General features: G+C 67.9%; 104 protein-coding genes, 5 tRNA genes, 1 other RNA gene and 3 pseudogenes (2 of these 113 running past the window's edge). 50 read left to right on the top strand and 63 right to left on the bottom strand.

Translation table 11 applies throughout. From position 1 onward, the window contains the following. The 8 genes from kdsB to tviB form a co-directional block, all read left to right on the top strand. Window positions 1–47: the final stretch of a 3-deoxy-manno-octulosonate cytidylyltransferase gene (gene kdsB, locus VFE83_RS11630; RefSeq protein ID WP_324906251.1), read on the top strand. It extends 736 nt beyond the left edge of the window; the window shows 47 of its 783 coding nt (coding positions 737–783); its start codon lies off the left edge, out of view; the stop codon is at window positions 45–47. Continuing rightward, window positions 40–534, top strand: coding sequence for a low molecular weight protein-tyrosine-phosphatase (locus VFE83_RS11625; protein WP_324906249.1), 495 nt, complete (start codon window positions 40–42; stop codon window positions 532–534). Before kdsB ends, VFE83_RS11625 begins: the two co-directional genes overlap by 8 nt. Window positions 535–702: 168 nt before the next feature. Continuing rightward, window positions 703–2,586 carry an excinuclease ABC subunit UvrC gene (gene uvrC, locus VFE83_RS11620; RefSeq protein WP_324906247.1) on the top strand — a complete coding sequence of 628 codons (1,884 nt, stop codon included), beginning with the start codon at window positions 703–705 and terminating at the stop codon, window positions 2,584–2,586. Further along, a complete protein-coding gene (gene pgsA / locus VFE83_RS11615; RefSeq protein WP_324906245.1) occupies window positions 2,583–3,170 on the top strand; it encodes a CDP-diacylglycerol--glycerol-3-phosphate 3-phosphatidyltransferase in 588 nt (195 codons plus the stop codon). Before uvrC ends, pgsA begins: the two co-directional genes overlap by 4 nt. 154 nt (window positions 3,171–3,324) lie before the next feature. Further along, window positions 3,325–3,400 (top strand) — tRNA-Gly (locus VFE83_RS11610). Between the two features lie 116 nt (window positions 3,401–3,516). Further along, window positions 3,517–3,590, top strand: a tRNA-Cys gene (locus tag VFE83_RS11605). 85 nt (window positions 3,591–3,675) lie between these two features. Continuing rightward, window positions 3,676–3,762, top strand: a tRNA-Leu gene (locus VFE83_RS11600). Between the two features lie 317 nt (window positions 3,763–4,079). Then, the gene (gene tviB, locus VFE83_RS11595; protein WP_324906243.1) at window positions 4,080–5,357 is read left to right on the top strand and encodes a Vi polysaccharide biosynthesis UDP-N-acetylglucosamine C-6 dehydrogenase TviB; all 1,278 of its coding nucleotides are present in this window, start codon (window positions 4,080–4,082) and stop codon (window positions 5,355–5,357) included. A gap of 14 nt (window positions 5,358–5,371) precedes the next feature. Here tviB and arsC read toward each other — a convergent pair whose 3' ends face one another. Together arsC and VFE83_RS11585 are read right to left on the bottom strand one after the other, a co-directional pair. Further along, window positions 5,372–5,725 (bottom strand): arsenate reductase (glutaredoxin), encoded by a 354-nt coding sequence (gene arsC, locus VFE83_RS11590; RefSeq protein WP_324906241.1) that lies wholly within the window; start codon window positions 5,723–5,725, stop codon window positions 5,372–5,374. Window positions 5,726–5,784: 59 nt separating this feature from the next. Continuing rightward, window positions 5,785–5,859 (bottom strand) — tRNA-Val (locus VFE83_RS11585). A 95-nt stretch (window positions 5,860–5,954) separates the two neighbouring features. Here VFE83_RS11585 and VFE83_RS11580 point away from each other — a divergent pair. After that, window positions 5,955–6,599, top strand: coding sequence for a response regulator transcription factor (locus VFE83_RS11580; protein WP_324906239.1), 645 nt, complete (start codon window positions 5,955–5,957; stop codon window positions 6,597–6,599). Between the two features lie 35 nt (window positions 6,600–6,634). Here the strand turns inward: VFE83_RS11580 and VFE83_RS11575 are convergent, their stop codons facing one another. Further along, window positions 6,635–7,489: a hypothetical protein gene (locus tag VFE83_RS11575; protein WP_324906237.1), complete on the bottom strand. Its 855-nt coding sequence runs from the start codon at window positions 7,487–7,489 to the stop codon at window positions 6,635–6,637. A gap of 150 nt (window positions 7,490–7,639) precedes the next feature. Between VFE83_RS11575 and VFE83_RS11570 the strand changes: the two genes are divergently transcribed. Next, a complete protein-coding gene (locus VFE83_RS11570; RefSeq protein ID WP_324906235.1) occupies window positions 7,640–8,020 on the top strand; it encodes a hypothetical protein in 381 nt (126 codons plus the stop codon). Window positions 8,021–8,046: 26 nt separating this feature from the next. Here the strand turns inward: VFE83_RS11570 and VFE83_RS11565 are convergent, their stop codons facing one another. Together VFE83_RS11565 and VFE83_RS11560 are read right to left on the bottom strand one after the other, a co-directional pair. After that, entirely contained in the window at window positions 8,047–8,673 is a 627-nt protein-coding gene (locus VFE83_RS11565; RefSeq protein ID WP_324906233.1) for a TetR/AcrR family transcriptional regulator, read from the bottom strand. A gap of 33 nt (window positions 8,674–8,706) precedes the next feature. After that, window positions 8,707–8,964 carry an acyl-CoA-binding protein gene (locus VFE83_RS11560; RefSeq protein WP_324906231.1) on the bottom strand — a complete coding sequence of 86 codons (258 nt, stop codon included), beginning with the start codon at window positions 8,962–8,964 and terminating at the stop codon, window positions 8,707–8,709. Between the two features lie 150 nt (window positions 8,965–9,114). On the opposite strand from VFE83_RS11560, the gene VFE83_RS11555 reads away from it, so the two are divergent. Beyond that, a complete protein-coding gene (locus VFE83_RS11555; protein WP_324906229.1) occupies window positions 9,115–11,106 on the top strand; it encodes an SDR family oxidoreductase in 1,992 nt (663 codons plus the stop codon). 213 nt (window positions 11,107–11,319) lie between these two features. Here the strand turns inward: VFE83_RS11555 and VFE83_RS11550 are convergent, their stop codons facing one another. The 6 genes from VFE83_RS11550 to VFE83_RS11525 all read right to left on the bottom strand — a co-directional run bounded on the left by VFE83_RS11550 (window position 11,320) and on the right by VFE83_RS11525 (window position 19,391). Beyond that, entirely contained in the window at window positions 11,320–12,336 is a 1,017-nt protein-coding gene (locus VFE83_RS11550) for a restriction endonuclease (protein WP_324906226.1), read from the bottom strand. Window positions 12,337–12,586: 250 nt separating this feature from the next. Then, window positions 12,587–13,234 (bottom strand): phasin family protein, encoded by a 648-nt coding sequence (locus VFE83_RS11545; RefSeq protein WP_324906224.1) that lies wholly within the window; start codon window positions 13,232–13,234, stop codon window positions 12,587–12,589. 47 nt (window positions 13,235–13,281) lie between these two features. After that, window positions 13,282–14,049 (bottom strand): type 1 glutamine amidotransferase, encoded by a 768-nt coding sequence (locus VFE83_RS11540; protein ID WP_324906222.1) that lies wholly within the window; start codon window positions 14,047–14,049, stop codon window positions 13,282–13,284. 57 nt (window positions 14,050–14,106) lie between these two features. Next, window positions 14,107–14,973 carry an EamA family transporter gene (locus VFE83_RS11535; RefSeq protein ID WP_324906220.1) on the bottom strand — a complete coding sequence of 289 codons (867 nt, stop codon included), beginning with the start codon at window positions 14,971–14,973 and terminating at the stop codon, window positions 14,107–14,109. A 9-nt stretch (window positions 14,974–14,982) separates the two neighbouring features. Next, a complete protein-coding gene (locus VFE83_RS11530) occupies window positions 14,983–17,082 on the bottom strand; it encodes a DEAD/DEAH box helicase (RefSeq protein WP_324906218.1) in 2,100 nt (699 codons plus the stop codon). Between the two features lie 941 nt (window positions 17,083–18,023). Continuing rightward, window positions 18,024–19,391, bottom strand: a complete 1,368-nt coding sequence (locus VFE83_RS11525; RefSeq protein WP_324906216.1) for a metal-dependent hydrolase family protein — start codon at window positions 19,389–19,391, stop codon at window positions 18,024–18,026. Window positions 19,392–19,551: 160 nt separating this feature from the next. On the opposite strand from VFE83_RS11525, the gene VFE83_RS11520 reads away from it, so the two are divergent. Beyond that, window positions 19,552–21,117 carry a protein adenylyltransferase SelO gene (locus VFE83_RS11520; protein WP_324906214.1) on the top strand — a complete coding sequence of 522 codons (1,566 nt, stop codon included), beginning with the start codon at window positions 19,552–19,554 and terminating at the stop codon, window positions 21,115–21,117. Window positions 21,118–21,129: 12 nt separating this feature from the next. Here VFE83_RS11520 and VFE83_RS11515 read toward each other — a convergent pair whose 3' ends face one another. Further along, on the bottom strand, window positions 21,130–22,062 hold the full coding sequence (locus tag VFE83_RS11515; RefSeq protein ID WP_324906212.1) for an oxygenase MpaB family protein: 933 nt from the start codon (window positions 22,060–22,062) through the stop codon (window positions 21,130–21,132). 97 nt (window positions 22,063–22,159) lie between these two features. On the opposite strand from VFE83_RS11515, the gene VFE83_RS11510 reads away from it, so the two are divergent. From VFE83_RS11510 to VFE83_RS11495, 4 genes and pseudogenes are all read left to right on the top strand, one after another. Beyond that, the gene (locus VFE83_RS11510) at window positions 22,160–24,055 is read left to right on the top strand and encodes an ATP-binding cassette domain-containing protein (RefSeq protein WP_324906210.1); all 1,896 of its coding nucleotides are present in this window, start codon (window positions 22,160–22,162) and stop codon (window positions 24,053–24,055) included. Window positions 24,056–24,443: 388 nt separating this feature from the next. Next, window positions 24,444–25,106: pseudogene (locus VFE83_RS11505) on the top strand (UdgX family uracil-DNA binding protein); the annotation flags it as partial. Next, on the top strand, window positions 25,103–25,996 hold the full coding sequence (locus VFE83_RS11500) for a DUF72 domain-containing protein (protein ID WP_324906208.1): 894 nt from the start codon (window positions 25,103–25,105) through the stop codon (window positions 25,994–25,996). The pseudogene VFE83_RS11505 and the gene VFE83_RS11500, both read left to right, overlap by 4 nt. An 85-nt stretch (window positions 25,997–26,081) precedes the next feature. Beyond that, entirely contained in the window at window positions 26,082–26,987 is a 906-nt protein-coding gene (locus VFE83_RS11495; RefSeq protein ID WP_324906206.1) for a 5'-nucleotidase, read from the top strand. A gap of 28 nt (window positions 26,988–27,015) precedes the next feature. Here VFE83_RS11495 and VFE83_RS11490 read toward each other — a convergent pair whose 3' ends face one another. From VFE83_RS11490 to VFE83_RS11480, 3 genes are all read right to left on the bottom strand, one after another. Next, complete coding sequence (locus tag VFE83_RS11490) at window positions 27,016–27,540, bottom strand: CHRD domain-containing protein (RefSeq protein ID WP_324906205.1); 525 nt, start codon at window positions 27,538–27,540, stop codon at window positions 27,016–27,018. A gap of 108 nt (window positions 27,541–27,648) precedes the next feature. Next, entirely contained in the window at window positions 27,649–28,212 is a 564-nt protein-coding gene (locus tag VFE83_RS11485) for a DUF2939 domain-containing protein (RefSeq protein WP_324906203.1), read from the bottom strand. A gap of 70 nt (window positions 28,213–28,282) precedes the next feature. Continuing rightward, complete coding sequence (locus tag VFE83_RS11480; RefSeq protein ID WP_324906201.1) at window positions 28,283–29,449, bottom strand: MFS transporter; 1,167 nt, start codon at window positions 29,447–29,449, stop codon at window positions 28,283–28,285. Between the two features lie 207 nt (window positions 29,450–29,656). Between VFE83_RS11480 and VFE83_RS11475 the strand changes: the two genes are divergently transcribed. Further along, window positions 29,657–31,096 carry an amino acid permease gene (locus VFE83_RS11475; protein ID WP_324906199.1) on the top strand — a complete coding sequence of 480 codons (1,440 nt, stop codon included), beginning with the start codon at window positions 29,657–29,659 and terminating at the stop codon, window positions 31,094–31,096. Window positions 31,097–31,287: 191 nt separating this feature from the next. Here VFE83_RS11475 and VFE83_RS11470 read toward each other — a convergent pair whose 3' ends face one another. Further along, the gene (locus VFE83_RS11470; protein ID WP_324906197.1) at window positions 31,288–32,133 is read right to left on the bottom strand and encodes an NAD-dependent protein deacetylase; all 846 of its coding nucleotides are present in this window, start codon (window positions 32,131–32,133) and stop codon (window positions 31,288–31,290) included. A gap of 105 nt (window positions 32,134–32,238) precedes the next feature. On the opposite strand from VFE83_RS11470, the pseudogene VFE83_RS11465 reads away from it, so the two are divergent. The 5 genes and pseudogenes from VFE83_RS11465 to thpR all read left to right on the top strand — a co-directional run. Beyond that, window positions 32,239–34,047: pseudogene (locus tag VFE83_RS11465) on the top strand (DEAD/DEAH box helicase); the annotation flags it as partial. 156 nt (window positions 34,048–34,203) lie between these two features. Further along, window positions 34,204–36,942, top strand: a pseudogene (locus VFE83_RS11460) (Lhr family helicase); the annotation flags it as partial. Between the two features lie 85 nt (window positions 36,943–37,027). After that, window positions 37,028–37,633, top strand: coding sequence for an alpha-ketoglutarate-dependent dioxygenase AlkB (locus VFE83_RS11455; protein ID WP_324906195.1), 606 nt, complete (start codon window positions 37,028–37,030; stop codon window positions 37,631–37,633). Between the two features lie 61 nt (window positions 37,634–37,694). Further along, window positions 37,695–38,246, top strand: a complete 552-nt coding sequence (locus tag VFE83_RS11450) for an SRPBCC domain-containing protein (protein ID WP_324906193.1) — start codon at window positions 37,695–37,697, stop codon at window positions 38,244–38,246. A 31-nt stretch (window positions 38,247–38,277) separates the two neighbouring features. Then, window positions 38,278–38,847 (top strand): RNA 2',3'-cyclic phosphodiesterase, encoded by a 570-nt coding sequence (gene thpR, locus VFE83_RS11445; RefSeq protein WP_324906191.1) that lies wholly within the window; start codon window positions 38,278–38,280, stop codon window positions 38,845–38,847. A gap of 3 nt (window positions 38,848–38,850) precedes the next feature. Here thpR and VFE83_RS11440 read toward each other — a convergent pair whose 3' ends face one another. The 5 genes from VFE83_RS11440 to VFE83_RS11420 form a co-directional block, all read right to left on the bottom strand. After that, window positions 38,851–39,090 carry a hypothetical protein gene (locus VFE83_RS11440; protein ID WP_324906189.1) on the bottom strand — a complete coding sequence of 80 codons (240 nt, stop codon included), beginning with the start codon at window positions 39,088–39,090 and terminating at the stop codon, window positions 38,851–38,853. A 662-nt stretch (window positions 39,091–39,752) separates the two neighbouring features. After that, a complete protein-coding gene (locus VFE83_RS11435; RefSeq protein WP_324906187.1) occupies window positions 39,753–40,142 on the bottom strand; it encodes an STAS/SEC14 domain-containing protein in 390 nt (129 codons plus the stop codon). Between the two features lie 28 nt (window positions 40,143–40,170). After that, window positions 40,171–41,235: an MliC family protein gene (locus VFE83_RS11430; RefSeq protein ID WP_324906185.1), complete on the bottom strand. Its 1,065-nt coding sequence runs from the start codon at window positions 41,233–41,235 to the stop codon at window positions 40,171–40,173. Between the two features lie 56 nt (window positions 41,236–41,291). Continuing rightward, window positions 41,292–43,070 (bottom strand): M14 family metallopeptidase, encoded by a 1,779-nt coding sequence (locus VFE83_RS11425; protein ID WP_324906183.1) that lies wholly within the window; start codon window positions 43,068–43,070, stop codon window positions 41,292–41,294. A 111-nt stretch (window positions 43,071–43,181) separates the two neighbouring features. Continuing rightward, window positions 43,182–44,420, bottom strand: coding sequence for an MFS transporter (locus VFE83_RS11420; protein WP_324906181.1), 1,239 nt, complete (start codon window positions 44,418–44,420; stop codon window positions 43,182–43,184). Window positions 44,421–44,513: 93 nt separating this feature from the next. Between VFE83_RS11420 and VFE83_RS11415 the strand changes: the two genes are divergently transcribed. Next, window positions 44,514–44,936: a YqaA family protein gene (locus VFE83_RS11415; protein WP_324906179.1), complete on the top strand. Its 423-nt coding sequence runs from the start codon at window positions 44,514–44,516 to the stop codon at window positions 44,934–44,936. Window positions 44,937–44,993: 57 nt separating this feature from the next. On the opposite strand, the gene VFE83_RS11410 is transcribed toward VFE83_RS11415, so the two are convergent. From VFE83_RS11410 to VFE83_RS11400, 3 genes are all read right to left on the bottom strand, one after another. Next, window positions 44,994–45,818: an alpha/beta hydrolase gene (locus VFE83_RS11410; RefSeq protein ID WP_324906416.1), complete on the bottom strand. Its 825-nt coding sequence runs from the start codon at window positions 45,816–45,818 to the stop codon at window positions 44,994–44,996. Between the two features lie 355 nt (window positions 45,819–46,173). Further along, complete coding sequence (locus tag VFE83_RS11405; protein ID WP_324906177.1) at window positions 46,174–46,653, bottom strand: AraC family transcriptional regulator; 480 nt, start codon at window positions 46,651–46,653, stop codon at window positions 46,174–46,176. Between the two features lie 167 nt (window positions 46,654–46,820). After that, on the bottom strand, window positions 46,821–47,174 hold the full coding sequence (locus VFE83_RS11400; protein WP_324906175.1) for a hypothetical protein: 354 nt from the start codon (window positions 47,172–47,174) through the stop codon (window positions 46,821–46,823). Between the two features lie 208 nt (window positions 47,175–47,382). Between VFE83_RS11400 and VFE83_RS11395 the strand changes: the two genes are divergently transcribed. After that, entirely contained in the window at window positions 47,383–48,015 is a 633-nt protein-coding gene (locus VFE83_RS11395) for a response regulator transcription factor (RefSeq protein WP_324906173.1), read from the top strand. Between the two features lie 3 nt (window positions 48,016–48,018). On the opposite strand, the gene VFE83_RS11390 is transcribed toward VFE83_RS11395, so the two are convergent. From VFE83_RS11390 to VFE83_RS11380, 3 genes are all read right to left on the bottom strand, one after another. Next, window positions 48,019–48,909, bottom strand: coding sequence for an NAD(P)/FAD-dependent oxidoreductase (locus tag VFE83_RS11390; RefSeq protein ID WP_324906171.1), 891 nt, complete (start codon window positions 48,907–48,909; stop codon window positions 48,019–48,021). After that, window positions 48,906–49,664: a DUF72 domain-containing protein gene (locus VFE83_RS11385; protein WP_324906170.1), complete on the bottom strand. Its 759-nt coding sequence runs from the start codon at window positions 49,662–49,664 to the stop codon at window positions 48,906–48,908. The genes VFE83_RS11390 and VFE83_RS11385 overlap by 4 nt, the downstream gene beginning before the upstream one ends. Window positions 49,665–49,732: 68 nt before the next feature. Beyond that, a complete protein-coding gene (locus VFE83_RS11380; RefSeq protein WP_324906167.1) occupies window positions 49,733–50,986 on the bottom strand; it encodes a patatin-like phospholipase family protein in 1,254 nt (417 codons plus the stop codon). Between the two features lie 93 nt (window positions 50,987–51,079). Between VFE83_RS11380 and VFE83_RS11375 the strand changes: the two genes are divergently transcribed. Further along, window positions 51,080–51,829: an FFLEELY motif protein gene (locus VFE83_RS11375; RefSeq protein ID WP_324906165.1), complete on the top strand. Its 750-nt coding sequence runs from the start codon at window positions 51,080–51,082 to the stop codon at window positions 51,827–51,829. A gap of 24 nt (window positions 51,830–51,853) precedes the next feature. Here the strand turns inward: VFE83_RS11375 and VFE83_RS11370 are convergent, their stop codons facing one another. Next, window positions 51,854–52,129 (bottom strand): polyhydroxyalkanoic acid system family protein, encoded by a 276-nt coding sequence (locus VFE83_RS11370; RefSeq protein ID WP_324906163.1) that lies wholly within the window; start codon window positions 52,127–52,129, stop codon window positions 51,854–51,856. Window positions 52,130–52,212: 83 nt separating this feature from the next. Between VFE83_RS11370 and VFE83_RS11365 the strand changes: the two genes are divergently transcribed. Then, a complete protein-coding gene (locus VFE83_RS11365; protein ID WP_414674731.1) occupies window positions 52,213–53,013 on the top strand; it encodes an FHA domain-containing protein in 801 nt (266 codons plus the stop codon). Here the strand turns inward: VFE83_RS11365 and msrQ are convergent. Continuing rightward, complete coding sequence (gene msrQ / locus VFE83_RS11360) at window positions 52,982–53,614, bottom strand: protein-methionine-sulfoxide reductase heme-binding subunit MsrQ (RefSeq protein ID WP_324906161.1); 633 nt, start codon at window positions 53,612–53,614, stop codon at window positions 52,982–52,984. The genes VFE83_RS11365 and msrQ overlap by 32 nt on opposite strands. 29 nt (window positions 53,615–53,643) lie before the next feature. Beyond that, window positions 53,644–54,612, bottom strand: a complete 969-nt coding sequence (gene msrP / locus VFE83_RS11355) for a protein-methionine-sulfoxide reductase catalytic subunit MsrP (RefSeq protein ID WP_324906159.1) — start codon at window positions 54,610–54,612, stop codon at window positions 53,644–53,646. A 166-nt stretch (window positions 54,613–54,778) separates the two neighbouring features. On the opposite strand from msrP, the gene serC reads away from it, so the two are divergent. From serC to VFE83_RS11330, 5 genes are all read left to right on the top strand, one after another. Then, window positions 54,779–55,864, top strand: coding sequence for a 3-phosphoserine/phosphohydroxythreonine transaminase (gene serC, locus VFE83_RS11350; protein ID WP_324906157.1), 1,086 nt, complete (start codon window positions 54,779–54,781; stop codon window positions 55,862–55,864). A 134-nt stretch (window positions 55,865–55,998) separates the two neighbouring features. Continuing rightward, a complete protein-coding gene (pheA, locus tag VFE83_RS11345; protein ID WP_324906155.1) occupies window positions 55,999–57,168 on the top strand; it encodes a prephenate dehydratase in 1,170 nt (389 codons plus the stop codon). Beyond that, window positions 57,165–58,361 carry a histidinol-phosphate transaminase gene (gene hisC, locus VFE83_RS11340; RefSeq protein WP_324906153.1) on the top strand — a complete coding sequence of 399 codons (1,197 nt, stop codon included), beginning with the start codon at window positions 57,165–57,167 and terminating at the stop codon, window positions 58,359–58,361. Before pheA ends, hisC begins: the two co-directional genes overlap by 4 nt. After that, window positions 58,358–59,677, top strand: coding sequence for a 3-phosphoshikimate 1-carboxyvinyltransferase (gene aroA / locus VFE83_RS11335; RefSeq protein ID WP_324906151.1), 1,320 nt, complete (start codon window positions 58,358–58,360; stop codon window positions 59,675–59,677). The genes hisC and aroA overlap by 4 nt, the downstream gene beginning before the upstream one ends. A gap of 38 nt (window positions 59,678–59,715) precedes the next feature. After that, window positions 59,716–61,284 (top strand): O-antigen ligase family protein, encoded by a 1,569-nt coding sequence (locus tag VFE83_RS11330; protein ID WP_324906149.1) that lies wholly within the window; start codon window positions 59,716–59,718, stop codon window positions 61,282–61,284. On the opposite strand, the gene VFE83_RS11325 is transcribed toward VFE83_RS11330, so the two are convergent. Next, window positions 61,262–61,915, bottom strand: a complete 654-nt coding sequence (locus tag VFE83_RS11325; protein ID WP_324906147.1) for a TonB family protein — start codon at window positions 61,913–61,915, stop codon at window positions 61,262–61,264. The genes VFE83_RS11330 and VFE83_RS11325 overlap by 23 nt on opposite strands. Window positions 61,916–62,038: 123 nt before the next feature. On the opposite strand from VFE83_RS11325, the gene serS reads away from it, so the two are divergent. Continuing rightward, window positions 62,039–63,331 (top strand): serine--tRNA ligase, encoded by a 1,293-nt coding sequence (gene serS, locus VFE83_RS11320; protein WP_324906145.1) that lies wholly within the window; start codon window positions 62,039–62,041, stop codon window positions 63,329–63,331. Between the two features lie 247 nt (window positions 63,332–63,578). On the opposite strand, the gene VFE83_RS11315 is transcribed toward serS, so the two are convergent. Next, window positions 63,579–64,163 (bottom strand): FMN-dependent NADH-azoreductase, encoded by a 585-nt coding sequence (locus VFE83_RS11315; RefSeq protein WP_324906143.1) that lies wholly within the window; start codon window positions 64,161–64,163, stop codon window positions 63,579–63,581. Between the two features lie 107 nt (window positions 64,164–64,270). On the opposite strand from VFE83_RS11315, the gene VFE83_RS11310 reads away from it, so the two are divergent. Together VFE83_RS11310 and VFE83_RS11305 are read left to right on the top strand one after the other, a co-directional pair. Beyond that, window positions 64,271–65,302, top strand: coding sequence for a LysR family transcriptional regulator (locus VFE83_RS11310; RefSeq protein ID WP_414674733.1), 1,032 nt, complete (start codon window positions 64,271–64,273; stop codon window positions 65,300–65,302). An 81-nt stretch (window positions 65,303–65,383) separates the two neighbouring features. After that, window positions 65,384–65,473 (top strand) — tRNA-Ser (locus VFE83_RS11305). Between the two features lie 48 nt (window positions 65,474–65,521). Here VFE83_RS11305 and VFE83_RS11300 read toward each other — a convergent pair. Beyond that, the gene (locus tag VFE83_RS11300; RefSeq protein WP_324906141.1) at window positions 65,522–66,421 is read right to left on the bottom strand and encodes an alpha/beta hydrolase; all 900 of its coding nucleotides are present in this window, start codon (window positions 66,419–66,421) and stop codon (window positions 65,522–65,524) included. A 319-nt stretch (window positions 66,422–66,740) separates the two neighbouring features. Between VFE83_RS11300 and VFE83_RS11295 the strand changes: the two genes are divergently transcribed. Further along, window positions 66,741–67,856, top strand: coding sequence for a hypothetical protein (locus tag VFE83_RS11295; protein ID WP_324906139.1), 1,116 nt, complete (start codon window positions 66,741–66,743; stop codon window positions 67,854–67,856). Between the two features lie 22 nt (window positions 67,857–67,878). Here the strand turns inward: VFE83_RS11295 and VFE83_RS11290 are convergent, their stop codons facing one another. From VFE83_RS11290 to lexA, 5 genes are all read right to left on the bottom strand, one after another. Continuing rightward, window positions 67,879–69,006, bottom strand: coding sequence for a DUF2235 domain-containing protein (locus VFE83_RS11290; protein WP_324906137.1), 1,128 nt, complete (start codon window positions 69,004–69,006; stop codon window positions 67,879–67,881). A gap of 122 nt (window positions 69,007–69,128) precedes the next feature. After that, window positions 69,129–72,431 (bottom strand): error-prone DNA polymerase, encoded by a 3,303-nt coding sequence (locus tag VFE83_RS11285; protein ID WP_324906135.1) that lies wholly within the window; start codon window positions 72,429–72,431, stop codon window positions 69,129–69,131. Then, window positions 72,428–73,852, bottom strand: coding sequence for a DNA polymerase Y family protein (locus tag VFE83_RS11280; protein ID WP_324906133.1), 1,425 nt, complete (start codon window positions 73,850–73,852; stop codon window positions 72,428–72,430). The genes VFE83_RS11285 and VFE83_RS11280 overlap by 4 nt, the downstream gene beginning before the upstream one ends. A gap of 9 nt (window positions 73,853–73,861) precedes the next feature. Further along, on the bottom strand, window positions 73,862–74,491 hold the full coding sequence (gene imuA, locus VFE83_RS11275; protein ID WP_324906131.1) for a translesion DNA synthesis-associated protein ImuA: 630 nt from the start codon (window positions 74,489–74,491) through the stop codon (window positions 73,862–73,864). Continuing rightward, complete coding sequence (lexA, locus tag VFE83_RS11270) at window positions 74,491–75,111, bottom strand: transcriptional repressor LexA (protein ID WP_324906129.1); 621 nt, start codon at window positions 75,109–75,111, stop codon at window positions 74,491–74,493. Before lexA ends, imuA begins: the two co-directional genes overlap by 1 nt. A 233-nt stretch (window positions 75,112–75,344) precedes the next feature. Between lexA and VFE83_RS11265 the strand changes: the two genes are divergently transcribed. Further along, a complete protein-coding gene (locus VFE83_RS11265) occupies window positions 75,345–75,710 on the top strand; it encodes a hypothetical protein (RefSeq protein WP_324906127.1) in 366 nt (121 codons plus the stop codon). A 30-nt stretch (window positions 75,711–75,740) separates the two neighbouring features. Here the strand turns inward: VFE83_RS11265 and VFE83_RS11260 are convergent, their stop codons facing one another. Together VFE83_RS11260 and VFE83_RS11255 are read right to left on the bottom strand one after the other, a co-directional pair. Then, entirely contained in the window at window positions 75,741–76,718 is a 978-nt protein-coding gene (locus tag VFE83_RS11260; protein WP_324906125.1) for an isocitrate lyase/phosphoenolpyruvate mutase family protein, read from the bottom strand. Continuing rightward, window positions 76,621–77,541 (bottom strand): M28 family metallopeptidase, encoded by a 921-nt coding sequence (locus VFE83_RS11255; protein WP_324906123.1) that lies wholly within the window; start codon window positions 77,539–77,541, stop codon window positions 76,621–76,623. Before VFE83_RS11255 ends, VFE83_RS11260 begins: the two co-directional genes overlap by 98 nt. Before the next feature lie 110 nt (window positions 77,542–77,651). Between VFE83_RS11255 and VFE83_RS11250 the strand changes: the two genes are divergently transcribed. Beyond that, the gene (locus VFE83_RS11250; protein WP_324906121.1) at window positions 77,652–78,299 is read left to right on the top strand and encodes a response regulator; all 648 of its coding nucleotides are present in this window, start codon (window positions 77,652–77,654) and stop codon (window positions 78,297–78,299) included. 29 nt (window positions 78,300–78,328) lie between these two features. Continuing rightward, complete coding sequence (locus VFE83_RS11245) at window positions 78,329–78,838, top strand: hypothetical protein (protein ID WP_324906119.1); 510 nt, start codon at window positions 78,329–78,331, stop codon at window positions 78,836–78,838. Between the two features lie 235 nt (window positions 78,839–79,073). Here VFE83_RS11245 and rne read toward each other — a convergent pair whose 3' ends face one another. Continuing rightward, complete coding sequence (rne, locus tag VFE83_RS11240; RefSeq protein WP_324906117.1) at window positions 79,074–82,238, bottom strand: ribonuclease E; 3,165 nt, start codon at window positions 82,236–82,238, stop codon at window positions 79,074–79,076. 435 nt (window positions 82,239–82,673) lie between these two features. Here rne and VFE83_RS11235 point away from each other — a divergent pair, with 435 nt between their 5' ends. Beyond that, window positions 82,674–83,660 (top strand): RluA family pseudouridine synthase, encoded by a 987-nt coding sequence (locus VFE83_RS11235; protein ID WP_324906115.1) that lies wholly within the window; start codon window positions 82,674–82,676, stop codon window positions 83,658–83,660. 178 nt (window positions 83,661–83,838) lie between these two features. On the opposite strand, the gene VFE83_RS11230 is transcribed toward VFE83_RS11235, so the two are convergent. Together VFE83_RS11230 and VFE83_RS11225 are read right to left on the bottom strand one after the other, a co-directional pair. Next, on the bottom strand, window positions 83,839–84,264 hold the full coding sequence (locus tag VFE83_RS11230) for an energy transducer TonB (RefSeq protein WP_324906113.1): 426 nt from the start codon (window positions 84,262–84,264) through the stop codon (window positions 83,839–83,841). 30 nt (window positions 84,265–84,294) lie between these two features. Then, window positions 84,295–84,636: a 4a-hydroxytetrahydrobiopterin dehydratase gene (locus tag VFE83_RS11225; RefSeq protein WP_324906111.1), complete on the bottom strand. Its 342-nt coding sequence runs from the start codon at window positions 84,634–84,636 to the stop codon at window positions 84,295–84,297. Between the two features lie 107 nt (window positions 84,637–84,743). Here VFE83_RS11225 and VFE83_RS11220 point away from each other — a divergent pair, with 107 nt between their 5' ends. Both VFE83_RS11220 and VFE83_RS11215 read left to right on the top strand, forming a co-directional pair. Next, the gene (locus VFE83_RS11220) at window positions 84,744–85,340 is read left to right on the top strand and encodes an NfuA family Fe-S biogenesis protein (protein ID WP_324906110.1); all 597 of its coding nucleotides are present in this window, start codon (window positions 84,744–84,746) and stop codon (window positions 85,338–85,340) included. Window positions 85,341–85,358: 18 nt separating this feature from the next. Then, complete coding sequence (locus tag VFE83_RS11215; protein WP_324906108.1) at window positions 85,359–87,164, top strand: transmembrane repetitive protein; 1,806 nt, start codon at window positions 85,359–85,361, stop codon at window positions 87,162–87,164. Here VFE83_RS11215 and VFE83_RS11210 read toward each other — a convergent pair. From VFE83_RS11210 to VFE83_RS11200, 3 genes are all read right to left on the bottom strand, one after another. After that, window positions 87,161–88,339, bottom strand: coding sequence for a zinc-dependent alcohol dehydrogenase (locus VFE83_RS11210; RefSeq protein ID WP_324906106.1), 1,179 nt, complete (start codon window positions 88,337–88,339; stop codon window positions 87,161–87,163). The genes VFE83_RS11215 and VFE83_RS11210 overlap by 4 nt on opposite strands. A gap of 146 nt (window positions 88,340–88,485) precedes the next feature. Then, window positions 88,486–89,019: an RES family NAD+ phosphorylase gene (locus VFE83_RS11205; protein WP_324906104.1), complete on the bottom strand. Its 534-nt coding sequence runs from the start codon at window positions 89,017–89,019 to the stop codon at window positions 88,486–88,488. Then, window positions 89,016–89,306 carry a hypothetical protein gene (locus VFE83_RS11200; RefSeq protein ID WP_324906102.1) on the bottom strand — a complete coding sequence of 97 codons (291 nt, stop codon included), beginning with the start codon at window positions 89,304–89,306 and terminating at the stop codon, window positions 89,016–89,018. Before VFE83_RS11200 ends, VFE83_RS11205 begins: the two co-directional genes overlap by 4 nt. A gap of 225 nt (window positions 89,307–89,531) precedes the next feature. Between VFE83_RS11200 and VFE83_RS11195 the strand changes: the two genes are divergently transcribed. After that, window positions 89,532–90,392, top strand: coding sequence for an SDR family oxidoreductase (locus tag VFE83_RS11195; RefSeq protein WP_324906100.1), 861 nt, complete (start codon window positions 89,532–89,534; stop codon window positions 90,390–90,392). 109 nt (window positions 90,393–90,501) lie between these two features. Further along, the gene (locus VFE83_RS11190; protein ID WP_324906098.1) at window positions 90,502–91,905 is read left to right on the top strand and encodes a BON domain-containing protein; all 1,404 of its coding nucleotides are present in this window, start codon (window positions 90,502–90,504) and stop codon (window positions 91,903–91,905) included. On the opposite strand, the gene VFE83_RS11185 is transcribed toward VFE83_RS11190, so the two are convergent. Genes VFE83_RS11185 through VFE83_RS11175 form a run of 3 tightly spaced genes read right to left on the bottom strand, consistent with a single transcriptional unit; the run spans window position 91,902 to window position 95,306 of the window. Then, complete coding sequence (locus tag VFE83_RS11185) at window positions 91,902–93,755, bottom strand: PAS domain-containing hybrid sensor histidine kinase/response regulator (RefSeq protein ID WP_324906096.1); 1,854 nt, start codon at window positions 93,753–93,755, stop codon at window positions 91,902–91,904. The two genes, VFE83_RS11190 and VFE83_RS11185, sit on opposite strands and share 4 nt — an antisense overlap. Before the next feature lies 1 nt (window position 93,756). After that, window positions 93,757–93,984: a hypothetical protein gene (locus tag VFE83_RS11180; protein ID WP_324906094.1), complete on the bottom strand. Its 228-nt coding sequence runs from the start codon at window positions 93,982–93,984 to the stop codon at window positions 93,757–93,759. Continuing rightward, window positions 93,981–95,306 (bottom strand): sigma-54 dependent transcriptional regulator, encoded by a 1,326-nt coding sequence (locus VFE83_RS11175; RefSeq protein WP_324906092.1) that lies wholly within the window; start codon window positions 95,304–95,306, stop codon window positions 93,981–93,983. Before VFE83_RS11175 ends, VFE83_RS11180 begins: the two co-directional genes overlap by 4 nt. 343 nt (window positions 95,307–95,649) lie before the next feature. Between VFE83_RS11175 and VFE83_RS11170 the strand changes: the two genes are divergently transcribed. Continuing rightward, window positions 95,650–96,006, top strand: coding sequence for a hypothetical protein (locus tag VFE83_RS11170; RefSeq protein ID WP_324906090.1), 357 nt, complete (start codon window positions 95,650–95,652; stop codon window positions 96,004–96,006). On the opposite strand, the gene VFE83_RS11165 is transcribed toward VFE83_RS11170, so the two are convergent. Continuing rightward, the gene (locus VFE83_RS11165; RefSeq protein WP_324906088.1) at window positions 95,970–96,443 is read right to left on the bottom strand and encodes a DUF2269 domain-containing protein; all 474 of its coding nucleotides are present in this window, start codon (window positions 96,441–96,443) and stop codon (window positions 95,970–95,972) included. The genes VFE83_RS11170 and VFE83_RS11165 overlap by 37 nt on opposite strands. After that, entirely contained in the window at window positions 96,443–97,738 is a 1,296-nt protein-coding gene (locus tag VFE83_RS11160) for an SDR family oxidoreductase (protein ID WP_324906086.1), read from the bottom strand. The genes VFE83_RS11165 and VFE83_RS11160 overlap by 1 nt, the downstream gene beginning before the upstream one ends. A 45-nt stretch (window positions 97,739–97,783) precedes the next feature. Here VFE83_RS11160 and VFE83_RS11155 point away from each other — a divergent pair, with 45 nt between their 5' ends. Then, entirely contained in the window at window positions 97,784–98,182 is a 399-nt protein-coding gene (locus VFE83_RS11155) for a hypothetical protein (RefSeq protein WP_324906084.1), read from the top strand. A gap of 37 nt (window positions 98,183–98,219) precedes the next feature. On the opposite strand, the gene VFE83_RS11150 is transcribed toward VFE83_RS11155, so the two are convergent. The 6 genes from VFE83_RS11150 to VFE83_RS11125 form a co-directional block, all read right to left on the bottom strand. After that, window positions 98,220–98,489, bottom strand: coding sequence for a hypothetical protein (locus VFE83_RS11150; protein ID WP_324906082.1), 270 nt, complete (start codon window positions 98,487–98,489; stop codon window positions 98,220–98,222). 21 nt (window positions 98,490–98,510) lie between these two features. Next, window positions 98,511–99,188, bottom strand: coding sequence for a DUF4142 domain-containing protein (locus VFE83_RS11145; protein ID WP_324906080.1), 678 nt, complete (start codon window positions 99,186–99,188; stop codon window positions 98,511–98,513). A gap of 177 nt (window positions 99,189–99,365) precedes the next feature. Continuing rightward, complete coding sequence (locus tag VFE83_RS11140; protein WP_324906078.1) at window positions 99,366–99,779, bottom strand: CBS domain-containing protein; 414 nt, start codon at window positions 99,777–99,779, stop codon at window positions 99,366–99,368. Window positions 99,780–99,879: 100 nt separating this feature from the next. After that, window positions 99,880–100,266, bottom strand: a complete 387-nt coding sequence (locus VFE83_RS11135; protein ID WP_324906076.1) for a sensory rhodopsin transducer — start codon at window positions 100,264–100,266, stop codon at window positions 99,880–99,882. Beyond that, window positions 100,263–101,459 (bottom strand): D-arabinono-1,4-lactone oxidase, encoded by a 1,197-nt coding sequence (locus VFE83_RS11130; RefSeq protein ID WP_324906074.1) that lies wholly within the window; start codon window positions 101,457–101,459, stop codon window positions 100,263–100,265. Before VFE83_RS11130 ends, VFE83_RS11135 begins: the two co-directional genes overlap by 4 nt. 54 nt (window positions 101,460–101,513) lie before the next feature. Further along, window positions 101,514–101,888 carry a sensory rhodopsin transducer gene (locus VFE83_RS11125; protein WP_324906071.1) on the bottom strand — a complete coding sequence of 125 codons (375 nt, stop codon included), beginning with the start codon at window positions 101,886–101,888 and terminating at the stop codon, window positions 101,514–101,516. Between the two features lie 149 nt (window positions 101,889–102,037). Between VFE83_RS11125 and VFE83_RS11120 the strand changes: the two genes are divergently transcribed. Then, entirely contained in the window at window positions 102,038–103,006 is a 969-nt protein-coding gene (locus VFE83_RS11120; RefSeq protein WP_324906069.1) for a TIGR03885 family FMN-dependent LLM class oxidoreductase, read from the top strand. On the opposite strand, the gene VFE83_RS11115 is transcribed toward VFE83_RS11120, so the two are convergent. From VFE83_RS11115 to VFE83_RS11105, 3 genes are all read right to left on the bottom strand, one after another. Next, window positions 103,003–104,595 (bottom strand): alpha-amylase family protein, encoded by a 1,593-nt coding sequence (locus VFE83_RS11115; RefSeq protein ID WP_324906067.1) that lies wholly within the window; start codon window positions 104,593–104,595, stop codon window positions 103,003–103,005. The genes VFE83_RS11120 and VFE83_RS11115 overlap by 4 nt on opposite strands. 9 nt (window positions 104,596–104,604) lie before the next feature. Next, on the bottom strand, window positions 104,605–106,284 hold the full coding sequence (locus tag VFE83_RS11110; RefSeq protein ID WP_324906065.1) for an ABC1 kinase family protein: 1,680 nt from the start codon (window positions 106,282–106,284) through the stop codon (window positions 104,605–104,607). Between the two features lie 237 nt (window positions 106,285–106,521). Beyond that, a complete protein-coding gene (locus VFE83_RS11105) occupies window positions 106,522–106,983 on the bottom strand; it encodes an MgtC/SapB family protein (RefSeq protein WP_324906063.1) in 462 nt (153 codons plus the stop codon). A gap of 136 nt (window positions 106,984–107,119) precedes the next feature. Between VFE83_RS11105 and VFE83_RS11100 the strand changes: the two genes are divergently transcribed. Beyond that, window positions 107,120–107,392, top strand: coding sequence for a GlsB/YeaQ/YmgE family stress response membrane protein (locus tag VFE83_RS11100; RefSeq protein ID WP_324906061.1), 273 nt, complete (start codon window positions 107,120–107,122; stop codon window positions 107,390–107,392). A gap of 6 nt (window positions 107,393–107,398) precedes the next feature. Further along, the gene (locus VFE83_RS11095) at window positions 107,399–107,740 is read left to right on the top strand and encodes a cupin domain-containing protein (protein WP_324906059.1); all 342 of its coding nucleotides are present in this window, start codon (window positions 107,399–107,401) and stop codon (window positions 107,738–107,740) included. Window positions 107,741–107,746: 6 nt separating this feature from the next. On the opposite strand, the gene VFE83_RS11090 is transcribed toward VFE83_RS11095, so the two are convergent. Continuing rightward, window positions 107,747–108,364, bottom strand: coding sequence for a GIY-YIG nuclease family protein (locus tag VFE83_RS11090; protein WP_324906057.1), 618 nt, complete (start codon window positions 108,362–108,364; stop codon window positions 107,747–107,749). 76 nt (window positions 108,365–108,440) lie between these two features. On the opposite strand from VFE83_RS11090, the gene VFE83_RS11085 reads away from it, so the two are divergent. Continuing rightward, window positions 108,441–109,628, top strand: coding sequence for a DNA topoisomerase IB (locus tag VFE83_RS11085; RefSeq protein WP_324906055.1), 1,188 nt, complete (start codon window positions 108,441–108,443; stop codon window positions 109,626–109,628). Here the strand turns inward: VFE83_RS11085 and ssrA are convergent. Together ssrA and VFE83_RS11075 are read right to left on the bottom strand one after the other, a co-directional pair. Then, window positions 109,607–109,959, bottom strand: a transfer-messenger RNA (tmRNA) gene (gene ssrA / locus VFE83_RS11080). The two genes, VFE83_RS11085 and ssrA, sit on opposite strands and share 22 nt — an antisense overlap. 90 nt (window positions 109,960–110,049) lie before the next feature. Then, entirely contained in the window at window positions 110,050–110,427 is a 378-nt protein-coding gene (locus VFE83_RS11075) for a DNA-binding protein (RefSeq protein ID WP_324906053.1), read from the bottom strand. A 128-nt stretch (window positions 110,428–110,555) separates the two neighbouring features. Between VFE83_RS11075 and VFE83_RS11070 the strand changes: the two genes are divergently transcribed. After that, window positions 110,556–110,754, top strand: the 5' portion of a protein-coding gene (locus VFE83_RS11070; RefSeq protein ID WP_324906051.1) for a hypothetical protein. 65 nt of this gene lie beyond the right edge of the window; the window shows 199 of its 264 coding nt (coding positions 1–199); it begins with the start codon at window positions 110,556–110,558; its stop codon lies off the right edge, out of view.

The raw sequence follows: 110,754 nt of genomic DNA, 5'->3' as shown, positions 1-110,754 counted from the left end.
AGGACCTGGCCCGCGCCGAAGCCTGGATCGCCGCGGGCCATGGCTGAGCCCGTCCGCCTGCTGGTCGTCTGCCTGGGCAACATCTGCCGCTCCCCGGTGGCGGAAGGCGTGCTGCGCGCGCGCATCGCGACGTCGACGCTGGCCGGGCAGGTAGAGCTGGACTCGGCCGGCACGGGCGACTGGCACGTAGGCGAACCACCGGACCGTCGCGCAATCGCCAGTGCGGCCGAGCACGGCATCGACATCGCCGGCTTGCGGGCGCGCCAGCTGTCGGGTGCCGATTACCGCCACTTCGACTGGCTGCTCTGCGCCGATCGCGCCAACCTGCGCGACGTGCGGGCGCGGGCCCCCGGCGACGCGAGTGCACGCCACGCGCTGCTGCTCGACTGGGCCGGCGTGCAGGACGAGGGCGAAATCCCGGATCCCTACACGGGCGGTCCGGCACAGTTCGAGCATGTCTTCCAGCTGCTCGACCGCGCCGCCGATGGCGTGATCGCCCGGCTGCGTCGCGAGTACCCGGGCCGATTCGACTGAATCGCCGACTTGCCCCGTCCCGACGGGCGGACGCGACTTGCCCTGACGCATAATCGGCCCCATTCCTGAGCCGATGCCCGTGACCGCAACGCCCGCCGCCGCCATGTTCCCGTCCGCGCGCCGCACTCCGTCCACGCCGCGGCCGACCGCCGGAAGGGCGCTCCGCTCATGAGCCATGGCGCGATCGCGGCCTTCGACGGCAAGGCCTTCGTCAAGAATCTCAGCACCGCGCCGGGCGTGTACCGGATGATCGCGGCGGACGACAGCGTGCTCTACGTCGGCAAGGCCGGCGCGCTCAGGAACCGCGTTTCCAGCTACTTCAATGCCACGCCCAAGTCGGCGCGCATCATGGCCATGCTGGCGCAGACCGCGCGCATGGAAGTCACGGTGACCCGCACCGAGGCCGAAGCGCTGATCCTGGAAAACCAGCTCATCAAGTCGCTCAGGCCGCGCTACAACGTGCTGCTGCGCGACGACAAGAGCTACCCGTACGTGTTGATGACGCAGGAGTCGTGGCCGCGCATCGCCATGCATCGCGGAGCGCGTTCGATTCCCGGCCGCTATTTCGGGCCCTATGCGAGCGTCGGCGCCGTGCGCGACACGCTCAACCTGATGCACAAGCTGTTCAAGCTGCGCAGCTGCGAGGACAGCGTCTTCCGCAACCGCAGCCGACCCTGCCTGCAGCACCAGATCGGCCGCTGCAGCGCGCCGTGCGTGGGTCTGGTACCGCCGAGAGACTACGCCGAGAGCGTGCGCCGCGCGGGGCTGTTCCTGGACGGCCGCAGCGACGAGTTGAGCGAGGAACTGGTGAAGTCGATGGAGGCGGCCAGCGTCCGCCTGGACTTCGAGGAAGCCGCGCGCCTGCGCGACCTGGTCGCCTCGATCCGCAGCCTGCAGGCCCGCCAGTACGTCGACGGCCGCGCCGCGGACCTGGACGTGCTCGCGATCGCGATGCAGGGAGCGGCGGCATGCGTGCTGCTGCTGGCTTTCCGCGACGGACGCAACCTCGGCACCCGCGCGTTCTTCCCGAAGACCAATGGCAGCGAGAACGCCGAGGAAGTGCTGGCCGCGTTCGTCTCGCAGTACTACGGCGAGCAGGTACCGCCGCGCGAGATCGTGCTGGATCGCGACATTCCCGATCGCGAACTCATCGAGCATGCGCTGTCCAGCACCGGCGAACGGCGCGTGCAGATCAAGTGCAACGTGCGCGCCGAACGCGCTGGCTACGTCGATCTGGCACGGCGCAACGCCGAACTGGCGCTGTCCGCCGAGCGCACCAGCCACGCCGCGCAGCACGCGCGCGCCGAGGGCCTGCGCGACCTGCTGGGCCTGCCGGCGTTGCCCGCGCGCATCGAGTGCTTCGACATCAGCCACACCATGGGCGAGGCGACCGTGGCGTCGTGCGTCGTGTTCGACGCGCAGGGCCCGGTGCGCGGGCAATACCGGCGCTTCAACATCGCCGGGATCGAGCCGGGCGACGATTACGCCGCGATGCACCAGGCCATTGAGCGCCGTTTCCGCCGCGCGGTGGAGGAGGGCGGGGTCGTCCCCGACGTGCTGCTGATCGACGGCGGCGCGGGCCAGGTGGCGCAGGCGCGAAGCGTGCTCGACGACCTGGGCGTGGAGGGCGTCACCCTGGTAGGCGTGGCGAAGGGACCGGAGCGCCGCCCAGGCGAGGAGGAACTGCTGCTGCCGGATGGCCGCACGGTGCGCCCGGGGGCCGAATCGCCCGCGCTCCAACTGGTCCAGCAGGTGCGCGACGAGGCCCACCGCTTCGCGATCACGGGGCACCGCGGACGACGCCAGAAACTGCGCAATACCAGCCGCCTGGAGGATATTCCCGGCATCGGGCCGCGCCGCCGCGCTAATCTGTTGCGGCATTTCGGCGGGCTCGGCGGGCTGAAGGCCGCCGGGATCGAGGAGATCGCCCGGGTGGACGGCATCAATGACGCGCTGGCCGAGCGCATCTATGCGACCCTGCACGGGCTGGACGTGCCCGAACCCGCTACCCCGGACACGGCTGGACAGGCCAGCACTCGGAGCGAAGGATGAAGTTGACGGTACCCACCATGCTGACCTTGCTGCGGATCGTGCTGATCCCGGTGCTGGTGCTGGTGTTCTACCTCCCCTACAACTGGACCAACTTCGCCGCTGCGTTGATCTTCGCGTTCGCCTCGATCACCGACTGGCTGGATGGGTGGATCGCGCGCCGCTACAACCAGTATTCGGCGTTCGGCGCATTCCTCGATCCCGTCGCCGACAAGCTGATGGTGGCGGTGGCGCTGGTGATCATCGTGCAGAGCCATCACACCATCTGGATGGCGCTGTGGGCGGCGGTCATCATCGGGCGCGAGATCGCCGTGTCGGCGCTGCGCGAGTGGATGGCTGAACTGGGGCAGCGCGCCACGGTGAAGGTCGCCAGCATCGGCAAGATCAAGACGGTCGTTCAGATGGTCGCGCTGGTATGCCTGCTCTATGCGGTTTCGCCTGACCAGCATGCCGATCCGTGGTTGGGGCGGCCGATCTTCGTGATTGGCGATTGGCTGCTCGCCGCCGCCGCATTGCTGACGCTATGGTCGGGTCTCGCATACCTGCGCGCAGCATGGCCGGTATTGCGCGAAGACGCGCGTTCATAGAGAATATTCCCATCGCCGACGCACGAAACGTGCGGTGATCCGATCGGGGATGGCAGTCCGATCGGCCGGTTCGGAAAGCCCGGTGACGGGGCCTTCCACGGAGTGAAAAGGGTGTTGACACTTTTCATTCCATGCCTAAAATGTCGCTTCCTCTGCGGGAATAGCTCAGTTGGTAGAGCACGACCTTGCCAAGGTCGGGGTCGCGAGTTCGAGTCTCGTTTCCCGCTCCATATTCGGACAAGGCCCCCATCAGCGGGGCCTTGTTGTTTCCGGGCCCGATGCGTGAACCGGGCGGAAATATGGAAGAATCCGCGAGCGGAATCCGCTCGGAGGATTCGACGTCACCGGCCTGGTGGCAGAGTGGTTATGCAGCGGACTGCAAATCCGCGTACGCCGGTTCAATTCCGACCCAGGCCTCCAGCACGACGAAGCCCGACCGAAAGGTCGGGCTTTTTGTTTCCGGCTTCGTGCGCGCCCGAAGGCTCGCGTAAGCTAGCGGCGCGTCGCCCGGATGGCGGAATTGGTAGACGCAGCGGACTTAAAATCCGCCACCCGCAAGGGTATGCCGGTTCGATTCCGGCTCCGGGCACCAGTCCTTCTTGCAGCCCATTCGGGCCGCGGTCGCAGAGGTCGGCCTCGCGACCGGCTGCTGGCAAGCGCATCGTCCATCACGCTCGCCCACGCTCGGATGCGCCCGGCGAAAACGGCTCGCATGGGCTTCGTTTCGCCACCTGCAAACGCCTTCGCAACCGACATGGCGCCAGCATGCGTCACCGCCGCTGCCAGCACGGCGGCTCGCACTGATCGCGCGTGATCGATATGTGCGGCTGCGCTGGTCGGGTCGGGCCCGGCGCGCCCTAGAATGAACAGCTCGGCGCGGTGTGTGCCGGTCATGTGGCGGGGGAGTGGATGCAGGGTCCTCGGGAATCGCGCATCGCGGTGGTCGGGCTGGGTTACGTCGGGCTGCCGCTGGCTGTGGAATTCGGCCGGCTTTACGACACGGTGGGCTTCGACATCGATGAGCGCCGCGTCGAACGCCTGCGCCGGGGCGAGGACGGCAATGGCGAAACCACGGCCGACGAGATCGCGTCAGCCCAGCGCCTGTCGTTCACTGCCGATGTGCAGCGACTGCGCGAGTGCGACGTGTTCGTGGTCACCGTTCCCACTCCGGTGGACGAGCACAAGCGGCCCGATTTCACTCCGCTGATCCAGGCCAGTCGCGCCATCGGCAACGTGCTGCGGGCCGGGGACACGGTGATCTACGAGTCCACGGTGTATCCAGGCGCGACCGAGGAAATCTGCGTGCCCGAGCTGGAGCGCGCTTCGGGCCTGGTTTTCAACCAAGACTTTTTCGTGGGTTACAGCCCGGAGCGGATCAATCCCGGCGACCGGCAGCGACGTCTGGTCGACATTCCCAAGGTCACTTCGGGCTCGACGCCCGAGACGGCGGACTTCGTCGATGCGCTGTACCGCAGCATCATCCGCGCCGGCACCCACAAGGCGTCCAGCCTGCGCGTGGCGGAAGCCTCCAAGGTCATCGAGAACACGCAGCGCGACGCCAACATCGCACTGGTCAACGAGTTCGCCCTGATCTTCCAGCGGCTGGGAATCGACACCACCGAGGTACTGGAGGCGGCGGGCACGAAGTGGAACTTCCTGCCGTTCCGGCCAGGCCTGGTAGGCGGCCATTGCATCGGTGTCGATCCGTATTACCTGATCCAGAAGGCGCAGGCGGCGGGCTATTACCCGGACATCCTGCTGGCCTGCCGCCGCATCAACGATGCCATGGGCGAACACGTCGCCAGCGACGTGGTGAAGCTGATGATCCAGCGCGGCATTGCAGTCGCGGGTTCGCGCATCCTTATCCTGGGCATCACGTTCAAGGAGAACTGTCCCGACCTGCGCAACACGCGCGTGGTGGAGCTGGCGCGCAAGTTCGGCGAGTACCGGGCCCATGTGGACATCCACGATCCGTGGGCCGACGTGGAAGAAGCACGCAGCGTATATGGCGTGGAATTGATCGGCGCGCCCGAACGGAGCGCCTACGATGCCGTGATCCTGGCAGTGGCGCACGAACAGTTCCGCGAAATGGGGCCGGAAGGCGCGCGCGCCTACGGCCGGTCGCACGCGATCGTGTACGACATCAAGAGCCTGTACCCACGCGAGGGCGTGGACGCGCGCCTGTAGCCGGCGCGACGCGATCAGTCGAGCAGTTCGTACACGCGCTCGGGTGGACGGCCGATGACGGCGCGGCCGCCGTGCACGAAGATCGGCCGTTCGATCAGCCGCGGATGCGCACTCATCGCCGCGATGAGCTGTTCGTCGTCGAGCGATTCGTCTGCCAGTCCCAGTTGCACGTATTCGTCCTCGCCGGTACGGAGCAGGGCGCGCGCAGGCTGTTGCAACAGTGCCAGCAACTGGCGGAGTTCGGCTGCAGTGGGCGGTGTCTGAAGGTATTCGATGACCACCGGTTCGATGCCGCGCCCGCGCAGCAGTTCCAGCGCGCCACGCGACTTGGAGCAGCGCGGGTTGTGATAGAGACGCGTGGTTTCCATATCGTTGCCCTGTGCCGTAAAAGCGAAAGGCCGGCTTTCGCCGGCCTTTGCCTTGGAACTGGTGGGCGGTACAAGTTTCGAACTTGTGACCCCTGCCGTGTGAAAGCAGTGCTCTACCGCTGAGCTAACCGCCCGTAAGGGCTGCGCAGTATACCTCACGTGCGGTTGGGGTTGGCAAGAGGGGTGCGCGCCAGGCTGCCCGATTCAGCCGAAGGACGGGAATCGTCTGATGCCGACGGCCGCGGCCGATCCCCAGAATGGACGGATGATCCGAACATTGCTGATTGACGATCACGCGATCGTCCGAGAGGGCTTCAAGCGCCTGTTCCAGAACTCGGGCCGTCTGGAGGTGGTGGCCGAGGCCGGCGATGCCGCCGAGGCGCTGGAGGCCGTGGCGTCCGCACGCTTCGATGTGGCCATCGTCGATCTCAGCCTTGGTACGCCGGATGGCGGTTTCCTGCTACTGCGCGACCTGGCACGCGTCGCGCCGAAGCTGCGGCGGGTCGTGGTGAGCATGCACGACGATCCGGGCGTGGTGATGAGGGCCCTGGATCACGGCGCGCAGGGCTATGTCACCAAGGCCGCAGCGATCGTCGAACTGATCGGTGTGGTCGAGCGGGTGCTTCGCGGGGAAACGGCCCTGAGCAGCGACGTCGAGCGCGCGCTGGAGCAACCGCTTGGCCATGGCCTGACCCAGCGCGAAAGGGAGACACTGCGCGGGTTGTTGTCGGAATTGCCGCCCAAGGCGATCGCCGCCGACCTGGGCATCAGCGTCAAGACGCTCTATCGCCACCGGTCCAGCCTGATGAGCAAGCTGGGCGCGCGCACGGTGGCGGCGCTGCCGCGCATCGCGCGCGAGCGCGGGCTGATCTAGCGCGCTGGTGGTGCAGGAGCGTCGTCAAGGATTGCTCATTCGAGCTGCGATGCGGCATAGGCCGCATCGAGCGCCTCCATTGCATCGAGTGGCTTGAGCTTCGCCGCTTTCTCGTACTCGCTGGCGGCCGACTCTTCCTTTTTGTCGCCGTGCAGCAGCATCAGCACGTTGCCGTATTCGATGTGCGCGATGGGCGAATCCGGCGTCAGCTTCAGTGCGGACGCGATGTGCTTTTCCGCCTCCGCCGCCTTCGCTCCGTACGTGAGTCCACCGATGACCGCGCCCACCTTGCCGATGATCTCGGCGTGGTATAGCGCCATGGCCGTATGCGCCTCCGCATGCTTGGGCGCGCGTTCCAGCGTGGCTTCGAGGGCGCTGCGCACCTTGCCGGCGATTCCTGCCTTCAGCGCCTTGGCGATGCTGAGCCCCTGGCTATAGCGCCCCAAGGCGAAGGCATGGCGATAATGGCTGTTGGCCTCATCGGGAAGGGCCTTCGTAGCGGCTTCCGCAATGGAAGCGGCCTGCTCGAAGCGCTTGAGGCGTTCCGCGTCATCGTCGACCAGATAGGTCGCATGGATGCCCAGCGCCTTCACTGCAACCGATGCACCAAGCGGCCCCAACGCCTGGCCTGCGTCGAAGGCGGCCTTGAAGTCGCCTCGGTGGAACGCGCGCCATGCCTCCTGCAAGTCGGTCGCCAGCGTGTCGGCGTCGAGTCCCTTGGGAGCCGCCTTGCCGGCGGCGACGAGGAGCGCGCCGGCGCGTTTTGCGTCCGGGAATGGTTCAAGGTCACCCGCGTGCAGCTTCGGCCACGCCTTCTTGAGCGCCTCGCCGGGATACGCGAATCCCTTGGCGTCGTGCGGGAATGCAGCCCAGCTGGATCTGGCGGCCATCGGCATCGTCCTTCGTCGCGGTGGAGGCCGCAGCATCCCGCCTGGCGCTGTGGCCTGGCAAGAGTCGGCGCGTAGTGTGTTTGCTCCATCCGTGGGCAGGAGAGTGGCCCCGAAGCCGGCCATTCCCGGTCCGGTCCGCGGAGATTCCCGATGGCGGCAGTGAATTCCAGATCCCACGCGTCCGGAGAAACCACGTTGCGCCACGTCTGGCTGGCGGGCCTGGGGCTGGTTGCGGTGGGGCGGCGGGAGGCGCTCGCGCGACGCGCGCGGCTGAAGGCACGTGCGGACGAGCTCCGCCAGCAGGCGGGTCGATTTGCCGAGGCCGCGCAGGCGCGCATCCGCGGGCGGGTCGAGCCGCAGGTCGGGCGTTTCAGCGCCGACATCGAAGCCAGGTTGGCACCGGTGCTGGAAAAGCTGGGCCTGGTGAAGAAGCCGGTGCAACGTGCCCGCAAGGCCCGGAAGGCCACCCGTTCCACACAGGCCCGCCGCCCCGTGCGCTCACCGGCCAAGCGCGTCACCCGCAAGCGCTGAGCGTCGCCTGACCGCACAAGCAGCGATCAGTCCAGATAGGCGCGGGTCAGCGTATTGAGGTGCACGCGCTCGGCATCGCGCAGGAACGGTGCCAGCAGCATCATCACCTGGACGATCCCCGCGCGGATCGCGGCGTGTTCGTCCTTGTCGCCTCGGGCGGCGGCGTAGTTGAGCCAGAACGTGGCGATCACCAGCACGTTGGTCGCGGTGGCGGCCAGTTCGTCCTTGGACGCGCGCATGATCCCGGCCTGCAGCAGTCCACGCATGACCGTGTGCGCCTGTTCGTCGGCACGGCGCAGGATGCGTGCGAAGCGCAGGCGCAGGCGACGGTTGCGGCTGAGGATCTCCACCAGGTCGCGGTGCAGGAAGCGGTAGTCCCAGATGCACTCGAACACCAGGTGCAGTTGCAGCCAGATGTCCTCCAGTTCCGGCAGGCGCCCCTGCGGCGCGGCGAGCGCGGTGTCCATGCGTTCCTCGAAACGCGCGAACAGCTGCTCGATGATGTCGTCCTTGTTGCGGAAGTGGTAGTACAGGTTGCCGGGGCTGATCTCCAGCTCGTCGGCGATATGGTTGGTGGTGACGTTGGGCTCGCCGAGCGCATTGAACATGGTCAATGCGCTGTCGAGGATGCGCTGGCGCGTCTGTTTCGCCATCGGGTCGTTCGCGGTGCGGAAGCGATGCGGAGGTCAGCCGCGCAGCTTCTTCACCAGGTCGATGTACTTGCGCTGCGCCTCGTCGCGGCCGGTGCCCTTGAGCTTGGCCCAGGCCTCGTACTTGGCAGTTCCGACGAAATCGAAGAAGCCCGGCTTGGGTCCGCTGACGTCGCCCTCGGAGCCCTGCTTGTAGAGCGCGTACAGGCGCAGGAGGGTGTCGTTGTCGGGCCGTTCGGACAGGGCTTGGACATCCTTGGCGGCTTGCTCGAACGAAGTCTGCAGGTCGGACATGGCGCCCCTCCGGCGGCCAGGATGGTGGCCGGAATTACCGCATGCACCGTCGGGGTGGTCAATACGGCCGGGAATTGTGGCGCCGGGGCCGCTCTGGCAACGTAGGACGACATGCCGCGCAGCGGCAGCTCACGGTCAGGGAGAGGGCTCATGAGTTACTTCGTCACCGGCGCCACAGGCTTCATCGGACGTTTCCTGGTCAGCCGGCTGCTCCAGCGCAAGGGCACCGTGTACGTGCTGGTGCGCAAGGACTCGCACAAGAAGCTGGACGCCATCGCAAGGAAGATGGGCTGGGACAGCCGGCGCGTGGTCCTGGTCGACGGCGACATGACCGAGGCGAAGTGCGGAGTGAGCGCGGCGCAGTTGCGCGCGCTGAGCGGCAAGGTCAAGCACTTCTTCCACTTGGCGGCGATCTACGACCTCACCGCCAACGCCGAGACGCAGCGCACCGCGAACGTCGAAGGCACGCGCAATGCGCTGGACCTGGCGGCGGCCCTGAAGGCGGGCGTGTTCCATCACACCAGCTCGATCGCAGCCGCCGGGCTGTACCCCGGCGTGTTCCGCGAGGACATGTTCGGCGAGGCCGAGGGGCTGGACGATCCCTACCTGCTGACCAAGCACGAGTCGGAGGGACTCGTGCGCAAGGAGACGCGCATCAAGTGGCGCATCTACCGACCCGGCATGGTGGTGGGGCACTCCCAGACCGGCGAGATGGACAAGATCGACGGCCCGTACTACTTCTTCACCTTCCTCAAGAAGCTGCGGCAGATGCTGCCGCCGTGGATGCCCATGCTCGGCCTGGAAGGCGGCCGCATCAACATCGTGCCGGTGGACTACGTGGTCGACGCGATGGATCACATCGCGCACAAGCCACGCCTCGACGGTCACTGCTTCCACCTCACCGATCCCGACCCGATGCGCGTGGGTGAGGTGCTCAACACCTTTGCGCGCGCCGGCCACTCGCCCGAGATGACCATGCGCATCGACGCGCGCATGTTCGCCTTCATCCCCGGCAGCGTGCGCGGCGCGGTGGGCAACCTGCCGCCAGTGCGCCGGTTCATCGGCATGCTGCTGCGCGACTTCAAGATTCCCAAGCAGGTGATGAAGTTCCTCACCTATCCGACGCGCTTCGACAACCGCGAGGCCGAACGGGCGCTCAGGGGCAGCGGCATCCACGTTCCCGCGTTGGAAACCTACGCGTGGCGGCTGTGGGACTACTGGGAGCGCCATCTCGACCCGGACCTGTTCGTCGACCGCACGCTCAAGGGCAAGGTGCGCAACAAGGTCGTGGTGATCACGGGCGGTTCGTCCGGCATCGGCCTGGCGACCGCTCAGCGCGTCTCCGAAGCGGGGGCGATCACCGTCATCGTCGCCCGCGGCGAAGAGGAACTGTTCAAGGCGCGCGACGCGATGAAGGCCGCCGGAGGCAAGGTCTTCGCGTACATCGCGGACCTGGCCGACATGGACGACTGCGACCGCCTGGTGAAGACCGTGCTGGAGGAGCACGGCCGCTGCGACGTGCTGGTCAACAACGCGGGTCGCTCGATCCGCCGCTCCATCGAACTGAGCTACGACCGCTTCCACGATTTCGAGCGCACCATGCAGCTGAACTACTTCGGCAGCCTGCGTCTGATCATGGGTTTCCTGCCGGGCATGACGCAGCGCCGCCGCGGGCACATCATCAACATCAGTTCGATCGGCGTGCTGGCCAACTCGCCGCGTTTCTCGGCCTACGTCGCGTCGAAGGCGGCGCTGGACGCGTGGAGCCGCTGCGCGCAGGGCGAGCTGTCGGGCAAGGGCATCAGCTTCACGACCATCAACATGCCGCTGGTGAAGACGCCGATGATCGCGCCGACCAAGATGTACGACAGCGTGCCGACGCTCACGCCCGACGAAGCGGCGGACCTGGTGGTGAAGGGCATCATCGAGCGGCCCAGCCGCATCGCAACGCGCTTGGGCATCTTCGCCTCGGTGATCAATGCGCTGGCGCCGAAGGCGTACGAGGTGATCATGAACACCGCCTTCGAGCTGTTCCCCGACTCGGCGGCCGCGCGCGGCGACAAGCAGGCGCTGAAGGGCGAGGTGAAGCCCAGCAGCGAGCAGATCGCGTTTGCCGCGCTGATGCGCGGGGTGCATTGGTAAGGGCGCGGCAAGGCGTCAGCAGCGCGGGCAGCTGCAGGCAGCCCGCTGCGGGAGCCTCGTAGGAGCGGGTTCGCTAGCGATGGCCGCTCGTCGCCAGCGAGCTGGCTCCTACAACTCGAGCCAAATGGAATGAGACGGCCCGTAGGAGCGAGCTCGCGAGGGGCGTTCGTCGCCAGCGAGCTGACTCCTGCCAGGGTCAATGTGACTGCTGGCTCAGTACGCCTGGCACTGCAGGAACCGCACCGTACGCTGGCTGCCCGGCGGCGGCTGCAGCTGCAGACGCGACGCGCGCAGGTCGGCGTAGCGCCCCAGCACTGCGCACACTTCCCGTACCTCCAACTGCTCAACGTCCTCGCGCTGGTGGATCAGCAGCGTCGAGCTGGTCGACCATAGGACCCGTTCGACCCACGGCAATGCGGCGACGGCGTGGATGACTTCCCCGCGTTCGAACTGCTCCCGGTTCGGATCGGCGGGCGCGGGGGCGCCCAGGGCCGGTTCGGCCTGCGGGGCGGGAGATGGCATCGCCAGAGCCGGCGCGGGTGCGGGTGCGGGTGCGGGTGCGGAGGAGCTTGCGGGTGCGGGAGCCGCGGGCATGGGTGTATCGACCTCGGTTTCATCCGGTGCCGCCGCACCACCCATCAGCATGGGAATGAACCCGGCGAGCGCGCCGATGACCAGCGCGACGATCCACGCGAGCACCGTCTCGCGCATGCTGCGCTTGCGGGCGCTTGCAGTGAGGTCGTCGTGCAGCGCATCCGGCAGCATCGGGCCGACCAGCGCCCAGAGGGCGTCGCCGTCGTAGAGCTCCAGTGCGCCCGCGGCCTTGCGTGCATCGGGATCGATCCGAGCCGGCGTGGCGAGGATCGCGCCGTGTGCGCCATGCACACGTGCCGCCTCGGCCAGTTCCCGCACGGCCGCCGAGCCCAGGCGCGCCTTCAGACCCGCGAGCTTGCAGGACAGCAGCCAGACCTGCGAATTGCGGCGCAGGCGGATTTCAGCCTGCGGGCCGCGTTCGAGTGTCTGCTCCACCGCTTCGGCTTCGAATCCGCGACCCTGCAGCGCTTCGATCACCAGCCGCGAGAACTCCCGCCAGCGCATCTCCGCAAGGGCGCCGATACCGGCGAAGGTTTCCGCCTGGCGCCTGCGCACCAGCCACAGGTAGGCGGTCGACAACGCCGCCATCAACAGGGCGACGAACAGGGCCAGGGTCACGGAAAAGCCGTCGGGCATGCACAACTCGGGCGGTCAGGGCTGGCGGACTATACGCCAGCACAGGCGTCACTCGTGAGGTGTGGATCACGCAGGCTTGTCGGCAGGCGGCGGACGGCGGCTCCGCTCGATCAACGTCAGCGCTGCCCTGCCGCAGGCAAGAGAAAGCCCGCCAGTCCGAAACCGTAAGGGGAGGGGAGCATACGGAAGCGCGGACTGGCGGGCTTGTCGGGCACCCGGCGACGGCCGGGCGATGAAACGGATCCGGACTTCAGCTGGCGCCGGTGACCTTCTTGCCGGTCGCCTTGCGCGGCGACTTGCGGGCGGCGGGCGCCTGCGTGGCCTGCTTGCTGGCTGACTTGCGCGCAGCCGGCTTGCGCGGCGCGGCAGCGCCACCGTTCTGGCGGCGCAGCTCCGCCGTGAGCGCATCGACGCGGCGGCTCAGTTCGTTGAGGTCGTCGCGACCCGGCACGCCCAGCTTGACCAGCGCGCGCTGGACGCGATCCTCGAACACCTTCTCGAGGCGATCCCAGGTGTCGACGGCGCGTTCGCGTGCCTGGCCGACCGTGGAGCCCATGGCGTCGCGGACCACATCGGCCTGGCCGCCGGCGAAACGGCGTGCCGTCTGCTCCAGCGTCATGCCTTCCTTGATCAGTGCGTCGAACAGCTTGGTGCCCTCGGCCTGCGCGCGCGAGAACGCGCCCACACCCGCCAGCCAGATCTGCTGGGCCGATTCGCTGAGCGTGCGCGACAGGCGCTCGGCCTGCTGCTCCGCTTCGGCGCTGGAGGACTTGCCACGCGTGCGCGACGAGCCGCTGGTCGTGGTCTTCTTCGCAGCCTTCTTGAACTTCGCCATGCGCAGTTCCTCGATGGAGTGGGCAGAGGACGCCACCATCGCCGCGTTGTCTAGAGCTTTCACACCAAGCTGCGGGCTCGCAGCCGTTGCGGGCCGGCAGCGCCAGGACTTCAGAGCCACTCGCGCGACGGCAGCGTGTACCGCCGCTGCGGTCGCCCCACCAGATCGAGGAAGCGGTTGAACACGTCGTCCGCATGCGCCTGCATGCCGGCGATGTGCTCGCGGGTGTGGCGCCGGATCGCGGCCTCGTCCGCACGGGCGGGATCCAGGCCCGCCAGTTCGGCCAGCTCCTGCCGGTACGCCGGATTGGCCAGCCAGCGCTCAATCAGCGGCTCGTCCATCTCCAGGTGGAACTGGAAGCCGTAGGCGCTGTCGCCGTAGCGGAACGCCTGCTGTTCGCAACCGTCGGTGCTCGCCAGGTGGACCGCGTCACGTGGCACGTCGAAGCTGTAACGGTGCCACTGGAATACCGGTGCGCTTTCGCCGAGCGGTGCCAGCACCGGATCGGCACGGCCCGCCTCCGTGGTACGCAGCGGATACCAGCCGATCTCCGGTTCGTGGTGGCGCCGGATTGGCGCGCCGAGCACATGCGCCAGCAACTGCGCGCCCAGGCAGATGCCGAGCACCGGCTTGCCCTGATCGAGCATCTGTTCGATCGCGCGCAGTTCGGTGAGCAGGTGCGCCCGGTGCTCGCGATCCTCCACGTTCATCGGTCCGCCCAGCACGACCAGGCCGCGGTAGCGGTCGACGTTGGGCTCGAAGTCCGGCTGGCGTTCGAAATTGGCGAAGCGGATGCGGTGACCGCGGCGACGGATCAGCCGGTCGAGCGTGCCCAGCGGTTCGGCGGCGACGTGCTGGAAGACGAGCAGGCGGGGCATGGCGGACGACGGCCGGGACGGCAGGGAACGAACGCGACTATGCCAGTCCCGAGTGCGCTATGCGCGCGGCGCGGAGGCGATCAGCACGATGGCGAGGATGGCCAGCACGATCGCCAGGCGGTTCCAGCGGCTGGTCTTCTCACCGAACGCCAGCACGCCGACCAGCGTGCCCAGCACCACTACGCCAATGTTCATGGCGGCGAACACCACCGACGGGTTGTCCGGCAGCGCCTGGTGCGCCCTCACGTAGAAGACGATGTTGCCGAAGTTCAGCAGTCCCAGCAGCAGCCCTGCGCCGAGGTTACGCCACTGCAGGCGCGCCTGGCCGCGGACATGGCGCAGTACCTGCCAGCCCAGCATCAGCACGAAAGCGATGGTGAACGCCACCTGCAGCGCGGCGATGGACGAGGTGCCCGACAGCGCGATGCGCTTGAGCATCACGTCGACCAGCGCGAAGCCGACCCAGACCGTAAGCAGCAGCTTCCAGCCCGTGTGCGTGGTCGCAGCGGTGTCGCCGGAGGGCCGCATCACGATTCCGGCGACCGCGAGCAGGCCCAGTCCGAGCCCCGCAGCCCGCACCGGATCGGCGCGTTCGCCGAACAGGATGAAGGCCGCCAATAGCGACAGCAGCAGGGACAGGCGCTGCGCCACGTCGGTGCGCACGATGCCGGTGGCGCGCACCGAGGCACCCAGTACCAGGAACAACGACGGCAGGACGACCGCCAGCCCCAGCAGCGAGACCCACGGGGCGTCAGCGTGCGTCAGGCTGGCTAGCGAGGGTTGCAGCAGCCACGCGCACAGGCTGGCCGCTGCCAGGTAGTTCCACGTCACCAGTTGCGCGACGTCCAGCCTCGCGCGCGGTGCCAGCTTGAGCAGCACCGAGACCAGCACGCTGCACAGCGCGCTGAACAGGATCAGGTGCATCGAGCGCGATCAGCGCGGCTTGAACGGCTTGCGCGGTCCGGTGCCTCGTGGGCGATCACCCTGGGGTCGTGGGCCACGCGGCGGCCGGCGGTCATCGTCGAAACGGCGCGGTTCCGAATGGCGACCGTGCGGACGCTGACCATGGCCACTTTCCGTGGGGCGGCTGATGCGCAACTGCTGGCCGGCCACGCGCACGCGCTTGAGGTGATCCATGACCTCGCGCGGCATGCCTTCGGGCAGATCGATGAGGCTGTGGTCGTCGCGAATGTCGATGCGGCCGATGTAGCGGCTTTCCAGCTCGGCCTCGTTGGCGATGGCGCCGACGATGTTGCCCGGCTTCACGCCGTGCACGTGGCCGACCTCGATGCGGAACGTCTCCATGCCGACTTCGGGCGTGCGCGCATCGCGTGGCTCCCGCGGCTCGCGGTGTTCGTGGCGAGGCGCCGGCGCGTCGTCGTCGAACATCGATTCGGCGGCGTTGAACGAGCGCTCGCTCTGCGGGCGCTCGGCGCGCTGCTCGAACTGCGGCCGCTCGATGGCCGGGCGCTCGTAGCGCTCGGTCGGCGCCTCGCTGCGTTGCGGGCGCTCGTATCGATCCGTCCGTTCCTGACGGGGCTCGTGTCGCGGCTCGCGCGGCGCACGCGGTCCGCTGTCGCGTTCGAAACGCGAATCGCGGTTCGAATCGCGGTTGAACCGGGAATCGCGCCCCTGCTCGCGCGGGCCGCGCTGTTCGAAGCCGGCCTGCGCGTGCGGGCGCAGCTTCTCCGCGGTGACATCCAGCAGCAGCGGCATGTCGCCCTGCACGAGCTTGGCCAGCGCGGCCGCGATCTCCACCGCCGGCACGTCCTGCTCGCGCTCGTAGCGCTCGACCAGGTCGCGGAACTGGGCCAGGTCGTCGCTCTCCAGCGCGCTGGTGATGCGGCCGAGGAAGCGGTTCACGCGTTGCTCGTTCACCGTCTCGATGGTCGGCAGCGCCATCGGCTCGATCGGCTGGCGCGTGGCGCGCTCGATCGCGCGCAGCATGCCGCGCTCGCGTGGCGTCACGAACAGGATCGCCTCGCCCTTGCGACCGGCACGGCCCGTGCGGCCGATGCGGTGCACGTAGCTTTCGGTGTCGTACGGAATGTCGTAGTTCAGCACGTGGCTGATGCGTTCCACGTCCAGGCCGCGGGCGGCGACGTCGGTGGCGACCAGCACGTCGATCTTCCCGTCCTTGAGGTTCTGGATGGTCTTCTCGCGCTGCGCCTGCTGCACGTCGCCGTTGATGGCCGCCGCCGCGATGCCGCGCGCGGCGAGCTTGTCGGCCAGTTCCTCGGTGGACTGCTTTGTGCGGGCGAACACGATCATCGCGTCGAACGGCTCGGCCTCGAGGATGCGCGTGATGGCGTCCAGCTTGTGCACGCCGCTCACCGCCCAGTAGCGCTGGCGGATGTTGGCGGCGGTGGTCGTCTTCGCCTTGATCGAGATCTCGACCGGGTCCTTCAGGTAGGTCTGCGCGATGCGCCGGATCGGCGGCGGCATGGTGGCCGAGAACAGCGCCACCTGGCGGGTCTCGGGCGTCTTCTTCAGCACCGACTCGACGTCGTCGATGAAGCCCATGCGCAGCATTTCGTCGGCTTCGTCCAGTACCAGGCAACGCAGCTCGGACAGATCGAGCGAGCCGCGTTCCAGATGGTCGATCACGCGGCCGGGCGTGCCCACCACCACCTGCACGCCGCGCTTGAGCGCCTGCAACTGCGGGTAGTAGCTCTGGCCGCCGTAGATCGGCAGCACGTGGAAATCGGGCAGGTGGTGCGCGTACTTCTGGAACGCCTCGGCCACCTGGATCGCCAGTTCACGCGTCGGTGCCAGCACCAACGCCTGCGGCTTGCGCCGGTCGGGTTCGATCTGCGCGAGGATCGGCAGCGCGAACGCCGCGGTCTTGCCGGTGCCGGTCTGCGCCTGGCCGAGCACGTCGCGGCCCTCCAGCAGCGGCGGAATGGTCGCGGCCTGGATGGGCGAGGGCGACTCGTATCCGACGTCGGCCAGGGCACGCAGCAGCGGCTCGGGCAGTTTGAGGTCGGTGAATTTCAGGGACGGGGCATCGTTCGAGCTGGGGTCGGCGCTCATGGGGAAGGGCTCGGCAGCGCCGGCAGACGCCGGTCGGAAGACTGAATAGTGTAACCGAGGGGGGTGTGGGGGCCGTGTAATGCCGTGTGAGCGGGTGGGGCCGCGCGCACCAGCGCACGCTCCGAACTGAGTATGAGTCGCGCGCTTGGTGCCTTTGCTGCTCGCCCGTCATCCCATCGCCCCGGCAAGCCAGGCTTCCATCTTGTCGTTGCTTTTGCTCGTCATCCCCGCGAAGGCGGGGATCCAGGGACGTTTCACGCTTCCCGGTCGCCTGTGAGAAGCGGAACAGCCAAAGTATCCGTCCGTCATCCCGGCGGGAGCCGGGATCCATCTGCTGTTGTTCTTGATCGTCATCCCCGCGAAGGCGGGAATCCAGGGACTTTTTACCGGTCGCCTGTGAGAAGCGGAAGAGCCAGAGCTCCCGTCCGTCTAAAGCCGGCCGGGTCACTTTTCTTTGCTGACCCAAAGTCCGACTGGATTCCCTTCGGTCAACGTAACCAAAAGAAACGGTCTTCCCCGACACAGCAATCCACCATCGGAAAAAGAGTCGGGGTCCCGCAAATCGGTGCGGCCTACGGCCACGTGGCCCGCTTGCAGCGCGGGCGTTCGGGCGATGCGCGAGCCAGTGGCTCGCAAACACGCATCGCCCTCACTCCCTGCCTCCTTGCTAGTGCCGCACATCCATGTGCGGCGTCCTCCGGTCTAGCAACAGAGTTGGCTGCTCTGCAGCAAAGATGAAGCGAACCGGCCGGCTTTAGACGGACGGAAGCTGTGGCTGCTGCTCGTGACAGGACAACGGCAAAGCGTGAAACGCCCCTGGATTCCCGCCTTTGCGGAAATGACGATCAAGAACAACAACAGATGGATCCCGGCTTCCGCCGGGATGAAGGGCAAAGGTTGAGAGCACTTGAGCGTCATGCCCCTGCCGTGCGCCAACCGCCTTACCGCGACGCCACCTCGACGCGCTGGTCCTTCTCCACGCGCCCATCCTTCATCACGAACTCGACGCGCTTGAGCACGGTCACGTCGCTCAGCGGATCGCCACTCACCGCGATCAGGTCCGCACGCTTGCCCGGTTCCAGCGTGCCCACCTGGTCGGCCAGGCCGAGCAGGTCGGCGGCGTTGACGGTAGCGGCCTGGATGGCGGTGGCCGGTGTCATGCCATGGGCGACCATCAGTTCGAACTCGTCGGCGTTGCGGCCGTGCAGGCTGACGCCCGCATCGGTGCCGAAGGCGATCTTCACGCCGGCCGGTATCGCGCGCTCCAGCGCCTTGCCGGTGATGCCGATGCGCCATTCGATCTTCTCGCGCACCTCGCCGGTATAGGCGTCGGGATTCTTCGCCAGGCGCTCCTTGTAGCCGTTCACCGTCGACAGCGTCGGCACGTAATAGGCGCCGGTCTGTCGCAGCAGCTTGAGGTCGGCGTCGTCCATCATCGTGCCGTGCTCGATCGAATCGGCACCCGCGCGCAACGCCAGCGCGATACCGTCGGCGCCGTGCGCGTGCACGGCCACCTTCTTCCTGTACAGGTGCGCGGTCTCGACGATGGCCCGGGCCTCGTCGTCGAACATCTGCTGCCCCAGGCCGGCACCGATGCGGCTGTTCACGCCGCCGGTGGTGGCGATCTTGATCACGTCGACGCCGCGCGCCACCTGCCGACGCACGGCCTTGCGGCACGCTTCGGCGCCGTCGCAGGTGTTGCCGTGCACGTCCAGCGCGGCATGCAGTTCGTCGCGAAAACCCAGCGTGGGGTCCATGTGGCCGGCGGTGGTGGAGATGGACGTGCCCGCGTCCACGATGCGCGGGCCGGGCAGCTTGCCGGCGGCGACCGCGTCGCGCAGCGCCAGCGTCACGCCGTCCTCGTCTCCGAGGTTGCGCACCGTGGTGAAACCGGCGTGCAGCGTCTTGCGCGCGTTCACGGCCGCCTCGTAGGCATGATCGGCCACACCCTTCGAGATGCCTTCCAGCTGGCCTTCCACGCCGGCCTTGTCCGACGTCAGGTGCACGTGGCTGTCGATCAGGCCGGGCAGGACGAAGCGGTCGCGCAGGTCGATGACCGGGGCGCCGGCCGCATTGGGCAGCGCTTCGGCGGCTACGAAGCCCTCGCGCACCGCTTCGATGCGCCCACCACACACCAGCAGCGTGCTCGCGCCACGGGCGGCCTGGCCGGGACGGTCGAGCAGGCGACCGGCATGGATCACGCTGCAGCGTGCGGCGGATTCGGCTGCGGCGACCAGTCCGGGCGTGAGCAGCGCCAGCAGCAGCGCAGGCGTGGTCCAGGTCGAAAGGTGCGTGCGGCGTGCGGTCATGCGGTTCCCCTATGCGAACGTTGGCCCCGCAGCATACGGGCTGACGGATCGGCGCGACTGCGACCGCCGAGTCATATCGGCTTCACGCGCTTGTCCAGTGCGCTGGCGCCACCATCTGTGGAAGACATCCCGTAGCAACGCCAGGTGGTCGCGCAGTTCCATGCTGAACCCGCATTTCGATAACACCTTCATCCGCGATCTTCCCGGCGATCCCGAAACCGGCCCCGGCGTGCGCCAGGTCCACGGCGCCGCGTGGTCGCAGGTGGATCCCACGCCAGTCACCGCTCCGCGCTTGCTGGCCTATTCGCCGGAAATGGCGGAAAGGCTCGGCTTCGGGGAGGCGGACATCGCGTCGCCGGAGTTCGCGCGCGTGTTCGGCGGCAATGGCCTGCTGCCCGGCATGCAGCCCTTTGCCGCCAATTACGGGGGACACCAGTTCGGCCAGTGGGCCGGCCAGCTCGGCGACGGGCGCGCGATCACGCTGGGCGAGATGATCAACGCCGCGGGCGAGCGCTGGGAACTGCAGCTGAAGGGCGCGGGCCCGACGCCGTATTCGCGCAGCGCCGACGGCCGCGCGGTGTTGCGTTCCTCGATCCGCGAATTCCTGTGCAGCGAGGCCATGCACCATCTGGGCGTGCCGACCACCCGCGCGCTGAGCCTGGTCGGCACCGGCGAATGGATCGAGCGCGACATGTTCTACGACGGCCATCCGCAGATGGAACCGGGCGCCGTGGTCTGCCGCGTGGCGCCGTCGTTCATCCGCTTCGGCAACTTCGAGCTGCCGGCCTCGCGCAACGACACCGAGCTGCTGCGCCAGCTGGTGGATTTCTGCATCCGGCGCGATTTCCCCGAGCTTCGCGGACGCGCGCGCGGGCAGGAACTTTACGCGGACTGGTTCGCGACGGTGTGCGAACGCACCGCGGTGATGGTGGCGCACTGGATCCGCGTGGGCTTTGTGCATGGCGTGATGAACACCGACAACATGTCCATCCTCGGGCTCACCATCGACTACGGCCCGTATGGCTGGATCGACAACTTCGATCCCGGCTGGACGCCCAATACCACCGACCGCTACCAGCGGCGTTACCGCTTCGGCCAGCAGCCGCAGGTGGCGTACTGGAATCTCGGCCGCCTGGCTGGTGCGCTGTCGTTGCTGTTCGACGGCGTGGAGCCGTTGCAGGACGGGCTGCGCCGTTTCGTGTCCAGCTACATGGAGGCCGATCGCGACAGCACCGCGCGCAAGCTGGGCCTGGAAGACTGGCGCGAGGGCGACACCGAACTGATGCAGCAGCTGCAGGACCTGATGACCGAAGGCGAGATCGACATGACGCTGTTCTTCCGCGGCCTGGCGGACATCGACCCGAAGACGCCGGATCTGGCACCGGTGGACGAGGCGTTCTACGACGCGGAGAAGCGCGCCGCGGTGGGACCTGCATTGCGCGAATGGCTGTCGCGCTATGCCGCCCGCCTGTCGACGCAGGAGCTGCCGGAGAATGCGCGCCGTGCGCGCATGAACGCCGCCAACCCGCGTTTCGTGCTGCGCAACTATCTTGCCCAGCAGGCGATCGACCGCGCCACGGCGGGCGACATCGGCGGCGTCACCGAACTGCTTGAAGTGATGCGCCATCCATACGACGAGCAGCCCGGCCGCGAGGAATACGCGCGTCGCCGCCCCGACTGGGCACGCGAACGTGCCGGCTGCTCGATGCTGTCCTGCAGTTCCTGAGCGGCATCGCGCTCAGGGTCGAACGAACGCGTCCGGCCAGCGTTCCAGGATCGACGGGTCGACACCGACGCGACGGCACGCGCGCGGTGCGACACCGTCGTTGAGCGCGACGCGGAACAGCGGCGCCATCGTGCGCAGGACGCCTGCGGACAGTGCCGCCTGGCGCCGCTGCCAGGGCGTGTAGTGCAGGCGCTGCAGCGCCCACGGTGGCAATAGCGCGGAACCCGCGCCGAGGAACAGTTCGCGCGACAGTCCGGCCATCGGCACCGGCAGGCGGATGCGCGCCAGCACGTCCAGCACCTCGCGCGAGCGCTCGTCGAAGCGCAAATGCTGCTGCATCCGGTCGAAGTACTCACGCACGGCCGACTCGGTCGCCGGCACATCCCGCGCGCCCAGGGCTTCGGCGACCCGCCGCGCTTCGTCGTAATACGCATCCGCGGCGCCGTCGGGCAGCCGCAGCGGCGAGTAACGACGGAATCCCTCCAGGAAGCCGTAGCTCTCCGTCACGTGCACCCAGGTCAGCAGCTCCGGATCGTCGGCGCGGTAGGCACAACCATCGGGCGTGGTGCCTCGCACCTGTCCGTGGATGGCGGCGACCCGGTCGATCAGCCGCATCGCTTCGCCGCGCGATGCGTACGTCGTGCCGGCGACGAAGTTGGTGGTGCGGCGCAGACGGCCGACCAGGTCGGTGCGGAAGTTGGAGTGGTCCCACACACCCGCCAGCGCCATCGGATGCAGAGTCTGCAGCATCAGCGCGCACAGCCCGCCCGAGAGCATGCCGGGGAAGTCGGAATGGATCCGCCACGTCACGCTGAGCGGACCGAACAGCCCGGGGTCTCCCGCCGGATGGTCGTAGTCGATGCCGCTCTGGCCGCGCGGAAACGCGGACAGGACCCAGTGGCGGATGCGCCCGGCGGCGGCGGTGAGAAGGCGCGACAACGGCATGGGCGGATGATCCCACGGCGGTCCGCTCGGGTCCGTTCATGCGCCGCGCGAGCTCAAGCAGCGCCGGGCCGGTGGTCGCGGCAGGTAAGATGCGCGCATGCCCCTGATTACCCTGAACAACGTCGACTACGGCGTCGGCGGCCCCTTGCTGCTGGACGACGTGGTCCTGTCCGTCGAACCCGGCGAACGCATCGCCCTGATCGGCCGCAATGGCGCCGGCAAGTCCACGCTGATGCGCCTGATCGCCGGCGAAATCCAGCCCGACGACGGCGAGATCCGCCGCGAGGGCGGCGTGCGCGTCGCGCGGCTGGAGCAGGAAGTCCCGGCCGGTGCGGAAGGCGACGTCTGGGACGTGGTCGCCGGCGGCCTGGGCGAGCTCGGTGCGTGGCTCGCGCAGTACCACCATCTCAGCCACGCCGAACACGTGGATACCGACGCGCTGGCGAAGGTGCAGCAGAAGATCGAGGACGCGCAGGGCTGGTCGCTGGACCAGCGCGTGACCGAGACGCTGCAACGCCTGGAGCTGGACGGCGACGCACTGTTCGCGCGCCTGTCCGGCGGCATGAAGCGCCGCGTGCTGCTGGCGCGTGCACTGGTGTCATCGCCCGACGTGTTGCTGCTGGACGAGCCGACCAACCATCTGGACATCGAGGCCATCGACTGGCTGGAAGGCTTCCTCAAGGGCTGGCAGGGCGCGCTGGTGTTCGTCACCCACGATCGCCGATTCCTGCGCGCGTTGGCCACGCGCATCGTCGAGATCGACCGCGGCCAGGTGACCAGCTGGCCCGGCGACTGGAACAACTACCTGCGCCGTCGCGAGGAACGCCTCAACGCCGAGGCCCAGGAGAACGCGCGCTTCGACAAGCTGCTGGCCCAGGAAGAAGTGTGGATCCGCCAAGGCATCAAGGCACGCCGTACCCGCGATGAAGGCCGCGTTCGCCGGCTCAAGCAGATGCGCACGGAACGCTCGCAGCGTCGCGACCTGCAGGGCAACGTGAAGATGGACTTCGCGCAGTCCGAATCCTCGGGCAAGAAGGTCGTGGAAGCGAAGGACGTGAACTTCGCCTACGGCAACCGCGTGCTGGTGCGTGATTTCTCCACGACCATCTTCCGCGGCGACCGCATCGGCCTGATCGGCCCCAACGGCAGCGGCAAGACCACGCTGATCAAGCTGTTGCTGGGCGAACTGAAGCCCGATTCGGGCGAGGTGCGCCTGGGCAGCAACCTGCAGGTCGCGTACTTCGACCAGTACCGCGCCACGCTGCGCGAGGACTGGAACGCGCTGGAGAACGTCGCCGAAGGCCGCGAGTTCGTCGAGGTGGGCGGCAAGTCCAAGCACGTGATCGGCTACCTGCAGGATTTCCTGTTCACGCCCGAGCGTGCCCGCGCGCCGATCACGCGCCTGTCCGGCGGTGAGCGCAACCGCCTGCTGCTGGCCAAGCTGTTCGCGCAGCCGTCCAACCTGCTGGTGATGGACGAACCCACCAACGACCTCGACGTCGAGACGCTGGAACTGCTGGAAGAACTGCTGGGCGACTATCCCGGCACGTTGCTGCTGGTCAGCCACGATCGCGAGTTTCTCGACAACGTCGTCACGTCCACCCTGGTCATGCAGGACGATGGCCGTACGGGCACGGGCAGCATCGGCGAATACGTGGGCGGGTACAGCGACTGGTTGCGCCAGCGATCGGTTCCGAACGTTGCGGAGGCAGCGGCTACCCGGTCTGCCGCCGCAGCACCGTCACAGCCTGCGGCGTCCGCACCGGCCGCGGCGAAGAAGAAGCTCAGCTACAAGGACGAGCGCGAACTGGAGCAACTGCCGGCCCGGATCGAATCGCTCGAGACGCGTGTGGCCGAACTGACCGGGCAGATGAACGACCCGGCGTTCTTCCAGCGCGATCATGCGGCCATCACCGCGCACAACGCGGAACTGGCGAAGGTGCAGGCGGAGCTGGACGTCGCGTATGAGAGGTGGAATGAGCTGGAGGGGTGATGTCCTCCGCCACTCTCCTTCCTGCACGCTTGATGTGTGTGGCAGATGGATTCCCGCTTCGCGGGAATGACGACCTCAGGAACGACGGCATGAAGTGACCGCGGTGCGATCCGTGGGGCATCGCCCGCAAGGCCGGATCGATTTGCCGTGGCTCTTGATCGTCATCCCCGCGAAGGCGGGGATCCAGGGACTTTCTGCTTCGTCAGTCATGTGCGCGGCAGCACGCCGTCCCGTAATCAGCCCGCGCCCCGAAAACGCAACGCCGACAACCCGGCCAGCCAGCCGCCTCAACCTGTACAGGCCTTCAATCGACCTTGACTCCGGATTTGGATGATGGAGTTACATCGTCCGCAACGGAGCCAGCGACTTGGCGACCCGCAAACCGCCCAAGGCACCTGCCAAACGCGTGCGCAAGAAGCGCGTGGTGGTCGTGCGCGAAGGCGAGGCGCCGGAGCCGGTCGATGACAGCCTCGCAGCGCTGAGGGCAGCGGCCGCGGGCTGCAAGCGGTGTCCGCTTTGGAAGCCGGCCACGCAGACGGTGTTTGGTGAAGGGCCGGATGACGCGCGCGTGCTGTTCGTCGGCGAGCAACCCGGCGATGCGGAGGACCTGAGCGGCCGGCCGTTCGTGGGGCCGGCGGGCAAGCTGTTCGACCGTGCGCTGGCCGAACTCGGTCTGGACCGCGCGCGCTTCTACGTCACCAATGCGGTGAAGCACTTCAAGTTCGAGCGGCGTGGCAAGGTGCGGCTGCACCGCAGTCCCGATCCGTCCGAGCGCGCCGCGTGCCGCATCTGGTTCGAACGCGAGCTGGCCACCGTGCGGCCGGACATCATCGTCTGCCTGGGCGCCATTGCCGCCAAGGCGGTGTTCGGCAGCAAGTTCCGGCTGATGGAACAGCGTGGAACGTGGCAGACGCTGGCCAACGGCGCGCGTGCGTTCGCCACCGTGCATCCGTCGTATGTGCTGCGACAGCGCGGGGACGACGCGCGCCACGAGGCGTACGACAACTTCGTCGACGACCTGTCGCTGCTGCGGAACGTGCGCCTGAAATGAGCCCGCGCAAGTCGCCAACGCAGGGAAGCGTCCGCATCGGCATTTCCGGCTGGCGGTACGCGCCGTGGCGCGGCGTGTTCTATCCGGGCGATCTGCCGCAGCGCCGCGAACTGGAATATGCGTCGCGATGCTTTTCCAGCATCGAGATCAACGGGACGTTCTATTCGCTGCAGCGTCCGGAGAGTTTCCGCCAGTGGCATGACGAGACGCCCGACGACTTCGTCTTCGCGATCAAGGGCAGCCGCTATCTCACGCACCTGCGCCGGCTGCGTGACGTTGACACGCCACTGGCGTCGTTCTTTGCGTCGGGGCTGCTGGCGCTGGGGTCCAAACTGGGTCCGATCCTGTGGCAGCTCCCGCCCAGCTTCCGTTTCGACCCCGAGCGCCTGCGTGCGTTCTTCGAACTCTTGCCGAAGGACACGGGGCAGGCGTTACGCCTGGCGCGGCGTCGCGACGTAGCGTTGATGAAGGGGCGCAGCGTGCTGTCGATCGACCGGGAGCGTCCCTTGCGGCACGCGCTGGAAGTGCGACACACCAGCTTCTGCGTGCCGGAATGCGCGCAACTGCTGCGCGAATACAACATCGCGCTGGTGGTGGCGGACACGGCCGGGCGGTGGCCGTTCGTGGGCGAGGTGACCGCGGACTTCCTGTACCTGCGCCTGCACGGGGACGAGGAGCTGTACGCCAGCGGCTACGACGACGAGGCGCTGGACAACTGGGCCAGGCGCATCGCGACCTGGCGCCGCGGCGGCCAGCCCCGCGACATGCCCCGCATCGACAAGGGCGCGCCCGAGCGCGTCCCCCGCGACGTGTACTGCTACTTCGACAACGACGCGAAGGTGCGGGCGCCATTCGATGCGCAGGGCCTGGAGAAGCGGGTAGGCGGATGAGGCCAGGCGCCCCGGGGCAAGCCGCTGCCGCTTTCCCGCACACGACGTCGCGGTCCGCGCGACCGGCCTGCGGCATAATCGACGCATGCCTGACCGTGATGCCGATCCGCTGATCGTCGCGATTTCCTCGCGCACCCTGTTCGACATGGAGGACAGCCACACGCTGTTCGAGCGGGAGGGCATCGACGCCTATGCCGATTTCCAGCGGGAACACGAGGACGACGTGCTCGTTCCGGGCGTCGCCTTTCCACTAGTACGCAAGCTGCTGGCGCTCAACGAGGGTGCGCCGCCGGAGGCGCCGCGGGTCGAGGTGATCCTGATCTCGCGCAACTCCGCCGACAGCGGGCTGCGGATCTTCAATTCCATCGCGCACCACGGCCTGGCGATCAGGCGCGCGGCCTTCAGCAACGGCGCGCCGCCGTTTCCGTACATCCGGCCCTTCGGCGCGGACCTGTTCCTGTCGGCCAATGCCGAGGACGTGCGCAACGCACTGGCGGCCGGCGTGGCCGCGGCGACGCTGCTGCCGGCGCGTGCGCCACAGCAGCGCCATGACCAGCTGCGCATCGCGTTCGACGGCGATGCGGTGATCTTCGACGACGAAGGCGAGCGCGTCTCGCGCGAAGGCGGACTGGCTGCCTTCACCGAGCACGAGCGCAGTCATGCGGGCGAGCCGCTGTCGGGTGGCCCGTTCCGTGGATTCCTCGACGCGCTGCATCGCCTGCAGCAGGCGTTCCCCACCGGCCAGGCGTCGCCGATCCGCACCGCGCTGGTGACGGCGCGCTCGATTCCGGCGCACGAGCGCGTGATCCGCACGCTGCGCGACTGGGACATCCGCCTAGACGAGGCGCTGTTCCTGGGTGGCCGCGCCAAGGGGCCGTTCCTGGAGGCCTTTGGCGCGGACATTTTCTTCGACGATTCCGAGCACAACATCCTCTCGGCCCGCGACCACGTCGCCGCGGGCCACGTCCCGCACGGCATCGCCAACCGCTAACGGGTCGCACGCGCCTTCCGGCGAGTGCTCAATCGTGATCGTGCCGCCCGAGCTGGCTGCGGATTTCGCCGCCCGGCCACAGCGTGCTGTGCACGTTGGCGTAGGCGACGCCTTCGCGCAGGGCTTCGAGCAAGGCGTCGAACTCGCCGGCGGCCACGCCCTGGGCGCTGGGTCCGATCACGTCCGCCGCGGTGATCACGCCGGTGATGCGTGCAGGCGGAGCGGGGCAGTTCTGCGTGCCCGCCGGCCCGTTGCCGAGGTTGGTGCACAGGAACGCGGCGATACCGCCGTTCACTCCGGCCTGGCCGATGTGGATGTGCGCCTGGGTGACGCTGCCTTCCAGGTCGGCGTAGGCCAGCTCGTACCAGATCGCGCCGCCATCCTTGCTGATGCGCGCACGGAAGCTGCCGCGTCCGTCGGTGATGATGGCCGGTACCTCTTCGCTGCCTTCCAGCACCGCCCGGATGTGGCGGTCCTCGGCCTGCGCCTGCGGAAGGACGGCAGCGGCAGCCGGCAGGAGCACGGCCGCGGCAAGCATGGCGATGCGGGTCATGGTGTCCACCTCGCGTCATGGCGCCGGTTGCGCCGAACGGACGGTGGACCCGCCCCGGTTAGGCAGCGGTGAAGCGGTGCGGAAAACGACGTGGCTGGCGACGGACGGTCAGTGCTCGATGCCGACCAGCGCGTCCAGCGGCAACCGCACTTCGGTGAGCTTCCATTCCAGCCCGTTCCGGCGCAGCACGAACACCACCGGGTCCCCATCGGCGGTGTTCACCGTGGCGGTGAAGCGCGACGTCGATTCGAAGCGGTAGCGGGCGTCGCGCAGCGGATCCGGCGGTGGCTGGTGCGCGTACGAGTCACCTTCGACCGAGCCGTTCCCGGAAATGCGATGCAGCAGTCCGCGGCCCTGCAGCACCGCACCGATGCCCGCGGGCGTGGCCAGTGCATCGACCACGCCGCCCGCCGCGCTGCTGGCCAGCCCCAGCGCGAACGCGCCCAGCGGATTGTTGCGCGCGTCGATGCCGGCATTGCGGGCCAGCGCATCCTCGACCTGCGCGCGCAGGCTGCTGCGTACCGCGGGGAAGTCCACGTGTTCCTGCAGCGCGGCCGCGTCCTCGGTGGCGATGGCCTCGCGGATGGCGTTGATGGTCAGGAACGGTCCCGCGGCGATCCAGCCCGCCAGCGCGAGCAGCACCACCACGACCAGCGCGATCCACTTCTTCATGCGTGCCTGCCCGTTTGAGTCCGCGCAGAAGCATAGAGGCCGCGGCGCGAGCGTGGATGAAGGGCGGCGCTCAGCCTTCGACCGGCGCCGTCCGGCGCACGCGCGCCAGCACCACGTGCGCCGCCAGGGCGACGCAGGCGATGGCCGCACCGGCGAGGAACGCCCAGCGACCGGCACCGAGTTGCCATGCCACGGCCGCCACGCCGGCACCGGCCACGCCGCCGATGCCGCCGCTGAAGCCATACAGCAATCCCTGTGCGGCCGCCATGTCGCGCCGCTGCGGGAACAGCTCGGCCATGCGCCGCATGCAGCCGGCGTGGAAGGCGGCGAAGCTGAGTGCGTGGCCCATCTGCGCCAGCGCCATCCAGGCGAACGAAGCGCCGAACAGCGCCACCATCAGCCAGCGCGCGACGGTGGCGACCAGGCACGCCGTCATCAGGCGATGCGCGCCATAGCGCTGCACCAGGCGTGGCGCCAGCGAGAACATCACGATCTCGCACAGCACGCCGATCGCCCACAGCACGCCCACCGCAAAGCCGTCGTGCCCCTGCGCCTGCAGGTGCAGCGTGTAGAACACGTAGAACGGCCCGAACCCGAGCTGCATCAGCAGCGCGGTGACCAGCAGATGCCGCACGCCCGGTCGGCGCCACAGGTCGCCGCGTCGCGTGATCTCCGCCGCCGGTTGCGGCGCAGGCCGGTCGCCGCGATGCAGCCAGGCCGCGCCCACCGTGAGCGCCAGCCAGGGCAGCGTGAGCCATACGAATGCATCGTTGCCCAGCCGGTCCAGCAGCCAGCCGTAGGTGCCCGCCACGATCAGGAAGCCGACCGAGCCCCACATGCGGATGCGTCCGTAGTCGTGGTTGCGCGGTCCCAGCGCGGAGAGCGTCATCGCCTCGAATTGCGGCATCACCGCGTTGAAGAACACGCCGAACCAGGCCATGGTCACGAACAGCATCACGCCGTGGTCGAAACCGCCGAATGCGGCAAAGCCCAGCAATGCCAGTGCGCATCCGGCCACCAGCCAGCGCCCGGGCGCGGGGCTGCGAGCGCTCAGGCGCGCCCAGGTCGGCGGCGCGACGATGCGACCGCCGTACCACAACGCCAGCATCGCGCCCACGACGTAACCGCCGTGACCGTTGCCCGCGACCCAGCGGCCGATGTATGGCGTGTACGCGCCCAGCGCGCCGTAGTAACCCAGATAGAACAACGCATAGCGGCGGAAATCGGCGGGAGACACTGCGTGGGTCCGGGCGGGGAGTGCGGATTATGCGGGCGCGGCATGCCGCATGGCGGTGGCGGATGGCGCGCAAATCCGCGACGATCGGGCGCGCCGTCGCCGCCGAGCATCCGCGGGCCCGCGGCGCAAGCTGCACTGCACATCGCATCGGGGCGGGCGATGGCTCACCATGTGCGGCCCAATCCGCCCGCTCCACACGAGGCTCTCATGCAGACATGGCTCCGGCGCAAGAACATCGATCAGGTCACCGTGCATGAGGAAGGGCGGCGGCTGGTGCCCACCCTCGGCTGGCCGCACCTGGTCGCGTTGGGCATCGGCGCCATCGTCGGCACGGGCATCTACACGCTGATCGGCGTGGGCGCGGACAAGGCCGGCCCGGCCGTGTTGCTGTCCTTCATCGTCGCCGGCGTGGTCTGCGCCTGCGCGGCGCTGGCGTATGCCGAGATGTCCACGATGATGCCGGCCGCCGGCAGCGCCTACACCTACAGCTACACCGTGCTGGGCGAGGCGATTGCGTGGGTGGTCGGCTGGAGCCTGATCCTGGAGTACTCGCTGGTGGTCAGCACCGTGGCGGTGGGCTGGTCCGGCTACTTCGTCGGCTTCCTGGAATGGGTGCACACGCAGACAGGATGGAACGTGATGCTGCCCACGGCACTGGCGGCCGGTCCGCACGCGGGCGGCGTGATCAACCTGCCGGCCATCGTCATCACCTTCCTCGTTGCGGGCCTGCTGATCGCCGGCACGCGCGAAAGCGCCACGCTCAACGCGGTGCTGGTGGTGTTCAAGCTGATCGCGCTGGGCGTATTCATCGCTGTTGCGCTGCCGGCGTTCGACAGCGCCAACCTGACTCCGTTCATGCCGTATGGCTTCCCCAAGACGGTCGATGCCGGAGGCGTCGAGCGCGGCGTGATGGCGGCGGCGGCGATCATCTTCTTCGCGTTCTACGGATTCGATGCCATCTCCACCGCGGCCGAAGAAACCAAGAACCCGGGCCGCGACCTTTCGATCGGCATCGTCGGCTCGATGATCGGCTGCACGCTGATCTACGTGCTGGTGGCGCTGGCCGCGGTGGGCGCGATGAGCTTCACCGTGTTCGGCAAGAGCGCCGAGCCTCTGGCACTGATCATGCGCGAGCTGGGCCACGGCACGGCGGCGCTGGTCATCGGCGTGGTCGCGGTCATCGCCCTGCCGACCGTGCTGCTGGCGTTCTTCTACGGACAGAGCCGCATCTTCTTCGTGATGTCGCGCGACGGCCTGCTGCCGCGCGGCCTGTCGAAGGTCAACCCGCGCACCGGCACGCCCGTGGCGATCACCGTGTTCACCGCGGTGCTGGTGGCGGCCTTGGCCGGCGTGGCGCGTCTGGACGAGATCGCGGCGCTGGCCAATGCGGGCACGCTGGTGGCGTTCATCGCGGTAGCCGTGTGCCTGCTGGTGCTGCGCAAGCGCGACCCGGACCGCCCTCGCGTGTTCCGCGCGCCGGCGGCCTGGCTGGTCGGCCCGGTCGCGATCTTCGGCTGCATGTATCTGTTCTGGAGCCTGCCGCATAGTACGCAGAAGTGGTTCCTGGTCTGGAACGTCATCGGCATCGTCGTCTACGTGGTCTACAGCCGTGGCGCGAGCCTGCTGGGCAAGGGGCGGGCGGCCTGAGGGTTCGGTTCGGGCTCGGGAAAGGGCGCCGGAAGGCGCCTTTTCTTTGCTGGTCTTTTTTTGCCGTCATTCCCGCGAAGGCGGGAATCCATCCGTCCGCGTAGTCATGCGTTCCGGACGGCTTGCAGCGTCGGAAAAATGGATTCCCGCCTTCGCGGGAATGACGGCAGAGAGCGACTGCGCCGACAGACCTAGTTCGACAGCGCCGCACCCAACACGGCGCCTGCCTCTTCCTCGATCTTCAGGTCCGCCAGATCATCCGCACGGGTGCGGCCGCGATTGAGGATGGCGATGGGAAGCCCGGCGTCCGCCGCCATCCGTGCGAAACGGAAGCCGGAATACACCATCAACGACGAACCGACGACGAGCAGTGCATCGGAGTCGTGCAGTGCGGCGATGGCGGTCTGCGTGCGTTCACGCGGCACGTTCTCGCCGAAGAACACCACGTCGGGCTTGAGCATGCCGCCGCACCGTTCGCAGGCCGGTACGCGGAAACGCGAGAAGTCGTGGCCATCCAGGTCCGCGTCGCCGTCCGGCGCGGTGGCGGCGTCCAGGCCGGCCCAGTCGGGATTCAGATCCGCCAGGCGCTGCTGCAGGTCCACCCGCTCCGACTTCGCGCGGCAACCCAGGCACACCACGCCGTCCAGACGCCCGTGCAGGTCGATCACGCGCCGGCTGCCGGCGCGCTGATGCAGACCGTCGACGTTCTGGGTGAGCAGGGTCGACATGCGGCCAGTGGTTTCCCAGCCGGCGAGGGCGTGATGGACCGCGTTCGGCCGGGCCTCGGCGATCCTCGGCCAGCCCACGAAGCTGCGGGCCCAGTAGCGTGCATTCACGCGCGGATCGCCCGTGAAGGCCTGCCAGGTCACCGGTGGCGTGCGCTTCCACTGACCATCGGCATCGCGATAGTCGGGAATCCCGGAATTGGTGCTGCAGCCGGCGCCCGTCAGCACGAACACGCGTTGGCGATGCGCCAGCCACGTCTGCAGGCGCTCGGCGCCGGCTGGCTGAACGATGGAATCGGGTGCGGCGGACATGCCCCCATCATCTCATTCCGGGTCTGGCAGTCGCCGCGCCGCTGGCTGAACCCGTAAGCCGAACCCGTCTCAGGGCTTGAGATCACTTCCGGGCAGTATTCGCACATGGCCCTCGACGCCTTCCATCCCGCGGTCGCCGCCTGGTTCGCCAAGGCCTTCCCTGCGCCGACGCCCGCGCAGGTGCGGGCGTGGCCGGCCATCCGCAGCGGCCGCAACACGCTGGTCGCCGCGCCCACCGGCTCGGGCAAGACACTGACCGCGTTCATGACCGCCATCGACATGCTGGTGCGCCAGGGCCTGGCCAACGCAGGCGAGGGACTGTTCGGGGGCGAGGGTGCGGCGTTGCCCGACGAGACCTTCATGGTCTACGTCTCGCCGTTGAAAGCGTTGTCCAACGACATCCGCATCAACCTCGAGGCACCGCTGGCCGGCATCCGCGAGGAACTGGCCGCACTGGGCCTGCCCGACGTGGAGATCCGCACCGCGGTGCGCACCGGCGACACGCCGCAAGCCGAGCGCGCGCTCACCCGGCGCAAGCCGCCGCACATTCTGGTGACCACGCCGGAGTCGCTGTACGTGCTGCTGGGTTCCGAATCCGGCCGCGCCATGCTCTCCACCGTGCGCACGGTGATCGTCGACGAAATCCACGCCGTCGCCGCCAGCAAACGCGGCAGTCACCTGGCCCTGTCGCTGGAGCGCCTCGAGGCGCTGCATGGGCAGCGCCTCACGCGGGTCGGCCTGTCCGCCACGCAGAAGCCGATCGAGGAGGTCGCCCGTTACTTGGTGGGCACCGCAGCGGTGGCCGCGGACGGCACGCCGGATTGCGAGATCGTCGACATCGGCTACACGCGCCAGCGCGACCTGGCGCTGGAACTCCCGCCGACGCCGCTCAGCGCGGTGATGTCCACCGACCAGTGGGAACAGGTCTATACGCGGCTGACCGAACTGGTCGAGCAGCACCGCACCACGCTGGTGTTCGTCAACACGCGACGCATGGCCGAACGCGCCGCGCACAACCTCGCGCAGAAGCTGGGCAAGGAAGCGGTGGCCGCGCATCACGGCAGCCTGTCGAAGGAACTGCGCCTGGAGGCGGAACAGAAGCTCAAGCGCGGCGAACTGCGCGTGCTGGTGGCGACCGCCTCGCTGGAACTGGGCATCGACATCGGCGACGTGGACCTGGTGTGCCAGCTGGGTTCGCCGCGGTCGATCGCCGCGTTCCTGCAGCGCGTGGGCCGTTCGGGCCACATGGTGGGCGGCACGCCGAAGGGCCGGCTGTTTCCGCAGACGCGCGACGAACTGGTCGAATGCGCGGCACTGCTCGACAGCGTGCGTCGCGGCGAACTCGACGCGCTGGTCATGCCCGAAGCGCCGCTGGACGTGCTGTCGCAGCAGATCGTCGCCGAAGCCTCCTGCCAGGAGTGGGAAGAGGACGCGCTGTTCGACTGGGTGCGTCGCGCCTGGCCCTACGCGCAGCTCAAGCGCGAGGATTTCAACGCCATCGTGCGCATGCTGGCCGACGGCTTCACCACGCGCCGCGGCATCCGTGCCGGTTACCTGCATCGCGACGCGGTGAACCGCGTGGTGCGCGGACGCAAGGGTGGGCGCACCACGGCGCTGATGTCGGGCGGCACCATTCCCGATACCGCCGACTACTCGGTGGTGGTCGAGCCCGAATCCGTCTTCATCGGCACGGTCAACGAAGACTTCGCCGTCGAGAGCATGGCGGGAGACATCTTCCAGCTGGGCAACGCGAGCTACCGCATCCTGCGCGTCGAGCCAGGCAAGGTGCGCGTGGAAGACGCGCAGGGCGCGCCGCCGAGCATTCCGTTCTGGCTGGGCGAGGCGCCGGGCCGCACCGACGAACTCTCGCATTCCGTGTCGCGCCTGCGTGAGGAAGTGATGGCTCGCATCGAGCCGTCGCTTGAGCCTCTCTACGCTGTTGAGCCCCTCTCCCCCGGCGACCGGAGGGAGTGCAGGGCTGAGAGGGGTTGGGGTGAGGGTCGGGACCAAAGAAGCGATGAAGCGGCTGATGCCAGGTCTGTTAATTCGGGCATCCATCTCTCTTCGACGACCTCTCCCAGCTCTGCGCTCCCGCCGGTCGCCGCGGGAGAAGGGAGTCATGCAGTCGGTGATGGAAGCACCACCCACCTCGCCCATATCGAAGCAAGCGACGCGTTCCGCTGGCTCACCAACGACGTAGGCCTGAACGCCGAGGCAGCGCGCCAGATCATCGAATACCTCGCCGGCGCCGCCGCCGCGCTGGGCGCCATGCCCACGCAGAACACGCTGGTGCTGGAGCGCTTCTTCGACGATTCCGGTGGCACACAGCTGGTCATCCACACGCCGTATGGCAGCCGCATCAACCGTGCGTGGGGCCTGGCGCTGCGCAAGCGTTTCTGCCGCAAGTTCAACTTCGAACTGCAGGCCGCGGCGACGGAGGACGCGATCATCCTGTCGCTGTCCACCGCGCACAGCTTCCCGCTGGACGAGGTCGCGCGTTACCTGCACTCGTCGTCGGCCGAGCACGTGCTGATCCAGGCGTTGCTGGACGCGCCGTTGTTCGGCGTGCGCTGGCGCTGGGCGGCCACCACAGCGCTGGCGCTGCCGCGCTTCGTCGGCGGCAAGAAGGTGCCACCGCAACTGCAGCGCATGAAGTCCGAGGACCTGCTCGCCACGGTCTTCCCCGACCAGGTGGCCTGCGCCGAGAACCTGGTGGGCGAACGCGAAGTGCCGGACCACCCGCTGGTCGCGCAGACGCTGCACGACTGCCTGCACGAGGCCATGGACATCGATGGCTGGCTGGACGTGCTGCGCGCGATGGAATCCGGCGACGTGCAGATCGTCGCACGCGACCTCAGTGCGCCGTCGCCGTTCGCGGCGGAGGTGCTCAACGCCCGGCCGTATGCATTCCTGGACGACGCACCGCTCGAGGAGCGCCGCACGCAGGCCGTGCAGACGCGGCGCTACACCGACGCGCGCAGCCCCGACGACCTGGGGCGGCTCGACGCCGATGCCATCGACGCGGTGCGCGAGGAATGCTGGCCGCAGGTGCGCAGTGCCGACGAGATGCACGAAGCGCTGATGGGGCTGGGCGTCGTCACCGCGCGCGAAGTACGCGAAAACGGTTGGGCCGACTGGCTGCAGCGTCTGGTGAAGGCCCATCGCGCCACGAAGCTCGAACCGGCCGTCGCCGACCGGCCGGTCGCGGCGCTGCGCAATCCCGACGGCCACGGCCTGTGGGTCGCGGCCGAACGCCTGCCGCAGCTGCAGGCAATCTACGCTGACGCGCCACTGCATCCGCCCATCGAGGCGCCGGCCGAATACGCCGCGCAGCCATGGGGTCGCGAGGACGCGCTGGTCGAGTTGTTGCGTTCACGCCTGACCGGTCTCGGGCCGACGCCGGCGCAGGTGATCGCCGACGATCTTTCGCTGCCACGCAGCGAGGTCGAACTGGCGCTCGTGCGCCTGCAGGGAGAGGGTTACGTGATGCAGGGGCGCTTCACGCCCGATGCTTTTGTGAAAAATCCGGCCATGGATGGCCGGGCTGTTGCGGAGGGACCCGCGCTTGAATGGTGCGAACGCCACCTGCTGGCACGCATCCACCGCTACACGCTCAAGCGCCTGCGTCGCGAGATCGAACCCGTCGCGCCACGCGACTTCATGCGCTTCCTGTTCGAGTGGCAGCGTGTGGCGCCGTCCGCACGCGTCAACGGACCCGAAGCGCTGGCCGGCGTACTCGCGCAGTTGGAGGGCTTCGAAGCGCCTGCGGCGGCGTGGGAAGCCGAACTCCTGCCCACGCGCGTCAACGACTACTCGATCACGTGGCTGGACGACCTGTGCACCGCCGGCCGCACGCTGTGGACGCGCCTGCGCGCGGGTACCGGCGATGCCGTGCAGGCACGCGCCAGCACACCCGTGCGCGCGACGCCGGTGGTGCTGCTGCCACGACGCAACGCGCCCAGCTGGACGCGCCTTGCGCCACCGCCAGCTGCGGACGACGCGTTGTCGTCGCGCGCGCAGAAGGTGGTGGACTACCTGGCCGACCACGGCGCGTCGTTCTTCGACGAACTCGTCACCGGTGCGCACCTGCTGCGCACGGAGTTGGAAGACGCGCTGGCCGAACTCGTCGCCCGCGGACGCGTGCATTGCGACAGCTACGCCGGACTGCGTGCACTGCTGGTGCCGGCATCCAAACGGCCCAGCGCGCACCAGGGCCGCCGTCGTCGCGCCGCGCTGTTCGGCATCGAGGACGCGGGCCGCTGGGCCCTGATCCGCCGTCCGGCGGCCGACATCGCGCCCTCGCCGGACGATGTCGAACACGTCGCCCGCACGCTGCTGCGCCGCTACGGCGTGGTGTGCTGGCGCCTGCTCGAACGCGAAGCGCCGTGGCTGCCGCCGTGGCGAGAGCTGATCCGCGTGTACCACCGCCTGGAGGCGCGTGGCGAGATCCGCGGTGGCCGCTTCATCTCGGGCCTGAGCGGCGAGCAGTTTGCGCTGCCGGAGGCAATCGGCCTGATGCGGCAGATCCGCCAGCGTCCGCACGACGGCGCCATGATCACCGTGTCTGCCGTCGACCCGCTCAACCTGGTCGGGACCATCGTCACCGGCGAGAAGGTCCCGCGCCTGACCGGTTCGCGCGTGCTGTACCGCGACGGCGTACCGCTGGCAACGCTGGTATCGGGCGAGGTGAACCTGCTCGTCGAGCTTCCGCACCAGGAAGAGGCTGCCGTGCGACGCACGCTGCTGCGTGAGCCGGAGCGGTCCATCGTGGGTTTCGTCGCTCCGGTGGTGAAGGACCTGAGCGTCTAGTCTTCACGCGTCAACGCCGGTGATCGTTCAGCACCCCGATAGCCCGGACTCATCTGGTGAGACGCTGGCCGCGCACACTCGCGCGATGCCGCGCGCCGCTGCCCAGACCGACCTGTTCACCCAGCCTGCGGGACCCCGCACGCTGTTCGACGACGCGCAGGGTGGGGTGCGCTATTGGCCCGAGTTCCTGCCGCGCGCGCTGGCGGACGACTGGTTCGCCCAGCTGAAGGACGAGGTGAAGTGGGAGGCGCAGCGGCGGCCCATGTACGACCGCATCGTCGACGTTCCCCGACTGGTCGCGTCCTATCGCCTGGACGAGGCGCGGTTGCCGGCGCCGCTGGCGGACGCCGGGGCGCGGCTGCGCGAACACCTGCACGAGCCGTTCAACGCAGTCGGCCTCAACTTCTACCGTGATGGACGCGACAGCGTCGCGCCGCATGGCGACAAGCTGCACATGCTGGTGGCCGGTCACCCCGTCGCGCTGCTGTCGCTCGGTTCGGTCCGGCGCATGACCATCCGGGCCAAGGACCTGCCGCGCACGCCCCTGCACATCGATCTGGAACCCGGCAGCCTGCTGGTGATGAGTTACGCCTCGCAGCTGACCCACGAGCATGGCGTTCCCAAGACGCGCGAGCCGGTCGGTCCGCGCATCAGCCTGGCCTATCGCGTACGTCCGCCGACCAAGGCCTGAGCGCACTTGCGGCTCCGCGACGCCGATGGGTAAATGCGCCCAGGTCGACGGGAGCTGCGTCATGCATAACGTTCGAAGCAAGCTGTCGGGAGTGGCGCTGCTGCTGGGTTTGGCAGCGAGTCCGGCGATGACGCTGGCGGCGGTGAAGGATGCCGCGCCGGGCGGGTTCACCGTCGAGAACACCGAGATGGTGCCGGTGGACGCCGACACCGCGTGGAAGGCGCTGGTGCAGGACGTCGATCGCTGGTGGCCGAAGGATCACAGCTGGTGGGGACAGGCGTCGAAGCTGTCGATCGAAGCCCGAGCCGGCGGCTGTTTCTGCGAGATTGCCGGCGCGCAGCAGGCGCAGCACATGACCGTGACCTTCGTCGATCCCGGCAAGACCCTGCGCATGATCGGTGGCCTAGGGCCGCTGCAGGGCATGGGGCTGAGCGGTGCGCTGGAGTTCCGTCTGGCTCCCGCGGACGGAGGCGGCACGCGCATCACGCTGTTCTATCGCGCCGGCGGCTATTCGCCGGATGACATCGGCAAGTTTGCGCCCGTGGTGGACAAGGTCCAGGCGCAGCAGCTCGGCGGCCTGGCCGCGTACCTCAGGAAAGCCGCAAGCAAGTAGTGCGAGCGCGGCACGCGGCTAGACTGTGCCGATGGAACAGATGGGATTGGGATTCGCCGCGCCGAAGGCCGACAGCATGCATCGGCTGTTCTTCGCCCTGTGGCCGGACGACGCATTGCGCGCACGCATCGACGACACGGCGACAACGCTGGAACGCGAGCACGCGCCGGGCGGGCGTCGCCTGCGGGCGGACCGTTATCACGTGACGCTGCAGTTCCTCGGCGACTTCAAACCGCTGCCGGACGGATTGCTGGATCGCGTCCGCACGGCGGCGGCCAACGTACGTTCGCCATCGTTCGCGCTGGAACTGGATCGCGCGGGCAGCTTCCGCGGGTCAAACGTCTGGTGGCTCGGCAGCCACGAGGCACCATCCGCGTTGAAGTCACTCTGGGATGAGCTGGGGCGCGCCCTGCTGAAGCAAGGCATCCGGCCGCGATCCACCGGCGGCTTCGTCCCGCACCTGACCATCCAGCGCGACGTGCGGCATCATCTGCCGCCCACGCCGGTGGAAGCCTTGCATTGGGACGTGCGCGAGTTCGTCCTGATCGACAGCCGGCCCGGCCAGCCTTATCGCATCGAAGGCCGCTGGCCGCTCGAGTAGGGTTCAGTGCCGCAACGCGATGTCCGGCCATCGATCCAGACTGCCGTCCTCGCGCACGACCACGTAGTCGCGCGCGGTGGCGAACAGCACCGCCAGCGGATGTTCCAGCGGCTGCCGCACGAACGCCAGGCGCCAGCCGAAGCGCTCGCAAGCCGACAGCATGTCCCGCTGCGCTGGAGTGAGCCCCATGCGTCGCTGGATGCGGATGCCCCAGGGCGGTGTGCGTCGATCGCGCGTGGCCATGGCGGTTCCCCCTTTTTCTCCGCTCATCCATTCCAACGCGGAAGCGGGTGCAGAACAGGACGCGACTTTCAGGGGGGCTGCGCATGTCTACCGCTCCGCGCATCGAGCCTGCATCGCGAAGCCTGCCAGGTCCTGAGCGCTTGCTCGTCATCCCCGCGAAGGCGGGGATCCATGGACGTTTTACGCTTTCCCGGCGCGCTTGAACAACGAAAGCCAAAGCTTCCGTCCGTCTAAAGCCGGCCGGGTCACTTTTCTTTGCTGACCCAAAGTCCGACTGGATTCCCGCGATCCTACGACCGGAGACGGGTCGGGGCCTCGCAAGTCGGTGCGGCCTACGGCCGCGGGCCTGCGCTTGCGGCGCGGGCGTTCGGGCGATGCGCGAGCCAGTGGCTCGCAAGCCGCATCGCCCTCACTCCGTGCCTCCTTGCTCAGCGCCGCACATCCCTGTGCGGCGCCCTACGGGTCTAGTGGTGTGCTTGGCTGTTCAACAGCAACAACAACAGCAACAACAACGTGAGCGAGTTCGGAAACTCGTCATTCCCGCGAAGGCGGGAATCCATGCATCAGATCCGGTTCCGCCTTCCGCAGGCTCGATACCTCCTGCGGACAGATTCCCGCTTGCGCGGGAATGACGAAACAGTCGCAGCCATCAGATCGACGCGCTACGGCTTGGCCCCAAGCGGCTCCACGTCCGCCGCCCACGTCAGCGCAAGATCATGCTCTCCCGGTTCGAATGCGCGGATTTCGGTGTTGGGGAAGAAGCGGCCGGCGAACTCGGAGATATTGGCCAGCCATTGCTTGTCGGTGATGATCGCGCCGCGGGCGAAGCGGCGGTATTCGCCGAACTTGCTCAGTGCGTAACGCAGGTCCTTGGCCATGGCCTGCGGGGTGAGGCCGGTGAATCCGGTCATGTCGCAGAACACGCCGATGCGTTCGTGCAGGCGCAGGCGGCCTTCGAGGTCGGCGATGCAGCGGTCGTAGTCGTCGCCGTCGAGCGTGCCGCTGATGCGGTAGGCGCCGACGTGAGACGGTGAAGGCAGGATGTCCAGCATGGCCGTGTTCTCCTTGTGGAATCGTGGGTCATTCGGTCAGGAAGGCGCCGCAGCCGCGATAGGTCTTGCCGCCTGCGGTCAGCTGTGCGGTCGCTTCGAACCGCGCGCCGCTCATGTCGTCCTGGCAGGGCTTGCGTTCGATCGCCAGTTCGACCTGCGTGCCGCTGTCGGTCTTTCCGATGAAGCCGGTTCCGTTGCTGCGCGGTTGTGCGCGCGCGACTTCGAGCTTGCGTGCACCGAAGTCGAGTTCCGCCCGCAGTGACGGCGCCTCGCCCTGGCCTACTTCGACCAGCCATCCCGGCTCGTTGCCGACGGCGCGGAACGCGATGCCGCGATCGCGCGCGGCATCCCAGGGTGAGGGGCCTCCAGCAAGCGTGCATTCCTGCTTGTCTTCGCCAGCCAGCGACAGCGTGCCGGTGTCGCCCTTGGTCCAGAACTCGTTGCCGTCGGCGTCGGCGTAACGAGCGCCGGAGGCGGAGCGCGCCAGCGGCAGGGTGAGGCGACGTCCGTTCACCGACAGCTGCACGCGCTCGCTGGCCTGTTCGAACGTCGCACCGACCCGCGCTTCGCCGCATTGCCAGTGGGTGACGTTGTCGGTACCCGTCGTGGCCGAAGCACCCTCTGCGGAGACACGCACCATGCGGATTTCCACCGGCAGGTTCCGTGCGGGATCCACCGGAACGCGCGTGTCGCTGACGAACCAGAGCTTGCCGTCCGGGCCGGTCAGCGCGGCATGCAGGCCGTACATGCCGTTGGGACGCAGCTTCACCGGGTCGTAGGGAAGGCTGAAGGCGTAGGGCGGGCCGGCCACGTCCTTCAGCGTGACCTCCGACAGCACCGCCTTGGGCGTGTCGGCCAGCAGGTTGTCGATGAGCTGCACGCGCAGGCTTGCGCCGGGCGGCACCTGGATGCGTTCCAGGTATGTGGCGGTGCCGTTGATGGCGTGCGCGCCCTGGGTCATCGGCGGCGCGGACGCAGGCGTTTCCGGGGCGGGGATCTGCGCGGTTTCGGTGTCGCGCGGCTGGCAGGCGGTCAGCGCAAGCAAGGCCAGCAGGCACGACGTTCGCAGCATTGCATCGGTGGACATCGGCATGGCGCGACTCCTTGCGGACGTCGCGCCAGCCTACCGGAGAGAATGTTGCGATGCCGTCAGCGCGGCGCGGTGTCGGTACGCATCACGGGATAGCGGCGGTACTGCGTGTCCCACGAGGAATGCCGGCGCGCGAAGAACTCCAGTCGCGCCTGCGGGTCGCCGGCGAACGCGGCATCGTCCTTCAGGCGCCGCTCGAACTCAGCCTTCACCTTGGGGTCCTTGAGCATGTCGCGTGCGACCTCTTCGGCGACGTAGTCCTCCATGTACTCCTTGCGCTCGAAGTAGTTGTTGAACTCGCCCCATGCCACCAGCGCATCCGGTGCCTGCGGCTCCAGCAGCGCCATGGCCAGGCGCGCCTTCGGCTGGGCGATCGGCACGAACAGGGCGCCGGCCCGCACGTCCTGGGTTTCGGCGTTCCAGTCGCCTTCCAGCGTGGCGCGCTGGTGGCCTTCGACCGACTGCGCGGCGAGCGTCGCCTTGCTCGCGCGAAACGCCTGCACCTTTGCGCCGGGCAGTGCGCGGTCCAGGCGCCGGTACTGCACGCCGTGCTGGTCCAGCTTCGCCGCGACCCACTGCGCGTGTGCGGCGGGAACCAGATAGCCCGCCTTCGGTGCATCGACCACGCGCGCCGGGACGATCTCGTCGCGCATCGGCAGGTGCCACACCTGCGGCGTGGTCTCGTCGTAGCGGGTCATCAGCGCACCGGACACCTCCGATGGCGTGCGCGTGTAGGCGTAGCCACGGAAGTCTATGGTGCGCACCCGGTCGGTGGTCCTGTAGTCCAGCGCGACCGGTTGACCGGCGAGCCTGGCCGAGCGCGCGTCGGCGGCGCGGGCCTGCTGCTGCCACTGCTTGCCGTTCGCGGCGACCAGGTCCAGCAGCGCGACGATGGTGTTGTAGGTCACCTTCACCCGGTGCGGGTAATCCCGCCAGGAGTGGGTTTCCACGAGCATCGCGAGGCGATTGCGCAGCTGGAAATAACCATGCGAGAAGCGCGGCGTCGCCACGCCGTCCTCGAAGCCGGACTCGGGCTCGTCGTTCTTCACGAACGAGGGATAGAACGGCAGCGGCAGCGAACCTTCCGCCGCCAGTCGCTGGATGACGCCGTCGCGCAGCGCGGTGCCGGCCTGGCGCAGCGCCTCGTCGCCGCTGTGCACCGGCTCCACCTGGATCGACACGTCATGCTCGAACTTGGCGCCGTCGGTGACGTGCAGGTCCACGTAGGCCAGCGGATCCCATGCGTTGACCAGGCGCAGCATGGCCTGCATCTCGGGCGTGTCGGCCTTGGCGTAGTCGCGGTTGAGGTTGTAGTTCTGCGCGGTGGTGCGCCAGCCCATCTCTTCGGGGCCGCGCTGGTTCGGGCGGTTCCATGCGGCGAAACGCTCGTGCCCGTCGACGTTGAACACCGGCACGAACAGCAGCACCTGGCGGTCCAGCGCGCCCGGCGCGATCTCGCCGTCGAGCGCCCGGCGCAATGCGAGGAAACCCGCGTCCTTGCCGTCGATCTCACCGGCATGGATACCGCCCTGGATCAGCATGACCGGCAAGCCTTTCGCCTGTGCTTCCTGCGGCGTGAACGCGCCGGCCCTGGACACGACCAGCACCTTCATGGGGCGGCCTTCGGGCGTGGTGCCGAAGTCCTGGCAGCGCACCGCCTGCGGGTACTTCTTCGCGAACGCATCGCACAGTGCGATGACCTCGTCGTAGCGGCCGGTCTTGATGAAGCCACTGCGCTCGGACACGGTGGTCAGCGTGGCGTCGGAGGTGGCGGCTGCGGCGGGCAGCGCCAGCAGCAGGGCGGCAACGAGCGGGGCAAGCGTCAGCGGACGGATCATCGAGCGGCGTCTCGTGGAAAAAAGTCGCCGCATGGTAGCCGAGGGTGGCCGGTGCGCCGCCTGTCGTCGGTCACGCTGCTGCCAGCCGATGTCAGCAGACGCCTGGATGCATCAAGTCTGCGTCACCGGCTGCAGCGGAATGTCGTCGCGGCCGCGGCGCGCGCTCGGGAACAGCAGTGCGATCCCCGCTGCCGCCAAGCCCAGTGCCATCGAGCCGATGTACATCCACGTGTAGCTGCCGTAGCGGTCGAACAGCCAGCCGCCGATCAGCGGACCCAGCGCCATGCCCAGTGCCGAGAGCAGGCCCGCCGCGCCCATGACCGTGCCGAGGATGCGCGGGCTGAAGGCATCGCGCGCCAGCGAGGCATACAGCGGCATCGTGCCGCCGTAGGCCAGGCCGAACACCACGGCGACCGCGTAGAAGCCGTCAAGCTGGTTGACCTGCAGGTAGGCCAGTGCGCCGAAGGCCTGGATCAGCAGCCCGGCCACGAGGACCGGCTTGGCGCCGACGCGGTCGGCCAGCACGCCGAATAGCAGGCGTCCGCCCAGTCCGGCCGCGCCTTCCATGCTGTAGATGGTCACCGCGGCGGTGACGCTGAGCCCGCAGCCCACGGCGTAGCTGACGGTATGGAAGATCGGTCCGGAATGCGCGGCGCAGCACGCGAAGAAGGCCGCCGCCAGGACGATGAAGGGCCGCGAGCGCAACGCCTGGCCGGCGGTCATGCGCGAGTAGGCAGGCGCATCGCCGGCCTCGGCGATCGCGGCCGGCACCGTGCGCACGAACCACACCGCCGGAAGCGTCAACGCCCACGACAGCACGCCCACGATCAGCAGCGTCGTGCGCCAGTCGTAGTGGGTGATCAGCCACGCGACCAGCGGCGACATCGTCATCGGTGCCACGCCCACGCCGGCCGACACCAGTGACACGGCCAGGTTGCGTCGGCGCTCGAACGACGCCGACGTCGCTGCGATGACCGGAGCGAAGAAACTCGACACCGCGACGCCCAGCAGCACGCCGTACGTCAGCTGGAACTGCAGCAACGAGCCCGCGCGGCTCGCCAGCACGCAGGCCAGGCCCAGCAGCACCGAGCCGGCCAGCACCACCACGCGCGGTCCGACGCGGTCGCTGAGCATGCCCCAGCCGAACCCGGCCAGGCCCATGCTGAGGAAGCCCAGCGTCATCGCGCTGGACAGTCCGGCGCGCGACCAGCCAGTGGCGGCGCTCATCGGTCCCAGCAATACCGCCAGCGAGAACACCACGCCGATGGCGACGCAGCCCATCAATGCGCCGGCGGCCACGAGGCCCCAGTTGCGGTCGAGAGTCAGGCTGGCATCGGACGATCGGCTCATGGGCGCAAATCCGTGGGAACTGACCTGTAGACGTTCAGCGGGCGGCGATTCGACATCGCGGGGCGCCGCTGGGCTCGCCCGTAGAATCCGACGATGACATACCTGGGCCTGTTCACCGCGGCATTCCTGGCCGCGACGCTGCTTCCGGCACAATCCGAGGCCCTGCTGGTGGCGCTGCAGCTGGCCGGGCACGAACCGTGGCGGCTGGTGGCCGTGGCCAGCGCCGGCAACATCCTGGGTTCGGCGGTGAACTGGGCGCTCGGCCGCGGCATCGCCACGTTCGGCGGGCGGCGCTGGTTTCCGGTGGGCCCGGAGGCGATGGCGCGGGCGCAGCGCTGGTACGCGCGTTACGGCAAGTGGTCGCTGCTGCTGAGCTGGGTGCCCATCATCGGCGACCCCATCACGGTAGCGGCCGGCGTCATGCGCGAGCCGCTGCGCGTATTCCTGTTGCTGGTGGCGGTGGCCAAGATCGGCCGCTATGTGGTGCTGGCGGCCATCGCATCGCAGTACGCGTAGCGCAAATGACGACGGAGCCGCGCGGATGCGCGACGCCGTGTCGGGGCGAGCGGGACGTCAGGCCTTCACGAACGCCAGCAGGTCCTCGTTGAGGCGGTCCTTGTGCGTGTCGGTGATGCCGTGCGGTGCACCTTCGTACACGACCAGCTTGCTGTCCTTGATCAGCTTGGCCGAGGCGCGGCCTGCGGCGTCGATCGGTACGATCTGGTCGTCGTCGCCGTGAACGATCAGCGTCGGCACGTCGAACTTCTTCAGGTCTTCGGTGAAGTCGGTCTCGGAGAACGCCTTGATGCTGTCGTAGGTGTTCTTGTGGCCGCCCATCATGCCCTGCATCCACCACGCCTGGATCACGCCCTGCGAGGGCTTCGCGCCGGGACGGTTGTAGCCGAAGAACGGACCGGTCGGGATGTCCAGGAACAGCTGCGAGCGGTTGGCGAGGAGGCCCGCGCGGATGCCGTCGAACACCGAGATCGGCAGGCCGCCCGGATTGGCGTCGGTCTTCACCATGAGCGGCGGAACCGCCGAGACCAGCGCGGCCTTCTTCACGCGCCTGGTGCCGTGGCGGCCGATGTAGCGCGCCACTTCACCGCCACCGGTGGAGAAACCGATCAGCGTGGCGTCCTTCACGTCCAGGTGCTCGAGCAACTGCGCCAGGTCGTCGGCGTAGTGGTCCATGTCGTTGCCGTCCCACGGCTGGCTCGAACGCCCGTGACCGCGGCGATCGTGCGCGATGCAGCGGAAGCCGTTGTTGGCCAGGTGGTACATCTGCGATTCCCAGCTGTCCGCGTTGAGCGGCCAGCCGTGGCTGAAGACGACTGCCGGGCCCTTGCCCCAGTCCTTGTAGTAGATCTCGACGCCGTCTTTGGTGGTGAAGGTGCTCATGGTCTGTGTGGCTCCGGGCGTGGGGGGAGGGATGACGGGCGGTGCGGCTGCGGTCGGCGCGTCGGACGACGTGCATGCGGGCAAGGCGAGGGTGACACCCGCGGCCAGCACGGAGCCGGCGATGAGCAGCCTTCTTCGTGCTTCGTCGATTGCGGACTCGTTGGATGACGTGGTCATGACCGGTTTCCTGGTGTATTGCCGAATGAATTGCCGAAACGGGCGGCGCTTGCGCAGATTGGCAAACGCGGGGCGCCATCGATTGCAGGATCGTGCGCAGTGCGCGCGGTGTGGCGAGGCCGGCAGTGCGCGCGTGACGTGGGGGAGGGACTGCCGGCCCCGCCGCAGGAGTGCGCCGTTACCGGCCCGGGGCGTGCGTGCGCCGCGCCGGCGCGTGGCATTGCGCGTAGCGGCCCGGCGACATGCCGGTGATCTTGCGGAACACGCGGCTGAAGTGGCTCTGGTCGAAGAAGCCCAGCGCCGCCGCGACGCTGGAGATGTTGCGGTCGCCGCTGCGCAGCAGCAGCTTGGCGATGCGGATGCGTTCGTGCTGCACGTATTTCATCGGGCTGAACCCGGTGCGCACGCGGAACATCCGTGCGAAGTGGAAGCGGCTGACGCATGCCGTGCGCGCCAGGTCGCCCAGGGACAGGTCCTCGAACAGGTGCGCCTCGATGTAGGCGATGGTGCGTTCGAGCGCCTTGTCGCTCAGTCCGGCGCCTGCACCTGCCGTGCCGCGCGTGATGACGACGGGTTCGGCGACAACACTCGCGGCGAAGTCGTGCGCGGCACGGCCGCCGTCGCAGGCCACCCTGTGATCGCTAACAAAATTTTCCATTGCGCGCTCCGGTGAGGTCGGGATGCGCATCCGGCGCTCGGGGATCGACGCGGCGGATGCGTCGCGTCGATGGAAAGCCTCGTTCCAGCCAGTCAAACGCGAAACCCCGGAACGGGCGTGCATGGGCTCACTCCATCGGGGGAATGCCGACGGTGGAAGGTCGTTCGCTACCCGTGCCGTCCCGGCAGCTTCACCACGCGACGTCCGAACAGGTACGCATCCAGCGAATAAGCACCCGGTCCGAGCAGCGCCAGCGCGGCTGCGCACAGGCCGGTCATCAATGCAGGCGTGGACGATGCGCTCCATCCGATGCGCGAAAGCACGGTGATGGACAGCAGGCAGCACAGCAGGCATGCCAATGGCGTGACGGCACCGGCCAGCAGGAACAATGCCACCAGCCATGCCAGTGCCGCGTGCAGCACGGCGAACACGGGCGACTCGCGCCACAGCAGCACCACGCCGGCGGCGACGGTCATGCGCAACAGCAGCAGTCCGACTCCGGGCCAGGCATAGGGAAACATGGAGTAGAGCGGCTGCACCCGGCCACGCTAGCGCTGCGTGTTGCCGGCGCCCATCCGCAGCGTGGTGGACGCGCGCTCCCTCTTTAGAGGGATGCGTCGGCGGAGCGGATTAGAGCGACTGAAGTCGAACTGTCGCGAACGTCCGCACTGGCCTATCCTGCGGCGGTACGCAGCGATGCCACGATGCATGCGCGCGCCCGGAGCTTCCATGACCACCCCCTCGACGCCGATCCGCCTCCTGCTGGTAGACGATCACCCGCTGCTGCGCGAGGGAGTCATTTCCGTGGTCGAACGCCAGAGCGACATGCAGCTGGTCGCCGAGGCCGAGGACGGCGAACAGGCGGTGGAGCAGTTCCGCCGAGTACAGCCCGACGTCACGCTGATGGACCTGCAGATGCCGGGCATGGGCGGTGTCGAGGCGATCCGCACCATCGTCGGCGAATTTCCGCAGGCGCGGATCATCGTGCTGACCACGTACAAGGGCGACGTGCAGGCGTTGCGTGCGCTCAAGGCTGGCGCCAGCGGCTACCTGCTCAAGAGCATGCTGCGCAAGGACCTGCTGGAGGCCGTCCGCCAGGTGCACGCCGGGCGGCGCTGGATCCCGCCGGAAATCGCCACCGAGATCGCCACGCATGTCGCCGAGGACGCGCTGAGCACGCGCGAGGTGGAAGTGCTGGGGCAGGTAGCCGGTGGCCGGTCGAACAAGGTCATCGCTGCGCGCATGGGCATCTCGGAAGAGACGGTCAAGACGCACATGAAGAGCATCCTGGCCAAGCTGGACGCCAACGACCGCACGCATGCGGTCACCATCGCGCTCAAGCGCGGCATCCTGGACGTCTAGTCGTCAGGCGTAGTTGCGCGAGAGACGGTTGTGCACGTCGGTCGCGGCGATGGCCGCGTGACCGGTGGCGACGGAAATCTGGTTGAGCGCGCTGACCACGTCGCCGATCGCATACAGCCCGTCGACCGACGTCATCTGGTGCGGATCGACGATCAGTGCGCCTTCGTCGTCGCAGCGTGCGCCGGCGCCCACCGCCAGCGACGAGCGCGAGATCAGCCCGAGCATGGGGTAGAGCACGTCAAACGACCGCGCCCGTTCGCCCAGTTCGAAGATGCAGTGCTTTCCGTCGAAGTGCAGTGCGGTCGCCTCGGCGGTGACCTCGATGTCGTCGCCTGCCAGTTCTTCGCGCAGGTCCGCGTCGTCGCAGGGCTCCGAGGGCACCAGCGCCACCCGGCGCGAATAGGTGCGCAGGAAGCGCGCATGCGCGGCGTTCTTCGCCGGCGGGCCGTACACCGCGATGCTGCGGTCGATGGCTTCGTACGCATCGCAGATCGGGCACAGGCGCACCGCGCCGCAGGCGACGGCGTCCTCCAGCCGCTCCAGCGGCGGCGTCACGTCCTCGCAGCCGGTGGCGAGGATTACGTTGCGCGCACGCACGCTCGCATCGCTGTGGCGGATTTCGAAGCCGTCGTCGTTGCCACGCAATGCAGTGACTTCCGCATCGATGGCTTCCACGCCGAAGCTGCGCGCCTGCTCGCGCATGCGCGCCAGCAGTTCGGGTCCGCCGACCCCGTCGGGAAAGCCGGGGCAGTTGTGGCTCTTGGGAATCCAGGCGGCGCGCGCCTGGCCCGTGTCGAAAACCAGACACTGTCGCCGATAGCGCGCCAGGTACGTCGCCGCGGTCAGGCCGCCGGGCCCGCCGCCGACGATCACGCAGTCGTACACGCGGCTCATGCGCTCCTCCGTACGCGCTTGCGCGCGGGTGCTTCCAGCAGTTCCTGCAATCGCGCCGCGTTCGGGATCGCATGCCCGTGCGCGGTGTTGTCGAACACGATCCACCGGCGCGAACGCGTGCCGCCCTGGTGCACGTCATCCGCCAATGCGCGCAGCGAGGCTTCGTCATACGCGCTGTAGTACATGCGTGGCGAACCATGCCATCGCCAGTAGCGCCAGCGCGGGTCGCCACCGGGCACACGGGCTTCTTCCACGGGCATCGCCGGATCGGCCGCGACGCGCGCGACCGCATGGCGCTCCAGCAGCGCCTGCGCTTTCGGCATGAACCACGAGGCGTGGCGTGCTTCGCACGCGATGCCTGCATCGAGGCGCTTGCGCAGCATGGTGAAGAAGGTCGAGGCCACGCGCGGTTCGAATGTCAGGCTGGGCGGCAGTTGCACCAGCACCAGCGCGAGCTTGCGCCCGAGGCCCTCGACCTCGTCGATGAATCGGTCCAGCTCGCGACCGATGCCACGTAGCCGCGCGTCATGGGTGATGGTGCGCGGCAGCTTCACCGAGAAGCGGAACCCCGAGGGCACCGACTGCGCCCAGCGGCGATAGGTCGCCTGCTGGTGCGGGCGGTAGAACGAGGAATTGATTTCCACCGCGTTGAAGCGCGTCGCGTAGCGGGCCAGCATCGAATCGCCCTCGCCGAACAGGTGTCGCGACGCCGACGGGATCGACCAGCCGGCGCAGCCGATGAACAGGTGGGGCATGCAGGCTCGCCCGCGGGGAGATCACCGCATCGCAGCATCGGCGCCGTGGACGCCGCGTCATCGCAGGCTCAGGCGCGTCTGCGGCGCGGCCGGCGGCCTTCGACCAGATGATCCACGTCGTCGAGTGCGCGACGCAGGCGCGCGGTGGCCTCGGTGTCGCGCGGTGGCGGTGCCAGCCCATCGAGGATGGAGCGCTCCGGGTCTTCGATGATCTCCTCGCGCAGGCGCAGCCCGTGCGCGGCCAGCAGCGGCGCCAGCACGTCCCGGCGGCGATGCAGGTCGGCCAGCGTGTTGCGGTAGGCGATCTCGCAGATCCGGCGACGCGTGGCGAAGCTGAAGGCGTTGGTGAAGAACAGCTCCGCATCTTCGGGGTTGGGTTCGAACACCAACTGGTCGATGTCCGGGTACTGCTGCGCGTACCGCGCCAGGCCGACCTGCATGCGCGACTGCAGCAGCGTGCGGAACGTCTGCGAGAGCACGGCCGGCAATCCGCCCGCGGCGAGGCTGCGCTCGTGGCTGACCGGCAGGCCGGTGTCGTCCTGGCGGAAGGGCACCAGCGGGTTGATGCCGATCAGCAGGTCCACGCCGCGATCCAGCAGCACCGAAGCGTGCATGGTCCGGCGCAGCGCCCCGTCGACGAAGTGGCGGCCGCCGATTTCCACCGGCGGATACAGGCCGGGCAGGGCGGCACTGGCCTGCACGGCGGTGGAGATGGGCACGTCGTCCCAGCCCTTGTCGCCGAACCGCACCGTCGCGCCGCTGTCCAGGTCCACCGCGATCACGTACAGGTCGGTACCCAGGTCGCGGAAATCGTTGCTGCGGCCGCGGCGCGTGAACACGTCCTGCAGGAAGCGCTCGACCTGCGCGTTGTCGAACAGCCCGGTCGGCACCAGCGCGCCGAAGTGCATCAGCAGGTCCGACCAGCGCGCCTCGTTGCGCGAGAACAGCAGTTCCTGCCACCACTGCGTGGCCAGGCGCGGCAGGCTGGCGGCGCGGCGCAGGTATTCGAAGATGGCCGGACGCAGGAAGGTTTCGGGCCGGAACTGCACGTCGCTGCTGTCGCCGGTGATGAAGATGCGGCACATCTCGGCGGTGTCGATGCGGTTGGCCAGCCCGGCCGCGAGGAACGCGCCGCTGCTCACGCCGACGTAACTGTCCAGGCGCGTCAGGTCCAGGCCTTCGAGCGCCTCGTCGAGCGCGCGCAAGGCGCCGAGCTCGTACATGCCGCCGATCGGACCGCCGCCCGCCACGGCCAAGCCGATGCGGGCCGGTCGCCGCAGCGTGGTACGTGCCCGTTGCCGGGCCGAGTGGAGTGACAGCATGCAGGCACGTCCGCGAGGTTCGGCCGAGTGTAGCGGGGATGTCCGTGAGGCGCCGGTTGCGGCCGTGGCCCCGGCTGCCGATCATCGGGCCGGATGGCCCCACGCACGCGCCGCCGCCGACGTACCGGACGCCCACTGCGGGAACGGCTGGGCTGGCTGCTTCGCGAGCACCAGGTACTGCACGATCCCGGGCGCGAGCGACGCAACCACCTGCCGTGGCTGCCAGAACTGCGGCGCTGGCAGACGCACCGGCTGGAGGCCAGCTTCGACCGCTTCCTGCGCGATCCGCGCCGGCGTCCGGCCGCGCAGTTCTTCCTGGCCGACGTCTACAACGAGCACGACTTCAGCCAGCGCGATGCCGACATCGCCCGCGTCCTGCCGATGATGCAGCGACTGCTGCCGGCGGCGCTGCTGGAAACGGTCGCCGACGCCATCGAGCTGGGCCTGCTGACCCACGCCTTCGATCTGCGCATGGCGCAGGTGCTGCACGACATCGGTGGCTCGCGCAGGCGCCTGGACGCCGCGCTGTATGCGCGCGCCTACCGCCTGTGCGGCCTGCCGCGACTGCGTGCGTACCAGATCGACCTGCTGGCGCGGGTCGGCACGGGGCTGGCCGATGCGCTGCGCTTGCCCGGCGTGGGCACGCTGCTGCGGCTCTCGCGCGGGCCGGCGCGTGCGGCCGGGTTGTCGGAACTGCAGGGATTCCTGGAGCGCGGGTTCGCCGCGTTCGCCCAACTGGGCGACGCGAAGCGCTTCATCGCCGAGATCGAGCAGGACGAGCGCGAGGTCTCGCGGCGGCTGTTCGCGGGCGACCCCGAGCCGTTCGGCACGGCCCGGTTCTGAAAGTCGTCAGCCGGCCACGCAGGCTCAGGCGAAACGTTCGTCGAGCACGCGGCGGATCTCCGCCTCGATCGGTCCCTTCATCGTGCCGAGCAGGAAGCCGAGCTTGGCGGTCACGTGCAACTGGCCCGGCTCCAGTGCGATATGTCCGTCCACGCCGCTGCGGTTGAAGTTGAGCGTGTCGCCGGTCCAGTTGCACGCCACGCCGAAGCGCTCGGCGAGCTTGTCCGCGACTTCCTGTACCGCCTGGCGCGCCTGTTGCGGTGGCAGCGAATGCGCGTGGCGGATATCGATGTTCGACATGGATGAACCTCCCGAAGTGGGCGGTATTGTGCGCGTGCCACCCCCTCCATCCAAGCCGCGGGCGCATGCTAGATTGCGCGGACGTGAATGCCCTGCGCCTGAAATTCCCCAACCGCGAACATGCCGACCTGGCGTTGAGCCCGGGCGTGCATGCCATTGGTTACGACGCGCAGGGCGTGCTGGCGAGCGTTCCGGTCGAGTCCGCCGTGGCGCAGTTCTGCGTCGACCGGCGCGGCGTGTGGCTGCAGGTGCGCGAAGGCGCGCCGGGGCTGCACGTCAACGGCCGTCCGGTGCGTCGCGTGGCGATGCTGCGCGCAGGCGACGCGGTGTTCATCGGCGGCACGGAACTGGTGCTCGTCGGCAGCGACCCGCTGCCCGCACCGGCCGATTACGGATTCAGCGGTGGCACCGACACGCGCATGCTGCTGCGTGGCGTGGGCGGGCCGCACCACGGCCGCAGCTTCACCCTGGATCGGCCGCGCCTGGTCGGACGGGCCGGCGAAAGCGACATCCGCATCAACGATTCGTCCTTCGCCGAACGCCACGCGCGCCTGGAAGCACATGCCGACGGCGTGGTGCTGCGCGACGTGGGCTCGGTGGAAGGCAGCGTGGTGAACGGACGTCCGGTGCGCCATGCCCTGCTGCAGCCGGGCGATCAGGTCGTATTCGGCAGCCAGCACCGCTTTGTGGTGGAGGCGCCCGTGCTGCGCGGCGTCGCCCCAGCCGAACCCGCGCCGCCAGCGCCCAAGCGCCTGCCGGTGGTGGAAGAGGAACGGGCGCCGTCGGCCTTACCGCGTTCGGTGCGGCGCATGCCGTGGCTGTTGCTGGCGGCGCTGCTGCTGGCCGCCGCGCTTACCCTGCTGCTGCTCTACGGCGCACGCTGAAGCCGCGCTTCCACAGGCGCCAGCCCAGCAGCACAGCCAGGATGCCGGCATACAGCGCGGGCTCGCGGATGTCGGATTTCACCAGCCACCAGAAGTGCAGCACGGCCAGCACGGCCACCACGTACACGAGCTTGTGCAGCCGGCCCCAGTTGCGGCCCAGCCGGCGGATCGCCGCCTGCGTGGAGGTCACCGCCAGCGGCACCAGCAGCAGCCAGGCCGCAAACCCGACCGTGATGTAGGGACGCTTGGCGATCTCCTCGAAGATCTGCGTCCAGTAGCCGCGCAGGTCCAGCACCAGATAGGCGGTGAAGTGCAGCGTCGCGTAGGCGAAGGCGTACAGGCCCAGCAGGCGGCGGAAGCGGATCAGCACGGGTTGCCAGGTGAGTTGCCGCAGCGGCGTGATCGCCAGCGTGATCATGAGGAACCGCAGCGCCCACAGGCCCAGGCGATGTTCGATCTCGGCGACCGGGTCGGCGCCCAGTCCGCCGCTGCCGGTGAGGAACTCCTCGCGGATCTGCCACGCGAGAATCGTCGCGGGCGTGAGCGCGAGGGCATGGACAAGGGTCTTGGCGGCGACCAGGCCGCGGGAAGCAGGGGGCATGCGCAGCCTTCAGTCGCGTGGCGGAGGCGTCAGGACCACTTGCGCAGGTCCAGGCCGCGGTACATGCCCGCGACCTGCTCGGCGTAGCCGTTGAACATGCGCGTGGGGATGCGGTCGGCGAACAGCTTGCTGCCGGTGCCGGCGATGCGGCGCTCGCTCTTCTGGCTCCAGCGCGGGTGATCGACGTCCGGATTGACGTTGGAGAAGAACCCGTACTCGCTGGGCTGGGCCTGGTGCCAGGCGGTCTCGGGCATCTTCTCGACGAAGTCGATCGCCACGATCGACTTGATCGACTTGAAGCCGTATTTCCACGGCACCACCAGCCGCAGCGGCGCGCCGTTCTGCTGCAGCAGCGGCTTGCCGTAGATGCCGATGGCGAGCAGCGTCAGCGGATGCATGGCTTCGTCGATGCGCAGGCCCTCGCGGTAGGGCCAGTCCAGCGCCGGCCAGGCTACGGCCGGCATCTGCCGCGGATCGGCCAACGTGGTGAAGGCGACGAACTTCGCCTGCGAGGTGGGCTCGAAGCGCTTGAGTACGCTGGCCAGCGGCACGCCCAGCCACGGAATCACCATCGACCAGCCTTCCACGCAGCGCAGGCGATACACGCGCTCTTCGGCCGTCAGGCCCTTGAGCAGATCCTCCAGCGCGACCTTGCCGGGTTTGGCGCAATGCCCGCCGACCGCCACGGTCCACGGGCTGGTGCGCAGGGTGCGCTTGGCGCGCGAAGGGTCGGCCTTGCCGGTGCCGAACTCGTAAAAGTTGTTGTAGGTGGTGATGTCCTCGTAGCGCGTCGGCGTCTCGTCCGTGCGGTAGCCGGACTTCGCCTGCGCGGCCGTCAAGGTCGTCTTGGGCGGGGCAGGCGGTTCGGCCTCGACGCAACCCGACAGTCCCAGTGCGGGCGCTGCGGCGAACGCGGCCATCAGCCGCCGGCGATCCATGTAGACCGATTCGTCCGTGATCTGGGAAGCGGGAATCTTCAGGGCATCACGCAACGACATGGCGGCTCCGCGGTTCGATGGGCGGTGACGGCGCCATCGCGCCATCCCGGAACTATAGAGCGCGCGTTCGCGCAAAAGTTGCGGTGGAAACCATGAAACCGCAGGCTGCTGCGGTGCGGCATACTTGGCCGCTCACCCGTTCTTCGCCTTCCTGACCGGAGCCTCGATGTCCCGCGCCTACAACTTCAGTGCCGGTCCCGCGACCCTGCCCGAGGCCGTGCTCCGCCAGGCGCAGGCCGAGATGCTCGAATGGAACGGCGCGGGCGCCTCGATCGTCGAGATCAGCCATCGCGGGCCGGAGTTCATCCAGGTGGCGCGCGAGGCCGAGGCCGACCTGCGCACACTGATGTCGATCCCCGACGATTACGCCGTGCTCTTCCTGGCGGGCGGTGCGACCGTGCAGCAGGCGCTGATCGCACTGAACTTCGCCAACCCGGGCCAGGCGGCGGACTACGTGGTCACCGGCCACTGGGGCAAGACCGCGATCAAGCAGGTGAAGCCCTACGTCGATGCCCGCATCGTCGCCAACGGTGAGGCCGGCGGGTTCCGCGACATTCCGCCGCGCGGTGCCTGGCAACTGTCGGCCGATGCCGCGTACGTGCACTACACGGCCAACGAGACGATCCACGGCGTGGAGTTCCGCGGCATTCCCGACGTGGACACGGCGCCGCTGTTCGCCGATTTCAGCTCGTCCATCGCGGCCGAACCGCTGGACGTCTCGCGCTTCGGCCTGATCTACGCCGGCGCGCAGAAGAACCTGGGGCCCGTGGGCGTGACGGTGGTGATCGTCCGTCGCGATCTTCTGGAACGCGCGGGCCAGCCGCGCGCGGACATCTTCACCTATCGCTCGCACGTGCAGGGCGAGTCGATGCTCAACACGCCGCCGACCTGGAACTGGTACCTGGCCGGCCTGGTGTTCAAGTGGATGCTGGCGGAAGGCGGCGTGACCGAATTCTCGCGGCGCAACGCGCGCAAGTCGGCGATGCTCTACGACGTCATCGACGGGTCAGGTGGTTTCTATCGCAACGAAGTCGCGCCCGACGCGCGCTCGCGCATGAACGTGCCGTTCTTCCTGCACGAGCCGGCGCTGGATGCGACGTTCCTCAAGCAGGCCGCGGAAGCGGGGCTGATCGCGCTGAAGGGCCATCGTGTGCTCGGCGGCATGCGCGCGTCGATCTACAACGCGATGCCCGAAGCGGGCGTGCAGGCGCTGGTCGCGTTCATGCGCGACTTCCAGCAACGCAACGGCTGAGCATCGCGAGCAGTCGATCGCCGTCCGCATCGCCTCTCGCCACCGCCCGGTCATGGATGGCCGGACAACAGGGCCAGAATCCGTAGCGTTTCGCCAAGGACGCCAACGAAGCAATCAAGAAGGTAACTCCCCCGATGGCAAGCAACACCGGCAAGAAGAACGTCAAGCGTGCACCGAAGCAGTCGGTCGCCGCCAAACCCGAGATCGCGCCCAAGCCCGACGCGGCACCGCTCGACCTGGCCGCGTTGCGTGAGCGCATCGACGGGATCGACCGGCACATCCAGGAGCTGATCGGCGAGCGCGCGCAGTTCGCCAACCAGGTTGGCAAGGCCAAGGGCAAGCTCGCAGCCGCGGTGGACTACTACCGTCCGGAGCGCGAGGCGCAGGTGCTTCGCCGCGTGGTGGACCGCAACGACGGGCCGCTCAACGATGAAGTGCTGGTGCGGCTGTTCCGCGAGATCATGTCCGCATGCCTGGCGCAGCAGGAGCCGCTGAAGATCGGCTACCTCGGGCCAGAGGGCACGCATTCGCAGCAGGCCGTCTACAAGCATTTCGGCCATTCGATCCACGGCCTGCCGCTGGGCAGCATCGAGGAAGTGTTCCAGGAAGTGGAGGCCGGGCACGCCGACTTCGGCGTCGTGCCGGTGGAGAACTCCACGCAGGGCACCATCCAGTCGACGCTGGACATGTTCCTGACGTCGGGGCTGAAGATCTGCGGCGAGGTCGAACTGCGCGTGCACCAGCACCTGCTGTCGCGCACCGGCAGCCTGGATGGCGTGGAGCGCGTGTACTCGCATCCACAGTCGTTCGCGCAGTGCAAGGCGTGGCTGCGCCAGTATTTGCCGAAGGCCGAGAAGATCCCCGTCGCCAGCAACGCCGAGGCCGCGCGCCGCGCGCGCAGCGCGGACGACTCGGCGGCCATCGCCGGCATCAGCGCGGCGAACGTGTACGGCCTGAAGTCGGTCGCGGGCCCCATCGAGGACCGTCCCGACAACACCACGCGCTTCCTGGTCATCGGGCGCGAGCTGTTCCCGCCGTCCGGCAACGACCGCACCTCGCTGCTGGTCTTCATCAAGGACCAGCCGGGCGCGCTGTACCACGTGCTCGCGCCGTTCGCGAACCACGGCCTGAGCATGAACCGCATCGAATCGCGTCCGGGCCACACCGGCCTGTGGCAGTACGCGTTCTTCATCGACATCGGCGGCCACGTGCAGGAAGAGGCCATGCGCCGCGCATTGGACGAGTTGGCCGATTACGCGCAGGAAGTAAAGGTGCTGGGCTCGTACCCGGTGGCCATCGCATGAACGCCGTGCGCGACGCCGACCACCAGCCTGCGCAACCGGCACGCGACGAAGCATGGTTCGCCGCACGTGCTTCGCGCGGCGTGCAGGGATTGAAGGCCTACGACCCTGGCCATGACCTGGTCGCGTTCCGCCGGAAGTTCGGTGCAGGTGCCGCGGAAGGCAGCGTGACGCATCTGGTCGAGCTGGGTTCCAACGAGAATCCGTATGGCGCCTCCCCGTTGGCGCGTGCGGCGATCGTCGACCAGTTGCAGTCGTTGCACCGCTATCCGGATCCGCTTGGCGCGGACCTCAAGCGCGCGCTGGCGGGCAGGCATGGCGTCGACACGAAGCAGATCCTGCTCGGCAACGGTTCACACGAGTTGCTGATGCAGCTGGCGCAGGTGTTTGCGGGGCCGGGCGACGACGTGGTGTTTTCGCGTTACGGCTTCGCGGTGTTCGCGCTGGCCACGCAGGCCGCTGGCGCCAATCGCGTCGTGGTCGACGCATTGCCGGAAGACCATCCGCACATGCCGCTCGGGCACGATCTGGATGCGATTGCCGCATCGATCACGCCCGCGACCAAGCTCGTGTACCTGGCCAATCCCAACAATCCCACCGGCACGTGGTTCGGCCGTGAGGCGTTCGCGCGTTTCATGGCGAAGGTGCCCGGTGAAGTGATCGTGGTGATGGACGAGGCCTACGCCGAAATGGCGGATGCCGAGGCCGATGCCGCCACGGCGTTGCCGCTGCTGCAGACTCATTCCAACCTGGTGCTCACGCGCACCTTCAGCAAGGCCTATGGGCTGGCCGGACTGCGCGTCGGATACCTGATCGGCGCGCCGGGACTGGTCGCGGTGATGGAGCGTCTGCGCGAGAGCTTCAACGTCAACGGGCCCGCGCTGGCCGCATGCGAAGCCGCGCTGGGCGATCTGGACCATCTGCAGCACAGCTGCACGCGCAATGCCGAACAGCGTGCGGCGTTGGCGCAGGCACTGGAACAGCGCGGGCTGCGTGTGTATCCGTCGCAGACCAATTTCCTGCTGGTGCGCTTCGGACCGGACACGGCACGCATCGAAGCGGACCTGGCCGCACGTGGCGTGGTGTTGCGGCCCATGGGCGGCTACGGCCTGCCCGAATACCTGCGCATCACGGTCGGCAGCGCCGACGAGAACCGCCGGCTGCTGGCGGTTCTGGATGAGGTGCGGTCCGCATGAACACATCGTCGTCGCTGGACTGGATAGCCCATCCCGGACAGCCGCTGCGCGGCACCGTACGCGTACCGGGCGACAAGTCGGTCTCGCATCGGGCCATCATGCTCGGTGCGCTCGCTGAAGGCGTCACCCACGTGCGCGGTTTCCTCGAAGGCGAGGACACACGCGCGACCGCACGGGTGTTCGAGCAACTGGGCGTGCGCATCGAGACGCCCAGCGCCAGCGAACGCATCGTGCACGGCGTGGGCCTGCATGGGCTTCGTGCCAGCGCGTCGCCGCTGGATTGCGGCAATGCCGGCACCGGCATGCGCCTGCTCGCCGGCGCGCTGGCGGGCCAGGCGTTCGACAGCGTGCTGATCGGCGATGCATCGCTGTCGAAGCGACCGATGCGCCGCGTGATCGACCCACTCGCGCGCATGGGCGCGCGCATCGATGCGGAAGAGGGTGGCCTGCCGCCGCTGCGCATCCGCGGCGGCCAGCCGTTGCTGGGCATCGAGTACACGCTGCCTGTGGCCAGTGCGCAGGTGAAGTCCGCGCTGCTGCTGGCGGGACTGTACGCCCAGGGCGAAACGGTGGTGCACGAGCCGCATCCCACGCGTGACTACACCGAACGCATGTTCGCCGCATTCGGATGGCCGATCGAATTCTCGCCGGGCCACGCGCGCCTGAGCGGCGGCCATGTGCTGCGTGCGACCGACATCGACGTGCCCACGGATTTCTCCTCGGCCGCGTTCTTCCTCGTCGCGGCGAGCATCGTCCCGGGTTCGGAACTGCGGCTCGAATCGGTCGGCATGAACCCGCGCCGCACAGGCCTGCTTACCGCATTGCGCCGCATGGGCGCCGACATCCGCGAGGAAAACGCGAGCGAGCAGGGCGGCGAGCCCGTCGCCGACCTGGTGGTGCGGCATGCGCCGCTGCATGGCATCGAGGTGGACGGCGAACTGGCGCCGGACATGATCGACGAGTTCCCCGCGCTGTTCGTGGCGGCCGCCTGCGCCGAGGGGGCCACGACCATCCGCGATGCCGCCGAGCTTCGCGTCAAGGAGTCCGACCGCATCGCGACCATGGCGCAGGGCCTGCGCGCACTGGGCGTGGAAGTGGACGAACATCCGGACGGCGCGACCATCGTGCCGGGGCCCATCAGCGGCGGTTCAGTCGAAAGCCACGGCGACCACCGCATCGCCATGAGCTTCGTCGTGGCCGCCCAGCGCGCCTCCGGCGAGGTCCGCATCGGCGATGTCGCCAACGTCGCGACCTCGTTCCCGGGGTTCGATCTTCTGGCACGTGACAGCGGTGTCTGGTTGGCCCCCGCGGGCTGACTTAGACTCGCTGGATCACGGATGTCCTGCTTGCCCTAGTGTCCCATTCCACCCTCGACGCGGATCTGCGCAACCCTGCTGGGCGGGCGGCGCCCGCGTCCGTCGAAGTCTGGTCGACCCTGTCGCCGCGCCTGCAGCGCGTCGCCCTGGGCGGCCTGTCGTTCCTGGCGTTCTTCGCCATGACCGACTTCAACCTGTACATGCGGCCGGAATTCGGCGCCGCGCTGGCATTGCTGGCGATGTGCTTCGCCGGCGCCACTCCGTGGCGCGAACTCGGGCGGCTTCCGCTGGTACGGATGTTCGGCGTGTTCACCGTGTTCCTGATTGCGCAGGCGACGTACGCGACCTGGGTGATGCCGTCGATCCCCTGGGACGACCACCTCACGGTCGTGGCCAAGTTCGTCCGGCTCGGCGTGTTCTGCTGCGTGGTGGGCTGGTGGCTGTCGATCCGGCCGGCCGCCATCGCACCGCTGCTCGGCCTGATGGTCCTGGGCCTGCTGCTCGCGGTGCTGTACCACATGCCGTGGACGGCGCTGCCGGCCATCTGGGACGGCCAGGTGCGTCCGCGCTTCGGCATTCCGGAAAACCTCAGCGGTCAGCTCGCCGCGATGGGCGGCTGGCTGGCCCTGTGCCTGCTGATCGGCATCTGGCGCGACCATCCGCGCGGGCGGCGCCGCAATGTGCTGCTTGCGCTGGGACTGCTCGCCTATATCGGCTGCTTCTGCGTGCTGGTGTTTTCCCAGTCGCGCGGAGCCTGGTTCGCGTTCCTGTCCGCGCCGCCGCTGGCGATCCTTGGCTACTGGCTGAGCCGTCGCCCACGCAGCCTGCGCACGTTGCCCTGGCAACCGATTGTGGCGGTGCTGGCGGTCTCGGTCGTGCTGTTGCTGGGCGCGCGAGACATCTTTGCGCTCCGATTCGCCGGTGCCGATCGCATGCTGCCGCAAGTGGCAGAGCACGCAGAGGACGGCGATGCGGGGTGGCAGGCCGAAACGGCAGGCGCTCGCATCTCGGATGGGAAGGTGCAGGGCATTTCAACCGATGGCCAGTCAGCCGAGGGCAAGCCGCCAGTTAAGTCCGCGCACTCAGCAGCGGCTAAGGATCGGCCCGCCCGGACCTCCATCGACACCACCATTCCCGCCAACAAGGCGGTCAGCGTGCGGCTGCGCCTGTATGAGCTCGGCATGGACAAGTTCAAGGAGCGGCCGCTGCTGGGCTGGGGCCTGGACTCGATTCCGGTACTGATCGGTGCGGCGCACCTGGACCTGGCCGGCGAGCACCATGTCCACCTGCACAGCGCCTACCTCGATGCGGTCGTCGGCATCGGCCTGATCGGTTCGTTGCTGCTGCTTACCCTTTTTGCGCTGCTGATGCGCGAACTGTTCCTGGCCTGGCGCGCAGACATCATCTCGCGCGCCAGCTTCTGGGCGCTCGCAGGCTGCGTCGGCATCGTGCTGGTAACCAACGCGTTCGATTCGCTGCTGTGGCGCTTCGAGTACGCGCGCGCGCCGCTGGAGTTGCTGTTCGGCTGCTGCATCGCCTACGCGCTGATGCGTCGCCGCGGCACCGCCGACGCTGGCGACGTGCCTAGCGCTGTGGCTCGAAGCTGATCGGCACCATCACAGTGCCGGACACCGGCTGCTCACCGTTCATGGCCGGGCGGAAACGCCAGCGGCGCACGGCGTCGGTGGCGGCACGGTCCAGATAGCGAGAGCCCGAACCCTTGGCGACTTCGACCGTGGTCGGCACGCCGTCCGGCCCGATCTCCGCCTTCACCATCACCGTGCCGCTTTCGCCGCGCCGCAGCGCCTGCGTCGGATATCGCGGCGCGGGCGTGGTAACCGGTTCGGGCCGGGTCGTGGCGGTCGCGACAGGTTCCGCTGGGCGCGGAGCGGCCGACGGCGGAGCGGGCGGGGCCGTTTCGACCAGGCGCGGGCGCTCGTCGCCGCTCTCGACGCGTTCGGTCGGTGGGGCCTTGCCAAGGCCGCTGGCATTGTCGTCGCCCTGCGCGGGGAGTGGTGCCGGCAGCGGCGCGTAACGCGGCGAGGTCGCGGTGGGCGGGGCCTGGTCGGCGCGGAAGAAGGCATCGTCATCGCGGCCGCCGGAAAGGACCAGCGCGAAGAGCACCAGCCCGATCACGAAGGCCAGCAGAACCCAGAGCAACGAGCGCCGCGCCGGGAGCCACGTGGACAGATCGAAGCCGGGACGGTGCGGTGCGGGAGCTGGGGCGGGTGTCGACATGGGCATCTTCGCGGGTGCGCTCGCCCGATTCTGCCGATCGCGGCGTTAATGGTTCGGCAATCGGTCGCCCTGATGCGGGGTTACACGCGATAATCGCGACTTCGATCACCCAAGTCCTTTGCCATGCTCGATCCGAACCTGCTGCGTCACAATCCCGCCGAACTCGCCGCGCGCCTGCGCCAGACCCGGGGCTTCGAGCTGGACGCCAGCGCGCTGGAAGCGCTGGAGGCCGAACGCAAGCAGATCCAGATCCGCACCCAGGAACTGCAGAACCTGCGCAACACGCGCTCCAAGGCGATCGGCCAGGCCAAGGCCAAGGGCGAGGACGTGAGCGCGCTGATGACGGAAGTCGCCGGCTTCGGCGACGAACTCAAGGCCAGCGAAGCGCGGCTGGAGGTCATCCGCGGCGAGATCGAGGCGATCGCGCTGGCGATCCCCAACCTGCCGCACGAGTCGGTGCCGGTCGGCAAGGACGAGAACGACAACGTCGAGCAGCATCGCTGGGGCACGCCGCGCACGTTCGACTTCCCGGTCAAGGACCACGTGGAACTCGGCGCGCGCAACGGCTGGCTCGACGGCGACACCGCGGCCAAGCTCAGCGGCGCGCGCTTCACCGTGCTGCGCGGCCAGTTGGCGCGCCTGCATCGTGCGCTTGCGCAGTTCATGCTGGACCTGCACACCGGCGAGCACGGCTATCAGGAAACCAGCGTGCCGCTGCTGGTCAACGCCGACAGCATGCGCGGCACCGGCCAGTTGCCGAAGTTCGAGGACGACCTGTTCGCCACGTCTGTAGGCGACGGCGAAACCGCACACAAGCGTTATCTGATCCCGACTTCGGAAGTGCCGCTGACCAACATCGTGCGCGACGAGATCGTCGAGGCCGACGCGTTGCCGCTGCGCATGACCGCGCATTCGATGTGCTTCCGCGCCGAGGCCGGCAGCCATGGCAAGGACACGCGCGGCATGATCCGCCAGCACCAGTTCGAGAAGGTCGAGCTGGTCACCATCGCCAGGCCCGAAGAAAGCTACGCCGAGCACGAGCGCATGACGCGCTGCGCCGAGGTGGTGCTGGAGAAGCTCGGCCTGCCGTACCGCCGCGTGTTGCTGTGCACGGGCGACATGGGGTTCGCGGCGACCAAGACCTTCGACCTGGAGGTCTGGCTGCCTTCGCAGGACACCTATCGCGAGATCTCGTCGTGCTCCAACTGCGAGGCCTTCCAGGCCCGCCGCATGCAGGCCCGCTGGCGCAATCCCGCCACCGGCAAGCCCGAGCTGGTGCACACGCTCAACGGCTCCGGCACCGCCGTCGGGCGCGCGCTGATCGCGGTGATGGAGAACTACCAGAACGCCGACGGCTCGATCACCGTGCCTGACGTGCTGCGTCCGTACATGGGTGGGGTCGAGCGGATCGCCTGAGGGGTTTTATCCTTCGGGAGAAGGTGCCCGAAGAGCCCTGCCTCGAGTAGGGGGCACATGAGGGGCAACGAACCTGCTCTGCTCGAACTCGCAGCACACCAATGTGCTGTTGGTTTTGAACACGCCAATGCTCCGCCGCCCAACCCATCTGCGGGCGGAGAGCCGGCTTTAGGACAAAAAACGGGCCCGCATTGCGGGCCCGTTGCGTTACCGGTTCAAGCGGGGAGGGGTGAACCGGCGACGGACCTCAGGCGGCTTCTGCCAGAGGCGAACGGATCGACGCGTGCGCAGCGGCCAGCGCATCGGCGCGGTGCTGCGGCGAGTAGGCCACGCCCTCGGCGCGCACGATCTCCAAGTCGGTCACGCCCAGGAAGCCAAACACCTGGCGCAGGTAGGCCTCCTGGAAGTCCGCCGGGCTGTTGTCGCCGTACAGGCCGCCGCGACCGCTGGCGATGAACAACCGCTTATTGCCGGCCAGGCCTTCGGGCTTGCCCTCGGCGGTGTACCGGAAGGTGCGGCCGGCCACGGCCACCCGGTCGATCCACGCCTTCAGCGTCGATGGAATGCTGAAGTTGTAAAACGGAGCACCAATCACCACTACATCCGCGTCCAGGAACTGCTGGAGTGTGGCTTCGGCGGTTTCCACCTCGGCCGCGTCGGCCTTGGCCAGGGAGCGGCCGGTCAGGTGCGGCAGCGGGTCGGCGTCCAGGTCGCGGTACTCGACCTTGAGGTCGGCCACCGCGTCCTGCCAGCGGGCCACGATGGCCGCGCTCAGTTCGCGGGTAACCGAGTGGGTGCCAAGGGCACTGGAATCGAGATGCAGGAGCTTCATGATGGGCCTCTGGTTTGAGCGGTCCGGCGGGTGTGCCGGGTTGGAGGCCACTCTAGGTCGTTGCTCAAATGGAATAAATCTGGTCAAATATCACTAACTGTTCCGGAATTGGAATTATGGCCATGCAGGACTTGAACGACCTCTACTACTTCGCCATGGTCGTCGAGCACGGGGGCTTCGCCGCGGCGGAGCGCGCGCTGGGCATTCCGAAGTCCCGCCTGAGCCGCCGCATCAGCCAGCTCGAGACCGACCTGGGCGTGCGCCTGCTGCAGCGTTCCACCCGGCGCTTCGCGGTTACCGACGTGGGCAACAGCGTCTACCGACATGCGCAGTCGATGCTCGCCGAGGCGCAGGCCGCACACGAAGTGGTCGACCGCCTCAGCGCCGAACCGCGCGGCGTGATCCGCGTGAGCGTGCCGGTGGGCATGGCGCAGCAGCAGATGCCCAAGCTGTTGCCGGAGTTCCTCGCGCGTTACCCGCAGGTGCGTGTGCAGTTGCTGGTCAGCAACCGCCGCGTCGACATCATCAACGAAGGCATCGACGTCGCGCTGCGCGTACGTTCCAAGCTCGACGACGACGGCAGCCTGGTGATGCGCAGCTTCGGCCAGATCGCCGAACTGCTGGTCGCCAGCCCCGACTATCTGCGCCGCATGGGCCGGCCCAAGAATCCCGACGAGCTGTCCGACCACGTCACGCTCAGCATGAGCGAGGACGACGCGCGCCAGCGCTGGGAACTGCACGGCCCGGACGGCGACGTGCGCCGCGTCGAACTCAAGCCGCGCGTGATGGGGTTCGATTTCCCCATGCTGATGCAACTGGCCCAGCAGGGCGTGGGCATCACGCTGCTGCCCGAGACCATCTGCGCCGAGGCCGTGCGTCGCGGCGAGCTGGAAGTCGTGCTGCCCGACTGGCGCCTGCCGCAAGGCATCTTCCACGCCGTGTTCGCCTCGCGTCGCGGACTGCTGCCGGCCGTGCGCGTCTTCATTGACTTCATCGCCGAGAAGGCACCGGCCCTGGTCGAAGCCGCCCGCCTGCAGTGCAGCGAAATCCAGGGCAAGCCATGCCCCGAAGACGTAGCAAAGCTGTCACCGCCTGCGAACGTGCCCGTCCCGGCGCCCCGCATCGTTACCGAAGCATGAGAGAATGCGGCCCGCACAACGCGGGCCGCTTCGTCTGGCGGACGCCGCGGCACACCGCTGACGCGGTGTCGCGTCACTTACGGAGAGATGGCCGAGTGGTTTAAGGCAGCGGTCTTGAAAACCGCCGAAGGGTCAAACCTTCCGTGGGTTCGAATCCCACTCTCTCCGCCATCTCGCTGCCGCACCGGCGTGGTCATGCGTGTTGGCAAGCTCGCAGCGTTACCCGCGCCCCTCGACACGATCGATGAATCCGACGATCAGTGCGGCGCATCGTGCCGCATGGGTTTCCAGCAGGAAGTGCGGACCGTCGAGGATGTGCGCTTCCATGCGTGGCAGGTCCTTCATCCAGGACAGTGTTTCGTCGATGGCAAAGAAGACGTCATGGCGACCCCACAGCATCAGAGCCGGTGGCTGTTCGCGCTTGAGGTATTCGGCAATCTCGTCGAACCGCGCCGCGTGGTTGCGGTAATCGAGCACCAGTGCGCGGTGCATTTCGAGGCGGCCTGGCAATGACATGACCCGCCAGTCTTCTTTCCACGTTCCGGAATCGATGCGCCTGGCGATATCGTCCGGCACATCGCCCACGTACTGGTAACGCACGCCTTCGAGGTCCAGGTGCGACGTCGCTTCGGCTTCGTTTTCTGGCGTGGGGTTGTCCCAGTAGCTCTGTGTGGCCGCCCACTGCGGTCCCATTCCGCTGCGATGGGCGTTGGCGTTCTGGATGATGAGACTGCGCACGCGATGCGGCGCCCGCGTCGCCAGATGCAAGGCAACGGCGGCACCATAGTCGTGCAGATAGAGGTGGAAGGACTCGACGCCCAACTGTGCGAGCGCCTTCTCCAGCACGTCCGCATAGCACGAGAACGAAGGGCGCTCGACAGGTTGCGATCGACCGAACCCTGGAAGATCAGGTGCAATCACAAAGCACGTCTTCGACAGCGGCTCGATGACGTTCCGGAAGGACGCGGACGAACTCGGGAACCCGTGAATTAGCAGAAGCGCGGGCTTGTTGCAGTCACCGCATGTGCGGACGAATAGCTCGCGCCCGTCTATCGCGATGGTTTGTGATGCTTGCGCGGGGTCGTCTGCCATCGTTGCCTCGTCCAGTGGATGCGTCATCAGCGGCGACGGTTGTTACGCCCGTTCCGGTGACCTGCGCGTCAAGGAAGCCTCACCGGATTACTCACGGCTCCTTCACCCGCGAAGGCGATCCTTCGCGCTCATGGAGGCAGGCGCTAGGCCAGCACTCGCGACCGCAGGACGCATCGTCTAGTAGGGCCTGCCTGCACGCAGCCGCGCTTGCGGTCACGTTGCGCTTCCACGGGCCGGTTAGCGGTGCCGTAGATCAGCTGATCCGTCGCCCACTGATCAAGTAGTCGCAAGTATTCACCGCCGAGCCGATGACCGGCCGGCATGCGAACTCCTGGTGGATGCCACGGTGCGCCGCAAGATCGCGACGCAAGAACTCAAGGGAGCCTGGCGCATGCATCGCAGGGAATTTCTGGGTGCTCTGGCAACCTCCCCGGTGATGCTGGTCATGTCCGGTTGCGCGGGCAGCGGCAGGGCTGCTATCGACGAGAGCGGTTCGGTGATGACAGTGCTTGGCCCAGTCGATGCCGGAACTCTCGGCATGACGCTGATCCATGAGCACCTATACGCCGACCTTCGGCCCTACGCGGAGCAGGCGGGGAATCCGCTGTCGCCTCCTGCGGAAGTCGTCGATGTGGTGCTGCCCTACTTGCGCGACATCCATCGGCTGGGCTGCCGCACGCTGGTCGACTGCACCGCGACGACGCTCGGTCGCAATCCCGCATTGATCCGCCAACTGTCGGAAGCAAGCGGATTGCACATGTTGACGGTCACAGGAGCCTACGTCGCTGCAGGTGGGCGCTTCACTCCGTCCTACGTGCTGGACGAAACCGACGCGCAACTGGCGCAGCGCTCGATCGGCGAGTGGCGCAACGGCATTGACGGAACGGGCGTCCGGCCCGGCCTGATCAAGCTGGGCGTCGAGAATGATCTGCTCGGCGATACCGAGCGAAAGGTGCTGCGGGCGGCGGCGCGCACGCATCTCCAGACGGGCCTGGTCATCGCGTCGCACACGGGGCCGTGGGGTGATGTCGAACCCGGACGTAACGGATGCTGCGCCTTCGCCCAGTTGGAACTGCTGGGCGCCGAAGGCGTCGCACCAGCGGCGTATGTCTGGGTGCACGCGCAGAATGAAGTCCAGGCCAGTCATCACGTGCGCGCGGCGCGGGACGGTGCGTGGGTGTCGTTCGACGGCTTCAGGCCCGGTCAGGAAGGTGCCTATGTCGCGCTGATCAGGCGGATGTGGGAAGAAGGGTTGCTGGATCGCGTGCTGGTTTCGCAGGATGCGGGCTGGTACAGCGCCGGCCAGCCACGCGGTGGCGAGTTCAAACCGTTCACACCGCTCTTCACCGCATTGATCCCGGCCCTGCGCGATGCAGGCTTCGACGACGAGGATCTGCGCACGTTGCTTGTCCGCAATCCCGCGCGTGCGTTTACGATTCGCGTGCGCGTTCGCCAGAGCTGACTCTTTGGGCTCTTCGGACGCCTCAGGCGTGACGCACGCCGCGACCTTGCGGCACTTCCGCGGCACGTGGGTCGCCGATCATCGAGAGGTAACGGCACAGGTTGCGAGGGCGATAGCTCTCGTCGGCATCCCAGCGCTGCAGCACGGAGGGATGCAGCGACTGCGTGGGATCGCGCCGGGTGGTCTTCAGGTCCGGCTGCTTGTCGTGCTCGGCGGCCATGCCGATGACACGGTCGATGCCGGGCGTGAGCCGATACAGTTTGGTCTTGGAGTTGTGCTGCGGCGCGCGCGGATCCGGGTGCAGTGCATTGGTCGGGTCCTGTTCGACCATCGGATCCATGCCCAGTCCATTTGCACTGGCCTTGTCGCGCATCCACGCCAGCGTGATGTCGGACAGGTTGCCCTGGTCGCTGCGCGGATAACCGCCGCCGATGTCGCTGTGCACTCCGGCGAACCATACCTGTTCCACCGTCTGCCCGGGCTTGTCGATGGGGGTCCAGCGCGCGGCTTCGAACGGCGCGCGACGTTCGTCGATGGCGAGGGCCTGGCAGGCGTACTGCACGCTGCCGCTGAGCTCGACGTCATGGAACTTGTATTTGTGCGCAGTCAGCGAACGCAGGCCGCGCACGGGGATACCCAGCGCGCCGACCGTATCCCACACGCCGATCATGCGGATCGGGATCGGCTGGTCGCCTGCGACGGAGTACCGGCAGCGGAAGTCGGTCGGGCCCCTGGTGTCGGGCTTGAAATCGTCGCAGTAGGTGCGGATCGCATCGGCGTAGAGGTCCGAGTGCTTGCGGTGCAGGATGCCGCACTTGCGGATCATGCCGCCCAGGCTGCGCACGGTATACGCACCGCGGCTGAAGCCGAACAGGTAGATCTCGTCGCCCAGCTCGTAATTGAGGATGAGGAAGCGGTAGGCGTCCCACAGGTTCTCGTCGAGGCCCTTGCCGAATGCACCGCCGCTCCACCGGTCGATCAGGTTGCCTGTGCCGACGCCCTGGTCGTAATAGGTGAGCTGCGGGACGCCGCCGTTCTGTTTGGCCACGCGCATCGCCAGGCGCACCACGTTGGTGGGGCAGGGCTTGCCGTTGCGCGCCTGGTCGGCGCTGTTCCAGGTCCCGTCACAGAAGATCGCGAGCCGCTTCATGTGCGTCGCTCCGTGTGCATACTTGAAGAGGAACGCACGCGTGCCGAGAAGGCGGTCAGACAGTGCTGTTCAAACCATGCTGCTCAGACGCGCTGTTCAGGTGACGCTGGTTAGGCAGGGCGCTAGCGAAAATCTCGCGACGTGGTCTGCAGCTCGCCCAGCAGCGGACTCAGGTCGGTCAGCTGTCCGGCAATCAGGTGCTCCACGCCATCCACGCGCTCCCACCGGCCGCGCACGGCCAGCAGGGTGGAGTCCAGCAGCGGCTTGCGCTGGCGCGCAGCGAGGTCGGGCCACACGATCACATTGATCATGCCGTGCTCGTCTTCCAGCGTGACGAAGATGGTGCCCTTGGCAGTGGCGGGACGCTGGCGCTGCGTGACCAGGCCGGCCACGTGCACGCCGCGGCCGTGGCGTGTGTCGCGCAGGTCGCGCGAGCCACGGATGCGCCGCGCATCCATCTGCGGTCGCAGCAGGGCCATCGGATGGGCGGCCAGGCTCAAGCCGGTGGCGCGATAGTCCGACAGGATTTCCTCGCCGATCCGCGGCGCAGGCAGTTCGATCACGTCCTCCTGCGGACTGCCGGGCAGCAGCGGACGGCGACGTTCCAGGCCCGCCACGGCCCAGCGCGCTTCGTGACGGTTGCCGATGAGGCTGCGCAGCGCATTGGCTTCGGCCAGCGCATTGCAGGCCTTCTCGTCCAGCTGCGCACGCTGGCGCAGGTCCTGCAGGTCAGCGAACGGCCGGCGGGCGCGTGCGGCTTCGATGGCGCGGCCTGCGGTTTCAGACAGGCCTTTCACTTCGCGCAGGCCCAGACGAATCGCCGGCTGCTGCCCGTTCGCAGGCTGGTCAACATCGATGGTGCCGCCGGCCAGCGTGCAGTCCCAGTCGCTGTGCATCACATCCACCGGCAGCACCTCGACGGGCGCACGCATGGCGAGTGCACGTTCCTTTTCATTGGAAAACTCATCCGCGGCACGCAGCGGCGCGCCGCGCCGGGCGTCCTGCACGATCTGGCTGGCCGAATAGAAACCCATCGGCTGCGAGTTGAGCAGCGCACAGGCGAACGCGGCCGGCTCATGCCGCTTGAGCCAGCAGCTCACGTACACCAGTTTGGCGAACGAGGCGGCGTGGCTCTGCGGGAAGCCGTAGGAGCCGAATCCCTTGATCTGCTCGAAGATCTGGTCGATGAACGTTTCCGAGTAGTTCTTGGAACGCATGCATTCGCGGATACGCTGCCGATGCGGCTCCATGTCGCCGCCGACACGCCAGGCCGCCATCGAACGTCGCAGCTGGTCGGCTTCACTGTCGCTGTAACCGGCGTGCATCACCAACTCCATCACCTGTTCCTGGAACAGCGGCACGCCGAGCGTGGGTTCGAGGATGGTTTTCACCTCCGGTGAGGGGTAGTCAACCTTCTCCTTGTCCATCCGCCGCCGCAGGTACGGATGCACCATGCCGCCCTGGATGGGACCGGGGCGCACGATTGCCACCTCGATCACCAGGTCGTAGAAGTTCTTGGGTTTAAGTCGCGGCAGCATCGTCATCTGCGCGCGCGATTCGATCTGGAACACGCCCACCGTATCGGCGCGCTGGATCATCGCGTAGGTCGGTTTGTCGCCTGGCGGGATGGTGGCCATCTCGTATGTGCGGCCGCGATGGCGCTTCACCAGGTCCAGTGCCTTGCGGATGCAGGTCAGCATGCCCAGCGCCAGGCAATCGACCTTGAGCAGCTTCATCGTCTCCAGGTCGTCCTTGTCCCACTGGATGATGGTGCGGCCGTCCATCGCGGCGTTTTCCACCGGCACGACAGTGGACAGCGACGATTCGGAAATGACGAAGCCGCCTACGTGCTGGGACAGATGGCGCGGGTGGTTTTCCAACTTCGCGGTCACATTCAGCACGCGCACGATCAGCGGATTGGTTGGATCGAAACCGGCTTCGGTCAGGCGCTGCTCCATCTCGGTGCCGGCGTTGCCCCAGCCATAGCAACTGGCGAGCAGGGCGATCTGGTCCGGCGGCAATCCGAACGCCTTGGCGACGTCACGCACGGCACTCTTGCCCCGGTAGCGGATGACGGTGGCAGCCAGCGCGGCGCGTTCGCGGCCGTACTTGTTGTAGACGTATTGCAGGACTTCCTCGCGGCGTTCGTGTTCGAAGTCGACGTCGATATCGGGTGGTTCGTTGCGTTCTTCCGAAAGGAAACGCGCCATCAGAAGACGGCTTTCGGCGGGATTCACTGCGGTAATGCCAAGCGCGTAGCACACGGCGGAATTGGCCGAGGAGCCACGGCCCTGGCACAGAATTCCCTTGCTTTTCGCGAAGCGGACGATGTCCTCGACGGTGAGAAAGAACGCTTCGTATTCGAGCTTGGCGATGAGGGCCAGCTCGGTTTCGATCCGTCGCTCGACGTCCGGTCGTACACCTTCCGGCCAGCGTTCGCGCATCCCGGCCAGTGTCAGCGCCCGCAGGTGCGAGGCCGGGGTTTCGCCATCGGGTATCAGTTCCTTTGGGTATTGATATGGCAGCTTCTTTCCGATGTCGAAGACGCAGCGTCCTGCCAGTTCGACCGAGGCCTGCAGCAGCTCGTGCGGATAAATGTTGCCCAGGGTCGAACGCGCACGCAGATGACGCTCGCCGTTGCGGAACAGGTGCGCGCCGCATTCGCTCAGCGGCAGGTTGTGGCGAATGGCCGTCATGGTGTCCTGCAGCACGCGCTGGCTGCGCAAGGCCATGTGCACGTCGCCCGCGGCCACGGCGGTCATGCCCAGCGCTTGCGACAACGTCATCAACGTTTCCAGGCGAAGCCGGTCGTCCTGTTCGCGATGCAGCTCCACCGCCAGATGCGCGCGTTCGCCAAACACGCGACGCAGCCAGCGACCGGGCCCGATGTCCGCTTCGCCCTGCGGTGACACGTCCGGCAACCACAGTGCGAATACGCCTTGCGCATCGGGTACGAACAGCGCCTCGACATCAGCGCGTGACAGTCGGTAGGTGCCTTTTTTGGCGGCCCTGCGACCGCGCGTGATGAGCTCACACAGGCGCTGGTAACCCGTGGCGGTTTCCACCAGCAGCACGAAGCGGGTGCCGTCGGTCAGGCGGAATTCGCTGCCGACTATCAGGCGAAGTCCGGTGGCGCGGGAGGCTTCCAGCGCACGCACGATGCCGGCCAGCGAGCACTCGTCAGTGATGGCCAGTGCCGTGTAGCCGCACAGGCGTGCGCGTTCGAACAATTGTTCCGCACTGGCCGCGCCACGCAGGAAGCTGAAGTCCGACAGGCAATGCAGCTCGGCATAAGCCGGCGAATCGTCGTCGAGAACATCGTCGTTGGCGGCGTTGCGCAGGCGCAGGCTGACCTGCAGCGCACGCGGGATGTGATCGCCCGGCGTTTCGCGGTCGACGCCGTCGATGGCGTCGTCCCAGCTCATGCGAACCAGCCGTGCAGCATCCAGCCGTCGCGTTTGCCCGGGTCCGCGTAGGCCCAGGCGTGCTGTCCATGCGAAGTTTCGAGGACGTAGTAGTCGCGACGCGCGTCGCCGTCGTCCCACCAGCCGCTTTCCAGCCGTTCCGGGCCGGAAACGATGCGCCGGACCTGCGAATTCAGCGGCACCGGCTGCGGCAGCAGCCAAGTCGGTCGAGGTGGGCGTGGCGGCGCCGCGGACGCGCACAGCGCATCGTCCTCGACTCCGACACGTCGCCATGCGTGTTCGGGCCGCGGATCGCCCGCGGGTGCGACGCGATACACCGCGTCGTCGCCCAGCCGTGCGCGCAGGCGTTCGCGCAGTTGCGGCCACGGCATGGCCTGCGAGGGGCGGGTGTCGAACAGGTCGCGCGCGGCCGGCACGAACGGCGGCAGCTCTCGCGCCATCAGGCGCAGGCCGACCACGGGCTTTTCGATCGCGGCCTGCTCCAGCCGGTTGCGCGCGATGTCCATCAGCAGCGTGGCATCGCGCTCGGCCGCCAGCATGCCGACCGGAACGTCGGTGTGGCCTTCGTCGTGCTCCAGCCGCATGACGAAGCGCTGTACGCCACCATCGCGCGCGGAAAGGTACATGGCCAGGTCGCGCACCAGCCGGCGCAGCGGGAACAGCAGCGCCTGGTGGCTTTCGACTTCGTAACCCAGTTCGATGCGCGCGTCGAAATGATCGGGCGGCTGGTAGTACTCCAGTGCGTCGTCCGCGTCGCCGTACAGCCGGTCCAGATGATCCAGCAGTACGGCGCCAAAACGTCTGCGCAGCCCGTCGCGCGGCAGTTCGCGCAGATCCTTCAACCTATGCACGCCCATGCGATGCAGGCGCGTTCCAGCATCATCCGGCAGCGCGGCACGACGCACGGGAATGCGGTCGAGCACGCCGGCCAGGCCGCGCGCTTCGGTCAGCGCATAACCGTCGCGCAGGCGCGCGAACACGTGCGCCGCGCGCGGCGTGGGCGCCAGCGCGATGCGATGGCGGAAGCCCAGTTCGACCAGGTCGCGGCGCAGGTTCGATTCGAAACGCGGCCAGGGGCCGAACAGGCGGAAGCTGGCACTGGCCTCCAGCACGATCGCGCCCATCCACTGCGCGCTCACCAGCGAACTGTGGCGATACGCCCAGGCCGCGAGGAAGCGGTGGCTGCGCGCTTCGGCCTTGGGGTCGTATTCCTTCAGCGCGGCGTCCGAACACAGTGCATGCGCGGCAGTCAGCCGCATGCCGGCTCGCAATCCGGCCTCAGCCGCTGCGGCATTGACGGCGTACAGGCTTCGCAATTGCGCCGGACCGGTGACCAGCGCGAGCGGGCGCTGCGAATCCTCCTGGCGACGCAGGACGGTATCGAGCGCCAGTTGCGGCAGATGGATGCAGGCCCAGAGCATGACGGCGGCTCAGCACGCCAATTCGCGTACGGACGGCAACGCGAAAGCCTGCGTCGGCACCTGTGCGCCGCGGCACTTGCGCACGCGCCACACGTCTTCGACGCGCTCGATGCGCAGTGCCGCGGGAGAGGGATTGTTCGCATGGCGGCTGTCGCGCACGGCAAACCCCAGGCATTCGCCGCTGTCGGCCGCCACCTGCAGGCGCCGCAGTGAGGGACCGTCGGCATTCGATGGCCAGCCGAGCACGGCCGAAAACGCGGCGCTGCGCAGGCATTGCTCGAACGCCCACAACGCGCCGCGCGATGGCGCTTCAATGATTTCCAGATGACGCAGGTCCACACCGGCCCGCTGCCAGGCCGGCGCATACGGACAGAACGGAGGTGCGATCAGTGCCACCAGCCGACCGGCCTGGGTCAGCCGCGACAGCGTCGGCAGCAGCAATGCGAGTTCGCCGACGCCGTCGGCAGGGATCAGCACTTCACTCAGCGAGCCATGCGGCCAGCCGCCGTGCGGCAACAGTGCATCCAGCGCGGCGAAACCCGTCGATTCCCCCAGCGGCGCCGATGCCGCATGACGCCCGGCACGCCAGACGGTGCGTGCGGACAACAGGGATTCGAGCGGGACGACTTCGGCGGCCATCAGTCGGGACGCACCAGCCCGCAGTAAATACCTTCGATGGCGAAATCGCTGCCGGGCGCGACCTCGATGGGTGGATAGGCCGGATTGCGCGGCAGCAGGCGTAGTCCGTGCGCCGAACGCTGCAGGCGCTTGATCGTGATTTCCTCGTCGATGCGTGCGATCACCACCTGGCCGTCGCGCGCATCATCGGCGCGCTTCACCGCGACCAGATCGCCGTCGAAGATGCCGTCGTCGCGCATCGAATCGCCCTGCACGCGCAGCAGGTAATCGGGACGGGTGGAGAACAGGGCCGGATCGAGCAGCAGTTCGCGCTCGACACCCGCATCGGCACTGATCGGTGCACCGGCCGCGACGCGGCCGAGGACGGCCAGCATCAGGCGATCGTCGCGACGGGATGGGGCAGGGCGGGGTGACGCCAAGCGGATGCCGCGCGCCTCGTTCGGACGCACCTGCAGGTGGCCGGCCTGCTCCAGCCGCTTGACGTGCTTGTGCGCCGCGCAGGCCTGGCGGAAGCCGAACGCGTCCGCGATCTGCTGCAGCGTCGGAGGCAGGCCTTCGGTGTCGGTGTGGCCCTGGATGAAGGCGAGGATCTGCGCCTGACGGGTGGTGAGGTCGGACATCGGAAAGGCCTGGCTGAGGTAAAAATCTATTTACCTTCGCGGCCGCAGGCAAGCCCGACCGCAGACGCGATCGGGCCATGCCGCCGTATCATGGGTTGCGACTGGCTTGTGAATCAGCCAGTTGTGTTGTCCAGTGAAAGTGATGTCGAAGAAGGAGCGCGCGCCCCGCACGCCTATGCCAATGCCCTTCACCCCTTTTCCGCGCGACGGTCGCAGTGCCTTCCGATAGCGCCGTGCCCGATCCGGTCCGGAACCGCAGGACAGGCGTACTGGTACTCGTGCTGTCCCTGCTGGTCGGCCTGCCATTGGCCGGCTACGCCGGCCTGGCGGGTTATTTCTACGCGGCCTGTCCGCCCGGAGACGACCGTCTCGGCTGGACCCTGGCCGTCTATCTCGGCGCGCCGTTGTACTGGTGGTGGTTGGTGCCGTTGGTGCTGACGGCCAGCATTGCGCTCGCCGCCGTGGCTTCCTCGTGGCTTTCGCGATTTTCGGTGTGCAACATCGCTGCCGGCATGGTTGGCGCGGCGGCGATGGTTTTCCTTGCCGCGTTCCTGCTTACCGTCCTCGCGGGTGTCCACGAAAGATGCGGTTTCCCGTGATGCACCAGCAGACGTGCATCGGGCGATAGATCATCGGGCCTGGAAAAGACCGTTGATGTCACCGTAGCCCATTCGTTCTGCATTGATACCGGGATCATCGCCAAGGAATGCGGTCGCCTGCTGGCGAACATGCGCGAAGACGGCTTCGGAGAGCGCTGATCCGGCGCTCAACCGGCGGACACCCAGCGATTCCAGATTGGCCAGGGTCGGTAGATTGGGACGGAGCATGACGTTGAGCGGAAGGACGACACCTTCGGCAACGGCACGGATCTCATCAGCTTCCGTCAGTCCCGGCACGAACAGCCCGTCAGCACCGGCCTGCCGGTATTGCGCCGCGCGTACGAGCACCATCTCGACGCGCTGCTCCGTCGGCGCCAGTCCGCGCAGATAGACATCGGTGCGTGCATTGACGAACACGTCCAGTCCGGCCGCGGCACAACGCTGCCTGATCGCGGCGATCTTCGCGCACAGCATCTCCGGCGCACCGCTGCCGTCTTCCAGATTGATGCCGACCGCGCCGAGTTCGGCGACGCGAAGCACGTTGTCGGCCACGACCGCGGGATTGTCGGAATATCCGCCTTCGACGTCGACGCTGAGCGGCACGCGGATCACCCGTGCGATTTCCTGCACGGCCGTGAGCAGGTGTTCGATCGGCAGTTCGTCGCCGTCGGCATAACCGCGGCTCCAGGCCACGCCGGCGCTGGTGGTGGCGATGGCCGGCGCGCCCAGGCTTTCGATCAGGCGGGCGCTGCCGGCATCCCAGGCATTGGCCAAGCGCAACACGCCCCCGGCATGGAAGCGACGGAAGGCAGCAGCATGGTCGGCGTGTGGATTCACGCGTGAGTCCTCGCAAACAGGTGCGACGTCATCGTTGCAGATGCGTCCGCACCGTGCTCGCCGCTTTCGGACATCAATGCGAGCTGGCGTTTCCGGTACCGCTCTGCTGCGCGTCCCAGCGACGAAGTGCCTGTTCGACGGCATCGACACCACGCGCCACGGCCGTTGCATCGACCTGGTCGAGCGTGTCGCGTTCGCTGTGGATGACCTGCATGACCTTGGCCGGCGTGCGCGACTTCTTGCCTGCGTACGCGTCGAGTACCTGCGTGATCTCGTCGGCACCCACCAGCGAATACGACACCGCCGGCCAGCCGGCGCGGATGAAGGGCAGGTGGTCGGTCGGCGGGTACTGCTCGCCCGGCGAGAAGCCCAGGTCCAGCGCCTGCGTCGCGGCGCGGCTGCTGTCCACCAGCGCGGTCTGCTGGTTAGCCGGCGCCATCATCCACAACGTGTCGCCCCAGCCGAACACGTCGAAGTTGACGTACAGCGCGGGGCGGGTCGAGCCGTCCGTGACGTAGGCCTTGGAGCCAAGCAGGCCGACTTCCTCCAGGTCCCAGAACGCCACGGCGACACGGTGATGCTGCAGCGGCTTGCGCTTGAAACGCTCGGCCAGCGCCAGCACGGTCGCGCTGCCGGATGCGTTGTCGGTCGCGCCGTGGCCGGTCTCGACGCGATCGGAATGCGCGCCCAGCAGCAGCAGCGGTGCATTCGCCAAGCCGCTCACGTCGGCCAGTAGGTTCTCGCCGGTGCGGTCGTTGGCCTGGAAGGCGACCGTGCGCGGAGCCAGGCCCAGCGTATCGAGCCGGGCGGCAATAGCCTTACGCCGCTGGGCATTGTCGCCCGCCTCCGCGATGGCGCGTACGTCGCCCAGCCATTGCGAGGCGGCCGTACCGGCCGGTGCCGCGGTGGCAGCCGGCGCCTGCGGGGTTCGGACGGCAGGCGAGCAGGCAGTAAGAAAAAGGATCGGAAGCGTCGCAACTATCAGTCGGCGCATGGGCAGAGGTCCCCTTTAGAATCCCGGCAGTGTGCCTGAGGCCGCGGTCAACGCGATGGGGCCGAAGGTCCTGCCCGCCAGATTCGGCGAACCGCTACCGGAGTGAAAGGATGACCATCCGAGTGTTCATCGTGGACGACCATGCGCTGGTGCGTACCGGCATGCGCATGATCCTGTCGGCCGAAACGGACATCGAAGTGGTGGGCGACGTCGAGACCGGCGAGGAAGCCATGCCGCTGATCCGCCGGATCAAGCCCGACGTGGTGCTGTGCGACCTGCACCTGCCCGGACTCAGTGGCTTGGAAGTCACCGAGCGCGTCGTCAAGGGCGACCATGGCACGCGCGTCATCATCGTTTCAGTGCTGCAGGACGGCCCCATGCCCAAGCGCCTGCTGGAAGCCGGCGCCTCAGGCTATGTGGGCAAGGGTGGCGATGCCGGCGAACTGCTGCGCGCCATCCGTGAGGTCGCACGCGGCAAGCGCTTCCTCGCCAGCGGCATCGCCCAGAAGCTGGCGCTGGCCGGCATCGACGGCGACGCATCGCCGTTCGACAGCCTGTCGCCGCGCGAGATGGAAATCGCGCTGCTGCTGGTCCAGGGCCTGCGCCAGGACGACATCGCCAAGCGGCTGAGCCTGAGCGCCAAGACGGTCAACACGCACAAGACGCGCCTGTTCGAAAAACTGGAAATCACCGACTCCATCGCCCTGGCGCGCCTGGCCAGCCGCTATGGCGTGATCGATCCGGCCAAGGCAATCTGACGAATTACGGGCCTCTGACAGAGGACGGAATGAAGCCGTTTGCCTTTTCGTTCGCGATGCTCGCGAGTGGTTCCGCCCTTGCGGCCGAGCCTTATCACGTCGAGAACATCATGCTTCTGCAGCCCGACTTCGTGCTGCAGGAACGGGTTCGGGTCGACGAACTTGCGCATTACATCCAGGCCGTAAATGCGGCCGCTAAAGCCAACCTCCAAAACGTCACCGCACCGATGCCGTCCTCCGGCTTCGTAGTGATGGCCGTGCGTCCGGGCGGTCGCTCGAAGGCATGGCTCGATTTCACGCCGCCGCTTGCGCCTGCCACGGATGCAGGGCTTCGCTCCGCGGTGGAGCGGGTAACACCGTTCCAGGCGAAGGAGGGCGTGGTCGTCTTTGCTATCCGCTCGACGTTGTGGGGCGCGCCTCCCACGCAGCAACAAGGTCCGTTTCCGGTTGAGTGGAGGCAGGTCCTGGATTCGCCGGGCGCACCCGTCGAAATCGGCGAACTGGTCGAGCGGGTCTGGCCTGCCGGGGCAGGGGGCTGACGCACTCTTTCGTTGCCGCGCCGGACGCAACATCGCCCTGAATTCGCAATGCCTGACAAGACTCAAGCAGGCTGTGGCGTGATCGAGGTTTTCCGTTCCGTCCTTCGATAGCGAAACGTGCGACCGATCGGCGGAACGATCCAGGCAGCGACATTGGAACGAGATGTGTGGGATCAAAAAGAGACTGGCCGCACGAGGCGGCCAGTCTTCATTGCGCGTAGTTGTTCCAGGGAACTCAGGCGTGGCCCTGTTCCTGCTTGCGCTCCGGTTCCTGCGATTCCGCAGCATGGATGTGCTCGGCCGCAGTCTCGGCCGGAGTGGCTTCGACGGTTTCGGCCGGGGTCTCATCCACGTCTGAAGCCTGGCGATCGGCGTCGCCCGACACGGCGGCTTCGACCGGCGCTGGCACCGGTTCGCTTTCCACTGCCGGCACGCGGGCGTCCGGCGGCAGCGAATCGAACAGGCCCGGCGTACGCGGCAGGTCGGTCGCGTTGGCCTGCGGACGCGAATCGGCGGCTTCAACGGCATCCTGCTGTGGCGCCCTGGCAACGTCTTCCTCGCGCTGCGGCGGAACCGGCACGGGGTCGATGACCTCGGGCTGATCCACCTTTTCCGGCGCAGGAACGGTCTCGGGTTCGACCACCGGCTGCTCGACCACCACTGCTGGCTCGTCGGCGGGTTCCTGTTCCGTGGGTTGTTCCGGCTGGGCTGCAGCCTGCTGCGGCTCCGGCGTCGTCGCCTGGACCGGTGCGGTCTCGACCGCGCCCGGTTCGATCGTCGTGCTCGAGGCAGCCGTTGCCGTCACGGCAGCGGCTACCGCCGCGGCCTGCGCGGGCGTAGCGGCAGGAGCGGGCGAAGGCGCCGCCGGCGCGGCGTTCACAGTGGCAGAAGCGGCAGGACGAACCGGCTCGCCTTCGTCCTCGAAATCGAACTCCGGCTGCGAGCGCTGGGCGACCGTCTGTGCGTTCGGCATGGCCTGCGGCTCGAGATCGGCCTCGTCCTCGTCATCGAACGACGCACCGTCTTCGTGCAGGTTCATCGCCTCCTCGCCACCGGCGGCGGCTTCAGTGCCACCGCGACGACGGCGGCGGCCACCACGACGGCCGCGACGACGGCGACCGCCACCCTCGCCAGCGCCTTCCGCGTGCGCCTGTGCGTCCGGCGCGCCTGCGGCGGTGGTGTTCGCCTGCGTGGTTTCAGCCGGGGCTTCCGTCGCTGCAACTGCGGCTGCTACGACGGCCGGAGCCGCGATGGCTGCGCTTGCCGCTTCGGCAGCCGGAGTCGCCTCGATCTTCGGTTCGGGCTTGGCGACCGGAGCGGGCTTGGGCTTCTCGATCTGTTGCTGCTGCGGCTGCTGCTGGGCGCGTTCCTCGGGCTGCTGCTTGGGCGGCTTGGGCTGCTGTTGCTGCTTCTGCTGCTTGGGCTGCTGCTGTTGTTGCTGTTGCTGTTGTTGTTGTTGCTGCTTTTGCTGCTGGGCAGGCTTCTCGCGACGCTGTTCCTCACGGCGCGGCTGCTGCTGCGCCTGATCTTCGCGGCGGCCATCGCGGCCCTGCTTGCCGTTGCGGTTGTCGCGACCGTCGCGGCGCTTGTCGTTGCGGTCGCCGCGCTCGCTGCGTCCGCCACGGTTTTCCTGCGGGCGCGCGGCTGGCATCGGCTCGACGGCGATGGGCGCGCTGCCGCCCCGGAAGAAACGCAGGATGCGCTCGACCACACCGACGGAGTGGGTCGGGGCGGTCACGACCGGGGCGGGCGCCGGTGCCGGCGCGGCCGGTTGCTCGCGCGGTTCGCGCAGCGGGGCCGGCTGGGCCGGCTTGACGTTGGTCACCGCCGGCGCGGCCGGGATGTTGAGGTGGGCCTTGGTCAGCGCGTGCGTCGGCAGCTTGCGCGGCGTGCCGCGCTGGTAGCTCGGCTTGTTCGACTCCTCGCCGAGTTCGTTCTCGCGGATGCGCGTGACTTCGTAGTGCGGAGTGTGCAACTGCTCGTCGGCGACGATGACGATGGGCGCGTCGTGGCGCTTCTCGATCTCGCTGAGCGCGCGGCGCTTCTCGTTGAGCAGGTAGTTGGCGATCTCGGTCGGCGCCTGCACCAGAACCTGGCCGGTGTTCTCCTTCATCGCGTGCTCTTCGGCCAGTCGCAGGATCGACAGCGACAGCGATTCGACGCTGCGCATGCGGCCATGGCCTTCGCAGCGCGGGCAGACGATCTGGCTGGATTCGCCCAGGCTCGGGCGCAGGCGCTGCCGGCTCAGTTCGAGCAGGCCGAAGCGCGAGATGCGGCCGATCTGCACGCGCGCGCGGTCCTGCTTGAGTGCGTGCGCCAGGCGGTTCTCGACCTCGCGCTGGTGCTTGTTGCTGGACATGTCGATGAAGTCGATCACCACCAGGCCGCCCAGGTCGCGCAGGCGCATCTGGCGGGCGACTTCGTCGGCCGCTTCCAGATTGGTGTTGAACGCGGTTTCCTCGATGTCGCCACCCTTGGTGGCGCGCGCGGAGTTCACGTCGATGGCGGTCAGCGCCTCGGTCTGGTCGATGACCAGCGCGCCGCCGGAGGGCAGGCGGACCTCGCGTTCGTACGCGTTCTCGATCTGCGACTCGATCTGGAAGCGGTTGAACAGCGGGGTGTCGTCCGTGTAGTGCTTGAGCTTGCGCAGGTTGTGCGGCATCACCTGCTCGACGAAGTCACGCGCTTCGGCGTACATCTCCGGCGTATCGACCAGGATCTCGCCGATGTCCGGGCGCATGTAGTCACGCAGTGCGCGGATGATCAGGCGCGATTCCTGGTAGATCAGGAACGTGCCGGGCTTGCTCAGCGCGGCCTCGGCGACGGCCTTCCAGACCTGCAACAGGTAGTCCAGGTCCCACTGCAGCTCTTCCGCGTCGCGGCCGACGCCGGCGGTGCGGATGATCACGCCCATGTCGTCGGGGATGTTCAGCGCGTCCATCGCGCGCTTGAGCTCGGCGCGGTCCTCGCCCTCGATGCGGCGCGAGACGCCGCCGGCGGTCGGCGAGTTGGGCATCAGCACCATGTAGCGGCCGGCCAGCGAGATGAACGTGGTCAGCGCCGCGCCCTTGTTGCCGCGTTCTTCCTTGTCGACCTGGACGACGATTTCCTGGCCTTCGCGCAACAGTTCGCGCAGGCCGGCCTTGTTGTGGTCGACGCCGGACTGGAAGTAATCGCGCGAGATTTCCTTCAGCGGCAGGAAGCCGTGGCGCTCGGCGCCGTAATCGACGAAGGCGGCTTCCAGGGAGGGTTCGAGCCGGGTGATGCGGCCCTTGTAGATGTTGGACTTCTTCTGTTCCTTGGCCGGCTGTTCGATGTCGATGTCGTACAGGGTCTGGCCGTCGACGATGGCGACGCGCAGTTCTTCCGCCTGCGTCGCGTTGATCAGCATTCGCTTCATTGTTGCGTTCCTCGCGCGCTCCTGCGCGTGGTCGGCGCAGAACGCATGCGCGTCCTGCAGCCGCGGAACGCCGTGGGCGTTTCGCCTCTGGATACCGCAAGCCGGCCAGCGCATGACCAAGGTGGTCGGGCGGCCGGCTTCAAGTTTTCCAGCGCTACGACACCACGGCACGCCGCGGGAGCGCTTGTTGTTTCTTTCCTGACTGCTAGGGCCGGCGGCGCGAACGCCGCGCGGGACGTGTTCATCACTGGCGGTTTGACCCGCTCCGGCAAGGTCCGGTTCCGCCGGGCCATCGCTGCTAACATGGCTGCCCCGGGGGCAGTGGTTAGACGCGGACCGGAATCGCAGGAAAGGGCTTTCGGCCTTTGGAGTGCAACTTCCTGCGAAATCAAAACCTTATCTCGCGTCGCGAGTGTAACAGATAACCCCCGCCGGATGACCCATTCAGCCCCACCCAAGGCCGGCCAGGCCGCCCCTTCGTCCGCCGACGACCGCCAGGTCCGCACCGTGAGGGTGCCGGACGATCGCGCCGGGCAGCGGCTGGACAACTTCCTGCTGGGACAACTGAAGGGCGCGCCGCGCTCTCTGGTCTACAAGCTGGTCCGCTCGGGCCAAGTCCGGGTGAACGGCGGCCGTGCCAAGGCTGAGCGCAAGCTGGAAGGCGGGGACGAAGTGCGGATCCCGCCGGTTCGTCTCGCTGAGGCCGGAGAACGTCCCGCGCCGCCCAAGAGTCTGTTGGCTGCGCTGGAAGCGGCGATCGTCTTCGAGGATGCCCGTCTGCTGGCACTCAACAAGCCGTCCGGGCTGGCCAGCCACGGCGGCAGCGGCATCAGCCACGGCGCCATCGAGTCGCTGCGCGCCCTCCGGCCCGGCCAGACCCTGGAACTGGTGCACCGCCTGGATCGTGACACCTCCGGCCTGCTGGTGGTGGCCAAGAAGCGGTCCGCCCTGACCGAACTGCAGGCGTTGATGCGTGAAGAGGGTGGCATCTCCAAGCGCTACCTGGCGCTGCTGGCCGGCCGCATGCCCGATGGCGTGATGACGGTCGACGCCCCGCTGCACATCGGCCTGCGCCAGGGCGGCGAGCGCCACGTGCAGGTCAATCCGGCCGGCAAGCCCTCGCTGAGCCATTTCAAGGTGCTTGAGCGCAGGGGCGGGCAGTCGTACTGCGAAGTCCGCATCGAGACCGGCCGCACGCACCAGATCCGCGTGCATGCGCAGCACATCGGTCATCCGGTCGCGGGCGACGACAAGTACGGCGATCCCGAGGTCAACAAGCGGCTGCGCGAGCAGGCGGGGCTGAAGCGGCTGTTCCTGCACGCTTCGACGCTGGAGTTCGCGCTCGACGGCGGCAAGGCGCCGTACCTGCTCAATGCGCCGCTGGCGCCCGAACTTATCGACGTGCTGGATCGGCTGAAGTAGGGCCTCGCGGTTCCCTATGACGCGAATGCCGCAGGAGCTCGCGACTTGCTGCTTAGGCGTCATCCCCGCGCAGGCGGGGATCCAAGAGGCCGACGTGTCACGGCCGAGGCCGGCTTGCCGCACCTGAAAGATGGATTCCCGCCTACGTGGGAATGACGAGCAAAAATGCCCCGCGCCATCAACCGCCGCTGCGCCGCCGCTGCTCGTCGAGCACGTAGCACGACTGCGGCCGCACCTGCGGCGGACGGAAGTTGACCGGCACCTGCAGCTTGCTGCTCTGCGGCTGGCCGCCGCGCGTGGCCGGCTTGAAGCGCCATTGGCGCACGCCCTCCAATGCCGCCTTGTCGAGCGCGGCGACGCCGCTGCCGTGCAGCACCTCGACCGCGCTGGGGCGTCCATCCGTGCCCACCGTCATCGCCAGCACTACCTGACCGCCGACGTTGTCGCAGGCCAGCTCTTCCGGATAGCCCGGCGGCGGCGTGTCCACGGCCAGCAGTTCGGTGGTGGGAACCGCCGGCGCAGGTGGCTGCTGCGGCTGGCAGGCCGACAGCGCGAATACGGCGAGCGCAGGCAGGACGATGCGGGTGCGGCGTTGGATGCTCATGCGGACGGCCTCGCTGTCGGACAGGTCGTATCAGGGCGTCAGGGCGTCGGCCTTGGCGGCACAGATGAAGTCGTTCTCGCTCAGGCCGCCCACGTCGTGGGTCGAATAACGCACGACGCAGCGGTTGTAATGCACGCCCAGGTCGGGGTGATGGTCCTCGCGATGCGCTACGTACGCCAGCGCGTTCACGAAGGCCATGGTTTCGTAGTAGTCCTTGAAATGGAACGTGCGGGTGATGGCATGGCCTTCCTCGACCACCTCCCAGCCCGGCACCTGCGGCAGCAGCTCGCGAACGCGCGCCTCGCTGAGCCGGTGCTCGCTGCCGCGTCGGGCAAGGCAATGGGCCTGGGCGAGGGGAATGAGGTCGTTCACGGCGGGAAGCTCCTTGCGGGCATACGCCGACTGAATGGAACGCTGCGTCGGCGGTCGTGGAGGGAAGGCGCGCCATCGGGCTGCGCTTACCCCGCTAGAATAGCCCCATGATCAATATTTCCGAATCCGCCCAGCGCCACTTCCGCAAGCTCATCGAGCGCGAGGCCCTGCCGGGGCTGGGCGTGCGGCTGAGCGCGGTCCACGCCGGTACGCCGCGTGCCGACGTGCGCCTGGAGTTCGCCGAGCCCGGCGATCTGCACGGCGACGAGTGGGCAGTGGATTGCGAGGGCTTCACGATGTGGCTCGATGCGGCCAGCGTGAAGTTTTTGGACGGCGCGGAGATCGACTACGAAACCCAGTCCACTGGCGGCCAGCTGCAGATCCGCGCACCGAGGATCAAGGGCGAGGCGCCGGCCGATTCGGCATCGCTGGTGGAGCGCGTGCACTGGATCGTCGAGCACGAGATCAACCCGCAGCTGGCTTCGCATCGTGGCCATGTCTCGGTGCAGGAAGTGACGGCCGACGGCGTCGTGCTGCTGCGGTTCGGTGGCGGCTGCCACGGCTGCGGTATGGCCGACGTGACGCTGAAGCAGGGCATCGAGAAGACCCTGATGAGCAAGGTGCCCGGCGTGACCGCGGTGCGCGATGCCACCGATCACGCGACCGGCGAGGCACCTTACATCCGCCGCGACACGGCAGCCTGACCGGAAGCCGGCGACGAGATGTTCTCCGCCGCCGATCTGATCCACGCCCTGCAGCGAAGGCTGCAGCTCATTTCGCCGCACAAGCGTCGCCCGCCGGGTGAGTTCCCGCCGGGCTGGCAGGCGTGGTTCGACGCCATGCGCGCACGCGCCGGCGCGGTTCGCGGCGCGACCGCCGACGCGATGGTCGCGGTTTTCCTGCAGCGACCGTTGACGATGCGCCCGGCACGCCTGGCCGAACTCACGCGCTGGCAGGCGTTCGGCACGCTGTGGCGCCAGGAGTGGCACGGCAACGAGCCGCGCGATCGCCACGATCGCCGCATGCACTGGTTCGCGGTGACGTTCACCGTGCTGTGGCATGTGTTCTTCGCGGCGATGCTGCTGTACCTGATGTACCTGCGCTTCATGCAGCTCACCGCGGCGCCGCAGGGCGAGCAGGTGGTGATGGTGGAATACATCGGTCGCGGCACGCCAGAGGAACCGGGCGGCGGCGCGCAGGAGCCGAGTGATCAGCCGGCCGAAGCGCAGCCTGCAGCGCCGCAAGCTGCCGCCACGCCGCAACCCGCCGCCGAGGCCGCCGCGGCGCCTCAGCCGACGGCACCTGCGCCGGTCATGTCCGCGCCGCCGGCACCCCCTGCACCGAGCGTCGATGCGCCGATTCCGGAAATCGCGCAGCGCGAAGTGCCCGAGCCGCAGATTCCGCCGCAGCCGACGCCACCGGTGGAGCAGCCGGTGACGGTGAGTGAACCTGCACCGAGCGAGCCGACCGTCTTCGTGCTGCCGCCCACGCGTCGACAGCCGCCGCAACCCACGCTTGCCGCACCGGAACTGAGCTCGCAGACGCCGCAGGTGCGTGTGACCGACGTGACCGAACCGGTGCAGCCGATCCGCCGCGACATTCCGCCGGCCGAGATCGCTGCGCCGACGATCGAACAGCGTCCGCGTGAAGTGACCGTGCGCGATGTTCCGGCTCCCGTGCAGCGCGTGCCCGTGCGCGAACTGCCGGTGCCGACAACGCCCGTGCCGCAGGTGCGCTCGACCACGCCGGAAGTACGCACGCGCGAGATCCCGACGCCGCCGGTGCCGGGCACGGCGGCCGCCGCCGCAGCGCCTGCGCCCGCGACCCCGGCGACTTCGACTGCGGCCCAGGCGCCCGCGGCGACAACGTCTGCAACCCCTTCTCCGGCCGGTACGGCTCCGACAGGAACGGCGCCCTCCGCGGCGAGCACCACGGGTACGCCCGCGCCCAGCGCACAGGCGCCGGGCACGTCCGGCGCCGGTACGCGTCCGGCCACCGCGGGTGCGGGACCGCAGCCGACGCCAACGTCGGGCACCTGGTCCACGCCGACGCGCGGCGACGACTGGGGCGAGTCCACCCGCAATCGACCCGGCGGGCAGCGTGGGCTGACGCCGGGGCTGTACAACAGCGACGGCAGCGTGCGCGTGCCTGAGCCTTCGGGTTCGGCATCGCCCGGCCAGCCGCCGGGCACGATCACGGAGGAAATCCGGGACCTCGACCGCGCCGGCACGTGGCTCAAGCGCAAGCCGAACGATTTCGAACCGACGACGTTCGACAAGTACTGGGTGCCGCACGAAACCCTGCTCGCGGAGTGGGTGCGCAAGGGCGTGCAGAAGGTCGCGATCCCGATCCCGGGAACCAGCAAGCGCATCGAGTGCGTGGTTTCGCTGCTGGCACTGGGTGGCGGCTGTGGCCTGAGCGATCCGAACCTCAACGACCAGCCGGCGGGCGCGCGCCCGCCGCCGGACATTCCGTTCAAGCCCGGACTGCAGGAAGACAACGGCAGCGTGAAGCCGGCCGGCGGCTAGGCCGCCATGCCTGGCACCAGCACCACCTTGCGGCAGTCTTCCTGCTTTTTCTCGAAGATCTCGTAGCCGCGCACCGCGTCCGTCAGCGGCATGCGATGGCTGATGATGACGTCGGGATTGAGTTCGCCGCGCGAGATGTGGTCCAGCAGCGCCGGCATGAACTGCTGCACGTGCGTCTGGCCCATGCGGAAGGTCAGGCCCTTGTCGAACGCATCGCCGAACAGGAAGCCGTGGATGAAGCCGGCGTACACGCCCGGCACGCTGACCGTTCCGCCGCGTCGCGTGGCCGCGATCGACTGGCGCAACGCCTTGCCGCTGGAGCCTTCGAGCTTGAGGTTGGTCATCACCGTTTCGAGCTTGCTGCCCTTGGCTTCGAAACCCACCGCCTCGATCGAGGCATCGACGCCACGGTTTCCGGTCGCCGCGACGATGCGTTCGGCGGGATCTTCCTCTTCGTCGAAGTTGATCGTCTCCACGCCGTAGGTATCGCGTGCGAAGTCGAGGCGGTATTGGTGATGGTCGATCATGAAGATGCGTTCGACGCCGAGCAGTCGCGCGCACGCCGCGGACATCAGGCCCACCGGTCCCGCACCGAAGATCGCCAGGCTCGAGCCCGCGCCCACGGCGGCATTGAGCACGGCCTGGTAGCCGGTGGGCAGGATGTCGGACAGGAACAACACCTGTTCGTCGGACAGCGCACTGTCGGGAATCTGCAGTGGGCCGACGTCGCCGTGCGGCACGCGGACGAATTCCGCCTGTCCGCCGGCGTAGCCGCCGTACAGGTGCGTGTAGCCGAACATGCCTGCGCCGGAGCGCAGGTCCTTCTTGTTGAGGATCGCGCCGCGATCGGGATTGGTGGTTTCGCAGGCGGCATACAGACCCTTGCCGCAGAAGAAGCAGTCGCCGCACGAGATGGTGAAGGGGACCACCACGCGGTCGCCGCGCTTCACGCGCGTCACCTGCGGGCCGACGTCCTCGACGATGCCCATGAATTCATGGCCAAGGATGTCGCCGTCCTTCATGCCCGGCACCTTGCCGCGATACAGGTGCAGGTCCGAGCCGCAGATCGCCGTGGCCGTGACGCGCAGCAGGATGTCGCCGGGATCGACGATGGTCGGGTCGGGCACGTTCTCCATGCGGACGTCGTAGGCGCCATTCCAGGTCAGGGCTTTCATGGTTGCTCCTTTCGCGGGGGGATCCAGTCGGGAATGACTCCGCAAGTGATGTGCCAACCGGGCTCACGCATGACGCGGCACCCAATGCGCCGGTGGGCGGCAAGTTGTGCGCGGACGCGGGCAAGTCCTTCGCGCCCGCGTGCCATTCACTCGTGCAGGCGGGGATCGAGCTGGATGTGTTCGTGGCCTACGGTTTCCAGAAGATGCAGGTCGGCATGCGTCGCGTTGATCAGCACGTTGCATTCACGCGGCGACAATGCGCTGGGCACGCGCAGCGCCAGCGAACTGCCGGCGCGCACCCACTCATCGCCAATGGCCTGCACGTGCGGCCGGTACGGATGCTGCGACCAGTCGTGCGGCAGTGCGCCGACTTCGCGCAAGGCGTCCGCGGGCATGCGGGCTTCGACCAGGCGCAGCGCTTCTTCCGGCGGGCCCTCCAGATGTGCGAGGAACTCCAGCAGCGCGCACGCGGCCGACAAGGAGGCGTAGATCACCGGCGTGCTGGCTGAGCTCCATCGTCCGGCCTTGTCACCGTTGGCTTCGGAAAAGGCGCGGTCGGCGTTCGACGCGGCCACGATCCGGAACAGCGCGATGGCCTTGGCATCGTTGCGCGTTTCAGCACGCGCGTCGTCGTTCGCCCCGACCGCGGCATCGGGCTGGCGGTCGTGGGCAATCGTCATGGCGGATTCCGTGTCTCGTGCGCATCGGCCGATTCGCGACGTTCCTGGATGTGTTCCGTCTGGCAGTCGCGTTGCGCGTCGCCGGTCATGCCGGCGCATGGATCGGGTTGCGACGAACCCACCGTCTGCTGGTCCGTGGGCGCCACGGTCGGTTCTCCACGCACGTCGGATTGCGACGCGGAGGTTTCGGGCGTGTCGGAGCCTTCGATGGGTTGCGCGCGCCTGCGATCGCAGCCGGCGGTGCAGGCCAGCGCCACCAGCAGCGACACGGCGAGGATGGATTTCATGACGCCTCCCTTGTGTCAGCCGTCCGCGTACACGCTGGACGACGCAACGTCCATGCCACGTGAGCGGACACGCGCTGCGTCGCACGCATGACGGCAGCAGGAAAGTATTTCCGCAGCGCAAAGTTTTCGTCGTGATGAATGCGCTTGTCGCGCGCTGGGCGGGCTCAAGCGCTGGCACGCGTCTTGCGGAGAGTCTTGGGTCTGTCGAGTTTCCTGCCGTCACGCATGAATTCTTCGCCACAGCCACAGGCGCCGCAGTCGCAGCCTGAGCAGCCCGGTCGCCAGAAGAAAATGGTGCCCGAGCCGGTCAGCATCGACGACAGCTACGTCGGGTCCGGCAAGCTTCGCGGCCGCGTCGCCATCATCACCGGTGGCGACAGCGGTATCGGCCGCGCGGTCGCGCTGCATTACGCGCGCGAAGGCGCCAGCGTCGTCATCGGCTACCTGGACGAGGAGCAGGACGCGCGCGATTGCGAACGTCTCGTGAAGAAGGAGGGCGCGCAGTGCGTCCTGGTGCGCGGCGACGTGGGCCGGCTGGAGACGTGCCAGGAACTGGTGCGCAAGGCCATGGACGCCTTCGGCCGGCTCGACATCCTGGTCAACAACGCCGCCGAGCAGCACGAAGTCGATGAACCCGAGGAGCTGACCGAGGAGCAGATCGAGCGCACGTTCCGCACCAACATCTTCGCCTACATGTTCATGGCGAAGTCCGCGCTGCCGTACCTGCGCGAAGGCGGCGCCATCATCAACACCGGTTCGGTCACCGGCGTGCGCGGGCACGAAACGCTGCTGGACTACGCCGCGACCAAGGGCGCGATCCACGCATTCACCTTCTCGCTCGCGCAGGCCGTGGCCGATCGCGGCATCCGCGTGAATGCCGTCGCGCCCGGCCCGGTGTGGACGCCATTGATTCCGGCCAGCTTCGACGCGGAGAAGGTCGCGAAGTTCGGCAGCAACACGCTCATGAAACGGGCGGGCCAGCCGCGCGAGATCGCGCCGGCGTACGTCTTCCTGGCCTGCAACGACGCCTCGTTCATCACGGGGCAGACCATCCACATCAACGGAGGAGGGTATATCAGTGCCTGAGGAACGATCGGGAACCGGTGAGTTGAAGGCCGTCGCGCAAGACGCGATGCGGCTTGGCGCGCGCGCCCTTGAAACGGGTCGTGCTTGGTTGACTGGAAGGAGAGATGCGATGAACGAACGCGATTCAAGGCGGTACGAAGAACGGCAACGCAACCGTGGTGGCGGCTATCAGAGCGGCCGCGAAGCGTGGCGCGGATCCGAACGCGGCATGGGCGCACGCTCCGAGTACGAAACACACGGTCCGCGGCGCTGGGGCGCGGGCGAGGACTGGGATGAAGAACATTCCGGCCGCGCGCAGGGTCGTTATGCCGGCGATTACGAGAGCGGCAGCTACGGCGGCATGGGTCGCACATACGGCCAGAACCTCGGCCGCGATGAACAGGACTGGTCGCAGGGCCGCCGCGAATCGCAGCGCTGGGGCGAGCAGGGCACCTACGGTGCACAGGGCAGCAACGAGTTCGAGCGCGGTTCCGACTACAGCCGCAGCCAATACGGCCAGTACGGCCAGGAGCGGGGTGAATCGTCCGGTTACGGCTCGCCTGGCTACGGCAGCCAGGGCTTCGGCGGCCAGAGCTATGGCACCGAGAGCTACGGCGCGCAGCGTGGCTATGGCTCGCAGGGCGGCGGCTCGCAGGGCTATGGCTCACAGAGTTACGGCTCGCAGGGCTACGGTTCGCAGCAGGGCTATGGCTCACGTGGCGGCATGCAGGGCGGCGCTTACGGCTCGCAGCAGCACGGCTCACAGCAATACGGACAGGGCCGCGAATACGGCGGCGAGGACTACAGCAACCTTCGCGGTTCCGGCACGCAGGCCTACGGCCAAGGCGAACGCAGCTTCGGCAGCCACGGCTATGGCAGCGGTCGCGACTATCGCGGCTATGAGGGTGGCGAGGCCGGTCGCCAGAGCGGCGGACGCCAGTGGCAGCGCGGCTATGGCGAAGGCTATGGCCTGTCCTCCGGTTATGCCGACGAACGCGCCTATGGCAGCAGCTACGGCTCCAGCGGCTATGGCGGCAGCTCGGGGCAGGGCATGAGCGGTTACGGCAGCAGCGACTACGGCAGTTCGGGCCGAAGCTATCGCGGCATGGGGCCCAAGTCGTACACGCGTTCGGACGAACGCCTGCTGGAGGACATCAACGAGCGGCTTACCGAGGACGATTATCTCGACGCGTCGGAGATCACCGTGCGCTGCGTCAATGGTGTGATCACGCTGGAAGGCACGGTGTCCGAGCGCTGGATGAAGCACCGTGCGGAAGACCTGGCCGATGCCAGCAGTGGCGTCAAGCAGGTCGACAACCGCATCCAGGTGCAGTCGTCGTCCTCGCGCATGGGCAGTGAGCGCTCGAGCGAAAACACCGGCACCAGCGCGCAGGGACGCACGTCCTCACGCCAGAGCTCGGCCTCCGGTACCAGCGGCACCACCGGTACGACTGGTACGACCGGGAGCAGCAGTTCCACTTCGTCGTCCACCCGCAGCGGGGGCGACAACCAGGGTGCCTCGTCCCAGCACTAAGTCGTGACGGTTGGACTGGGACCGGCATGGGAAGGCCTGCGGTGCTGCCGCAGGCCTTCCTCTATGGCCGACAGCAATTCCACCAACGTGGCCGGCTTGACCAGGTGCCGCTGGAAACCCGCCTGCCGCGTGCGCTCGTTGTCGAGCTGCTGGCCGTAACCGCTGTAGGCGATGAGGTAGGGTGGCGTGCTTTCGATGGCCAGCACGCGCGCGACCTCGTATCCGGAAGGTCCGTCCTTCAGTTCGAGATCGCAGATCACCACGTCGAAGCGCCGCTCGCGACACAGTCGCAGCGCCGTCTCCGCGTCCGGGGCGATTTCCACCTCGTGTCCTTCCAGCGCGAGCAGCGTCTGCAACGTGCGTGCGTTGTCCACCTCGTCCTCCACCAGCAGCAGTCGCGCCGCGCTGATGGCGCGGCCCGGACGCCCGACCTCGGTCGCCGGGGCAGGCGCTTCGTGCTTGTCCAGCAGCGGCAGGTGCAGGCTGAAGCTGGCGCCGTAGCCAGGTCCATCGCTGTAGGCGGTGACGCGACCGCCGTGGAGTTCGGCGATGTGCTTGACGATGCTCAGGCCCAGCCCCAGGCCACGCGACTGCCAGGTCGCGGACTGCACGAACGGTTCGAACATGCGCCCCATGAACTCCGGCGTGAGACCCTGGCCTTCGTCGCGGACGGTGATCACGGCCTCGCCGGCTTCATTGCCGTGTACGTGGATCGCGACGTGCTGGTTGGGGCCGCAGGCCTTGATGGCGTTGGAAAGCAGGTTGTCCATCACCTGACGCAGCCGCGCGCGGTCGCCATCGACATGGCACGGGCCGTCGTGCACCGGCGGTTCGAGCACCACGCCGTGCGCGCGTGCGAACGGCAGGTTGTCGTGATGCACCTCGTCGGCAAGCGAGGTCAGTTCCACCGGTCCGCGGCGCAGTTCGATCTTGCCCTGGGTGACGCGGGAGATGTCCAGCAGGTCGTCGACGATGCGCCGCAGGTGCAGGTTCTGCCGCTGCAGCAGCACCAGCGCCTGCATGCGCTGGGTCTCGTCGGCGTCACCCCGGCCCAGGACCTCGCAGGCGCTGCTCATGCCGGCCATGGGATTGCGCAGCTCATGGCTGAGCACGGCGAGAAAGCGGCTCACGCGCTGGTTGGCCTGCTCCAGCGTCTCGACCGCGCGACGCTGGTCCTCGATGTCGGTGGTACCGCCGTACCAGCACTGCACGCGACCATCCACGCCCAGGATCGGCACACCGTTGACCAGGTGCCAGCGGTATTCGCCATCCGCGCGGCGCAGGCGGGTTTCCAGCTTGAGCGGCCGCGCGGCCTGCATCGCCTCGGTCCATGCCTTGCGCGTGCGGTCCGCATCGTCGGGATGCACGAGGTTGAGCCAGTCGCGCCCGCCGGACAGGCCGCTGTACTCGTGCCAGTAGCGGTTGTGATAGCGCGTGGTGCCGTCGCCCTCCGCGATCCACACCATCTTGGGCAGGTGATCGAGCAGTGCGCGCTGTTCGCGGTCTTGCTGGAAGCGCCGGAAGAAATCGCCGGCGATCATGCCTTCCGACAGTCGCTGGTGCGTGACGTTTGCCAGCATGACGATGGGTAATGCGACCGCGGCGAACAGCAGCATTTCCGTCAGGCTGATCGATCCGCTGGTCCAGGCGAACGTGCATGCCAGCACCGTGGCGACGGTCAGCCAGCCGCCGCGCCGGCCTAGTGCCAGCGTGCACAGCAGCACGGCGATGTAGCCGGCTGTCATCGACATCCGCGGGGAGGGCACGCCGTAGGCCAGCGATGCCAGTCCTCCGGCCAGTGCGGCCACTGCCAGGTCCCTCCACCATCTGGCGCCGCGGAGGGGGCGCATGTCAGCTCCGGTCCGGCCAGTCCTTGACCAGCTCGTGGCAGCGCATGCAGGCAGCCTCGGCTCGCACGAGGTGTTCGCGCGCGCGCTCCACGCTGTAACCGTGATCGATCAGGCTGCGTGCAGCGGACACGGCCATGGTGATGACGTTGAGCTCGTTGCGGACGCTGTGGCGCCACTGGCGCGCGGCGACGTCCTGCACGGGGAGATCGTGGATCTGCGTGTCCGTCACTCGGTCGCGTCCTTGGCGCGACGCAGGCGGGCCAGCTGGTTGTGGATGGTGCGCACGCTGACGCCCAGGGCCTGGGCGGTGCGGGTGCGATCGTTGTCGAAGTGCGCCAGCGTGCGGGCGAGCATCTCGCGCTCGATCTCGGCGTAGGTCATGCCGACCTCGAACACGATGGCGCCCGGGTCTTCCACCGGCGTACGCAGGCGCCGCTGCGCGGGCCACACGCGGACGGTGGCGCCGTCGCTGTTGAGGTACGCGCGCTGCACCGCGCTGCGCAGCTCGCGCACGTTGCCGGGCCACGCATGGCGCGCCAGCATGCGCTCGGTGTCGTCCGCGAATCGCTTGGCCGTGCCGTGGCGGAGATTGAGCAGATCGAGGAAATGCTGAGCCAGCAGCTTGATGTCGCTGCCGCGCTCGCGCAGCGGAGGCAGTGCGATCGGGTAGTCGGCCAGGCGATAGAACAGGTCTTCGCGCAGTGTGCCTGCTTCCAGTGCCAGCTGCGGATCGCGATTGGTCGCCGCGACGATGCGCACGTCGATGGCGATGGATTCGGTTCCGCCCACGCGGGTCACGCTGCCCGATTCCAGCACGCGCAGCAGGTACACCTGCAACGGCAGCGGCATTTCGGTGATCTCGTCGAGGAACAGCGTGCCGCCGTTGGCCTGTTCGAAATAACCCGTGTGCCGCGTGTTGGCACCGGTGAAGCTGCCGCGCTCGTGGCCGAAGAGGTGGCTGGCCAGCAGCTCCGGCGACACTGCGCCGGCATTGACTGCGACGAACGGACCGCGCCGGCCGCTGCGGTCGTGGATGGCGCGCGCGACCAGCTCCTTGCCGGTGCCGCTCTCGCCGACGATCAGCACCGATGCGGGTGATGGTGCCACGCGCTCGATGTCCTGGTACACGCGCACCATGGGATCGCTGGCGCCGATCATGCCGTGGCGTGCGGTGATGATCTGCCCATGCGAATGCGCAGCGGCAGCCTGCGTCAGCAACGCCTCGAACTGGCTGGGACACAGCGGCTTGAGCAGGTAATCGAACACCGGCTTGGACACCGCCTGGATGGCGGACTCGACCGACGGTTGCCCGGTGACGATGACCGCATGGTCGTGCTCGGGCACGGCGGGATCGTCGAGCAGGTCCAGGCCGTTGCCGTCGGGCAGCTCCAGGTCCAGCAGCAACAGATCCAGCGGCGGCAGATGGCTGAACTGACGGGACTGTTCGAGCGAATGCGCGACGTACGGCTGGAATCCACGGCAGCGGGCGAAGTCGGCCGCGGACTCGGTGAAATCGCGATCGTCGTCGACGATCAACAAGGACGCTGGCACTGCCTGTCCCCTTGCGGTTGCGGGAACCCAGCCTAGGTCCAGCGCAGTGAAGACGCTTTGAAGAACGTTCATTTGTAAAGGAAACATCTTCCTCCCGTTTGTTGCCCGTTTTCACGGAATTCCCACGCTTTGGCTACCGGTTTCCGGAAGAGCCCGCCGCATACATCGCTGCTGTTGCAGGTTTTTCCATCGCGACGCGCGCCAGCGCGGCATGCAGGCCGAACCATGGCACGCCACTTGCGTCTGCTTGTCTCACACAGGGGAATCCCGGGAGTCGCACTGCGACGGATGGCAGGTGCCGGTGCCGTCTACCGGTCTTTGGTCTTGGCTTACGGAGGAGAAGATGAACGCGAATCTGTTCTATGGCGAACACTCGACGGTGGTCGAGGCGGTGAACATGGACGACGAGATCGCGCACTGGATGCGCCACTACCGCAACTACGTACCGGGTTTCCGCAGCGACGATTACCTGCCTGCACTCAAGCTGGGACTCGACGCGTACCTGCGCGGGCACGGCCAGGACTTCGACAGCATGGCCGACAACCTGCAACTGAGTTACGCACGCGTGCGCGGCACCTCGCGCCTGGACTGGACCGAAGCATTGCCGGTAGCGCTGGCCGCATGGACGCGCCTGGCCGAACGCCACAACGCGCGTCGCTACGATCAGGAACCCAGGTTCGGCTTCGCGACCATCAGGTAGAACACCGCAAGCAACGAGAACAGGGCAGGGAAGCCCAGCGCGGTCCATGCCCGGAAGTTTCGCCGGTACGACGGCGGCAATGGTTCACCCGCTCGTGCGGCGGCCACTGCGATGTCGCGCATGCGCATCTGCAGCCACACCACTGGCAGCCAGCACGCTGCCGCAACCGCGAACAATCCGATCGACCACGCCAGCCACGGCGCATCCAGGGGGATGCCCATCAGCCGTGCTAGATAGAACCCGGTCACCGGCTGCACCACGATGCTGGTGGCGGTGAAGCACCAGTCCGCGATCACCACCAGCCGCGCGACGGCCGCGATGGTGCGTACGTCGTCGCTGCGGCTGATGAAGAACAGGTAGAACGCCGTGCCGATGCCGGTGCCGAACAGCAGCGTCGACGACAGGATGTGCAGCCATTTGACGACGAAGTACTCCATCACTCGCGCTCCCGGAATTCGTGCAGGATCCACAGTCCCGCCAGGATCGGCAGGTTCTTCAGCAGCGGTGCGAACGGGTGCAGCCAGAACTCCGGCAACGCCACGGTGAGGATCGCCGTGTAGCCGATGATCACCGCCGCCTGCAGCTTCAGCAGCCAGCGCGGTGGCGGCCGCAGCATCGACAATCCCAGTGCCAGGTCCAGCGCAGCCGCCGTATACAACGCGCCGCGCGCGAGCACCGACTCCAGCCCGACGCGTTCCAGCATGGCCAGGCTGTCGGCGATCGGATACAGGCCCATCGACACCAGGCCCGAGCCCAGCCACACCACGGCGATCGACAGGCGCAGCACCGGCAGCAGCCAGCGCAGGCGCGCCTGCATGAGCAATGGTTGTGCCTGGCCCGGCGCGATGAAATGCGCGGCGTCGCGCGGCGGATGCCCGAGCACGTCGGTGATCGCGGCGGCGCTGCCGATGTTGCCGCGGGCCAGCATGCGCAGCGCATCGGTGGCGAAGCCCTGTCGGCGACCGCGTTGGAGCAGGCGCGCGCCGGCCTGCATCCATCCGATCGGAAGACCGACGACACGCGATGGCGGCAATTCGAGTTGCGCACGCAGGGTGGACAGATAACCGCGCAGGCTCATCGCGGCCGGGCCGACCGCATCCAGTGTGCGCGGCACGCGTTGCGCTTCGACCAGCGCCACCACCGCCTCGACCAGATCGTCCAGGTGCAGCGGCTGCACGCGCTGCTCGCCGCCGCCGGGCAGGGGCATCCACGGCAGGCTGGCCAGCGCCAGGAAGCTGCGCGTGCTGGCACCATCGGGGGAGAACACCAATGACGGCCGCACCACGCAGGCATCCAGCGGCATCGACAGCAATGCCTGGTCCGCCGCGCGCTTGCTGAGGTGGAAGGCGCTTTCCGCGCGCGCGTCGGCGCCGAGCGCGGAGATCTGCACGACGCGTCCTACACGCGAGGCCATGCACGCTTCGAACAACGCCTTGGGTGCGGCCTCGTGGACCGCATGGAACGTACTGCCACCATGCTCCCGGAAGATCCCCGCCGCATTCACCACCGCATCGCAGCCGACCAGTCGCGGGATCCAGTCGGCGGCGTGGACGTCGGTCGCGAAGTCCACGGCGACCGCGCGTCGGCCGGGCCAGCGCCGCGCAGCGCGCACCGGTTCACGGACGGCGGGGACGACGTCATGCCCGCGACGGATCAGCGCATCGGTTATCGCCGCACCGATCAGTCCGGTCGCGCCCGTCACCATCACGCGCAGCGAGGTCCGGTTCGTCATGGCCGCGTGCTGCTCCGTGCGCTGGCTTCGGCAACCTTGGCGAGCGTGCTATCCACCTGCGTGGTCTCCGTCGCGGCGCGTCGGCAGACGGGTTTCGGCGCGGCGGGCACCAACGCCACCAGCCACTGGTTGTGGGGCGAGCGGGCCAAGCGCGCGCACCGGCCGGACCTTCGACATACCGCCGTGGGCTACGTGATTCACCATGCCAGCTCGCTGTTCTGGGCGGTCTTCCACGAGTACTGGCGCGAACTGCGTCCACGCACGCGGCCTTCCGCAACCGCGGCCGGCGTCACCACCGTGGCCTACGTCGTGGATTACCACGTCGTGCCGCGTCGCCTGACGCCGGGATTCGAACGCCATCTGTCCGGGCGGCAGATGTTCGCTACCTATGCCGCGTTCGGACTGGGCCTGTACGTCGCGGCCAGGGTGATGCGGCGCCGCTGAGCGGCGTTGCTTGGCGAAGCAGGAGATCGTTCGCACGTCATGCCCCCGTGTCCGAACGACGCGCCTGCGCGTTCTTCGGTTGCGGCGAATCCTTCCCCTGCAGATGGATGGAGAGCAGGCGCAGCGTGACGACGGACAGAAACCCGCTCCGCGAGGAGGGCTCCGGCGTGGCAAGCCGGAGCTGCTCCTCGAAGGGCAGATGCCACCCCGCGAGCAGGTGGCCCCCGGGCGACACGGCCATCAACGCGGGGAAGGCGATCGTCAGCCCGTTCCGGTAGAGGAACGAGTGCCGTTGCTTGCGGGGCATGCGGCGCCGGTTCTCCGGTCATCAGCGGTTCTGCGACTGGAGCTCCTTGCCGCGCTCCAGGTGCATCGCCACGTGATCGCGGCTGTTGTTGAGGAAGCTGCGCAGGCGCTCGTCCTGTGCGGCCGGAATCAACCGTTCCTCCAGCATCGTCAGCGCTTCGGTGTGGCCTTTCACCATCGCGTCCAGCCAGGCCTTCTCGTAGTCCGTGCCGGACTTCTGGTCCAGCGTGGACAGCTCCGTGCGGCCCTTCTCGCGCATCGCGTCGGCTTCCATGCTGCTGGTGGCCGCCGGGATGGCGTTGGTGCCGGTGGACAGCGCCTTGCCGGCCTGCAGGTTCGCGCTGTGCTCGCGCTCCAGCAGGTTGGCGTACTCGAGCACCGCGCCCTTGACCTCCTTCCGCTTGGCCTGCTGCGCGGCGGCGATTTCATGCTCGTCCACCGCGGCGACCAGCGTCAGCGCTTCGCCCGGCGCGACCATGCCCGGCGACGCGGCCGTGGTGGCGGGGGCCGCATCCGCGGCCGTGCTGGTGTCGGAAGCAGGCGTGCCCGCGCCGGTGTTGCCTGCGGCGGTATCGGTCGCCGGTGCGGCCGCATTGGCGCGATCGTTGGTGTCCGGCGTGTCGTCGGGTTCACGGCGGCAGCCGGTGATCATCACGGCGGCGGCGATGGCCGCGGCCAGGCAGAGTTTTGCGTGGGTCATGGATCGTTACCTCGTTGGGGTTCATCGCGACGGTTGTTGCGAATCTAGGTCGAGCCCGTCGCGGTGGCCGTGAAGAAATGCAGCTTCGCGCGCACACATGGCGCGAACGTCATGTGCGGTCGGGACATGCGAAAGACCGCGGTCGTGGCGCTGGCCGCGGTAGGGGAACCCGCGTCGTCAATGCGGCTTGGCGACGCCCTTGAGCAGTTCCTCGGACGATTCCTCGTCGCCGCAATGGGCGAAATCGGCGAGGGACACGAAGCCGACCAGGCGCTTGTCGCGGTTCACCACCGGCAGGCGGCGCACTTCCAGATCGGCCATGTTGCGCGCGACGCTGTCGACGTCCTCATCCTCGTAGCAGTAGCGGATGTCCTGCGTCATCACCTCGCGCACCGGCGTCTCCGCACCCATGCCGCGCGCGACGGCGCGGATGGCGATGTCGCGATCGGTGACCATGCCGACCAGGCGATCGCCGTCGCCGACCGGAAGGCTGCCCACGTCCATGCGCTGCATGGTTTCCGCCGCTTCGCGGATGGTGCGCGTCGGTGCCGTCAGGAAGACGTCCGTGGTCATGATCTCGGCCACTTTCATTGCGTTGCTCCTGAATTCGTCGGGGGACGAGCGACGATTGCACAGCGCAAATTGAGTGCGCGTGAAGCAGCCGCACATGCCATGTGAACGGGCGCGCGAATCAGTGCGCGCTCCAGCCCATCGGCATGAACCCGGCGTTGGCCCGGGCGCGTGTGTCGCAGCGGCCGTACTGCACGACCACCGGCACGTCGCTGGTGAACACCAGGCCGATCGCTTCGCCCAGGCGGATTGCTTCCGGGAAGATCAGGTCGTTGACCCGCAACAGGCGCACGCGACGCGGTGCCACCGTGACCCGGAACGGTCCGACCGACGGACGGTGCGCATAGAACACCTCCACACGCACGTGCGCGCTGTCTTCGCCCGTGTTGAGGATGGAGAACTGGTCACGGCTGGTGAATGCGGGCTCGGGGCCGCTGGAACCCACCGGAACCTGCCCCGCGGCGACCGCCCAGCGTCGCTTGCCCATCGAAGTGGACGAGGCATTCACGCGTCGTCTCCCAGCAGCACGCGCATCGCGGGACTCATGAACACGCCGGTCGGATCGAAGGCGCGGCGGAGCTTTGCGAACCGGTTCCACTGCGGGTAGCGCGGCGCCAGTGTCGCGGCCGTCATCGAATGCTTCTTTCCCCAGTGCGGGCGGCCACCGAACGCCTGGAACACCGGCTCGATGTCTTCGAAGAAGTCGCGCCAGGGCAGGGTGCTGTTCTGGTGCAGCGAGATGGTCATGCTGTCGCGCCCATGGTGTGGACTGAGCCAGGCATCGTCGCCAGCCACCGTGCGCACCAGCACGCGCCAGCCGACCAGATGGCGCCAGCGTTTGAGGATGCGCTGGCGCACCTGCGCAAAGCAGGCCAGCCCGTTCTGGATCGGCAGCGCGTACTCGCATTCCTCGAAGTGATGCGGAATGCCGGTGTGCGTGGGGATGACCTCGAAAGGATGGCCGGCGCGGTGCTCCACCTGGCGCCCGTAGGACAGTCGTGCCGTGCCGCCGCCTGCTGCGTTGACCAGGCGCAGCTTGACGTCGTCACGGCGCGGGTACCAGTAGAAATCGAAGCTGCGGTTGTCCTCCATGAGTTGCGCGCAGTGTCCGAGCGCGTCATCGGTGCGCGTGGCGTATTCGCGACGCTCGGCGTCGAAATAGGGCTGCAACTGCAACGTCATGCGCGTGATGATGCCCAGCGTACCCATCGAGACCTGCAGTGCACGCAGCGCATCGGGCTCGCCCGCGTCGATCTCGCGCATCGCACCATCGGTCGTGACCACCCATGCCTTCACCATCAGTTGCGAAAGGTTCGGCAGGCGTTTGCCGGTACCATGCGTGCCGGTTCCAATCGCGCCGCCGATGGTCTGCGTGGCGACGTCGCCGAAATTGGGCAGGGTCAGGTCGTGGTCGTACAACTCGCGGCCCAGTTCATGCAGCTGCGTGCCCGCATACACGGTCGCCTGCCGACGTTGCGCATCCACCGACAGCACACCACGAAGCTGCTCCAGCGAGATCAGCGTGCCCGGCACTTCGACCACGCCGCTGGAGGAATGCCCCGCGCCGACCACGCGCACCGGCCAGTCCTCGGCCGTCGCCGAAGCCAGCTGTTCCTGCAGTCGTTCCTCCGACGGCGGCTTCAGCCACCTGCGCGGGCGGCTCACCACGCTGCCGGACCAGTTGCGCCAGGTGCGTGCCATGGATGGATTCAGCGCCGCCGCCGACGCTGCGCCGCATGCGCCGGCATGCGGACTTCAGTCCTGTGCGAAGGCGATGGTGCTCATCAGTGCGTTCTCCGCCTGCCGCGAATCCAGGCGGGTGTGCTGTACCACGATGGGCACGTCCGACTCGATCACGCTGGCGAAGGGCGTTTCCTTCGGGATCGACTCGGGATCCTTGAGCTCGTTGAAACGCAGATGCCGCGTTCGCTTCGCCGGGACCGACAACGTATACGGCCCGACCGGATCGCGGTCCTCGTAGTAGATGTGGATCCGGACCTGCGCGGGCTTGTCGCCGGCATTGAGGATGCAGCAGGTCTCGTGGCTTTCCAGTTCCGGTTCCGGGCCGTTGCTCCATCCCGGGATGTAGCCCTCGGCGATGGCCCAGCGCGTGCGTCCGATGGTGTCCATGCGGCCTGATTAACACGCGCGATGCATACGTCGCGTCATCGTTGCGTTGTGTCGTCGTGTTCACGCCTCGCGAGTAGTCTGGAACATCACACGCGAACATCACACACGCTGCGCGGCCGACCGTGTGTCGGCACACCTGGTCAGAGCACATGGTCAACATCGGTTACCACGCATCGCACGAGCAGTTTCCGCCCGACGAGCTGCTGCAGCTCGTGCAGCACGCCGAGCAGGCGGGCTTCGACTGCGGCATGTGCTCGGACCACTTCCATCCGTGGAGCCATGCGCAGGGCCAGAGCGGCTTTGCGTGGAGCTGGCTGGGGGCGGCATTGGCCAGCACGTCGTGGTCTTACGGCGTGGTGACCGCGCCAGTGGGGCGGTATCACCCGGCGATCATCGCGCAGGCGGCCGCCACGCTGGCGGTGATGTTTCCCGGGCGCTTCTGGGTGTCGGCCGGTAGCGGCGAGGCGCTCAACGACCGCATCGTCGGCGGCCACTGGCCCGGCAAGGACGAACGCAATCGCCGCCTGTGCGAGGCCGTGGAGGTGATGCGTTCGCTATGGCGCGGCGAAACGGTGAACCACCGCGGCGCGTTCGTCGTGGATTCCGCGCGATTGTTCACCCGCCCGGAATCGCCGCCATTGGTGATCGTGCCCGCGCTGTCGCCGGAAACCGCGGCGTGGGGAGCTGGATGGGCGGACGGACTGATCACGATCAGCCAGCCGAAGGAGAAGCTGCAGCCCATCGTCGAGGCATTCCGCCGCAACGGCGGCGAAGGCAAACCGATGTACCTGCAGGTGAAGCTGTCGTACGCCGCGCGCGAGGAGGATGCACTGCGCGGCGCCTGCGAGCAGTGGCGCACCAATGTCCTGCCGGCAGAGCTGTCCCAGGACGTGAGCACGCCGCAGGCCTATGAAGCGCTTGCCGGGCAGGTGTCCGAGGACGACGTCGCCAAGGCCGTGCACGTGTCTTCGGACCTTACACAGCACGTGCGCTGGCTACGCGAGTACGTCGACATGGGCTTCGAGCGCCTGTACCTGCACAACGTCAACCGATCGCAGCGCGAGTTCGTCGATGCCTTCGCGCGCGACGTGCTGCCGGCCTTTCGAAAGTCCGCCTAGGCGCCGTAGCGGAACCATCGATAGCCGTACGGCTCCAGCACCACGCGACCGGCGTCGGTGGATGCGTAGTCGCCGTCGCTCAGGATCTCCCGCGCGTCGCCATCGAGGTCGGGCAGGGAGAAAGACACGCGCTGCGGAGCCAGATTCACCGCGGTCAGCACCTGGCCCGCCTTCACCCGATGGCGCATGGCGAACACCGCATCGTGGTCGACCGCCAGCGGCACACAGTGGGTGCCCATGCCCGGGGCGGTGCGCGTGGCCGCGATCATGCGCTGCACGCGGCAGAACAGCGACTGCGGATCGCGCCGCTGGGCCTGCACGTTGATGCGGCGGTAGCCGTAGAAGCCTTGGTCGATGGGACGTGCGACGAGCTGCTCCAGCGGCGCGGTCGAAAACCCGCCATGCGCGGAATCGTCCCATTGCATTGGCGTGCGCACCGACCAGCGCTCCGGGCGCGACAGGTCGTCGCCCATGCCGATCTCGCCGCCGTAACGCAGCACCGGCACGCCCGGCAGCGACAGGAACAAGGCATGCGCCATGGCATTGCGGCGCAGGTCGCCGCCCAGCATCGGCGCCATGCGACGGCGGATGCCGCGACCGTATTCCTGCATGTGCGGGCTTGGGGCGAACGCTCGCATCACCTGCGCGCGTGCGTCGGGCGACAGGCGCTCCAGGTCCAGTTCGTCGTGGTTGCGCAGCCAGACGGCGCGATTCGCTCCCGGCATGTCGGGGTCGTAACGGTCCAGCGCCCACCGCAGCGGCTTGGCCTCGTGCGTGGCCAGTGCATGGAAGAAATGGTTGTTGGTCCAGAAATCCAGCACGTGGGTCAGGCGATCGCCGTCGCCCAGGTAGTCGGAGTAATCCTCCACCGGCACGTCGGCTTCGCCCATCAGCGGCACATGTGGGCCATGTCGCCGCGTGTGTTGGCGCATCTGCTCCAGCAGCCAGAAACCGCGATCGCGCGGATCGGCGCGGCAAGCCTCCTCGATCATGTACGGCACCGCATCCACGCGGAAGCCGCGCACGCCAAGCTGCAGCCAGAAATCCATGATGCGGAACAGCTCGCGCCTCACTCCGTCGTTGGCGAGGTTGAGGTCGGGTTCGTGCCGGTAGAACAGATGGCGGTAGTACTGGCCGGCCTGTTCGTCCCAGGTCCACACACCGTCCTCCACCGTTGGAAAGATCGGTTCCTTGCCGTCGTCCGGCGGCTCATCGGCCCACAGGTAGTAGTCGCGGAACGGCGAATCGCGATGGCGGCGCGCATCCTGGAACCACGGGTGCTGGTCGGACGTGTGCTGCATCACCAGTTCGACGAGCACGTCGATGTCCAGTTCGCGCGCGCCGCGCATCAGCGCGGTGAAGTCCTCCAGCGTGCCCAGGCGCGGATCGACGGTGAGGTGATCGGTGACGTCGTAGCCGGCGTCGCGCCGGGGCGAGGCATAGAAGGGCAGCAGCCAGATCGTGTCGGCACCAAGTTCGCGCACGTGATCCAGTCGTTGCGCGACTCCCTTCAGATCGCCCCAGCCGTCGCCGTCGGCGTCGAAGAACAGGGACGGATCGATCTGGTAGACAACGGCGTCATCCCGCATGCGGCGTCGTCACGTGCGCGGGCCGCGCTCTTCGCGCGGCTTGGCCTTGCGATCGCGCAGCAATGCGCTGAACACCAGCCCCAGGCCCAGTGCGGTGGCGACCAGGAACAGCACCAGCGCCAGCCATTCATACCGGTTCGCACCGTCGCCGGAACCACGCAGGAGCATTGCCGAGGCCAGGATCAGCGCCGCCACCACCACGCCGGCGGCGATGCGGTTGGCGATCTTCTGCAGGTTCTCCATCAGGCGCGATTCCTGCAGGCCGGTGATGCGCACCTGCATGCGGTTCTCGGCCAGCAGCGAAAGCACCGAGGAGATCTTGCGCGGCGCGTCCAGCACCAGCCCCTGCAGTTCCACCGCTTCCACCGCCAGCGCCTGCATCGAGGTCGAGCGGCGCATCTGCGCGGCGATGATCCTGGGCATGTGGTCTTCGATCACGCGCTGCACGTTGAGCATCGGCGCCAGCATCCGGCACACGCCTTCCAGATGCAGCAGCGTGCGGCCCAGCAGGCTCAGTTCCGGCGGCGTGCGCAGTCCGCAGATCGCACCGATGCGGGTGAGCTCCAGCATCAGGCGGCCTTCGGAATGATCCTGCCGGCCGGCATGGGCCGCATAACGCGCGATGAGCTGACCGGACTCACGCAGGTAACGCTCCTCGTCGAAGTTCTCCAGCCGCGTGCCCAGCGCGATCACTTCGTCCGCGGCGTCGTCACCGCGGCCTTCCACGGCCGAGAACATCAGCTTGAGCAGGCGCGTGCGCTGCCGCGGCGGCACGTGCACCACCATGCCCAGGTCGATGATGGCCAGGCGTCCGTCATCGGTGATGAGCAGGTTGCCCGGATGCGGGTCGGCGTGGATTTCGCCGTGCACGAACATCTGGTCCAGGTAACCGCGCAGCAGCGATTCGCACAGGCGTTCGGCCGATTCCGGCGGCATGCGCAGGCGCACGTTGCCGTCGAGCGGATCCCCGGCGATCAGGTCCATCACCAGCAGGCGCGGGCGCGTCATCGGCCACACGGGGCGGGGGATGACCAGATCGGGATACGAAGACAGATGTTCGGCGAAACGCTCCAGGTTGGCCGCTTCCAGGCAGTAGTCCAACTCGCCAGTGAGGGCCTTGCGGAACTCGTGCACCCAGTCCGAGAACCGCACGCGCTGACCCAGCCCGGTCGTGTGGTCCACACCAGTTGCGATGGAATCCAGCACGGCCAGGTCCTGCCGCACTTCTTCGCCGACGCCCGGGCGCTGCACCTTCACCGCGACGGAGCGGCCGTCGTGCAGGCGCGCGCGATGCACCTGTGCCAGCGACGCCGCGCCCAGCGGCGCACGGTCGAACCATGCGAAGGCCTGGTCGATGGGCTGCTCCAGCGCGGTTTCGACCTGGGTGCGGATAGCGTCCCACTCCACCGGCGTGGCGTGGCTGCGGGTACGCGCCAGTGCGGCCTGGTAGGCCGGTGGCACCAGGTCGGGACGTGTCGAAAGCGCCTGCCCGAGCTTGATGAAGGTCGGGCCCAGCGATTCCAGATCGCTGACGAACTGCTCGGGACGGTTGTCCACGACCTCGACATCGCCGACCGGCGCCGCGGACGAACGCAGGTCCAGGCCAGTGAACACGCCCGTGCTGCGGTAGCGCATCAGGAACCGCAGGATCCGTCCCGTGCGCGCGAGGCTCTGCACCTGCGCGCTCATCGTCGCACCTGGACGCGAAGCCTTACGTCAGCCGGGATGTATCTGATGTCGATTGCCATGTTCCGTTCGGCGGTCTCGGTGTTCTCGGGTTTGCGAAGGCTGGGGTTCACGCGCCGCGAGGCAACTCGTGCACGGATGCGCACGCATGACGCATCCAGCATAGGAATCAGGCGCTAACGTTCCGTGAGCCCCGCGCGCCGGCCGCGTCGCATGTCGCTGGAGCGCTTCCGTGCACGGCTACTTGCCCTGGTTGAGCGACATGCGCTTCTCGGCCCATGCGATGACGGTCAGCACGACCAGCGTCAGCGCGGTGCTGGCTCCGGCCAGCAGGTGATAGCGAAAGCCCACCATCACGCCGATCACCGCGACCATCAGGATCGCGGCGGCCGTGGTGATGCCCACCACCACTTCCGAGCCGCGTCGCCCGAAGATGGTGCCGGCACCGATGAAGGCGACGCCGGCCACCACCGCCTCGACCAGGCGCAGCGGGTCGATGGTCAGCCGGTTGCCGCCGCTGCCATGCAGGCGCGGGTCGTCCACCACCAGCTGGCCGACGCCGATCAGCAGCGCCGCGGCGCCGGCCACCAGCATGTGCGTGCGGAAGCCCGCCGGACGATTCTTCAGTTCGCGCTCGAAGCCGATGACCCCGCCCAGCGCCATCGCGATGGCGGCGTCGCGCAGCACCAGCAACTGGTCCATCCAGTCCATCCGGTCACGGTGGTCGAGCTGGTGTATACACGGCGTTACGACGACGTGGCGATCACACACGCGCGCATCACGAGGTGCTTCCTACCATCCGGCCACGCTGTAGACCCCGGAGAGGAGAGACGAAGTCATGGGCATCATCATCTGGTTGATCGTGGGCGGCATCGTCGGCTGGCTGGCCAGCCTCATCATGCGTCGCGACGCGCAGCAGGGCATCATCCTCAACATCGTCGTCGGCATCATCGGCGCCTTCATCGGCGGCTGGCTGGGCAGCGTGCTCGGCATCGGCGGCGGCGACATCAACGACGGCAACTTCAGCATCAGCGGATTGCTGCTGTCGCTCGTGGGTGCCGTCGTGTTGCTCGCCATCGTGAACCTGTTCACACGCGGCAGGGCGCGCTGACGCCGCATGCGGCACAAGCGGTTCCGCTTCGGCAAGGGATTCCGTGTCGCCTTCGGCGTGCGCAAGGTGCAGGCCGCGGAGATGGTGATCCCGCCGGGTGGCAGCGAGGGCGGTCCCGACAACCGCCATCGCGGTGCCGACCAATGGCTGTACGTGGTGTCTGGCTCCGGTGTGGCCATCGTCGAAGGCCAGCGTCAAACGCTGGCCGCGGGCAGTCTGATGGTGATCGAGCGCGGCGAGCGCCATGAGATCCGCAACACCGGCCGCACACTGCTCAAGACCGTGAACTTCTACTCGCCACCGGCATACGACCAGGACGAGGAAGAACTGCCGGCAGGCAAGGGCTGAGCCGGTTCAAATGCGCTGGCGGACATACCAGTCCGCCAGCGCGGCGGGCAGTTGCCCGCGCACATCTATTCCCACTGAACCAAACGCGTCCAGGACGTTCAGCAGGCGTGCGCGTTGCGACGCCAGTGCAGGCTGGTCCAGATGCGCGGGTTCGCCTTCCAGGCTGTCGAGCCACGCGCTCGCCCAGGCAAACAGTCCTTCGGCCTCGCGCGAGAGCCGCTCGCGCACCCAGGGCCGCAACGGCACGTGCACGCTGTGGCCCAAGGCGGCGAGCCGCTGCACTTCGTCCTGAAGTAGCGGATAGGCTCCTCGGTACCACTCGGTGTGTCCGGCGGCCTCACGCCGCACGGTCAGCGGCGCGACCGCGGAGTGCGCGAGCAGGCGATGGCGCAGCTCGAGTTCCAGCCGGCGCGCATCGCGCACGGTCTCGGTGTCCACCAGCATGGCCCGGTCGAGATCGAAGAATTCGAACCAGCGCGGCTGCAATGCGCGCATGCGCGACAGCGGATCGCGCGAGAAGCCGAGCTTGAGCAGGTCCTCGTACGCGCACGGAAGCACGTACAGGTAGCACGCACCCTCGCTGGGGCCGTGGCGTTGCGGCTCGGACGTTCGCATGAACGGCATGCGCGCATCTTCCCGCATCGGCGTCGCAATGGATGAGTCGACGCGACGTTGATGCACGCGCACCGATGCTTGCGGCATGAAGCAGGCAAGCACGAACGGCGGCTCCGGCAACGGGGATCAACGCAACAACGGCGCCCATGTCGAGTCCGCTGCCGACGGCGGCCTGCTCTACGTGACCGACGAGCAGCCCGGCCTGCGGCGGCGGCGCAGCGGCAAGGGCTTCTGCTACCTCGATCCGGAAGGACAGGTGGTGCGCGATGCGGACACGCTGGCGCGCATCCGTTCGCTGGCGATTCCGCCGGCGTATCGCGATGTCTGGATCTGCCGCCACGCCCGCGGTCACCTGCAGGCGTCGGGCCGCGATGCACGCGGACGCAAGCAGTACCGCTACCACCCGCGCTGGAAGGAAGTGCGCGACGCACGCAAGTTCGACCGCATCGTCGCCTTCGCCGCCGCGTTGCCGCGGCTGCGGCGCGTGCTGCGCCGGGACTTGGCGCGTCCCGGCTTCGGCCGCGAGAAGGTGCTGGCCATCGTCGTGTCGGTACTGGCCGATACGCTGCTGCGCATCGGCAATGCCGAGTACGCGCGCGGCAACCGCTCGTATGGGCTGACCACGCTGCGCAACCATCACGTCGAGTTCCTGCGTGGCGGCCGCGCACACCTGCATTTCCGCGGCAAGGCGGGTCTGGAGCACAACGTCGTGCTTGACAACGCGCGCCTGGCGCGGCTGATGCGCAGCTGCCAGCAGTTGCCGGGGCAGATGCTGTTCCAGTACCTGGACGACGACGGCCAGACCCAGCCGGTCGACTCGGGCATGGTCAACGACTACCTGCGCGAGGCGATGGGCGAGGAATTCACCGCCAAGGATTTCCGCACCTGGGGCGGCACGCTGGTCGCGATCCGCCTGCTGGCCGCGCATGAAGTACCGCGGCACGAGGACGGCGCCGCGCACGTCACGCAGATGACGGCGTTGCGCAACGAGGTGATCAAGCAGGTCGCCGCGACCCTGGGCAACACGCCCGCGGTGTGCCGCAAGTCGTACATCGACCCGCTGGTATTCGAATGCTGGGAGGACGGCCGCCTGCACCGCTGCGTCGCCAACGCCCGCGGCGAACGCCAGTGGGAACTGGCCGCGTTGCGCCTGTTGCGGCGCAGCCACCGCCAGGCGCTGGCAAGCGCGAAGGCCTCGCGCCAGAACGCACGCAAAGAAAAAGGCCGCCTGAGGCGGCCTCGTTCGAAAGATGGTGGAGGTGGGCGGAATTGAACCGCCGTCCGAAGGCACTCCATCCCCGGCACTACATGCTTAGCTCACCGTTGAGTCTCGTCCTCCGACAGCACGGTGCGCGAAGCGCATCGGCGGACCAGCCTGTTTTGGGTTAACCGGAGGCTGACAGGCGGCCGCTCCCGGCGATTCCGTGATAGTGACCCTACGCTGCGAACACGGACACAAGCAGTTTCGGGGCTAGGCCTTAAGCGGCCAGAGCGTAGTTGTCGTCGTTGGCAACTATGAGTTTGCAGCTGGATTTACGAGGAAAGCTACCCCCTCGGCATGCGCCAGGCGATTTCGCAACCCCCGTCGAAGCCAGTGCACCCCCGGGGACAGCTCGCGCTGACCAGACCAGTATAGGGGCGAAGAAGCCTCACACAAGCTCTGCGCAGTGCCCGGTCGGCGCGCGTTCAACTGCTCAGTGCTCGTTTTCCAGAAGCTGCAGCAGCGCCCGGCGCTTCTTGCGCGACAGCTTGCGCACTGCGCCGATCAGGCGCAGTTCCTCGGCGTCCTCGTATTTCCCGGACGGCTCGCGCACGTGCAGGTTCACGCCCTCGAGGGTGCCGCGACCCGTGGCCAGCCATTCGAAGCTGATGCGCTGTTGTACGGCCAGTTGCAGCATGCGTTGCAGCTCGGGCAGGGCCAGGCCGCGCAACCATTTGCGTGCGGTCTCGCGGCTGACGTCGTACTCCTCGGCCAGGCGCCCGATGCGCTCCGAATCTCCGGGAAATCCGGCGTAGTCCAATGCCTGTTGCAGGCGGTCTGCGAAGTCCTTGTGCGGATTTGAGGCGGCCATGTCCCTGAGCTCGTTCGCGACCACCAAACGGAAAGTTGCGGCCACAACTTATTGTTGCGTACGTCGCCTGAGAATAATGCACATTCGAGTTGTTGAAACGTGCTCATGACGGTGGTATTCATGTCGGCATGAACGACGATATGGACATCGTGGCCAACCCGGTCGAGCGATACGTGGCCTGCTTCCAGACGGTCCAGGCGGCCGCCAAGGCAGCAGGAATCAGTGGCGAGATGCTGCGACGGATGCGCAAGCGCGGCTTCGTGACCACGCGCAAACGCGCGTTGATCATGGCTCGCGCGTGCGGATTCAGGGTGGAGGCTACCCAGT

It is taken from the genome of Lysobacter sp., from assembly GCF_035655815.1.
Classification (GTDB): Bacteria; Pseudomonadota; Gammaproteobacteria; order Xanthomonadales; family Xanthomonadaceae; genus Lysobacter_J.
Note: the sequence above shows the minus strand (reverse complement) of the source record. Positions and strands in the feature narration are given on the sequence as shown.

Coding starts and splice junctions, on each gene's coding strand:
- VFE83_RS11625 (WP_324906249.1), top strand. CDS start 40: ATGGCTGAGCCCGTCCGCCTGCTGGTCGTCTGCCTGGGCAACATCTGC.
- uvrC (WP_324906247.1), top strand. CDS start 703: ATGAGCCATGGCGCGATCGCGGCCTTCGACGGCAAGGCCTTCGTCAAG.
- pgsA (WP_324906245.1), top strand. CDS start 2,583: ATGAAGTTGACGGTACCCACCATGCTGACCTTGCTGCGGATCGTGCTG.
- tviB (WP_324906243.1), top strand. CDS start 4,080: ATGCAGGGTCCTCGGGAATCGCGCATCGCGGTGGTCGGGCTGGGTTAC.
- arsC (WP_324906241.1), bottom strand. CDS start 5,725: ATGGAAACCACGCGTCTCTATCACAACCCGCGCTGCTCCAAGTCGCGT.
- VFE83_RS11580 (WP_324906239.1), top strand. CDS start 5,955: ATGCCGACGGCCGCGGCCGATCCCCAGAATGGACGGATGATCCGAACA.
- VFE83_RS11575 (WP_324906237.1), bottom strand. CDS start 7,489: ATGGCCGCCAGATCCAGCTGGGCTGCATTCCCGCACGACGCCAAGGGA.
- VFE83_RS11570 (WP_324906235.1), top strand. CDS start 7,640: ATGGCGGCAGTGAATTCCAGATCCCACGCGTCCGGAGAAACCACGTTG.
- VFE83_RS11565 (WP_324906233.1), bottom strand. CDS start 8,673: ATGGCGAAACAGACGCGCCAGCGCATCCTCGACAGCGCATTGACCATG.
- VFE83_RS11560 (WP_324906231.1), bottom strand. CDS start 8,964: ATGTCCGACCTGCAGACTTCGTTCGAGCAAGCCGCCAAGGATGTCCAA.
- VFE83_RS11555 (WP_324906229.1), top strand. CDS start 9,115: ATGAGTTACTTCGTCACCGGCGCCACAGGCTTCATCGGACGTTTCCTG.
- VFE83_RS11550 (WP_324906226.1), bottom strand. CDS start 12,336: ATGCCCGACGGCTTTTCCGTGACCCTGGCCCTGTTCGTCGCCCTGTTG.
- VFE83_RS11540 (WP_324906222.1), bottom strand. CDS start 14,049: ATGCCCCGCCTGCTCGTCTTCCAGCACGTCGCCGCCGAACCGCTGGGC.
- VFE83_RS11535 (WP_324906220.1), bottom strand. CDS start 14,973: ATGCACCTGATCCTGTTCAGCGCGCTGTGCAGCGTGCTGGTCTCGGTG.
- VFE83_RS11530 (WP_324906218.1), bottom strand. CDS start 17,082: ATGAGCGCCGACCCCAGCTCGAACGATGCCCCGTCCCTGAAATTCACC.
- VFE83_RS11525 (WP_324906216.1), bottom strand. CDS start 19,391: ATGACCGCACGCCGCACGCACCTTTCGACCTGGACCACGCCTGCGCTG.
- VFE83_RS11520 (WP_324906214.1), top strand. CDS start 19,552: ATGCTGAACCCGCATTTCGATAACACCTTCATCCGCGATCTTCCCGGC.
- VFE83_RS11515 (WP_324906212.1), bottom strand. CDS start 22,062: ATGCCGTTGTCGCGCCTTCTCACCGCCGCCGCCGGGCGCATCCGCCAC.
- VFE83_RS11510 (WP_324906210.1), top strand. CDS start 22,160: ATGCCCCTGATTACCCTGAACAACGTCGACTACGGCGTCGGCGGCCCC.
- VFE83_RS11500 (WP_324906208.1), top strand. CDS start 25,103: ATGAGCCCGCGCAAGTCGCCAACGCAGGGAAGCGTCCGCATCGGCATT.
- VFE83_RS11495 (WP_324906206.1), top strand. CDS start 26,082: ATGCCTGACCGTGATGCCGATCCGCTGATCGTCGCGATTTCCTCGCGC.
- VFE83_RS11490 (WP_324906205.1), bottom strand. CDS start 27,540: ATGACCCGCATCGCCATGCTTGCCGCGGCCGTGCTCCTGCCGGCTGCC.
- VFE83_RS11485 (WP_324906203.1), bottom strand. CDS start 28,212: ATGAAGAAGTGGATCGCGCTGGTCGTGGTGGTGCTGCTCGCGCTGGCG.
- VFE83_RS11475 (WP_324906199.1), top strand. CDS start 29,657: ATGCAGACATGGCTCCGGCGCAAGAACATCGATCAGGTCACCGTGCAT.
- VFE83_RS11470 (WP_324906197.1), bottom strand. CDS start 32,133: ATGTCCGCCGCACCCGATTCCATCGTTCAGCCAGCCGGCGCCGAGCGC.
- VFE83_RS11455 (WP_324906195.1), top strand. CDS start 37,028: ATGCCGCGCGCCGCTGCCCAGACCGACCTGTTCACCCAGCCTGCGGGA.
- VFE83_RS11450 (WP_324906193.1), top strand. CDS start 37,695: ATGCATAACGTTCGAAGCAAGCTGTCGGGAGTGGCGCTGCTGCTGGGT.
- thpR (WP_324906191.1), top strand. CDS start 38,278: ATGGAACAGATGGGATTGGGATTCGCCGCGCCGAAGGCCGACAGCATG.
- VFE83_RS11440 (WP_324906189.1), bottom strand. CDS start 39,090: ATGGCCACGCGCGATCGACGCACACCGCCCTGGGGCATCCGCATCCAG.
- VFE83_RS11435 (WP_324906187.1), bottom strand. CDS start 40,142: ATGCTGGACATCCTGCCTTCACCGTCTCACGTCGGCGCCTACCGCATC.
- VFE83_RS11430 (WP_324906185.1), bottom strand. CDS start 41,235: ATGCCGATGTCCACCGATGCAATGCTGCGAACGTCGTGCCTGCTGGCC.
- VFE83_RS11425 (WP_324906183.1), bottom strand. CDS start 43,070: ATGATCCGTCCGCTGACGCTTGCCCCGCTCGTTGCCGCCCTGCTGCTG.
- VFE83_RS11420 (WP_324906181.1), bottom strand. CDS start 44,420: ATGAGCCGATCGTCCGATGCCAGCCTGACTCTCGACCGCAACTGGGGC.
- VFE83_RS11415 (WP_324906179.1), top strand. CDS start 44,514: ATGACATACCTGGGCCTGTTCACCGCGGCATTCCTGGCCGCGACGCTG.
- VFE83_RS11410 (WP_324906416.1), bottom strand. CDS start 45,818: ATGAGCACCTTCACCACCAAAGACGGCGTCGAGATCTACTACAAGGAC.
- VFE83_RS11405 (WP_324906177.1), bottom strand. CDS start 46,653: ATGGAAAATTTTGTTAGCGATCACAGGGTGGCCTGCGACGGCGGCCGT.
- VFE83_RS11400 (WP_324906175.1), bottom strand. CDS start 47,174: ATGTTTCCCTATGCCTGGCCCGGAGTCGGACTGCTGCTGTTGCGCATG.
- VFE83_RS11395 (WP_324906173.1), top strand. CDS start 47,383: ATGACCACCCCCTCGACGCCGATCCGCCTCCTGCTGGTAGACGATCAC.
- VFE83_RS11390 (WP_324906171.1), bottom strand. CDS start 48,909: ATGAGCCGCGTGTACGACTGCGTGATCGTCGGCGGCGGGCCCGGCGGC.
- VFE83_RS11385 (WP_324906170.1), bottom strand. CDS start 49,664: ATGCCCCACCTGTTCATCGGCTGCGCCGGCTGGTCGATCCCGTCGGCG.
- VFE83_RS11380 (WP_324906167.1), bottom strand. CDS start 50,986: ATGCTGTCACTCCACTCGGCCCGGCAACGGGCACGTACCACGCTGCGG.
- VFE83_RS11375 (WP_324906165.1), top strand. CDS start 51,080: ATGGCCCCACGCACGCGCCGCCGCCGACGTACCGGACGCCCACTGCGG.
- VFE83_RS11370 (WP_324906163.1), bottom strand. CDS start 52,129: ATGTCGAACATCGATATCCGCCACGCGCATTCGCTGCCACCGCAACAG.
- msrQ (WP_324906161.1), bottom strand. CDS start 53,614: ATGCCCCCTGCTTCCCGCGGCCTGGTCGCCGCCAAGACCCTTGTCCAT.
- msrP (WP_324906159.1), bottom strand. CDS start 54,612: ATGTCGTTGCGTGATGCCCTGAAGATTCCCGCTTCCCAGATCACGGAC.
- serC (WP_324906157.1), top strand. CDS start 54,779: ATGTCCCGCGCCTACAACTTCAGTGCCGGTCCCGCGACCCTGCCCGAG.
- pheA (WP_324906155.1), top strand. CDS start 55,999: ATGGCAAGCAACACCGGCAAGAAGAACGTCAAGCGTGCACCGAAGCAG.
- hisC (WP_324906153.1), top strand. CDS start 57,165: ATGAACGCCGTGCGCGACGCCGACCACCAGCCTGCGCAACCGGCACGC.
- aroA (WP_324906151.1), top strand. CDS start 58,358: ATGAACACATCGTCGTCGCTGGACTGGATAGCCCATCCCGGACAGCCG.
- VFE83_RS11325 (WP_324906147.1), bottom strand. CDS start 61,915: ATGTCGACACCCGCCCCAGCTCCCGCACCGCACCGTCCCGGCTTCGAT.
- serS (WP_324906145.1), top strand. CDS start 62,039: ATGCTCGATCCGAACCTGCTGCGTCACAATCCCGCCGAACTCGCCGCG.
- VFE83_RS11315 (WP_324906143.1), bottom strand. CDS start 64,163: ATGAAGCTCCTGCATCTCGATTCCAGTGCCCTTGGCACCCACTCGGTT.
- VFE83_RS11300 (WP_324906141.1), bottom strand. CDS start 66,421: ATGACGCATCCACTGGACGAGGCAACGATGGCAGACGACCCCGCGCAA.
- VFE83_RS11290 (WP_324906137.1), bottom strand. CDS start 69,006: ATGAAGCGGCTCGCGATCTTCTGTGACGGGACCTGGAACAGCGCCGAC.
- VFE83_RS11285 (WP_324906135.1), bottom strand. CDS start 72,431: ATGAGCTGGGACGACGCCATCGACGGCGTCGACCGCGAAACGCCGGGC.
- VFE83_RS11280 (WP_324906133.1), bottom strand. CDS start 73,852: ATGCTCTGGGCCTGCATCCATCTGCCGCAACTGGCGCTCGATACCGTC.
- imuA (WP_324906131.1), bottom strand. CDS start 74,491: ATGGCCGCCGAAGTCGTCCCGCTCGAATCCCTGTTGTCCGCACGCACC.
- lexA (WP_324906129.1), bottom strand. CDS start 75,111: ATGTCCGACCTCACCACCCGTCAGGCGCAGATCCTCGCCTTCATCCAG.
- VFE83_RS11260 (WP_324906125.1), bottom strand. CDS start 76,718: ATGCAACGGCCGTGGCGCGTGGTGTCGATGCCGTCGAACAGGCACTTC.
- VFE83_RS11255 (WP_324906123.1), bottom strand. CDS start 77,541: ATGCGCCGACTGATAGTTGCGACGCTTCCGATCCTTTTTCTTACTGCC.
- VFE83_RS11250 (WP_324906121.1), top strand. CDS start 77,652: ATGACCATCCGAGTGTTCATCGTGGACGACCATGCGCTGGTGCGTACC.
- VFE83_RS11245 (WP_324906119.1), top strand. CDS start 78,329: ATGAAGCCGTTTGCCTTTTCGTTCGCGATGCTCGCGAGTGGTTCCGCC.
- rne (WP_324906117.1), bottom strand. CDS start 82,238: ATGAAGCGAATGCTGATCAACGCGACGCAGGCGGAAGAACTGCGCGTC.
- VFE83_RS11235 (WP_324906115.1), top strand. CDS start 82,674: ATGACCCATTCAGCCCCACCCAAGGCCGGCCAGGCCGCCCCTTCGTCC.
- VFE83_RS11230 (WP_324906113.1), bottom strand. CDS start 84,264: ATGAGCATCCAACGCCGCACCCGCATCGTCCTGCCTGCGCTCGCCGTA.
- VFE83_RS11220 (WP_324906110.1), top strand. CDS start 84,744: ATGATCAATATTTCCGAATCCGCCCAGCGCCACTTCCGCAAGCTCATC.
- VFE83_RS11215 (WP_324906108.1), top strand. CDS start 85,359: ATGTTCTCCGCCGCCGATCTGATCCACGCCCTGCAGCGAAGGCTGCAG.
- VFE83_RS11210 (WP_324906106.1), bottom strand. CDS start 88,339: ATGAAAGCCCTGACCTGGAATGGCGCCTACGACGTCCGCATGGAGAAC.
- VFE83_RS11205 (WP_324906104.1), bottom strand. CDS start 89,019: ATGACGATTGCCCACGACCGCCAGCCCGATGCCGCGGTCGGGGCGAAC.
- VFE83_RS11200 (WP_324906102.1), bottom strand. CDS start 89,306: ATGAAATCCATCCTCGCCGTGTCGCTGCTGGTGGCGCTGGCCTGCACC.
- VFE83_RS11195 (WP_324906100.1), top strand. CDS start 89,532: ATGAATTCTTCGCCACAGCCACAGGCGCCGCAGTCGCAGCCTGAGCAG.
- VFE83_RS11190 (WP_324906098.1), top strand. CDS start 90,502: ATGAACGAACGCGATTCAAGGCGGTACGAAGAACGGCAACGCAACCGT.
- VFE83_RS11185 (WP_324906096.1), bottom strand. CDS start 93,755: ATGCGCCCCCTCCGCGGCGCCAGATGGTGGAGGGACCTGGCAGTGGCC.
- VFE83_RS11170 (WP_324906090.1), top strand. CDS start 95,650: ATGAACGCGAATCTGTTCTATGGCGAACACTCGACGGTGGTCGAGGCG.
- VFE83_RS11165 (WP_324906088.1), bottom strand. CDS start 96,443: ATGGAGTACTTCGTCGTCAAATGGCTGCACATCCTGTCGTCGACGCTG.
- VFE83_RS11160 (WP_324906086.1), bottom strand. CDS start 97,738: ATGACGAACCGGACCTCGCTGCGCGTGATGGTGACGGGCGCGACCGGA.
- VFE83_RS11150 (WP_324906082.1), bottom strand. CDS start 98,489: ATGCCCCGCAAGCAACGGCACTCGTTCCTCTACCGGAACGGGCTGACG.
- VFE83_RS11145 (WP_324906080.1), bottom strand. CDS start 99,188: ATGACCCACGCAAAACTCTGCCTGGCCGCGGCCATCGCCGCCGCCGTG.
- VFE83_RS11140 (WP_324906078.1), bottom strand. CDS start 99,779: ATGAAAGTGGCCGAGATCATGACCACGGACGTCTTCCTGACGGCACCG.
- VFE83_RS11130 (WP_324906074.1), bottom strand. CDS start 101,459: ATGGCACGCACCTGGCGCAACTGGTCCGGCAGCGTGGTGAGCCGCCCG.
- VFE83_RS11125 (WP_324906071.1), bottom strand. CDS start 101,888: ATGGACACCATCGGACGCACGCGCTGGGCCATCGCCGAGGGCTACATC.
- VFE83_RS11120 (WP_324906069.1), top strand. CDS start 102,038: ATGGTCAACATCGGTTACCACGCATCGCACGAGCAGTTTCCGCCCGAC.
- VFE83_RS11115 (WP_324906067.1), bottom strand. CDS start 104,595: ATGCGGGATGACGCCGTTGTCTACCAGATCGATCCGTCCCTGTTCTTC.
- VFE83_RS11110 (WP_324906065.1), bottom strand. CDS start 106,284: ATGAGCGCGCAGGTGCAGAGCCTCGCGCGCACGGGACGGATCCTGCGG.
- VFE83_RS11105 (WP_324906063.1), bottom strand. CDS start 106,983: ATGGACCAGTTGCTGGTGCTGCGCGACGCCGCCATCGCGATGGCGCTG.
- VFE83_RS11100 (WP_324906061.1), top strand. CDS start 107,120: ATGGGCATCATCATCTGGTTGATCGTGGGCGGCATCGTCGGCTGGCTG.
- VFE83_RS11095 (WP_324906059.1), top strand. CDS start 107,399: ATGCGGCACAAGCGGTTCCGCTTCGGCAAGGGATTCCGTGTCGCCTTC.
- VFE83_RS11090 (WP_324906057.1), bottom strand. CDS start 108,364: ATGCCGTTCATGCGAACGTCCGAGCCGCAACGCCACGGCCCCAGCGAG.
- VFE83_RS11085 (WP_324906055.1), top strand. CDS start 108,441: ATGAAGCAGGCAAGCACGAACGGCGGCTCCGGCAACGGGGATCAACGC.
- VFE83_RS11075 (WP_324906053.1), bottom strand. CDS start 110,427: ATGGCCGCCTCAAATCCGCACAAGGACTTCGCAGACCGCCTGCAACAG.